109 protein-coding genes (1 of these 109 running past the window's edge) are annotated in these 115343 nt (G+C 34.5%); 76 read left to right on the top strand and 33 right to left on the bottom strand.

The window, feature by feature from the left end; genetic code table 11:
• From GTR01_RS24575 to GTR01_RS07905, 6 genes are all read left to right on the top strand, one after another.
• Positions 1-294: the 3' portion of a PH domain-containing protein gene (locus tag GTR01_RS24575; protein WP_228452181.1), read on the top strand. It extends 576 nt beyond the left edge of the window; 294 of the gene's 870 nt are visible here — the last part of the coding sequence; its start codon lies off the left edge, out of view; its stop codon occupies positions 292-294.
• Between the two features lie 11 nt (positions 295-305).
• Positions 306-1163, top strand: a complete 858-nt coding sequence (locus tag GTR01_RS07925) for a PH domain-containing protein (RefSeq protein ID WP_160137312.1) — start codon at positions 306-308, stop codon at positions 1161-1163.
• 19 nt (positions 1164-1182) lie between these two features.
• Positions 1183-1827, top strand: coding sequence for a GNAT family N-acetyltransferase (locus GTR01_RS07920; protein ID WP_160137311.1), 645 nt, complete (start codon positions 1183-1185; stop codon positions 1825-1827).
• A 12-nt stretch (positions 1828-1839) separates the two neighbouring features.
• On the top strand, positions 1840-2034 hold the full coding sequence (locus tag GTR01_RS24880; RefSeq protein ID WP_160137451.1) for a leucine-rich repeat domain-containing protein: 195 nt from the start codon (positions 1840-1842) through the stop codon (positions 2032-2034).
• 86 nt (positions 2035-2120) lie between these two features.
• Positions 2121-2651 (top strand): PH domain-containing protein, encoded by a 531-nt coding sequence (locus GTR01_RS07910; protein WP_160137450.1) that lies wholly within the window; start codon positions 2121-2123, stop codon positions 2649-2651.
• Positions 2648-3385, top strand: a complete 738-nt coding sequence (locus tag GTR01_RS07905) for a hypothetical protein (RefSeq protein WP_160137310.1) — start codon at positions 2648-2650, stop codon at positions 3383-3385. The genes GTR01_RS07910 and GTR01_RS07905 overlap by 4 nt, the downstream gene beginning before the upstream one ends.
• Positions 3386-3481: 96 nt before the next feature.
• On the opposite strand, the gene GTR01_RS07900 is transcribed toward GTR01_RS07905, so the two are convergent.
• The 3 genes from GTR01_RS07900 to GTR01_RS07890 all read right to left on the bottom strand — a co-directional run bounded on the left by GTR01_RS07900 (position 3482) and on the right by GTR01_RS07890 (position 5870).
• A complete protein-coding gene (locus GTR01_RS07900; RefSeq protein ID WP_160137309.1) occupies positions 3482-3718 on the bottom strand; it encodes a YtxH domain-containing protein in 237 nt (78 codons plus the stop codon).
• A gap of 101 nt (positions 3719-3819) precedes the next feature.
• Positions 3820-4662, bottom strand: a complete 843-nt coding sequence (locus GTR01_RS07895; RefSeq protein WP_160137308.1) for an isoaspartyl peptidase/L-asparaginase — start codon at positions 4660-4662, stop codon at positions 3820-3822.
• A gap of 317 nt (positions 4663-4979) precedes the next feature.
• Positions 4980-5870 (bottom strand): cyanophycinase, encoded by an 891-nt coding sequence (locus GTR01_RS07890; RefSeq protein WP_160137307.1) that lies wholly within the window; start codon positions 5868-5870, stop codon positions 4980-4982.
• Positions 5871-6067: 197 nt separating this feature from the next.
• Between GTR01_RS07890 and cphA the strand changes: the two genes are divergently transcribed.
• A complete protein-coding gene (cphA, locus tag GTR01_RS07885; RefSeq protein WP_160137306.1) occupies positions 6068-8698 on the top strand; it encodes a cyanophycin synthetase in 2631 nt (876 codons plus the stop codon).
• Positions 8699-8917: 219 nt separating this feature from the next.
• Here the strand turns inward: cphA and GTR01_RS07880 are convergent, their stop codons facing one another.
• The 9 genes from GTR01_RS07880 to GTR01_RS07840 all read right to left on the bottom strand — a co-directional run bounded on the left by GTR01_RS07880 (position 8918) and on the right by GTR01_RS07840 (position 18777).
• The gene (locus GTR01_RS07880) at positions 8918-9409 is read right to left on the bottom strand and encodes a MepB family protein (RefSeq protein WP_185155107.1); all 492 of its coding nucleotides are present in this window, start codon (positions 9407-9409) and stop codon (positions 8918-8920) included.
• Between the two features lie 169 nt (positions 9410-9578).
• Positions 9579-10763 carry a hypothetical protein gene (locus GTR01_RS07875; protein WP_160137305.1) on the bottom strand — a complete coding sequence of 395 codons (1185 nt, stop codon included), beginning with the start codon at positions 10761-10763 and terminating at the stop codon, positions 9579-9581.
• A 208-nt stretch (positions 10764-10971) separates the two neighbouring features.
• Complete coding sequence (locus tag GTR01_RS07870) at positions 10972-11805, bottom strand: type 1 glutamine amidotransferase (RefSeq protein ID WP_160137304.1); 834 nt, start codon at positions 11803-11805, stop codon at positions 10972-10974.
• 33 nt (positions 11806-11838) lie between these two features.
• On the bottom strand, positions 11839-12960 hold the full coding sequence (locus tag GTR01_RS07865; protein WP_160137303.1) for a carboxylate-amine ligase: 1122 nt from the start codon (positions 12958-12960) through the stop codon (positions 11839-11841).
• A gap of 30 nt (positions 12961-12990) precedes the next feature.
• Entirely contained in the window at positions 12991-13944 is a 954-nt protein-coding gene (locus GTR01_RS07860) for a RimK family alpha-L-glutamate ligase (RefSeq protein WP_160137302.1), read from the bottom strand.
• A gap of 189 nt (positions 13945-14133) precedes the next feature.
• Positions 14134-14847, bottom strand: coding sequence for an alpha/beta hydrolase-fold protein (locus tag GTR01_RS07855; protein WP_160137301.1), 714 nt, complete (start codon positions 14845-14847; stop codon positions 14134-14136).
• A 30-nt stretch (positions 14848-14877) separates the two neighbouring features.
• Positions 14878-16092, bottom strand: a complete 1215-nt coding sequence (locus tag GTR01_RS07850; protein ID WP_160137300.1) for an acetyl-CoA carboxylase biotin carboxylase subunit family protein — start codon at positions 16090-16092, stop codon at positions 14878-14880.
• Between the two features lie 140 nt (positions 16093-16232).
• On the bottom strand, positions 16233-17648 hold the full coding sequence (locus tag GTR01_RS07845; RefSeq protein WP_160137299.1) for a M17 family metallopeptidase: 1416 nt from the start codon (positions 17646-17648) through the stop codon (positions 16233-16235).
• Positions 17649-17652: 4 nt separating this feature from the next.
• Complete coding sequence (locus GTR01_RS07840; RefSeq protein ID WP_228452180.1) at positions 17653-18777, bottom strand: alpha/beta hydrolase-fold protein; 1125 nt, start codon at positions 18775-18777, stop codon at positions 17653-17655.
• A 197-nt stretch (positions 18778-18974) separates the two neighbouring features.
• Here GTR01_RS07840 and glgB point away from each other — a divergent pair, with 197 nt between their 5' ends.
• The 9 genes from glgB (at position 18975) to apaG (ending at position 31164) form a co-directional block, all read left to right on the top strand.
• Positions 18975-20921, top strand: coding sequence for a 1,4-alpha-glucan branching protein GlgB (gene glgB / locus GTR01_RS07835; RefSeq protein ID WP_185155106.1), 1947 nt, complete (start codon positions 18975-18977; stop codon positions 20919-20921).
• Between the two features lie 3 nt (positions 20922-20924).
• The gene (locus tag GTR01_RS07830) at positions 20925-22331 is read left to right on the top strand and encodes a glycogen synthase (protein WP_160137297.1); all 1407 of its coding nucleotides are present in this window, start codon (positions 20925-20927) and stop codon (positions 22329-22331) included.
• Between the two features lies 1 nt (position 22332).
• Positions 22333-22896, top strand: a complete 564-nt coding sequence (locus GTR01_RS07825; RefSeq protein ID WP_160137296.1) for a hypothetical protein — start codon at positions 22333-22335, stop codon at positions 22894-22896.
• Positions 22897-22912: 16 nt separating this feature from the next.
• Positions 22913-24181, top strand: coding sequence for a glucose-1-phosphate adenylyltransferase (locus GTR01_RS07820; protein WP_160137295.1), 1269 nt, complete (start codon positions 22913-22915; stop codon positions 24179-24181).
• A 429-nt stretch (positions 24182-24610) separates the two neighbouring features.
• The gene (locus GTR01_RS07815) at positions 24611-25198 is read left to right on the top strand and encodes an outer membrane beta-barrel protein (protein ID WP_160137294.1); all 588 of its coding nucleotides are present in this window, start codon (positions 24611-24613) and stop codon (positions 25196-25198) included.
• A gap of 222 nt (positions 25199-25420) precedes the next feature.
• Positions 25421-26461 carry an SRPBCC domain-containing protein gene (locus GTR01_RS07810; protein ID WP_160137293.1) on the top strand — a complete coding sequence of 347 codons (1041 nt, stop codon included), beginning with the start codon at positions 25421-25423 and terminating at the stop codon, positions 26459-26461.
• A gap of 125 nt (positions 26462-26586) precedes the next feature.
• Positions 26587-29400: a 2-oxoglutarate dehydrogenase E1 component gene (locus tag GTR01_RS07805; RefSeq protein WP_160137292.1), complete on the top strand. Its 2814-nt coding sequence runs from the start codon at positions 26587-26589 to the stop codon at positions 29398-29400.
• Between the two features lie 39 nt (positions 29401-29439).
• Positions 29440-30693: a 2-oxoglutarate dehydrogenase complex dihydrolipoyllysine-residue succinyltransferase gene (gene odhB / locus GTR01_RS07800; protein WP_160137291.1), complete on the top strand. Its 1254-nt coding sequence runs from the start codon at positions 29440-29442 to the stop codon at positions 30691-30693.
• An 81-nt stretch (positions 30694-30774) separates the two neighbouring features.
• The gene (gene apaG, locus GTR01_RS07795) at positions 30775-31164 is read left to right on the top strand and encodes a Co2+/Mg2+ efflux protein ApaG (RefSeq protein WP_066700001.1); all 390 of its coding nucleotides are present in this window, start codon (positions 30775-30777) and stop codon (positions 31162-31164) included.
• A gap of 3 nt (positions 31165-31167) precedes the next feature.
• Here the strand turns inward: apaG and GTR01_RS07790 are convergent, their stop codons facing one another.
• The 4 genes from GTR01_RS07790 to GTR01_RS07775 form a co-directional block, all read right to left on the bottom strand.
• Positions 31168-31899: a T9SS type A sorting domain-containing protein gene (locus tag GTR01_RS07790; protein WP_160137290.1), complete on the bottom strand. Its 732-nt coding sequence runs from the start codon at positions 31897-31899 to the stop codon at positions 31168-31170.
• A gap of 18 nt (positions 31900-31917) precedes the next feature.
• Positions 31918-32475, bottom strand: a complete 558-nt coding sequence (locus GTR01_RS07785) for a 3'-5' exonuclease (protein WP_160137289.1) — start codon at positions 32473-32475, stop codon at positions 31918-31920.
• A 147-nt stretch (positions 32476-32622) separates the two neighbouring features.
• Positions 32623-33600: a glycosyltransferase family 2 protein gene (locus tag GTR01_RS07780; RefSeq protein ID WP_160137288.1), complete on the bottom strand. Its 978-nt coding sequence runs from the start codon at positions 33598-33600 to the stop codon at positions 32623-32625.
• Between the two features lie 6 nt (positions 33601-33606).
• Positions 33607-34491, bottom strand: a complete 885-nt coding sequence (locus GTR01_RS07775) for a lysophospholipid acyltransferase family protein (RefSeq protein WP_160137287.1) — start codon at positions 34489-34491, stop codon at positions 33607-33609.
• Between the two features lie 80 nt (positions 34492-34571).
• Here GTR01_RS07775 and GTR01_RS07770 point away from each other — a divergent pair, with 80 nt between their 5' ends.
• Positions 34572-35141 carry a thioredoxin family protein gene (locus tag GTR01_RS07770; RefSeq protein WP_160137286.1) on the top strand — a complete coding sequence of 190 codons (570 nt, stop codon included), beginning with the start codon at positions 34572-34574 and terminating at the stop codon, positions 35139-35141.
• 59 nt (positions 35142-35200) lie between these two features.
• Here the strand turns inward: GTR01_RS07770 and GTR01_RS07765 are convergent, their stop codons facing one another.
• From GTR01_RS07765 to GTR01_RS07750, 4 genes are all read right to left on the bottom strand, one after another.
• Positions 35201-36562 (bottom strand): aldehyde dehydrogenase, encoded by a 1362-nt coding sequence (locus GTR01_RS07765; protein ID WP_160137285.1) that lies wholly within the window; start codon positions 36560-36562, stop codon positions 35201-35203.
• Between the two features lie 389 nt (positions 36563-36951).
• The gene (locus GTR01_RS07760; protein WP_160137284.1) at positions 36952-38514 is read right to left on the bottom strand and encodes an MFS transporter; all 1563 of its coding nucleotides are present in this window, start codon (positions 38512-38514) and stop codon (positions 36952-36954) included.
• Between the two features lie 266 nt (positions 38515-38780).
• Entirely contained in the window at positions 38781-39827 is a 1047-nt protein-coding gene (locus GTR01_RS07755) for an HlyD family secretion protein (protein ID WP_160137283.1), read from the bottom strand.
• A gap of 5 nt (positions 39828-39832) precedes the next feature.
• On the bottom strand, positions 39833-41089 hold the full coding sequence (locus tag GTR01_RS07750) for a TolC family protein (RefSeq protein WP_160137282.1): 1257 nt from the start codon (positions 41087-41089) through the stop codon (positions 39833-39835).
• A gap of 214 nt (positions 41090-41303) precedes the next feature.
• Between GTR01_RS07750 and GTR01_RS07745 the strand changes: the two genes are divergently transcribed.
• A complete protein-coding gene (locus GTR01_RS07745; protein ID WP_160137281.1) occupies positions 41304-42101 on the top strand; it encodes a helix-turn-helix domain-containing protein in 798 nt (265 codons plus the stop codon).
• 164 nt (positions 42102-42265) lie between these two features.
• Here the strand turns inward: GTR01_RS07745 and rplI are convergent, their stop codons facing one another.
• From rplI to rpsF, 3 genes are all read right to left on the bottom strand, one after another.
• Positions 42266-42769: a 50S ribosomal protein L9 gene (gene rplI / locus GTR01_RS07740; RefSeq protein WP_047095724.1), complete on the bottom strand. Its 504-nt coding sequence runs from the start codon at positions 42767-42769 to the stop codon at positions 42266-42268.
• A gap of 163 nt (positions 42770-42932) precedes the next feature.
• Positions 42933-43235, bottom strand: coding sequence for a 30S ribosomal protein S18 (gene rpsR, locus GTR01_RS07735; protein ID WP_002979091.1), 303 nt, complete (start codon positions 43233-43235; stop codon positions 42933-42935).
• Positions 43236-43268: 33 nt separating this feature from the next.
• The gene (gene rpsF / locus GTR01_RS07730) at positions 43269-43610 is read right to left on the bottom strand and encodes a 30S ribosomal protein S6 (RefSeq protein ID WP_048506897.1); all 342 of its coding nucleotides are present in this window, start codon (positions 43608-43610) and stop codon (positions 43269-43271) included.
• Positions 43611-43762: 152 nt separating this feature from the next.
• Between rpsF and GTR01_RS07725 the strand changes: the two genes are divergently transcribed.
• Positions 43763-44365, top strand: a complete 603-nt coding sequence (locus GTR01_RS07725) for a hypothetical protein (protein ID WP_160137280.1) — start codon at positions 43763-43765, stop codon at positions 44363-44365.
• 29 nt (positions 44366-44394) lie between these two features.
• Here the strand turns inward: GTR01_RS07725 and GTR01_RS07720 are convergent, their stop codons facing one another.
• The 6 genes from GTR01_RS07720 to GTR01_RS07695 form a co-directional block, all read right to left on the bottom strand.
• Positions 44395-45744 carry a chloride channel protein gene (locus GTR01_RS07720; protein ID WP_160137279.1) on the bottom strand — a complete coding sequence of 450 codons (1350 nt, stop codon included), beginning with the start codon at positions 45742-45744 and terminating at the stop codon, positions 44395-44397.
• Between the two features lie 43 nt (positions 45745-45787).
• On the bottom strand, positions 45788-46414 hold the full coding sequence (locus tag GTR01_RS07715) for a hypothetical protein (protein WP_160137278.1): 627 nt from the start codon (positions 46412-46414) through the stop codon (positions 45788-45790).
• Between the two features lie 130 nt (positions 46415-46544).
• A complete protein-coding gene (locus GTR01_RS07710; protein ID WP_160137277.1) occupies positions 46545-47342 on the bottom strand; it encodes a T9SS type A sorting domain-containing protein in 798 nt (265 codons plus the stop codon).
• A gap of 236 nt (positions 47343-47578) precedes the next feature.
• A complete protein-coding gene (locus GTR01_RS07705; protein WP_160137276.1) occupies positions 47579-49009 on the bottom strand; it encodes a serine hydrolase domain-containing protein in 1431 nt (476 codons plus the stop codon).
• A gap of 172 nt (positions 49010-49181) precedes the next feature.
• A complete protein-coding gene (locus GTR01_RS07700) occupies positions 49182-50489 on the bottom strand; it encodes a dihydrolipoamide acetyltransferase family protein (protein ID WP_160137275.1) in 1308 nt (435 codons plus the stop codon).
• 63 nt (positions 50490-50552) lie between these two features.
• Positions 50553-51380 carry an S-adenosyl-l-methionine hydroxide adenosyltransferase family protein gene (locus GTR01_RS07695; RefSeq protein WP_160137274.1) on the bottom strand — a complete coding sequence of 276 codons (828 nt, stop codon included), beginning with the start codon at positions 51378-51380 and terminating at the stop codon, positions 50553-50555.
• A gap of 131 nt (positions 51381-51511) precedes the next feature.
• On the opposite strand from GTR01_RS07695, the gene GTR01_RS07690 reads away from it, so the two are divergent.
• The 5 genes from GTR01_RS07690 to GTR01_RS07670 all read left to right on the top strand — a co-directional run bounded on the left by GTR01_RS07690 (position 51512) and on the right by GTR01_RS07670 (position 55785).
• Positions 51512-52471: a PhoH family protein gene (locus GTR01_RS07690; RefSeq protein WP_160137273.1), complete on the top strand. Its 960-nt coding sequence runs from the start codon at positions 51512-51514 to the stop codon at positions 52469-52471.
• A 117-nt stretch (positions 52472-52588) separates the two neighbouring features.
• Positions 52589-53266, top strand: a complete 678-nt coding sequence (locus GTR01_RS07685) for a porin family protein (protein ID WP_160137272.1) — start codon at positions 52589-52591, stop codon at positions 53264-53266.
• A gap of 144 nt (positions 53267-53410) precedes the next feature.
• Complete coding sequence (locus GTR01_RS07680; protein WP_160137271.1) at positions 53411-53908, top strand: hypothetical protein; 498 nt, start codon at positions 53411-53413, stop codon at positions 53906-53908.
• Positions 53909-54360: 452 nt separating this feature from the next.
• Positions 54361-55029: an outer membrane beta-barrel protein gene (locus GTR01_RS07675; RefSeq protein WP_160137270.1), complete on the top strand. Its 669-nt coding sequence runs from the start codon at positions 54361-54363 to the stop codon at positions 55027-55029.
• A gap of 87 nt (positions 55030-55116) precedes the next feature.
• Complete coding sequence (locus GTR01_RS07670) at positions 55117-55785, top strand: porin family protein (protein ID WP_160137269.1); 669 nt, start codon at positions 55117-55119, stop codon at positions 55783-55785.
• A gap of 71 nt (positions 55786-55856) precedes the next feature.
• On the opposite strand, the gene ffh is transcribed toward GTR01_RS07670, so the two are convergent.
• Complete coding sequence (ffh, locus tag GTR01_RS07665) at positions 55857-57218, bottom strand: signal recognition particle protein (protein WP_068943517.1); 1362 nt, start codon at positions 57216-57218, stop codon at positions 55857-55859.
• Positions 57219-58134: 916 nt separating this feature from the next.
• On the opposite strand from ffh, the gene atpB reads away from it, so the two are divergent.
• From atpB to GTR01_RS07520, 30 genes are all read left to right on the top strand, one after another.
• The gene (gene atpB, locus GTR01_RS07660) at positions 58135-59262 is read left to right on the top strand and encodes a F0F1 ATP synthase subunit A (RefSeq protein WP_160137268.1); all 1128 of its coding nucleotides are present in this window, start codon (positions 58135-58137) and stop codon (positions 59260-59262) included.
• Positions 59263-59313: 51 nt separating this feature from the next.
• Positions 59314-59532: an ATP synthase F0 subunit C gene (locus GTR01_RS07655; RefSeq protein WP_007844726.1), complete on the top strand. Its 219-nt coding sequence runs from the start codon at positions 59314-59316 to the stop codon at positions 59530-59532.
• Positions 59533-59636: 104 nt separating this feature from the next.
• On the top strand, positions 59637-60131 hold the full coding sequence (locus tag GTR01_RS07650) for a F0F1 ATP synthase subunit B (protein WP_115973782.1): 495 nt from the start codon (positions 59637-59639) through the stop codon (positions 60129-60131).
• Between the two features lie 2 nt (positions 60132-60133).
• The gene (atpH, locus tag GTR01_RS07645) at positions 60134-60673 is read left to right on the top strand and encodes an ATP synthase F1 subunit delta (protein WP_160137267.1); all 540 of its coding nucleotides are present in this window, start codon (positions 60134-60136) and stop codon (positions 60671-60673) included.
• A gap of 16 nt (positions 60674-60689) precedes the next feature.
• Positions 60690-62267 carry a F0F1 ATP synthase subunit alpha gene (gene atpA / locus GTR01_RS07640; RefSeq protein ID WP_123911281.1) on the top strand — a complete coding sequence of 526 codons (1578 nt, stop codon included), beginning with the start codon at positions 60690-60692 and terminating at the stop codon, positions 62265-62267.
• A 77-nt stretch (positions 62268-62344) separates the two neighbouring features.
• Positions 62345-63208: an ATP synthase F1 subunit gamma gene (atpG, locus tag GTR01_RS07635; protein WP_068943512.1), complete on the top strand. Its 864-nt coding sequence runs from the start codon at positions 62345-62347 to the stop codon at positions 63206-63208.
• Between the two features lie 270 nt (positions 63209-63478).
• Complete coding sequence (locus GTR01_RS07630) at positions 63479-64837, top strand: hemolysin family protein (protein WP_160137266.1); 1359 nt, start codon at positions 63479-63481, stop codon at positions 64835-64837.
• Between the two features lie 11 nt (positions 64838-64848).
• Positions 64849-65154: an ATP-dependent Clp protease adaptor ClpS gene (locus tag GTR01_RS07625; protein WP_160137265.1), complete on the top strand. Its 306-nt coding sequence runs from the start codon at positions 64849-64851 to the stop codon at positions 65152-65154.
• Positions 65155-65363: 209 nt separating this feature from the next.
• On the top strand, positions 65364-65978 hold the full coding sequence (gene udk / locus GTR01_RS07620) for a uridine kinase (RefSeq protein WP_066693081.1): 615 nt from the start codon (positions 65364-65366) through the stop codon (positions 65976-65978).
• A 5-nt stretch (positions 65979-65983) separates the two neighbouring features.
• Entirely contained in the window at positions 65984-66340 is a 357-nt protein-coding gene (locus GTR01_RS07615; protein WP_068943509.1) for an FtsB family cell division protein, read from the top strand.
• A gap of 68 nt (positions 66341-66408) precedes the next feature.
• A complete protein-coding gene (locus tag GTR01_RS07610; protein ID WP_160137264.1) occupies positions 66409-67572 on the top strand; it encodes a methylmalonyl-CoA mutase family protein in 1164 nt (387 codons plus the stop codon).
• Between the two features lie 132 nt (positions 67573-67704).
• Positions 67705-67884: a GxxExxY protein gene (locus GTR01_RS24830; RefSeq protein WP_317167588.1), complete on the top strand. Its 180-nt coding sequence runs from the start codon at positions 67705-67707 to the stop codon at positions 67882-67884.
• Positions 67885-67921: 37 nt separating this feature from the next.
• On the top strand, positions 67922-68086 hold the full coding sequence (locus GTR01_RS24825) for a GxxExxY protein (protein ID WP_317167587.1): 165 nt from the start codon (positions 67922-67924) through the stop codon (positions 68084-68086).
• Positions 68087-68226: 140 nt separating this feature from the next.
• On the top strand, positions 68227-69372 hold the full coding sequence (locus GTR01_RS07600; protein ID WP_228452179.1) for a class I SAM-dependent methyltransferase: 1146 nt from the start codon (positions 68227-68229) through the stop codon (positions 69370-69372).
• 137 nt (positions 69373-69509) lie between these two features.
• Entirely contained in the window at positions 69510-69785 is a 276-nt protein-coding gene (locus GTR01_RS07595; RefSeq protein WP_160137263.1) for a hypothetical protein, read from the top strand.
• Between the two features lie 169 nt (positions 69786-69954).
• A complete protein-coding gene (locus tag GTR01_RS07590) occupies positions 69955-71334 on the top strand; it encodes a dipeptidase (protein ID WP_160137262.1) in 1380 nt (459 codons plus the stop codon).
• 382 nt (positions 71335-71716) lie between these two features.
• Entirely contained in the window at positions 71717-72634 is a 918-nt protein-coding gene (locus tag GTR01_RS07585) for a T9SS type A sorting domain-containing protein (RefSeq protein ID WP_160137261.1), read from the top strand.
• A gap of 279 nt (positions 72635-72913) precedes the next feature.
• Entirely contained in the window at positions 72914-73726 is an 813-nt protein-coding gene (locus GTR01_RS07580) for a T9SS-dependent choice-of-anchor J family protein (RefSeq protein WP_160137260.1), read from the top strand.
• 78 nt (positions 73727-73804) lie between these two features.
• Entirely contained in the window at positions 73805-74512 is a 708-nt protein-coding gene (locus GTR01_RS07575; RefSeq protein WP_160137259.1) for an SDR family oxidoreductase, read from the top strand.
• A 149-nt stretch (positions 74513-74661) separates the two neighbouring features.
• On the top strand, positions 74662-75408 hold the full coding sequence (locus GTR01_RS07570) for an electron transfer flavoprotein subunit beta/FixA family protein (protein WP_160137258.1): 747 nt from the start codon (positions 74662-74664) through the stop codon (positions 75406-75408).
• 41 nt (positions 75409-75449) lie between these two features.
• Positions 75450-76397, top strand: a complete 948-nt coding sequence (locus tag GTR01_RS07565) for an electron transfer flavoprotein subunit alpha/FixB family protein (protein WP_160137257.1) — start codon at positions 75450-75452, stop codon at positions 76395-76397.
• Positions 76398-76579: 182 nt separating this feature from the next.
• Positions 76580-77179 (top strand): bifunctional nuclease family protein, encoded by a 600-nt coding sequence (locus tag GTR01_RS07560; RefSeq protein ID WP_160137256.1) that lies wholly within the window; start codon positions 76580-76582, stop codon positions 77177-77179.
• A 21-nt stretch (positions 77180-77200) separates the two neighbouring features.
• Complete coding sequence (locus GTR01_RS07555; protein ID WP_160137255.1) at positions 77201-78583, top strand: nucleoside permease; 1383 nt, start codon at positions 77201-77203, stop codon at positions 78581-78583.
• 295 nt (positions 78584-78878) lie between these two features.
• Complete coding sequence (locus tag GTR01_RS07550) at positions 78879-79283, top strand: hypothetical protein (RefSeq protein WP_160137254.1); 405 nt, start codon at positions 78879-78881, stop codon at positions 79281-79283.
• Between the two features lie 3 nt (positions 79284-79286).
• On the top strand, positions 79287-79697 hold the full coding sequence (locus GTR01_RS07545; protein WP_160137253.1) for a hypothetical protein: 411 nt from the start codon (positions 79287-79289) through the stop codon (positions 79695-79697).
• 57 nt (positions 79698-79754) lie between these two features.
• Complete coding sequence (locus GTR01_RS07540; protein WP_160137252.1) at positions 79755-80933, top strand: acetyl-CoA C-acyltransferase; 1179 nt, start codon at positions 79755-79757, stop codon at positions 80931-80933.
• Positions 80934-81039: 106 nt separating this feature from the next.
• Positions 81040-82530, top strand: coding sequence for an MFS transporter (locus GTR01_RS07535; protein ID WP_160137251.1), 1491 nt, complete (start codon positions 81040-81042; stop codon positions 82528-82530).
• Between the two features lie 235 nt (positions 82531-82765).
• On the top strand, positions 82766-83692 hold the full coding sequence (locus GTR01_RS07530; RefSeq protein ID WP_160137250.1) for a mevalonate kinase: 927 nt from the start codon (positions 82766-82768) through the stop codon (positions 83690-83692).
• Between the two features lie 10 nt (positions 83693-83702).
• Positions 83703-84632 (top strand): UbiA family prenyltransferase, encoded by a 930-nt coding sequence (locus GTR01_RS07525; RefSeq protein WP_160137249.1) that lies wholly within the window; start codon positions 83703-83705, stop codon positions 84630-84632.
• 64 nt (positions 84633-84696) lie between these two features.
• Entirely contained in the window at positions 84697-85863 is a 1167-nt protein-coding gene (locus GTR01_RS07520; RefSeq protein ID WP_160137248.1) for a proline dehydrogenase family protein, read from the top strand.
• A 1457-nt stretch (positions 85864-87320) separates the two neighbouring features.
• Here GTR01_RS07520 and GTR01_RS07515 read toward each other — a convergent pair.
• Positions 87321-87857, bottom strand: coding sequence for a helix-turn-helix domain-containing protein (locus GTR01_RS07515; protein WP_160137247.1), 537 nt, complete (start codon positions 87855-87857; stop codon positions 87321-87323).
• Between the two features lie 960 nt (positions 87858-88817).
• Here GTR01_RS07515 and GTR01_RS07510 point away from each other — a divergent pair.
• On the top strand, positions 88818-89927 hold the full coding sequence (locus GTR01_RS07510) for a M14 family zinc carboxypeptidase (protein ID WP_160137246.1): 1110 nt from the start codon (positions 88818-88820) through the stop codon (positions 89925-89927).
• Positions 89928-90132: 205 nt separating this feature from the next.
• Here the strand turns inward: GTR01_RS07510 and GTR01_RS07505 are convergent, their stop codons facing one another.
• Complete coding sequence (locus tag GTR01_RS07505; protein ID WP_160137245.1) at positions 90133-90648, bottom strand: DUF4920 domain-containing protein; 516 nt, start codon at positions 90646-90648, stop codon at positions 90133-90135.
• Positions 90649-90790: 142 nt separating this feature from the next.
• On the opposite strand from GTR01_RS07505, the gene GTR01_RS07500 reads away from it, so the two are divergent.
• The 16 genes from GTR01_RS07500 (at position 90791) to GTR01_RS07430 (ending at position 109125) form a co-directional block, all read left to right on the top strand.
• Positions 90791-92203 (top strand): APC family permease, encoded by a 1413-nt coding sequence (locus GTR01_RS07500; protein WP_160137244.1) that lies wholly within the window; start codon positions 90791-90793, stop codon positions 92201-92203.
• Between the two features lie 160 nt (positions 92204-92363).
• Positions 92364-92804, top strand: coding sequence for a GPW/gp25 family protein (locus GTR01_RS07495; protein ID WP_160137243.1), 441 nt, complete (start codon positions 92364-92366; stop codon positions 92802-92804).
• Between the two features lie 24 nt (positions 92805-92828).
• Complete coding sequence (locus tag GTR01_RS07490; protein WP_160137242.1) at positions 92829-94712, top strand: type VI secretion system baseplate subunit TssF; 1884 nt, start codon at positions 92829-92831, stop codon at positions 94710-94712.
• 25 nt (positions 94713-94737) lie between these two features.
• Positions 94738-95667, top strand: coding sequence for a DUF3829 domain-containing protein (locus GTR01_RS07485; RefSeq protein ID WP_160137241.1), 930 nt, complete (start codon positions 94738-94740; stop codon positions 95665-95667).
• Between the two features lie 579 nt (positions 95668-96246).
• On the top strand, positions 96247-97185 hold the full coding sequence (locus GTR01_RS07480) for a terpene synthase family protein (RefSeq protein WP_160137240.1): 939 nt from the start codon (positions 96247-96249) through the stop codon (positions 97183-97185).
• Between the two features lie 880 nt (positions 97186-98065).
• Positions 98066-98224: a hypothetical protein gene (locus GTR01_RS07475; protein WP_160137239.1), complete on the top strand. Its 159-nt coding sequence runs from the start codon at positions 98066-98068 to the stop codon at positions 98222-98224.
• 102 nt (positions 98225-98326) lie between these two features.
• The gene (locus GTR01_RS07470; RefSeq protein WP_160137238.1) at positions 98327-98470 is read left to right on the top strand and encodes a hypothetical protein; all 144 of its coding nucleotides are present in this window, start codon (positions 98327-98329) and stop codon (positions 98468-98470) included.
• Positions 98471-98847: 377 nt separating this feature from the next.
• On the top strand, positions 98848-99000 hold the full coding sequence (locus GTR01_RS07465) for a hypothetical protein (protein WP_160137237.1): 153 nt from the start codon (positions 98848-98850) through the stop codon (positions 98998-99000).
• A gap of 127 nt (positions 99001-99127) precedes the next feature.
• Positions 99128-100324, top strand: a complete 1197-nt coding sequence (locus tag GTR01_RS07460; RefSeq protein WP_160137236.1) for a lanthionine synthetase C family protein — start codon at positions 99128-99130, stop codon at positions 100322-100324.
• Positions 100325-100336: 12 nt separating this feature from the next.
• Positions 100337-102547 (top strand): lantibiotic dehydratase family protein, encoded by a 2211-nt coding sequence (locus tag GTR01_RS07455; RefSeq protein WP_160137235.1) that lies wholly within the window; start codon positions 100337-100339, stop codon positions 102545-102547.
• Positions 102537-103475 (top strand): thiopeptide-type bacteriocin biosynthesis protein, encoded by a 939-nt coding sequence (locus GTR01_RS07450; protein WP_160137234.1) that lies wholly within the window; start codon positions 102537-102539, stop codon positions 103473-103475. Before GTR01_RS07455 ends, GTR01_RS07450 begins: the two co-directional genes overlap by 11 nt.
• A 360-nt stretch (positions 103476-103835) precedes the next feature.
• Positions 103836-106667 (top strand): excinuclease ABC subunit UvrA, encoded by a 2832-nt coding sequence (gene uvrA / locus GTR01_RS07445; protein WP_160137233.1) that lies wholly within the window; start codon positions 103836-103838, stop codon positions 106665-106667.
• A 223-nt stretch (positions 106668-106890) separates the two neighbouring features.
• Entirely contained in the window at positions 106891-107025 is a 135-nt protein-coding gene (locus GTR01_RS24875) for a bacteriocin-like protein (protein ID WP_410492573.1), read from the top strand.
• Positions 107026-107346: 321 nt separating this feature from the next.
• The gene (locus tag GTR01_RS07440) at positions 107347-108168 is read left to right on the top strand and encodes a hypothetical protein (RefSeq protein WP_160137232.1); all 822 of its coding nucleotides are present in this window, start codon (positions 107347-107349) and stop codon (positions 108166-108168) included.
• A 298-nt stretch (positions 108169-108466) separates the two neighbouring features.
• Positions 108467-108871: a hypothetical protein gene (locus GTR01_RS07435; RefSeq protein WP_160137231.1), complete on the top strand. Its 405-nt coding sequence runs from the start codon at positions 108467-108469 to the stop codon at positions 108869-108871.
• 119 nt (positions 108872-108990) lie between these two features.
• Positions 108991-109125: a bacteriocin-like protein gene (locus tag GTR01_RS07430; RefSeq protein WP_160137230.1), complete on the top strand. Its 135-nt coding sequence runs from the start codon at positions 108991-108993 to the stop codon at positions 109123-109125.
• 29 nt (positions 109126-109154) lie between these two features.
• On the opposite strand, the gene GTR01_RS07425 is transcribed toward GTR01_RS07430, so the two are convergent.
• Positions 109155-109700, bottom strand: coding sequence for a hypothetical protein (locus tag GTR01_RS07425; RefSeq protein ID WP_160137229.1), 546 nt, complete (start codon positions 109698-109700; stop codon positions 109155-109157).
• A gap of 153 nt (positions 109701-109853) precedes the next feature.
• On the opposite strand from GTR01_RS07425, the gene GTR01_RS07420 reads away from it, so the two are divergent.
• The 5 genes from GTR01_RS07420 to GTR01_RS07400 all read left to right on the top strand — a co-directional run.
• The gene (locus GTR01_RS07420; RefSeq protein ID WP_160137228.1) at positions 109854-111803 is read left to right on the top strand and encodes a type VI secretion system Vgr family protein; all 1950 of its coding nucleotides are present in this window, start codon (positions 109854-109856) and stop codon (positions 111801-111803) included.
• A gap of 2 nt (positions 111804-111805) precedes the next feature.
• A complete protein-coding gene (locus GTR01_RS07415; RefSeq protein ID WP_160137227.1) occupies positions 111806-113152 on the top strand; it encodes an N-acetylmuramidase domain-containing protein in 1347 nt (448 codons plus the stop codon).
• Positions 113127-113630 (top strand): hypothetical protein, encoded by a 504-nt coding sequence (locus tag GTR01_RS07410; RefSeq protein WP_160137226.1) that lies wholly within the window; start codon positions 113127-113129, stop codon positions 113628-113630. Before GTR01_RS07415 ends, GTR01_RS07410 begins: the two co-directional genes overlap by 26 nt.
• Before the next feature lie 230 nt (positions 113631-113860).
• Positions 113861-114727 (top strand): tetratricopeptide repeat protein, encoded by an 867-nt coding sequence (locus tag GTR01_RS07405; protein WP_160137225.1) that lies wholly within the window; start codon positions 113861-113863, stop codon positions 114725-114727.
• A 445-nt stretch (positions 114728-115172) separates the two neighbouring features.
• On the top strand, positions 115173-115343 hold a 171-nt coding region (locus GTR01_RS07400; protein WP_160137224.1), incomplete at its 3' end, for a transposase.

Below are 115343 nucleotides of genomic sequence, written 5' to 3'. Positions count from 1 at the left end.
GGAGATGGGACTTCCTTGCTGAAAATTTATATAAATACCTCATCCAATGTGAAAGCTAATATTGTGCTTGATAACAAAGAATCAGCAAAGCTTTTTTATGAAACGATAAAAAATTACATCAATATTCCCGAAAAAAGAGTAAAACAGCATTCAGCTCATCCAGTATCATTACAGAAAGAAGATCCTTCAACAGTTTTTGATAAGCTCGAAAAACTAGGAAAGCTAAGAGAAAACGGAATTTTAACGGAAGAAGAATTTACAGAACAGAAGAAAAAACTGTTGAATAAACTATAAAAAATAAAAAAATGAATAATACTTGTTCGTTGTGTAATACAGAGCTAACCTCAATGGATAAGCTTCTGGGCGAAAATAAGCTTTCAGATGGCGGTGTATTATGTAATAAATGTCTGGATAAAATAAGTTATATCAATCAGGAAGTATTGTATAACCTTAATCAATTCAATATTGATGATATTCATCGAATCATCCAGAATAAAAATCCAGAGCCGAATGCACCTGCTGTAACACAAGAAAATCTTCCTATAGCCATAGACGAAGAGCCACAAAATATATCGAAGGATATATACAAAAGAAGAAAGCAGAAGATAAAAACAGAATTGGAAAGACTGAATGCCAACCTTTCTGTATTTACTAAAGGTGAAATTAAAGAACTTCCTTATCTGATTTCCGAGGAAGAGAAGATCATAGGGATTACAGATGCTCAGTTTGTCAATACACTGGCTGCAGGAGTGCTTGTGGCAACCTCCAAAAGAATAATCTCTGTTTCGAAAGCAATGTTTGGAACAGCTAAAATAAATGATTATCCTAATGAAACGATCAGGTCTGTAAGCTTTGTAATAGATCCGAGATCTCCCATTATCAAGCTCCATCTTGACGAAAGAGTAGTAGAGTTTGAATGTTTCATGGATAAAGAGGATGCCGAAAAATTCTATGGTATTATAAGTCCTATCTATAATAATCCAGTGCAGAAACCTCATCAAGAGGTAAGTCCTGTAAATGCGAATACAGAAGTTACTAATACAATTCCTTCCCTTGAAATTCTTGAACAATTGGAGAAATTGGGTAAATTAAGAGAAAATGGAATTCTTACCGATGCTGAGTTTACAGAGCAAAAAAGAAAATTGTTAGGACAATTGAAATAAAAACTTCCAAAACCTGACCATGAAAGATAAAATAGAAATTGTAAAAAGCTGGCTTAAAGGATGGTGCTTGTCAAGAGAAGTGCCTTTTCCAACCGAGTATAAATCCGGATTTCATGTGTTCGTGGGAGATGCAAAACAAAAAGAACGATACGTGTTTCCTGACCTTAATGAAGATTTTTATCAGCTTACCCAGTCAATTGATGAACCTTGGGTTTATCTCAAAGTAAGTACCTCTCCGGATCAGTTTATAGAAAGTATTCCTGAAAAATGGCAACTCCAGGCGCAAGGGTATTTGATGACCTGTTTTCATCCGATGATTTTCTCCGAAATCAGTTTGGCAGACGGATATCATTTGGAATTTTCAGAATACAATACAACATTTGTTGTCAGAATTGTAGCAGAAAATGGAGAACAGGCTTCAATTGGGCGTGTTTCTTTGATAGATGATGTGGCTGTTTATGACAGAATTATTACCGAAGTAAATCATCAGAGAAAAGGACTTGCCTCATTTCTATTGAAAGAACTGGAGAAAATAGCCTTATCAAAAGGATTTTCCAATAATCTTTTGGTTGCTACAGAAGAAGGAAAGCTATTGTATGAAAACTTGGGTTGGGAAGTATATGCTTTGCATACCTCTATTGTAATTCCTGGAGAAGATCATTAAGCATTATCAGAGATTTATAAAATAGAAAGCCTGGAGACTTTACAACTCGAAAATAATCAGCTGGAGGACATCCTTCCCGGAATAGATAAACTGAAAAATTTAGAAGTTCTAACGATTTGGGGAAATAAGATATCTCCTGAAAATATTTTAAAAATAAAGAAGCTGCTGCCCCGTACTTCGGTTGTAGAAAAAGAGATTTATCGGTAACTATTTTTTCAGGAAATAACTATGTAAAATTGTTTAGAGATCAATACTTAAACAAAATAGTAATTTAGACTTATAAAACGATAACAATGGGATCAAGACTTGACGAAATAAAAGAAGAACTCGATAAACTGGATATTAATCCTACTATTTTTGCCAGAAAAGAGATTCATGCTCTGCCGGAGATTCTTTCAGCAGAAGAAAAAATTGTTTACCTCGTTGAAGGGCGAAATAAAATAAACAAACATCATATCATTTTGGTTGCTACAGACAGAAGGCTGATCTTTGTAGATAAGGAATTTATGTATGGATTAACGGTAGAAGATTACTCCTATACGAAAATAAGTTCAATACAATATGAGACTGAAGTAATGCTGGCTTCCATAGATATTCAGGTTTCAGATGATCTGGTTGAGATTGATGGAGTGGGAAAATATGAAGCCAAACTTTTTTGTGAAAAGGTAAGAGATTTTATGTCCCGTCCTGAAGGATATACTCAGCATAAATCCGAACCCAGTACTTTGGATCAGTTGGAACAATTGGGAAGATTAAAAGCAAGCGGAATTTTGAGTGAAGAAGAATTCAATGAGCAAAAGAAAAAAATTATAGACAAATTATGATAAAAGAAGTTGTTTTTAGAGCATTAAACTGGAGGTGGTATTTTACCTCTATAATTACATTATTTATAGGTATTTTTTGTTGGTTTATGATCCTGATTCTACCGGTTCGCAGCTTTACATGGTACTTTCTCTCCTCTACACCATTTCTGATAGCAGTTTTAAGTTTTATATTGGGAATTTCAAGGATGTTTAAGAAAGATGAGTTTAAAAATGGTCTTTGGCAATGTTTTTTAAGCCTTATTGTATTGACTGTTTTGAGTTGTCTGTTCGCTTATTATCCACCTAAGAGCCTTTATAAGCCTTATAATAATGATATTAAAAATCCAAAGAATGCAAAATTTTCAATGCCTTTGAAAATACATGTAGATGAAAAAGAACTTGTAGAAGTTACACAGCCTGATGTTCTGATTTATGATTACTTACAACCGGGATCTTATAAATATGATGTGTTCCTCAATAAAACAGAAAAAGGTAAGGTGTATTTAAAAGTATATGATTTTAATACCAACAGGATTCTTTCTGAAAAACAAATTAAAAAACAATCTATGATGCCTGTTTTTAATCCCAATGATGAACTAAAAGAGTTTTCAGGTGGTAATAATGATTTTCAGGTGAAAGAAGGAGATTGGGGCGACTATTATGGAAGCCGGATTGAAGTTTGGTTTCAGCCGGATGATTCCAATAAATCTGAAAGAAAGTTAATCGAAAAAAATTATATTATTCAGGGAAATTAAAAAATACATTTTCTGAATTCTAAAACAAAAAGTCATCGCAAACTACTACGATGACTTTTTCTATATATGAATGTTAAAAAAAACTACTGTCTGTTTTTAGTTTAAAGAGTCTTCAGCTTTTGTTTTTACCTCGTCTACTTTATTTTGAACCTGGGAAGCAACGTCATTGGCTTTGTTTTTAAGGTCATTTCCCCATTTGTTAAAATTATCTTTGGCTGTATTAAGTTTATCCTTTACAGCCTGCTGATCTTCAGGACTTGCATTTTTATATTTCCAATAAGCTAAAGCACCTAATCCTAGTAAAGCTAATAAACCTTTTGTTTTGTTTCCCATGATTTCTATTTTTTAAAAGATATTAATATTAAAATTTGTTATTAATGTATATGTAAAATACGTGCCAAAAAATTAAGCAGAATTATAAAATAATGTTAAAATTAAGAAAAGATATCGAAATTTTTGCCGTCAAAACTAGCGAAAACCATAGTGGGGTAAGAGTCCTGATGATACATATTTCCCTCTTTGTCTATTGCAATGGCTCCTGCAAATCCATCAATGGTTTTGAGTTCGTCAAAAGTTTTACTGAACGCTGTTTCAAGGCTCATCCCATCTGTTACACGGGTTACAATTTTTGTGGCAGTAGCATTGCTTACAATATCTTCTCCTACACCTGTACAGCTTACTGCACAGAATGCGTTGGCATAATTTCCGGCCACAGTGGCAGAGTCTGAAATTCTTCCCGGAATTTCAAAACCTTTTCCTCCTGTAGAAGTAGCTACCGCTAATTTCCCATCTTTATCAATGGCTACACAGCCTACAGTGCCTTTCCCACCATTAGTAAGTTTAGCTTCATATTCTTTTCTTCTTTGTGGAATTTCTGTAGAAAAGTTCTCGAATCCGTGTTCTGTTGCGTAACGTTTTGCTCCATTTCCGCCCAAAACCCTATCATCTTCACCAATAAGATCTTTAGCTACAAAAATGGGATTTTTAACATCCTGGATATTGATAACACCACTTAATTTCTGGGTTTCACCATCCATAATGGCAGCACTCATCCGAATGACACCGTCACTCTGAATCTGAGATCCGATTCCTGCATTGTACAAAGGATCGTCTTCCAGTAGAGAAACAGCATAAGCTACCGAATCAAAGGCAGAATGAGTCTGGAGATATTGAAATGCCCTTTCAGCAATTTCCTTTAAAGAATTTTGTTTGGCTGTTTTTACTTCATGACTTTGATCACTCTCTGAGAAAAAGCCGCCGTGGATAATGATTTTCATAGAATAAGAGTTGATGAATAATTTTTACGAAGATAAAAGATAAAAGATAAAAGATAAAAGATAAAAGATAAAAGATAAAAGATAAAAGATAAAAGATAAAAGATAAAAGATCTTGTCGTTAAACAACTTTTATCTGTGTACATATTCATGCGGATATCAACATCAATAGGGGTGGGCTTTAGCCCACCTTAATAAATTGTAAATATTCCATTGGCTTTAGCCAAAACTTATTGTATCGTCTGCTGTGATCAAATGCGTGAATTAGAAAAATAAAAAAACGGAACCGAAATCCCGTTTGTATAATTATATAAGTTAATCTACTTATCCTGTGGAATGGGATTGAATTGTGAGTTTTCAATCGTAAGAGTTTTGGTGGTAAGATCGTAATGATCATTCATAGACATCACATGAACCGTTAAATTATCAATAGAAATAGGTTCTCCAAGATTAATATTCGTAAGGTTGGTATCTTTAATGAATCTTCCGTCTACTAAAATTACAAGCCCTGAACCTACAGCAGTCATTACATCATTATGAATGAAAAGACCTGTATCTTCTCCAAGTCCTATTCCTAAAGTTCTAGGGTTATTTACTACAGCCTGGAAAAGGCGGCCTATTCTGCCTCGCTGCACAAAATGGGTATCAATAATTACATTATCAATCAACCCTAAACCTTGTGTTGTTTTAATTTCTCCCTTTAATAGGGCTTCAGAGCTGCTTCCCTGATAGATCATGTTTTCAGAGGCAGCAGCAGCACCGGCAGAAGTTCCGGAGTAAATAAAGTCCTGTTCTTGATATTTTAATAAAACAGTATCGTGAAATCTTGTTCCTCCTAAGATAGACGTAAGTCTTAATTGGTCACCTCCGGTAAACATCATAACATCTGCAGCATTTGCCCTTGCAACCATTGCATCAGAATTTGCTTCTTCACGGTTATGAATATCAAGAATATTTACATTTTTAGCACCTAAGAATTCAAAAGCTTTTTTGTATTCAGAACCTACAATTTGAGGAATCTGGGAGGCCGTAGTTACGATTTCAATAATAGAATCTTCCTTGTATTTTGATTCGCTGATAATCTTTCGCAAAATGCCACGCTCAAAAAAATTAAGATTCTTTTCAATATTTTGATCATAATCGGTTTCTGCAAAACTTCCCTTGTTTACAGCTCCTCCGATAACTATTAATTTTCCAACAGGTTTCGTCATGGTACAAAATTAAAAAATAATTAACATGATTGGCGAAATTCGTGCCATCTTTAGTTGATTTTTAATGTTTTATAAATGTTAATTAAATTTAATTCTTTTTTAGTAAATCTTCAATTGGGGTATGGTTTTGTTTAGGGTTTTATATTATATTTGATTGTAAAATAAGTTATCGTTAACTGTTAAAATGCCAATAGACTATGAAAATCGAAAAGATTCAGGCACTGCGTGGTCCTAATATCTGGAGTATCAGAAGAAAGAAGCTGATACAGATGAGGTTGGACCTTGAAGAAATGGAGAATTATCCTACTAATAAAATTGATGGATTCAGGGAAAGAATTGAGGAAATGATCCCTTCATTGATTACCCACAGATGCTCCGAAGGAGTGGAGGGTGGATTTTTCCATAGAGTGGAAACAGGAACCTGGATGGGACATGTCATTGAGCATATTGCCCTGGAAATACAGACCTTGGCAGGAATGGACGTGGGGTTTGGAAGAACCCGCGAAACAAAGACTCCGGGAGTATATAATGTAGTATTCAATTATCTTGAAGAAAATGTAGGAATTTATGCTGCTGAGGAAGCGGTAAAGATTGCAGAAGCATTAATTGAAGGAAAAGAGTATGATCTGCAAGCTTGTATTCATAAACTGAAAGAGATCAGAGAGCGTGTGCGTCTGGGGCCATCTACAGGAAGTATTGTAGAAGAAGCCGTTTCCAGAAAAATACCATGGATCAGATTGGGTACAAACTCTTTGGTACAGCTTGGGTATGGCGTAAACCAACAGCGTTTTCAGGCTACAATTACAGGAAAAACAAGCTCTATTGCTGTAGATATTGCCTGCAATAAAGAGTTGACTAAAAGGATGCTTCATGATGCGGCTATTCCAGTGCCAATAGGAGATCTGATAGTAGATGAGGAAGATCTGAATAATGTCATCAAAAAAATAGGATATCCTATTGTTTTAAAACCTTTGGATGGGAACCATGGAAAAGGGTCTTCCATTAATGTGAATGACTGGGAGGCTGCTAAAATAGGTTTAGAACATGCTCAAAAATATTCCAGAAAAGTGATCGTTGAAAAATACATTACAGGATATGATTTTAGGGTATTGGTGATTGATAATAAAATGGTTGCTGCTGCCAGAAGAGTTCCCGCTCATATTGTTGGAGATGGGGATCTAAATATTCAAGAGTTGATTGATAAAGAAAATAGAGACCCAAGAAGAGGGTATGGGCATGAGAATGTTCTTACTGAAATTGCCATAGATAAAGATACATTAGAATTGCTTGAAAAGCTTCAGTATACTTTGGAAACGATTCCGCAAAGAGGTGAGATCGTGTACCTGAAATCAACAGCAAACCTTTCTACGGGAGGGACATCAATAGATGTTACCGATATGGTACACCCGGAAAATATCACAATGGCAGAAAGAATCTCTAAAATTATAGGTCTTGATGTTTGTGGTATTGATATTATGGCTGAAAACTTAACCCAGCCTTTGAAAGAAAGTGGTGGAGCAATTATAGAAGTTAATGCCGCACCCGGATTCAGAATGCACCTGGCACCAAGTGAAGGATTGCCAAGAAATGTTGCTGCTCCGGTAGTCGATATGTTGTATCCACAAGGGAAACCTTTTACTATTCCGATTATTGCTGTTACCGGTACAAACGGTAAAACAACGACTACAAGATTGATTTCACATATTGTAAAAAGTAATGGCTATAGAGTAGGATTTACCACCTCAGATGGGATTTATATTCAAAATACAATGCTGTCAAAAGGAGACACTACAGGGCCGATTTCAGCAGAGTTTATTTTAAAAGACCCTACTGTAGAATTTGCGGTTCTTGAAACGGCAAGAGGCGGAATTCTTCGTTCAGGATTAGGATTTTCCCAGTGTGATATCGGAGTTCTGACCAATATTGAGGAGGATCATTTGGGAATGAATGATATTTACAGTTTAAAAGATCTTACCAAAGTAAAGCGGGTTGTGTTGGATAGTGTAAAGAAAACCGGCTGGAGCGTATTGAACGCTGATAATGAATATTCCATGAAAATAGTGAGAGACCTTGATTGTAATGTTGCTATTTTCAGTATGGATGAAAACAATCCCCATATTGTAAAGTTTGCTAAAGAAGGCAGAATCACTTGTGTGTATGAAGAAGGATTTGTAACCATTAAAAAAGGAGATTGGAAAATCAGAATAGGGAAAGCAAAAGATTTTCCTATTACGATGGAAGGGAAGGCTAGATTCATGATCGAAAATGTTTTGGCTGCCAGTTTAGCCAGCTATCTCCATGGATTTGGGATTGAGGATATCTCTAATTCGTTGAGAACTTTTATCCCAAGTGCACAGCTTACTCCTGGAAGATTAAATGTCTTTAAGTTCAAAAGCTTTAAAGTGCTGATCGACTTTGCTCACAATCCATCCGGATATGAAGCGATTGAGGATTATCTGAGAAATGTTGAATCCACAAAGAAAATAGGAATTATTTCCGGCGTTGGAGACAGAAGAGATAACGATATCAGAGAGTGTGGGAAAATTGCAGGAAGAATGTTTGATCATATCATTATCCGAAATGAAAAACATCTGAGAGGAAGAACCGAGGAAGAAATCAATGGATTGATTATAGAAGGAATGCAGGCTTCAGGGAAAGATGTCAGCTATGAGATTATTCCTAAAGAAATTGAAGCATTGAAGCATGCTATTGGAATGGCTGAAGAAGGTACATTCATTACAGCTCTAAGTGATGTTATTTCCAATGCTATTGATCTTGTTCAGGAATATCAGGCAAGAGAGCTGCTGGAAGATGATAAAAATTTGTAAAAAATCGAAGATTTAAAATGAAGAAAATGGCTGTGCTTCAAAGTACAGCCATTTTTGTAAATTCTAATGATTTTTTATTTATAATCTCTCGCAGATAACGCAGATTCTTATTATATAATTTATTAATCTGCTTAATCCGCAAAATCTGCGAGAGTCAATATTTTTTTGATATGAAGTTAGATTAATAGAGCTTTATTTCGATGAAGTATCTCAAATTATTTAAATTTTCAGTAATAGTTTAGCTCGTTGAAGCGTTTCCTCGTGATTTTTAGAAAACTCCAGAAAGTATTGAGTCTGCCAGGCTTGCGTTTTCTGAGCCTGTTTGCTTTCTGTTTTATCCCAGGTTGGATACACTCTTATTCCCCGTTTCCCTATCTTTTTCTCATTAGACAGAACTCCTTTTTCTAATAAAATCTTCTTAGGGAAGATAAATATGCCTGAAAGACTGTCTTTAAAAGATGCAATAAGATAAAAATCAATATTGTCAATGATATCAAACGGAACTGTTTCTCCTTTTTTATTTCTTTTCCAGATCGTTACAAATTGACCGGTTTTAGTGGGTGTTATTTTAGAAATTCTGAATTTGATATTCTGTTCATTTAAATTAAAATTAAAACCTGAATATTCCCTGCATTCTAAGTCTTCTTCAATATTTGAACAGCTCAATCCGAGCGGATGAAACAGCTGTTTTTCAATGGTTTCTAAATTCAAGAGTTCAATGTTTAAGGTTTAAAGTTGGTTGCCAAATACATAGTAATTTGTCAGGATAACTAACTATTCAATGTATGTGGCTATATTCCCCTCCGCTGGAGGGGGGACAAAAATTTTTTGAATTTTTGACGGGGTGGTTTAATAAGGTACCGTCTTCAATTTCTCACATTTATCCTTCCCCAAAAAAAGCATTTGAACTCCCTATCCAGATCGCATCTTTTTTATTGAAATCCACATTTACCATTGCTGCTTTGGTCATTCTTCCGAGGTTTTCCAATAAAATAGGACGTTCGTCGTTTTCCCGCCAAATATACAACAAACGGATCTCAGCTTTTGAAAAATCTCCGTTAATATCTTCAAAAATAGGTTCGTAGTATACTTTTCTCTGCAGAATATAGTTTTCTTTATCCTGGATAGAATTTGTTATCTCTTTGGTAGGGTTTAAATTAACTCCGCTTCCCGCAAATGAAAACAAAGGTTTTAATACAAAATCTTCAAGATTTTCATTTTCCGGAAACTCATGCAGAAAATAACTTTTGGGTACAAACTGATGTTTTAATAAAGGTAAAAGAAATTTGGAAATTTTAAAGAACCAGTTTGGATGGGTGATCCACTTTACATCCACATCCTCACGGAAATCAAATTCTGTATTCAGATCAGGAATATTGTCCAGTTCATCAAAAATAACCCGATTGTAGATCCTTTTAATCTGCGTAAGCTTACCATTATTCTCATAGTAGAGTTTTTTGCCTTCTTTCTTTACTTTTGTCAGGCATATTGTTTTAATACCTAGTAATTTTTCTGTCAGGGCAAAATCAATAGCTGTTTTCTGCTTTTCAGGGAAAATTTCTAGAAGAACTACATTCTCTGGATTTTCATCCCCTACAATAAGTTCCTTCAAGTGGTTTTTAAAGGTTTCATGAGGCATAGCATTTTTGATCTCTGAAAGAAAAGGGTAAACTTCACAGTAGGTTTCTTCATAGACTTTCTGGAATGCATATAAAGAAGGGAATGCTTGCAGCTCTATAAGTTGCGGCTCTATTTCTCCATTTTCACTTTTGCAAACCCCAAAATCGATGGTAAAAAAGTGAGGTTGATTTGTATCGTTGGGAACTTTGCAATTATCAGGAACTGCTTTTTGAAGGGTTTCTACAGGAAGGGCTTTAATCTGGGCGATAATACTTTCAGTGGCATCGAGTAATTTGCCTTCAAATTCTTTAGTAAGAAAAATAGGGCTTTCTGAGATTCTGAAGCCTGGCTCTACACCTCCTTTTTGTTGTAAAATGTCCTTCAGGTTCTTGTATTTTTCATCTGAAAACTCCTGATTAAACTGTTTTCTGTATTTTGGGATCATATTTTTTCTTTTGTGATGTTAAAAAAATCGAGCAGTAATGCCCGATGTTTTATAAGATGGAAGTTAGAAACTGGAAGAGGGAAGTTTTTGAAGCCAATACTTTAAAATAAGATCAATTTTACTGAGTATCTAATTACAATCAAAAGTTGAAAAGAAGTTTAATTACTATGAGTAACTTCCGGCCTCCTTCTTCCAGCTTCCCGCCTTTCTAAGCCAAAGATTCAACTTCTTTCAAAATGTTTTTTTTTGCGAACTGAAGAAATCTTGGAAGAATCTGGTTTCTGGTTAGGATGATTTTATCTTCATCATCTATTCTGTCCATCGTTTCAAGATATTTCTCCATTCCGAAGTTTTCAATCATAGCTTCTCTGTTTTTATCGTCTTTAAGATTTTCTATTAGAGCTTCAGGGCTTGCTTCCGGATGAAACTGAGTTCCGAAGATTTCATCAGAAAAACGAACCGCCATAACCGCTCTTTCCAGATTGATATGAGGACGGAATTTTTCAATTGCCATCACTGTCATTCCTAATTCTTCAAAGCGCTCATGATCAGGTTCAATGAACTGATAAGCTCTGGAGTCTACTGCGTAAAAAGGATCTTGAAGATTTTTAAATAAAAATTCGTCTCTGCCTTCCTTAGTTTTGTGTACTGGCATTACTCCAAAAGAATAAGACTTTCTTTTACAGATATTTCCTAATTTCCAATGAATGCTTGCCAGTTGAAATGAATGACAAATCAAAAAAAGATACTTTTTATCTTCGTTGTATTTATTGTGTTCAAAAACAGAATCTAAAAAATGGGCAAACCTGTCCTCCCACTCGAAACCTTCACGATGTGGAGTACCGGGGCCACCTGAAGAAATAAAAATATCAAAGTCTCCAATCTCCGGCATTTCATCTTTAAACCTCACATCAAATGTCTTGATAATTACATTTTCTTCAGAGTTCTGCTGAAACGTTTCAGAAATTTCTTTAATGTTTCTAAAGCCTTGATTGACATGATTGTTGTTCATGTCCAGCAGAGCAATTCGAATATCTTTCATTACATCATATTTTTTGTAAAGTTACCAAAAATATTATGAAGCAGGTTCGCCATGTGTTATGCCATACTCCGTTTCTGAGATCATGTAATCCACAACCTTAGTAAGATCTCCGGTTTCCTTGAAGATCTGGAGTTGTCTGTCTGCGCCGGTTCCGTTTTCCAGAATTTTCCATGCATATTCTACTTCATGGCGGCATCCTAAATCATCCACCACATCGTCGATAAACTCCAACAATTCCTTCAATAAAATAGGATAAGGTACAGATTCTTCTTTCCCGAAATCAATCAGATGAGCTTCAATGCCGCTTTTAGAAGCTCGCCATTTATTTTCATTCAATAACAGTCTTCTGTAGCTTCTGAAGCTCAGGTTTTGCTGGTGAAGTTTATAAATTTTAGCTACTAAACTTTGCATAATGGCAGCAAGACACACTGTTTCATCAATTCTTAACGGCATGTCGCAAATCCTAAATTCAATGGTAGGATAAAATGGATGAACTCTCAAATCCCACCAGATTTTCTTAGCATTGTCAATGGTTCCTGTTTTTACCAATAAGTCAACATAGCTGTCAAATTCAGCCAATGAATTAAAGTAACTTGGTATACCCGTTCTTGGAAACTTTACGAAAATTTCCTGTCTGTAAGATTTAAAACCTGTATATCTTCCGATCCAGAACGGAGAATTAGTAGATAGGGCATAGACGTGGGGCAGGAAGTAGCGCATTACATTCTGGATTCTTACTCCTTCTTCTCGATTAGGAATTCCAATATGTACGTGAAGTCCAAAAATAAGGTTTTCACGGGCTACATCTCCCATATCATCTACGATTTTGATGTATCTTTCTCCCTGAGTGATATTATTGTCTGACCAATGAGAAAAAGGATGGGTGCCTCCTCCAGAAACGCGAAGTCCCTGCTCGTGGGCAGTGTTGATCAAATGTCTTCTCAAATTCGTTAATTCTGCTCTGGCTTCCTGGATATTCTGACAGATTCCTGTTTCCATCTCAATCATGGATTCGTGCATTTCGTGTTTTAGATTTTCACTTAATACCGCTTTTCCGCCTTCAATGATTTTTGAAACATGAGATATCAGATCTCTGCTTTCCACATCAATAATCTGATATTCTTCTTCGATTCCAATAGTAAACTGATGATGCATTGTCTTGTGTTTTTTTATTCTTTTTCAATCTTATTTTATGGAATCCTTCACAAAAGTTCCCCAAGTGATATTAGGTTTTCCCGGAACATATTCCTTAGCTTTTTCAATAGCCAGTTTTGCCGCATGCTCTATAATCCATGCAAAATTTTCTTCCCCAACAGAATTTCTGTCTGCATCCGGAGCCGGATTACAGAAATCGATTGCATAAGGAATACCATCTCTTACCGCAAATTCTACAGTATTGAAATCATATCCTAATGCTTCATTCATTTTAATCGTATAATCATGAATGGTTTTTAATAGTTTTTCAAGCTCTTTACCTTGGGTCTGATGCGTTGTAGCATATCTCAGATGGTGCGGATTTCTCGGTTCATAAGGCATTATATGTACATATTTTCTGCCCAGACAATAAACCCTGTAATAATCATCAAATACAATTTCCTCCTGAACCATCATCACCAGCTGTTCTGTTTCTCCGAGCTTGTTCCAAAGATCATCCGGATTTTCTACTCTGTAAACGTTTTTCCAGCCACCACCATCATGAGGTTTCATATAAGCCGGGAATCCAACATAATTGAAAATGTATTCCCAGTCATGCGGAAATTTCAGGTTTCTGAATGAAGTTTCCGAAGTATCGGTTGGTCTCTCATGAGAGGGGAGTAATACTGTTTTCGGTAATGGGATTCCAAGTTTACTCATCAGGGCATTATTGAAAAACTTCTCATCAGCACTCCACCAAAACGGATTATTAATGACATAAGTACCGTTAAGCGCTGCATTTTTAAGATATGCTCTGTAAAAAGGAACATCCTGCGAAATTCTGTCGATAATGACGGCATAGCCATAATCTGCACCTTGTTCAAGTTTATCAATGGTAACTGGTTCAGCCACAATGTCTCCGCCACCCAGTTCATTCACTTTGTCTATAAATGCCCAGGGAAATGTGTCCTCCATACCGAATAGAATTCCTACTTTTTTTGTCATAATTTTTGTTTTTAAATGAGGGTATATATCTATTTTATTTCTTAAAGAATCTGTGATTCTTCATATTTTTAAAACTTAAGCGCTAAAACATTGATCTTCTTTTTAATTTAAAAATCTTTATTTAAAACACTTAAGTAAGTTGTATTATACTATTTTACAAACTGTTTTTTTTGTTTTATTGGAATGCTTTTAAGAAAAATAGACCCCAATAAAGGTTGGAAAAACCATTCTCCATAACGGCCAGTCATGCCCAATCCATTTTCTTTCATCATACCAAAAATCAATTCCTTTCACTCTTAAAATTTCAGCCATTTCAATATTTTTGTCCTTGCAGATGTCCTGATCTGAAGTACTCAATACAATATGCATATGTTTGTATTTCCAGGTTTCATCGTTTCTTACAAACTCTCTTGGGCAGTTGAAGTACACCAGATCATCAGAATATCCGTTCATAAAGTTTCTTATACTGAACGCTCCGGATAAACAAAATAGATGAGAAACCACATCTGGAAATCTGAACGCAAAATTAGCGGCATGATAACCTCCAAAACTAGCTCCAGCAACTGCTACACGGTGGGTTTTATGAAGCTTTTGGATATAGGGTACAAATTCCAATATCAAAAACTGTACATACCGTTCGTAGTTTTTTATTCTTTGTTGTGGAGGTATTTTTTCGTCATAAAAACTCCAGCTGTCGATGGTCTGAATATTATAAAGTTTTACTTTTCCCTGTTCTATGAACCAATTGATGCTTCCGTTAAGATGAAAATCGTGGTTCTGGGTATATTGGCCTTGAGAAGTTGGGAACATAATGATAGGATGACCATAATGGCCTGTTACTTCTACTTTAAGACTCGTTCCCAGTATATTGGAATAGTAGTCTGTATGTTCTATGTGAGGCATGTAAATTTTTACTTTAATGGTTGTGTATTATTAACTGCTTAATTTACTCGTCTTAGGCGGAAGGATATTAAGCATTTCCGCATTAATTTTTTCTGTAGCACTCTCCAATCTTTCCTCTATCACAGATGCTTCACTGGATTTGTAAACAATTCCGACATGATAGTCTATAGGAAGAAATTTTACCACTTCTTCACATTCAAATTTGCTATAATCGGGTTCTTTATCTTTAATTAGAGCAACGATAAGTCCGGAGTAATAGCCTGTAGGGGGTGAAACACTATAGTTTTGGTTTCTTAAAAGAGCGTCTTCAATCTTCGCCCATTCCCGCCAGATATTGATACCACTTGAAGCTTCTACCAAATCAGGGATGTGTGCACCGCCCACTCTGGAAGAGGTTTCCAGAAAGTACCACTTTCCATCTTCTTTACCACGGATAAATTCTGTATGGGTTGCTCCGTTGAGCAATCCGAAATTGGAAAGGACTCTGGAATTAATTTCTTCTAATGCTTTGAATTCGTCTGAGTATCTTCCTAATGTTTTAGATCTGAAAACACCACCTTCATGGGAAACCTGCATGGGAGGAGCAAGATATTTCGAGGCAGAAGTAAATACAATTTCTTTATTGAATGTAAGACTGTCTACATGATATACATCTCCGGGTTTAAAGCTTTCCAGCAAAAAAAGATGGCGCTCTTCTCCAAGGATATCCAACGCTTCGTGAAGCTGTTCTTTAGTCATGATCTTTTTGATGCCTGATGCTGAAGCTTCTGAACGGGGTTTCAATACCCAAGGTGCAGGGACTTTATCCACGAACTCATTCACTGTATCATCGTTGAAAACGGCTGTGAATTCCGGAACATTAATTCCCGAATCTTTTGCTTTTTGGCGCATTGCCAACTTATCTCTGAAGTAGCGGTGAGTTGTCTGTCCCATTCCCGGAATACGAAAAGTTTCCCGGATCAGGGCCGCTTTTTCCACATCGTAGTCATCAAGAGCTACCACAGCATCTACTTTTCTGGTTTTCATCAGGTGAGAAAACCCCTGAATCAGATGTTCAAGGTTCCAGACAGAAGGTTTAATTTCAGGCATATAAAATACCTCATCAATGGCATGCCAGGGCCAGTTTTTTTCTTTAAGATTTTCTGATGTTACTAAGATGATTTTATTACCGAGCTTGTTCATTTCATCCATGAAATCATAGCCCTTGTAATAGCACGAAATACATACTATAATTTTCTCCTCCATATAATGTTTTTTAAGTTTTAGTGAATTATCAAAAATAAAAGCAATTCTTTATTATTTGATTAATATCAAAATTTAAAATATGATATACTTTTCTAAATCACTAATCAAGTATACAGAGAATTTTTGTAATAAACTAATTTTTAGTGATAATTTTCGATTAAATCCGACAAGAGTTGAACACCAAAACCGGTAGCTGCTTTTTCTTTAGCATAGCCTACGCTTCCAAAGGCAACTCCCGCGATATCCAGATGTGCCCATTTAGGATGGTTTTCAATGAAATGCTCCAGAAATTTGGCTGCAATAATACAGTCGCCAACAGGTTTTAAGGACATGTTTTTTAAGTCGGCAACATCAGATTGTATATCATCTTTCCATACATCCCATAATGGTAGATTCCACAGCCTTTGATTGGTTTGATCTCCGGTTTTTATCAAAAGATTTTTCAATTCTTCATTATTAGAGAACATAGCTCCACAAGTATCTCCAAACATTCTTACTGAACTCCCTGTTAAAGTGGCCAGATCAATAAGGAAATCTGTTTTGTAATTTTTGACTAAATAGGAAAGCCCATCAGCAAGTATCAGTCTGCCTTCTGCATCGGTATCCATCACCTCAATAGTTTTGCCATTGTAGGCCGTAATAACATCGCTTGGAAGCAGTGCTTTTTCGGAAATAGCATTGTCTGTAATGGGAAGAACAGCAACGATATTTACCGGGAGATTCATTTCTGCAGCATAAATTAAAGTTCCTAAAACAGCGGTTGCCCCGCCCATATCAGATTTCATATAATGCATATTGGTGAAAGGTTTTAAGGAGATTCCTCCAGTATCAAACAATACACATTTTCCGACCAATCCAAATGTTTTGGCATTTTTAACTGTAGTTTTATATTCTAAAATAGTAAATGCAGCATCATAAGCACTTCCTTGATTAACGGCAAGATAAGCACCCAATCCAAGTTCTTCACATTTTTTTCTGTTGAAGACTGTATATTTTAATTCATACTTTTTGGCCAGATTTTTAAGATATAAACTGAAAATATCCGGTTTTTTGAGATTCGCGGGTTTATTCATCCACTCCTGGCATGCGATCTGTCCGTTGCTTAAAGCCAAGGCTTTCTGTTCGATGTGGTCTAGTTTTTTCTGGCTTAAATTCTCAAAATGAAGCTCAAACTTGACATTCCAGAAAGGGTGTTTTTTTTCAAAAGGATAATTGTACGTTCCAATAAGCAGTCCTTTCACAAATTCTTCAAACTGTTTTTCATTAAGAAAATCAGCCAATAGTAACGTTGGAACAGCATGTAGTTTCTCTTTTTGAGATTGTGAAAATTTCACCCCAATCTGCTGGATTTCGAAGTTTTGGAAAGTAGATTTTCCCAACCCGATAAAATAAGTAATCCCTTCTTCATGGGCATTGATGAACACCTCATGCTTTTTTCCAGTGAAGAAAGTTGAAATGTTTTTATTGAAATTTTTACCAGCCTTTGCCCATTCTTCCTCTGTGAATAAATGGAAAACCTGAGTGTAATTTTTATTTTTTTTGTTGATTAGTTTCATAAATTTAGTTCTTAATGCTTTGTTGTTGTGGTTTTACTTCAACAGGGTTTTCTGTATTGTCATAGAATAGCCATTCAATAGCTCTTGGAAATTCTTGTGACCAATAAAATTCATTGTGTGTTCCTTCAGGATTAATGTTGGTTCTGAATTCAAAATCGAAAAGGTTCTTTTTCTCCCATCTTTTCAGATATTCCTCGAAAATATGAATTCTTTTTACCATTTTGGATCCTTCCTGGCCACCACCATATAAATATATCTTTGTTTTAAAAGGGACTCTGAAATTCATCATAGGGAAGTTGTTATTAGGTTCTACCCAAAGAGAAGGAGAGAAGATTAATAACTTGGAGTATACTTCAGGATAAAGAAATCCACTGTAGATACTGATCAGTGCTCCCAGTGAACTGCCGCCGATTCCTGTATTATCTCTGTCTTTTTTCGTGCGATAATTTGCATCCACATAAGGCTTTAAAGTGTCAGCAATAAAGCGGATGTATTTTTTTCCTTCGGAACCATTGGCAACATTATCATTATCGAAGATGTATTCTTTTATTCTGTCCTCACTTCCATGTTCTATGGCAATCACAATAACATCACCGCGTCCATATTCTGCAAGAATAGAAAGTTTTTTATCAATTTCCCAATTTCCGAAACCACTGCCTTCATTGAAAAGATTTTGAGCATCCTGGAGATATAAAACAGGATATTCTTTATCAGAGGTATGATAATCGTAAGGTAATACAGCCCATATCTTACGATAGCGATCCAGTTGCGGAATATAGAATTTTTCAGAAATCACTTCAGCAATGGGGAAGAACTCTTCTTTAAAAGGCCCCCAGTTTAATCTCCATTTTTCTACTTTATCAGAAGTAGACTGTATGGACTTTTTTACCTTCCGGTTAGGGGTGATATTTCCGTATCTGTCAAGTTCAACATTTTCCCAGCCTCCTTTGGTGAATTTATATTCTATTTCATCCGGAAGTGATTGGTCATCAATTTCTATGGAGTAATTTCCAGAATTTAATTCTTGAAGTTGGTACGTGTAGTCTTTAGGATTCCAGTTGTTGAAATTTCCGGTGATGAATACCGGCCTGTCATCTTTTTCATCAGTATAAAGTTCAAACCTCATCATAAGTGTTTAATAAATATTAGCTTGCTAAATTTATAAAAAAGATTGTTTTGGAATCATAAAAAAGTGAATTAAAAAATGATATATTTGATAGGAAACGAAGAAAGAAAACTAACTTGATAATTATTTGATGAATAATTAATCGCTAATGTCAGTATTTTTCGTAGTTTCAGACAAAATATAAATACAAACTGATCTTGATGAATTCTGTTAAAACCTATACGCTTTTCACCGATCATGATGTGTATCTTTTCAAAGAAGGTAGACATTATAAGCTGTATGGTAAATTTGGGGCGCATTCTGTAGAGAAAGATGGAGTGGAGGGAGTTTATTTTTCAGTTTGGGCACCGCACGCAAAAAAGGTATCTGTAATAGGAGATTTTAATAACTGGAATCATAAAGATCATATTTTGTTCCCAAGATGGGACGGTTCCGGGATATGGGAAGGCTTTATTGAAGAATTACCTTGGGGTACCTTATATAAATATGCTGTGGAAACAGCAAGAGGAGAAATATTAGAAAAAAGTGATCCCTTTGCTTTAAGTTGGGAACAGAATATTCAGGCAGCTTCATTGGTTTCCACAACGTGGTATGAATGGGAGGACAAAGAATGGATGGAAAACCGCTGGGAGAAAAATAGTTTGGATGTACCCCTATCTGTTTATGAATTGCATTTAGGCTCATGGGTAAGAGAAGAAAAAGATCCTGATAAGTTTTTGAACTATCGTGAGATTGCCAAAAAGCTCGTTCCCTATATAAAAGAAATGGAGTTTACTCATGTAGAGTTTATGCCTGTTATGGAATATCCTTATGATCCAAGCTGGGGGTATCAGATCACAGGATTTTATGCTGCTACTTCACGCTTCGGTTCACCACAGGATCTGATGTTCCTGATTGATGAGCTTCATCAGAACAATATAGGCGTTATCCTGGATTGGGTACCTTCTCATTTTCCGGGTGATGCCAATGGACTCCATCGTTTTGATGGTTCTTACTTGTATGAACATGAAGATCCAAGAAAAGGCTTTCATCCTGACTGGAAATCCCATATCTTTAATTATGGAAGGAATGAAGTGAAATCTTTCCTTATTTCCAATGCAATGTTCTGGCTGGATCGTTATCATGCAGATGGACTTCGGGTAGATGCTGTTACTTCAATGCTCCACCTGGATTATTCAAGGAATGAAGGTGAATGGGAACCCAATATATATGGTGGAAATGTAAATCTTGAAGCTAAAGCCTTTCTGCAGGAATTTAATACGGCCGTTTACAAGGAATTCGGAAACAGTATTATAACAATTGCTGAAGAAAGCTCAGATTTTCCAATGCTTACCAAGCCTGTTCATGAGGGAGGTGTAGGTTTTGGAATGAAATGGATGATGGGATGGATGCATGATACGCTGGATTATTTTAAGGAAGACTTTGTCAACAGAAGATTTCACCATCATAAACTTACATTTGCTTCCATGTATATGTATAATGAAAATTATATGATGCCTTTGTCGCATGATGAAGTTGTGCATGGGAAAGCAAGTCTTATCTATAAAATGAAAGGGGATGAGTGGCAAAAATTTGCGAATCTTCGTACCTTGTATGTCTATATGTATACCCATCCGGGAGCCAAGCTTCTTTTTATGGGTGATGAATTCGGGCAAACCAGTGAATGGAATTTTACCCAAAGCCTGGATTGGCATCTTTTGAAATATCCTGTGCATAAAGGATTGCAGAATGTTGTAAAAATGCTTAATCATTTATACAGATCCGAATCTGCTTTGTATGAGAACCAGTTTGATAAAAATGGTTTTGAATGGATAGAGGCTGATGATCTGGAAAATTCAGTATACATTTATCTCAGAAAAGGTAAAAGAAGAGATGATATTTTGATGACGGTATTAAATCTGGCACCAAAAGTCCTGGATTACAAAATAAAGATTCCTAATGGAACCCATTGGGAAGTGATTTTTAACTCCGATGATGATGAATATAGTGGAAGTGGAGTAATCTGTGAGGTTTTGGAAGAAAAATATGAAGATGAAACCGAGCATCAAAAGTTTATGACGATCAAATTACCACCCCTGGCCGGAATTATTTTGAGACAACATAAAGATAAAAAATATAAATTACACAGAATTAAACACAAAAGATAAGAAATGGTAATCTATCATTTAAGTACAGAATGTTATCCTGTAGCAAAAGTAGGCGGCTTGGCAGATGTTGTCGGGGCACTTCCGAAATATCAGAACAAAATAAAAGGAATAGAGGCCAAGGTAGTAATGCCATGGTACAACAAACCCTTTTTCTACGAACATGAATTTGAGGTAGTTTTTGATGGATTTATTCATCAGGGATCAAATATGCTTCAGGTTCAGGTGATGAAAGAGAAAACAAATGTTCTGGGATTTGAGCTTTATATGGTGAAAATTCCGGGATTATTGGATAGAGATAATCCTTATGGGTATCAGGATGAGAGCTTTCAGTTTCTGGCTTTTCAGCAAGGTGTCCTGCATTGGATGTGTGCCATGGAAATCAGACCGGATGTTCTTCATTGTCATGATTATCACACAGGATTGGTTCCCTTTATGGTAGAGCATTGCCCTGAATTTAGCTTTTTACAAGGCGTAAAAACCATTGGAACGATTCATAATGGAGAATACCAGGGAATGATGAGCTGGAATATGGCCAATTATATGCCTTCTTTTGATGCTTACAAATGGGGATTAATGGATTGGAACGGTTTTATGAATCCATTGGCAAGTATGCTGAAATGTTCTCATGCTTTTACTACAGTGTCTGAAGGATATCTGGAAGAACTTTTCATCAGTTTCCGTGGGCTTGAAAGTCTCGTTCGTCAGGAATTCGGAAAAGCTTATGGGATTATCAACGGAATTGATACTGAAGTCTGGAACCCTGAAACCGATCCGATGCTGGATTTTAATTTTAACAGTAAAAATGCTGTCGCTCAAAAGAAAAAGAATAAAGAGAAGCTTTGTAAAGAATATGGGCTAAACCCGGCATTGCCGTTATTTGCATTCATTGGTAGGTTTGCTACAGAAAAAGGAGCTGATTTGTTACCGGATGTGGTATGGCGAAGTATCAAACAAAGTTATGGAGCTTTGAATATTATGATCTTGGGCTCAGGAAATACCTATATTGAGAATAAACTCAAAGAATATGACTATACCTACACCAACTTTGCTGTAGATCTCGGCTATAAGGAGCATCTTTCTCATAAGATCTATGCTTCCGCAGACTTTCTCCTGATGCCATCAAGAGTAGAACCATGCGGCTTAAATCAAATGTATTCTATGAGGTATGGAACGGTTCCTGTGGTACGATATACAGGCGGATTGAAAGATACAGTAGAAGATATTTCAACAGGTGGGGCCGGTTTGAACTTTACATATCCCGGTGTAGATGATATTGTACATGCGATGAACAGGGCGCTAGGAGTTTATAATCAAAAAGGAATGATGGAAGAACTTATTCATGCCAATATGAATTTTGATTTTGCATGGGAAAAATCTGCAGAAAAATATATAGCTTTATATAAAAACTGATATGATAAAGAATCTTCTTTTGGGAATACTCATGATAATGACTGCTTCCTGTGAGAAAGGAAATCAGAAAACCCTGTTAAAAGAAGAGAAGGTTCAGTCTAAAGAATTCTACTATACAATACTGGGCTATGGAATGCCCGATATGGAAAGGCAGAGATTGGTAGAAGGAATTTCTGAAAAATGGAAAATAAAAAATATAGATGTTGCAGGCTGTGAGGTAACTCAGGAGCTTATGGATAGCGTAGCTGTAGAAAACAAGAAAACGTATGCAGCACTAGAAAAGAGATACGGGAAAGACTGGCAGGTAAGATACGAAAAGGATATTCAAGCTTTCATAACGAAGCAAGCAGATATCATGGATATTTTGATTATCAATAAGCCGTTTCGCGAAAAGCTTAAAAGCTGCAACACAGAAATTGACGGAGTACTTAAAGAGGTCAGACAACTTGGTAATTCTGAAGTATACGAAGTGATAGTATACAATTTTGATAAAAATTATAAAAAAATAATCTGCTGTACAGTGCAGGTGGACACCAAAACTAGAACAGTAAACTTAATAAAATAAAAAACGCAATATATTTATGAACCGAAATGTAATCTCTATTGTATTGGGCGGTGGCAGAGGAACAAGATTATTCCCGTTAACGTATTCCAGATCAAAACCGGCAGTTCCTATTGCTGGAAAATATAGATTGGTGGATATTCCAATCTCAAACTGCCTAAACTCAGGCTTGAATAAAATTCTCGTGCTGACTCAGTTTAATTCTGCATCTTTAAATTCACATATCAAGAACTCTTATCACTTCGATATCTTTAGCCAGGGTTTTGTAGATATTCTGGCAGCAGAGCAGAATGTAGAAAATGACAGCTGGTATCAGGGAACTGCAGATGCTGTACGTCAATCTATGAAGCATCTAGAAAAATATGATTATGAATATATCTTAATCCTTTCCGGAGATCAGCTTTATCAAATGGATTTCAGAGAAATGCTTGACTTTCATATCGAAAACGGAGGAGATCTTACCATTGCAACCATTCCTGTAAACGCTAAAGATGCAACAGGTTTTGGAATCTTAAAATCCGATGATGACGGAAATATTACGTCTTTCTACGAAAAACCGAATTATGATATGTTGGAAGGTCTGACGTCTGAAGTTTCTGAAGAAAATAAACACAGAGGTAAAGAATATTTGGCTTCCATGGGAATCTATATATTCACCAAAACTATTCTTAAGAAAATGTTTGATGAAGGAGCGGGTGATGATTTTGGAAAAGATATAATTCCAAATTCTATTGGGAAATACAAAACATTAAGTTATCAATATGAAGGTTATTGGACGGATATTGGAACGATAGAATCATTTTACGAGGCCAATTTGGATCTTTGTCTTGATCTTCCACAGTTCAACCTGTTTTCATCTTCTCCGATTTATACAAGGGCAAGGATGCTTCCGCCATCAAAGATCAATGGTTCTTATGTAAGCAAAGCAGTTTTTGGAGATGGATGCATCATCATGGCAGATAAAATAGAAAACTCAGTAATTGGAAACAGAACCAGAGTTGATAAAGGAAGTACTATTGTTAATTCCTATGTAATGGGTGCCGATTTTTATCAAAATACTACGGAAATCGTCATGAACGATAGAAGCGGCCGCCCAAATATGGGAATTGGAAAATACTGCTATATTGAAAAAGCTATTCTTGATAAAAATTGCTATATCGGAGATAATGTAAAAATTATCGGTGGTAAACATATTCCTGATGGTGATTATGGAACTTATTCTGTACAGGATGGGATTGTGGTTGTGAAGAAAGGGGCGGTAATAGCACCGGGGACGCATATTGGATAGGAAATAGGGAGGAGAAAAACTAAAAACTATTACAATGATATGGTTAGATATATTTTTCTTTATGAAAAGATTAAACGAATAATAATTTCAAACAATGGTTGTGTTGATGATAGATGAATAGGAGTTTCTATCTGCTCTCACAATACTTTCATCCATAACATGATTAATTATCATTAAAAATAAAATTAAAGTGATCAATATTGGGTCACTTTTTTTGTGGAGAAAATAATTGAAAAAAATATCACTATCAAAATCGTACTAGAATGATTAAAATTTGATTATTTTTTTTAACATTTAATATGATGAATGGAATGGATTAGGGTTTGATTTTAGTGTAAGTAGTTAATATTTAATATATTGTATGTTTAACATATTTTAAGATTTGGCATATGAATTGTTAATGATTCATAAAAAACAAATTTTGAAATTATGAAAAAAATTATGGCGATTGCTGCTATTGCAGTATTTGGAATAACTAGCGCTCAGAAAAATACGCTATTATTAGGAGGTAATATTGGATATAGTAGTGATAATACCAGTATTTCCGGTGAAAAAAGTGAAGTAGAGTCTTTTAGCTTTACACCAACAGTAGGGTACCAGTTCAGTGATCATTGGACAGTAGGACTTAATTCTACCATTACATCAGGAAAAAGACCAATGGAGCAAGGAACATTAAAGGAAAACGGTTTTGCTATCGGGCCATTTGTACGTTATGCTCTTCCATTAAGCCAGACCTTTGCAATATATGGAGATCTGGGGGCGGGATATCAGAGTATGAGAGATACCTATACTATTGCTGCTACTTCCAGTGAAAGAAAAATGAATGGGTTCTATACTAATTTTACACCAGCATTATTCATTAACTTTAAGAATGGTTTTGGATTAAATTTTAACATTGGTGGGATCAGATACGGTTATTTAAAAGAAGATGGTGCTGATGTTACCAATAATAAATTCAACTTCTCTTTTGGTAAGGAAGTTGGGGTAGGAATATCAAAAAACTTTGGATTGAAATAATTCCTATTGAAATGTAAATTAAAAAAATGAGCCGGGATTTTCCGGCTTTTTGTTTCTATAGGTTCAATGAACAAAAATTTCAATTAAAAAAACATCATTAATCATTTGATTACTTGTTAATTTGCCCTGCTTCCATTTTTTTACCAGGTTAATTATTGTTAAACATATAATTAGAGTGATCAGTATATTGGTCACTTTTTTTATTTGTATTACTTTTGTGCGATGCGTATTTTTAAATATTTAACGGTAGTTATTGTTCTTTTGGGAGGTGCTTATGCGGCTTCTATGTACTATTTTGTAGATGAAAGTAAGAATTTCACCGTTGAAAAAGAGATTGATTATCCGGTAGATAAGGTTTTTGCTCAGTTCAATAATCTTCAGAACTTTACAAGATGGAACAATTTTTTTACCAGTTCACAATCTATGGATATAGACTATTATACGCCTTATGAAGGACAGGGAAGTGCTATTAGCTATGTTGATAAAAAGAACGATACCGATGGTGAAATGTTCATCCGTTATGAAAATACCAATAAAACCTTAAAGTATCAGCTTTTTGAGGATGAAAATGAAAATCCGACATTAGTTGATGTGAAATTCAAGCCGGTCTCTGCAGAAAAAACAAAAATTACATGGTATGTACATACTCCGAAACTTTCGGTCTGGAGAAGAGTAGAAAATTTCTGGACAGAAGACCGTTTTGCTGAAAATATCAATAAAAGTATGGTGAATCTTAAAAATTCACTAGGAAATAAAGTTGAAAAAGACAACCAGATGGCAGCAATCAAGTATGACAGTCTGATGGTAGAAAATGAAGAAGATAAGCTGTTGTTAGGGATCAATGTAAGTACAGCCAATAAAAAAGACGCTCTTTATAAAAATATTGTGATGAATTATAACAAGGTATATAATTTCGTAACAATGGATCTTGGTAAAAGGGATGATGAATTTGGATATCCGGTTCTGATGACCGATGCAGATAACTATAAAGACAAAGAGGTTTCTTACTTCCTGGGAATTCCACTTTCTAAGAAAATTGGGGTATCTGACAATAACTTTAATTTTAGGACAGTGAACCCATCCCAAAACTACGTAATGTACTACAAAGGGAGCTATGAAGGCCGAATTAAGGCCATTCAGCAGCTGATTCTGAAAGCCAAAAAAGATGAGATGCGCTTCGGAGATATCCGTCAGACCTTTATTGAACGTCCTATGGAAGGTCAGGAGGTGAATATTAAGCTCTCATTATCAGTGTATAAGTAATTTTTTTTCAATTATTTTTTTCTTAATTTTTTTTAACGGTTTCAGACTGTTCTAACTCGGTTTTTTTTATTAAATTTGAAGATTAATTCTACAAATAAATTTTAATAAATAGATAAACTGTAATAATGGACAGATTTTCATTCCTAAACGCAGCTCATTCTCAGTTAATTGAGGATTTATACCAACAGTACTTAAAATTCCCAGATTCTTTAGAACCATCATGGAAAGCCTTCTTCCAAGGCTTCGATTTTGCTTTGGAGAACTACGGAGATGACGATAACACTCAATTTATTCAGGCTCCGGCCAACGCTGCTCCGGCAGTACAACAGATTTCTCAGGCAGTAACAAGCGGAGAAGTTCCTGAACACATCAAGAAAGAATTTAAGGTAGTAAACCTTATTGAGGCTTACAGAACAAGAGGGCACTTGTTTACAAAAACAAACCCAGTTAGAGAAAGAAGACACTATACACCTACTTTAGATATCGAGAACTTCGGTCTATCTGCAGCAGATTTAAATACAAAATTCAACTGTGCCGTTGAAACAGGGATGAAAGAGCCTGCTACTTTAGCAGATTTGATCAAGCACCTTGAAAATATCTACTGTGATTCTATCGGAGTAGAATATACGTACATCAACAATGTTGAAGAAAAAGATTTTATCAAAAGATGGCTTCAGGTAAATGAAAACCATCCAAGTCTTTCTGCGAATGAAAAAACAGAAATCTTATTAAAATTAAATCAGGCAGTAGCCTTTGAAAACTACCTTCACACGAAATTTGTAGGACAAAAAAGATTCTCATTAGAAGGAGGTGAAACATTAATCCCAGCGTTAGATCAGTTAATCTCAAGATCTTCTCAGTTAGGAGTAGATGAAGTTGTTTTGGGGATGGCTCACAGAGGTAGACTGAATGTATTGACCAATATCTTCGGGAAATCTTACAAGCAGATCTTCTCAGAATTTGAAGGAAAAGAATTCGAAGAAGATGTATTCTCAGGTGACGTTAAATATCACTTAGGATCATCTAAAAAAATCAAAACTGCTTCAGGAGAAGAAGTTTGCATTAACCTTACACCTAACCCGTCTCACCTTGAAACCGTTGCAGCTCTAGTAGAAGGAATCTGCCGTGCAAAAGTAGACGATAAGTATAAAGACTATTCTAAAGTATTACCAATCATCATCCACGGTGATGGTGCTATTGCAGGACAGGGTATTGCTTACGAGGTAGCTCAGATGATGACCCTTGAAGGATACAGAACAGGAGGTACTGTTCACATCGTTGTAAACAACCAGGTATCTTTCACCACTAACTTCCACGATGCAAGATCTTCAACATACTGTACAGACATCGCAAAAGTTACAGAATCTCCTGTAATGCACGTAAATGCTGATGATGCAGAAGCAGTAGTTCACGCGATTCATTTTGCTGCTGATTTCAGAGCGAAATTCGGAAAAGATGTATACATTGATCTATTAGGATATAGAAAATACGGTCACAACGAAGGAGATGAGCCAAGATTTACTCAGCCTAACCTTTATAAGGCTATTTCTAAGCACCCGAATCCAAGAGAAATCTATAAAGAGAAATTACTTAAAGACAGCATTACTTCAAACGATGTAATTGCAAAAATGGAGACGGAATTCAAAGCCCTTTTAGATAAAGACTTTGATGCTTCTAAAGAGATTGAGAAAAACGTAATGGATCTGTTCATGGCTGAAGATTGGGTAGACTATCCAATTGCAAAAAAAGGAGCAGTTCAGTTACCTGTTGATACAAAATATGACTTAGCTAAATTGAAAGAGTTGGCGCTTACAATGTCAACACTTCCGGCTGATAAAAAATTCCTTAACAAGATTACAAGACTTTTCGAAAACCGTATCAAAGCTATTGAGGGGAACTCATTAGACTGGGCGTTAGGAGAGTGGTTAGCGTATGCTACACTACTTGTGGAAGGTCATAACGTAAGAATTTCTGGGGAAGATGTAGAAAGAGGTACATTCTCTCACAGACATGCTGTAGTAAAAACAGAAGATACAGAAGAAGAATACGTTCCATTGAGACAAGTTTCAGAAAGCAGATTTGATGTATTCAACTCTCACCTTTCAGAATACGGTGTTCTAGGTTTTGACTACGGATACGCGATGGCTTCTCCAAATACATTAACGATCTGGGAAGCTCAGTTCGGAGATTTCGTGAACGGTGCTCAGATCATCGTTGACCAATATCTGGCAGCAGCAGAAGAAAAATGGAAAATCCAGGACGGATTGGTAATGTTATTACCTCACGGTTCAGAAGGTCAGGGTGCAGAGCACTCTTCAGCAAGATTGGAGAGATTCTTAACACTTTGTGCTAACGAAAACATGGTAGTAGCGAACATTACTTCACCAGCCAACTACTTCCACTTATTGAGAAGACAATTGAAGTGGGCGTTCAGAAAGCCATTGGTAGTAATGAGCCCTAAATCTTTATTGAGACACCCTAAAGTGGTTTCTCCGCTTGAAGATTTTGCAACAGGTTCATTCCAACCGATCTTAGACGATCCTACAGCAGATCCTAAAAAAGTTGAAAAATTAGTTCTTTGTTCAGGTAAATTATACTTCGAATTATTAGCGAAGAAAGAAGAACTAAACTGTGAAAATATTGCACTAGTAAGATTCGAGCAGTTATATCCACTTCAAACGGATGCTATTGAAGCGATCTTCAACAAATACGAAAACAGAAAACAACTAGTGTGGGCTCAGGAAGAACCTGAAAACATGGGAGCTTGGTCTTATATCCTAAGAAACTTCAGAGATACAGGAATCCAGGTAGTAGCTCCGGTACCAAGCGGTGCTCCGGCTCCAGGTAGCCACAAAATGTTTGAGAAAAACCAAAATGCAGTAATCAACAAAGTATTCGACAGAGACGATGCTCCTGCAAAAAGACCTGTTACAGCTTAATTTAAATAATATCCAATTAAAAAATAAAAAATACTCGATATGTCAGTTTTAGAAATGAAAGTTCCTTCACCGGGCGAATCAATCACAGAAGTTGAAATTGCAACTTGGCTTGTAAAAGATGGTGATTATGTAGAAAAAGATCAACCTATCGCTGAAGTAGACTCAGACAAAGCAACTCTTGAATTGCCGGCAGAACAAAGTGGTGTTATCACTTTAAAAGCAGAAGAAGGTGATGTGGTACAAGTAGGTCAGGTAGTTTGTTTAATTGATATGGATGCTGCAAGACCAGAAGGTGGTGCACCTGCTGCTGAAGCTCCAAAACAGGAAGAAGCTCCAAAAGCTGCTGAACCTGCTAAACAAGAAGCTCCGAAACCAGCTGCTCCGGCTGCTGCTCCAACAACTTACGCTACAGGAGCTCCATCTCCGGCTGCTAAGAAAATCCTTGACGAAAAAGGAATGGATGCTGGACAAGTTTCAGGAACAGGAAGAGACGGAAGAATCACTAAAACTGATGCTGAATTGGCAGCAGTTCCTGCATTAGGAGGAAGCCCTCTTACAGCTACTGGTTCTAGATCTACAACAACTACTAAACTTTCAGTTTTAAGAAGAAAAATCGCTCAGAGACTAGTTTCTGTGAAGAATGAAACAGCTATGTTAACAACTTTCAACGAAGTTGACATGTCTGAAATCTTCAGATTAAGAAAACTATATAAAGAAGAATTTGCTCAAAAACACGGAGTAGGACTTGGTTTCATGTCTTTCTTTACAAAAGCGGTTACAAGAGCATTAGAAATGTATCCTGATGTAAATGCATCTATCGACGGAGATTTCAAAGTAAACTATGATTTCTGTGATATTTCAATTGCAGTTTCAGGGCCTAAAGGACTAATGGTTCCTGTATTAAGAAATGCAGAAAACATGTCTTTCAGCGCTGTTGAAGCAAACATCAAAGATCTTGCTACAAAAGTAAGAGACGGTAAAATTACAGTTGACGAAATGACTGGTGGTACTTTCACTATTACAAACGGTGGTACTTTCGGATCTATGTTATCTACACCAATCATCAACCCACCACAATCAGCAATCTTAGGAATGCACAACATTATCCAGAGACCAGTTGCTGTTGACGGACAAGTGGTAATCAGACCAATGATGTATGTAGCGATGTCTTATGACCACAGAATTATCGACGGAAAAGAATCTGTAGGATTCCTTGTAGCGGTAAAAGAAGGTATCGACAATCCTGTTCAAGTATTGATGGGAGGTGATGAAAGAAAAGGCCTTGGATTATAGTTTTTAATAAAATTATAATGTAATTATATAATCTCGCCTTAAAAAAGGCGAGATTTTTGTATCTATTAAGAAAATACTACAATGATGTTTTCAAAAATGACTTCCAATATCAAAGTTTCAGTAATACCTGAATATGATAGTAAAAACAGTTATCCATCCGAAAACCGTTATGTTTTCAAATACAATATTACTATAGAAAATGACGGAAGCTTTCCTATAAAAGTATTGAAAAGAAAATGGCTCATCTTTGATGTAGGATTCGGATATACAGAGATTATCGGCGATGGAATCATCGGCTTGACTCCAGAGATAGGAACCGGCGAAAATTTCGCTTATTTTTCCAATGTAATGCTTCGTTCCGGCGTAGGGAACATGAGTGGGAAATATCTGGTTAAAAACCTGGAGACGCAGGAAACTTTGGAAATTGATATTCCAAAATTCAACCTGCTCTCTGAAGTTTTAAGTAATTAAAAATTACTCTTTAATGAATTTATGTCTGCTAATACCACTTTGAGATTTTACTTCCATAAAGTAGCCCCCTTTTAGCAGGTTAGAGACATTAATTTTAGCATCGGTAGAATAATCCTGAAGAATTAATTTTCCTTCTGTATTATAAACTTTTATCCATTCAATTCTTTCTGCATTTTTAAGATGAACAGAACCCTCTTTTACAGGATTAGGGTAAAGGGCAATTGTTTTACCAGTCAATGCTAAGCGGCTTTCTTTTGCACCCAGAGTACCATATTCATAATATGCCTGATCGCCTGCATCATTGGTAATAATAAGCGTTTTTACTCCATTGATAAAGGTAATTTGATAGTTAAATTGAGTAGTTCCCATACTGTAATACCCTGTATATTGATTATTAAAAGCTATATTTTCCGGTATTGTACAGGTTGAAGGATTACCAGCACCAAGAGTCCAGACATTGAAGCTGGTGGCTGTTATTTCAATGTCATAAATTAATGCCCAAATACTTCCTCCACAGATAGGGATTGTCATGTTTGTCGTTGGATTAGCAGATGGAGAGCCTGGTGAAGTTGAAAAAGTTAAAATAGGACTTCCCATTTCACTGTTTTGTGGAAGATTGTAAGTAATATTATTTCTGACCACTTTCTTTAAGCTCCAGTCTATATTGTGAAGTTGAGTTTGTGCATGAATAAAAATACCGCTGATTGCAGTAAGAGAAAGTAAGAGTTTTTTCATGGTTTTTTGTTTTTAAAGTTACAGTTTTTTGATATATTTTTTTAATATTGATTCATTTATTTCCTCATTTCTTGTAATAAATAGCTTCTCAAATGCTAATAAGGATATTTTTGCACAAACTTCAGCATCTGCACCGGCTCTGTGGTGATTAAACTGGATCTGATGGTATTCTGCCAAAGGCTTCAGTCCATATTTTGGAAGGTAATTCCATGATTTTTTAGCAAGCTGTATGCTGCAGAGGTAATTCAGTTTGGGAGTAAACATTCCATAGTGTTCAAAGCAGCCTCTTAGAACCGAAGCATCAAAACTGGCGTTATGAGCAATCATTAAACTTCCATACATCAATTCTTCAGCTTCATACCAGATCTCATCAAAAGTAGGAGCATCCTGTACATCTTTGGGCTGTATTCCATGAACAGCAATATTGAATTTGTTGAAATAAGGAAAGCTGGGAGGTTTAATCAGCCATGTCTTGGTCTCTACAATCTTGGAGTCTTGTACCACACAGATTCCCATCTCACATGCTGAGTTTTTTTCGTGAGTAGCCGTTTCAAAATCTATTGCGCAGAAGTCCATTGTTTTAAATTATAAGTTGTTGCTAGTTCCAGGTTCTTTAGTTCAAAGTTTAAGGTTAGTTGAAGTTATAGTTTTTTTACTAATGTTTATATAGTATAAGATTGTTTTCACAACCTCTAATCCCTTTTACCTGCCACCTATCACATGCTATCTGCCACCCAAAAAATGTTTAAAAATTAACCATTTGGATTGATAGAAGTGATCTTTCTGATGCTTCTGGCGAAGTTTCCACGTTCCAGGAAGTTGTCCGTAAAAGCCAAAATGTGCTCTTACAACAGCCCAAAGGTGAGGAAAGCCGTGTTTTAATCCAAAATAAATCCCTGCAACGCCATCCAGACAAAGTCTGAAAAAGAGCAGCCAGATCAATGTAGGAAATGGTAGATTTTTAAGCATCATAGAAAGATTGTTTCTGATATTTAAATAAGTTTTCTGAGCACTCTGCTTATTCAGTGTTCCACCACCTACATGATATACTTTGGAATTTCCAGTATAAAAGATCTTTTTTCCAGAATTGATGAATCTCCAGCAAAGGTCAATTTCTTCTTGATGAGCAAAAAAGCGTTCATCAAAGCCTTTTTGTTCCCAAAAATCTTTAGAACGGACGAAAAAACAACATCCTGAAGCCCAGAAGATCTCTGTTTCATCATTATATTGTCCTTTGTCTTCTTCGAGATCATCAAAAATACGTCCTCTACAATAAGGATAGCCCAGATTATCAATCAGGCCACCTCCAGCTCCTGCAAATTCAAAGAAGTTTTTGTTATCATAAGACAAAACTTTAGGCTGAATGGCCGAGATGCTAGAGTCTTTATCAAACAGACTCAATACAGGTTCTATCCAATTTTCTGTAACTTCTACATCAGAATTAAGAAGACAGTAATATTCATTGGTGATTGTTTTTAGTCCTTCATTATATCCTCCTGCAAATCCATAGTTTTTATCATTCTTAATGATTTTTACATTAGGAAAATGAGCGCGAAGATATGCTACCGAATCATCTGTAGAAAGATTGTCAATAACATAAATATCTGCATTTTGAGAAAACTGAACGACACTCGGAAGAAATTTTTCAAGCCAGTTTTTCCCATTCCAATTTAAGATGGCAATAGCCAGTTTGTTTTGCATGTAACACTAATTTTTTTCAGAATCGAAAACTTTGATGGAACCTTGGTACTTCCATTTTCTGTGTGACCAAAGATAATTGTCTGGATGCTTGTGTAACGTATTTTCCAGCATTTTATGGAATTTTTTTACCACTTCATATTCTACGAACTTCTCATTATCCGGATAGATTCTGTAGTAATTAACCTGATAAAAACCGCGCTTTACTTTTTTCATTTCACAATAAATAAAAGCAAGATCCATTCTGGTAGCCAGTTTATCATATCCTATAAAAGCAGGAGTTCTTTGATTCATAAATTCTAATCCGTACGTAACATGAGAAAAGTGCGGTGTCTGATCTGCTACAAACATATAAGCAGAATCACCATTGTTTTCAGATCTGAAAATATTTCTGATCACTTCATTAGCTTCCAATGCCTCATTCCCAAATTTATTACGAACTTTCTTCATCTGGTTTTCCCAAAAATCACTGTTTACCTTTCTGTATACCGGATGACAGTGACCCTGCGGAATAATTCTGGCCAATGCATTGATCCATTCCCAATTGAAGACATGCCCAGCCAATAAGATGATATTTTTACCTTCTTTTTTGGCTTCATGAAACACTTCCTGGTTAATATGCTGCATTCTTACTCTGGATTCTGTTTCAGAAATACTGAATGACTTTATAGTTTCTACCAAATAATCGGAGAAATTGCGATAGAATTTTTTTCGGATTTTTCTGATCTCTTCTTCAGATTTATCAGGAAAGGAGTTTCTAAGATTTTGGGTAATCACCTTCTTTCTATAACCTACCAGATAATAATTTAGGAAGAACATAACGTCCGAAAAAATATACAATATTCTAAGCGGAAGTTTTGAGACGAAATATAATATTTTAATTAAGAAGCTCATAAAACACGCAAATTTAGTGATAATAAAATTATGGTTCTATTTTTGTAGGGAGATAAGTATTATTTTTTTACTTTTATGTTATGAAAAAATTAGCAATTATAGCTTTTCTGGGATTAGGTGTGTTAGGCTTTTCACAGAATACCAATATACCGAAAGAAGAAAGAGTACGTGATAATGCTCTTTTGGTAAAAACTGATCATGCAGAATTGGATGCGAAGAAGAAAGCGGCTGAAGAAAAGGCCAAACTTCCTAAGCCTTATAATCCAAAAGCAGATGCTCAGGCAGATCTTAAAAAACTAGTCGCTCAGGCTAAAAAAGAAGGAAAAAATATTATGATCCAGGCTGGTGGAAACTGGTGTATCTGGTGTCTTCGCTTTAATAATTTTGTACAAGAGACACCTGAACTTAAAGCATTAGTAGATAAAAACTACTTATATTATCACCTGAATTTTTCTCCGGATAACAAAAACGAGAAAGTTTTTGCTCAATACGATAATCCCGGTGAAAAGTTCGGATATCCTGTATTTATTGTTTTAGATAAGACGGGTAAAATGATTAAAGTTCAGCAAAGTGATGTATTCGAAGAAGGAAAAGGATACAGTAAGGACAAGGTAAAAGAGTTTTTCAATACCTGGAAACCTAAAGCATAAAAAAATAAAAGGTTGTTTCTATGAGAAGCAACCTTTTTTATTTTGTAGAAAAACAGGAATTATAAGAATCTTTTAATCCAGCTTAATTTCTTTTCAGAGTAAGGGGGATATTTTATATTGGGCTCTCCCCAGGTTGCTTTTTCAAGAATTGCCTTTTGATGAGAGAAAGCTTCAAAACCGAATCTACCATGATAATTTCCGATACCGGAATTTCCTACACCTCCGAATGGTAAATGATCATTGCTTAAATGCATGACAACATCATTGATACATCCACCTCCAAAAGAGAGTTTTTGTGTGAAATTTTCCTTTTCTTCAGCATTATTGGTGAATAGGTAAGCAGCCAATGGCTTTTCCAGTTCCAGTATGGCATTTAGCGCAATATTGTAATTTTTAAAACCGATGACGGGCAAGATTGGGCCAAAGATCTCTTCCTGCATTACTTCGTCTTTCCAATCTACATGATGAAGTATCGTTGGCTCTATATACCGTTTTTCTTCATCGAAATTTCCTCCGAAATATATTTTTTCCTGATCAATAAGTTTTATCAATCGTTGAAAGTTTCTTTGGTTGATAATCTTAGTATACTGCTCAGAATTGGAATTGTATTTAAATTCTTTAATATATTTTCTCAACATTTCCAGAAATTGCTCCTGAATAGATTCTTCTACCAATAAATAATCCGGAGCTACACAAGTCTGCCCCGCATTCAGGAATTTTCCCCAGGCAATTCTTTTGGCTGCAACTTCCAGATTGGCGTTTTTAGTAACAATGGCCGGAGATTTTCCGCCCAATTCAAGAACAACGGGTGTTAAATGCTCTGCCGCCGCTTTGTATATTATTTTTCCCACTTTAGTACTTCCTGTAAAGAAAATTTTATCAAATTTCAGCTTCAGGAGGCTAGTAGTTTCATCAATACCTCCTTCATACACATACAGATATTCTGAGGGAAAGTTGTCATTGATGATTGTAGACATTGCTTTCATGGTTTTTTCTGCAATTTCGCTAGGCTTTAGAATACAGCAGTTTCCAGCTGCAATAGCTGCAATAACGGGCGATAAAGATAGTTGATAAGGATAGTTCCATGCTCCAATGACCAAAATATTTCCTAAGGGTTCAGAATGAATCTTACTTTTTCCAAGCTGATTCACGAGATTAGTACTTACTTTTTGGGGGCGGGCAAGAGATTTTAGGTTTTTTAGATAATAATCAATATCATTTAGGATAAAAGAAATCTCTGTAGTAAATGTATCGAATTTAGATTTTCCGAAATCTTGGTAAATCGCTTCGTATAGCATGTTTTCATTGGAAATGATAAGACCTCTGAGTTTTTCAAGATACATTTTTCTGAAGGCAAGACTTTTGGTTTGCTGTGTTTTGAAAAAGTCTCTCTGACTCTGCAAAATTTTTTCAATTTCCATATTTAGGCTGTTTAAAAGGGCAGGTGTGATTACAATAAGAGAAATGCAACAATAAATTGGCCAAAGTTTGGGAAGATGGAAGATAGGAGCAGGAAGGGGGACGTTATGATTGACGTTTAAGAGCTATTCTTTAATGATTTTATTAATTTAAACTATTGAAATTTAAGCGCTATAATCGCTAAGATAATTTTCATTCCGCTTATTTTCCGTTCGCAAAGGCATTTCGTTCAGCGAGGATTGTGGATTAGAATCTTTGCTAAGTGAAACGTCTTTGTGAACGGTTATAAAGTATTTTATTAAAAAAAATAAATTAATTTTCTAAGCTGACAGAGGTATGTAAGTCTTCAATAACTCCCATCTTCCAGCCTCCTGCTTCCTTTCTGTATTTATCACATAATATTCCTCACTGCTATTTTCACCGGATGATAAAGTAATAAAAGAAGAGCTGTAATGAAGGCCAGCCAGAATAAACCCGTAAATATTTCCATATTGGAAAGCAGGATAGACTGAGCGGTAATCTTGGCTTTAAAGGCTCCAGCCGTCATAGATAGAGATTCATTAATTGGGCGTTTCGATACATTGGCACCGAAAATCTGGTTCCATTGGCTATAGAAAACAGGATTGGTATCTGTAAGATTGAAGCTTAATACATCCGAATGTTTTAACGTTAAAAATAACATTACATTTTGCATTAAGGCATATCCACTGGCTGTTGCCCAGAAGCGGGTAGTGGTTCCCATAGCACTGGCATTGGCTACATATTCTTCCGGCATGCCTGAAATCAGAAAGAATACCAAAGGTGTAAATAATAATCCTTGGGCTACTCCCTGAAGAAATAGAGGTGGACAGATGGTTGTAAGGGTGGTATCCGGATAAAAAGTGTAGGTAAACCAGGCACAATCTATTGCCAGTAAAAGAAAGCCTGTAAAGAAAACAATTCTGGAAGATACACCACGCACCAGGCAAATCCCTGATAAAAGGACACCAATAAGTGTTCCGGCAACATTCCAATACTGTATGTTGACGATATAATCCCATGGCCACTTCCATACTGTTGCCATAATGCTGTATACATTATTTAACCCTGAGCGAATGAGATAAAAAATGAAGAACAATATCATTCCCACGATCACATTTTTAGAACTGAAAACTTCAAAATGAAATAAAGGGCGTTTTGAATTCCTTTGTTTCAACATGAATAAGCCCCCTGAAATTAAAAATATAAATAAACAGATAATGATAGAGTCAGATTCAAACCACATGAGCCTTTTTCCATAGACAATGGCGTAAGCTCCGGACTGAAGACAAACCCAAAGAAAAAACCAACTCGGGATATCCATTTGATATAATGGTTTTTTAGGAAAGAAACGATTCTTGTTGAAAATAAGAAAACCAAGAATCAAAACGAATAGATGGAAATAAGCCATCATTAAAATCATATGTTGATAATCATAATCCTGAATGCTTGATTTCAATAAGGTTGTTGTTACCGTTCCTCCTGTAAGCATGAGTGCGTACATAAAAAGATAGGCAATCACTTTAGCGTGTCTTGTTTTTAATTCAGCAATAATTAATGGAAGAAAAATAGCGCCTTCCAACAATCCAAAGAACCCTTCCAAAATACGGATCACCAGAATCACATGATAATCATTGGTGACGGATAAGATATAAAGAAGAATCACTGAAACGGAAGACATCAGCAATACATAATACTTTACACTGAAATAAGACATAAACCGCTGTAAAACAAAAAGGGTAACTACAAACGTTCCGTACATCAGCATCATCAAATATTGAATATCATCTGAGTCCACATCCATAAATGAAGAGGTAAAGGCACTATTGGAATGTAATAATGATAACAGCATGATGTGCGGAAATAATGCCAGTACAAGAAGAGGTAATTTCAACCATTGCGGTAACCATTTATGATAAACTGTATTGTGTTGCATAGTGATTTTAAAAACTAATAAAGCCTGTGAAGTCGCTTTTAGCTATTGGTTATATTAAAAATGCGAAAAGACAAAAGAGCAAAGGGGTGTAAAAGTAAAAGGTAAATGACAAATATGCTATAAGAAAAAATTGAGCAGATCTGTATATTGCGGTCTTGCCTTTTCGCAGAAAAATAATTTTAATTTGAAAATTTGAAAATGAATGAATTTGAAAATAAGTATAAAACCAAATATTTTTGCACTCTAATATTCTAATACTCTCAAACCTAAATCTTCTTCGCACTCACCAGAACATTCATTCCGGAAAGCAGCTTTTCATTGTCTTTGTTGTGATCAAGAATAATTTTTACGGGAAATCGTTGTTCTATCTTTACAAAGTTTCCTGTTGCATTATCAGGCTTTACCAGAGAAAACTGAGATCCTGATGCCGGTGAAACAGAAAGAATCTTTCCTTTGAATTCTACATTAGGATAGGCATCTGCCGTGATGATGACTTCTTGATTTTGATCAATCTGGCCAAGCTGAGTTTCTTTATAGTTGGCAATAATCCATTTTTCTTTGCTTACCATCTGTACCAATGCCTGTCCTTCTTTAATCAATTGTCCTTCCTGAATTGTCTTTTTGCCTACCCATCCATCATAAGGAGCGGTAATGATCGTGTAGGAGAGGAATAGTTTAGCATTATTCAAACTAGCTGAACTTTGTTGAATCTGACTTTTAGCGGGAGCCACTTTGGTCTGTTGTTCATTAGCTCCTGCTTTTACAGCATTTTTCTGTTGTTCCAATGCTAAAAGATTGGCCTTTGATTGTTCATAAGATGCCTTTACATTTTCAAATTCCTGTTCTGTGGCAGCATCTTCTGATAGAAGGTTTTTGTATCGTTTAAAATCTTGTTCCGTTTTCCAGATATCAATTCTGGCGGAAGCAATTTTAGCATCAATGATTTTTGTATCACTTTCCTTTGTATTAACACTGCTTTGGATGGTTGTAATATTCTCAGTAGTGGTATTAAGGTTGGCTTCAGCCATATGTACCTGATTGACGAATTCTCTGTTGTCGATAACGATTAGAGTATCTCCTTTGTGTACAAATTGGTTTTCATTAAACTTTATAGTTTTGATGAACCCTGAAACCTTACTGGAAACCGGAGTAATATATTGTTCGATCTGTGCATCGTTGGTGGTAACATTTTTTCGGGAGAAAAGATAGAAACTTACCATTCCCGTGATCCCACTGATAATAAGGATCCAGGCTAGTAAAGTAATAGTCTTGTTGATTCTTTTTTCCTTTTGTGTCAGTTGTTTCTGTGCCATAGTTTTTATAAGTTTCCAATCGTATATTGGAGTTGATAATATTTTAATTGTCTGTTTATTTTTACGGAGATAAGGTTGGATTCTGCTTCCAGATAAGTGTTGTCTGCATCAATAAGTTCAGTGATAAGACTCAACTTGTTGGCATATTTTGTTCTTACAATGCGATAGTTTTCCTTCGCCTGATCAATGGCCTCTTCAGCAATTTTTACTTTCTGATCTGTTTCTTCAAACTTTTTATAAGCTTCATACACATTGTGTCTTACTTTTTCTTCATTTTCTTCAATTTGAAGCTTAGCCAGATCTATGTTTTCCCTGGCTTTTTGCATTTTGTATTTGTTTTTATACAGATTTTCGATGGGATAAGTAAGGTTTAGTCCGATCATTCCCAAACGATAAGCATAAGGCTCAGGCGGAAAGAACATCATATTCGGATACTTCAGAAAATATTCTCCACCAGCTGTCACTTTAGGTAAATAATTAGCCTTGGTAAGCTTTTGATCCAATTCCTTTAATGAAAGGTTTTTATGGGTAATTCCTACAGATTCGTTCTTGTTGAGAGCGGTTTCCGTTAACTCTTCAATATAAGGGATTGCAGCTTTATCAGAGATTAAGTCTTCCGTATCCACATGCAATTCCTGAGGTTCAGGAAGAGAAAGTATGGTTTTCAGCTTATGTTCAGCAATTTGTATATCATTATCCAGTTCTGTCCAGCTCATTTTGTGATTAGAAAGCTGCAAAGATGTTCTTAAAACTTCATTCACAGTGACGACTCCGTTTGCTTTCAAAGATTTTACCTGCTTGATATTAACTGAATCTTCTTTCATCTTATCATTAATAAGGCTTTGTTGTTCCTTTAGATGATGAATTTGTAGAAAAGCAGTAATGATCTCCATTTTAAGCTGTCTTTCATCAAGATGCGTTTTCAATGTTGAAATTTCAGTGTCAATCGCTGCCTTTTTTTCAGTATTTTTTATTTTTCCACCCATATAAACAGGTATAGAAGCTGATAAAGTGAAATCATACATCCCGTTGATAGCATCATATTTTGTAGGCTTATTAAATACACCATTCTGATATTGAAATAGATTGGTAACCTGGTTGTAGCTGGTATGAAATTCAATATCCGGAAGCTTTTCCATTTTCAGGTCTTTTTCCTTAGTGACGGACATTTCCTGTTTTAAATGGCTTATCCGGATATTTTTGTTGTTTTTTAAACCAACTTCTATAGCCTGTTGTAAGCTAATGTGCTGGTAATCGATCATCTGTGTGTGTAAAAGGTTGCTCAATAGTAGGCACAACGCGATGCACTGATATCGGCATGCGTTAAATATCATATTCATAAATTAATTAAAGGATTTTTGCTAAAATGATTTTGATACTGCAAATTTACGACGATGACAAGCGGACATGATTTGTGAAACAAGAAAAAGATTTGCTCATTTACGCCATTTTAAAAATTCTTCTTATCTTTATTTTATGAATGACAGCCATTTTAAAGCCGTTGAAGATGAAGAATTTTATGTATATCATGTGCTCACGGGAAACATCACAACGGATATCCATTATCACAGTTCTGCGCAGCTGGTCTATGCAGAAGGAGGTATTGTGCATGTTTTTACAGATTTGAAACACTGGTATCTTCCGGCAAGATGTTTTATGTGGATTCCTGCAGGAACGCCACATTATCTTTTTTCTACCAGTCCAAAAGTAGATTTGTATAATTTTTACTTTAAAAAAGAAGAAGGTGAAAGTGGCTTTTTTGATGAAATTAATATCTATTCTGTTAATGAACTCCTTCGAGAAATGATTTTATATACGAAAGAATGGGATGGGAAAATCACAAAAAATGACCATTCTAAATATTATTTTCTCAAAGCTCTTAAAGGTGTTTTACAAGAAAAAAAACACAAACATTTAGCATTTCCGATACAACACCCTTTTCCTAAAGATGAAACCCTGCTGAAGATTGCAAGATATATTCATGCTAACCTGGAAAAGCCTTTAACCATTGAATCTACAGCCAAAGAATTCGGAATGAGTACAAGAACTCTTTCCAGAAAATTCAAGGAAATTTTAGGGATGAATTACGTCCGTTTTCTGAGAGCTTTAAGGATCACCCGTTCTTTGGAACTCATGCTGGAAGGAAAATACAATATGTATGAAATTGCAATGATGGTGGGCTACAATAGCTTGTCTTCTTTCAGTAATATTTTCAAAAAGGTAATTGGAGTAGCTCCTACGGAATATCAGCAGAAACTGAGAGGGGATAGGTAGTGAGTGGGAGTGTGAATGAATTGAGTACGCTGAACCCAATATATCTTGATTCTTGATTCTTGGCTCTTTGTTCTTTATTCTTTATTCTCCCAATCTTACTGCACAAAAAAACCACCTCAAATAAATGAAGTGGTCTTGTATGGTGAGAAATTCTCAGTCGCTTATTAAGCTTCTTCAGATTTAGCCTCTTCCTTCTTAGCAGCAGGAGCAGCTACAACTGGAGCATCAGAAACGATGTCGAATTCGTAGTTGTACTCAACATTTCTGTGAAGTCTGATAAGAGCAGCAAATTTACCAGTTCTCTTGATCGTGTTACCAGGAATTTTGATATATTTTTTCTCTACAGAAACACCAGCTTTTTCTAAAGCAGCAGATAGATCAGCATTGTTGATAGATCCGAATAATTTATCACCAGCACCTACTTTTGCAGGAATAGTGATAGAAGTTTTCTTCAATTGCTCAACTACAGCGTTAGCAGCAGCGATTAATTTAGCTTCTTCTTCTTTTCTAGCTTCTAATGTAGCTTCTAAAGCAGCTTTGTTTTTAGGTGTAGCTAAAAGAGCAATTCCTTGAGGAATTAAGAAGTTTCTAGCATAACCAGGCTTTACGTTTACTGTATCAAACTCAAGTCCTAAGTTTTCTACGTCTTTTTTTAGGATAATTTCCATTGTTGTTGTCCGTTTTTAGTTTTAGAGAAAAGAACAAAGAAAAAAGAAAAAAGACCAATGTCTTAGAAATTATTTCTTTTCTTTAATCTAAAAATCGTTAGAATTAATGATGTATTCAGCAACAAAAGAAGAGATTGCTCTCTTCTTTTATTTATTTTTTGTCTTATTTTAATAAGTCAGCTACGTATGGTAGTAATGCAAGGTGTCTTGCTCTTTTGATAGCAGCAGAAACTTTTCTTTGGTATTTTAAAGAAGTTCCAGTGTATCTTCTTGGTAAGATTTTACCTTGTTCGTTAACGAATTGTAATAAGAAATCAGCGTCTTTGTAATCAACGTGCTTAATTCCGTATTTTTTGAATCTACAATATTTCTTTTCAGATTTTGTATTGATATCAAGCGGAGTAAGGAATTTTACTTCTGATTCTCCTCCAGCTGAGGCTTGTTTAGCCATTTCATCTATTGCCATGTCTTGTCTTTTTTAAAAAATAGGGTTAATTAATTAAGCTTTAGCTGATTTTACTTTAGCTCTTCTAGTTACAGCGTACTCAACAGCATGCTTGTCAAGTTTTGTAGTAAGGTAACGGATTACTCTTTCGTCACGCTTAAATGCTAATTCTAAATCAGCAACTACAGTACCTTCACCTTTAAACTCGATTAAAGTATAGAACCCATTCTTTTTCAATTGGATTGGGTAAGCTAATTTTTTTAATCCCCAGTTTTCTTTAGCAACGATTTCGCAGTTCTTTTCTTTGATAAGATCTACATACTTGTTCACTGCTTCCTCTACCTGTGACTCAGATAGAACGGGAGTTAAAATGAAAACAGTTTCGTAATTGTTCATAATGTTAAATGAATTTGTTAATTATTTCGAGGTGCAAAACTAGAAAATATATTTGTAATATGCAAGAGTATTTATGAAAAATAGAGTATTAATCGCAGGAATTTGAGTGCTGATGGTGTTTTTCGTATTTTAGCCGAAGAATTTTTTATTTCATGAAAACTAAAATTTATACACTGCCGTTGTTGCTGTTGGGAATTAGCAGCTATTCACAGGATAAAATATCCAAGAAGAATGGGACTTCTTTTGATGCTAAAATTATAGAAGTTGGTGCTTCTCATATTACTTACAAAGAATTGGATTATCTGGATGGGCCTTCTCATTCGTTAAACAAATCTGAAATTTACAAAATCACTTATGCTAATGGAAAGGAAGACCTTTTGGGGAAATACCATAATATTGAAGAAGTGAAAACTTTTATTGCTGATAAAATTAAAGAGTTTGGAGCAGACCGTGATAATGGATCACTAAGATTGGCTGCCGAATTTGAAGGAAATAATATCAGAATAAACTCGGTAGATAAAAACGGGAAACTTTATTACGAAGGAGATTTGTGGAATCTGAGTAATGTAGTAGACTTTCACAAAGTATCAAAAAGGAAAAATGGGGATGCATTTTTAAATATTGTCACCTACAAAGTGAAAAGATCAAGTGAAAAACTGGATAAGCTGGTGATTAGAATCATTAATTACGGAGTTGCTGAAGAGCTGTCAGAAGCCTTTAAAGACCTAAATATAATGCTAAAAAAAGACCTGTAAACAACAGGTCTTTTTTTATTATAGGAAGTTTAGTCTTTTCTGAGTTCCGTTAAAAAATTCACTTTTAATACATCATACAAAGAATGTCTGCTTACAAGGATAGAAGCAATAGATGAAACCATACCGGCAAGCATCAGATGAAAGATCAATGAATGTCTGTCTGTCATCTCCAGAACGATGATTGCAGATGTAAATGGAGCTCTCGTAATGCCTGTGAGAAAGGCAACCATACCGCCAAGAACAACAACATTGGTCTCATTAGGTGTTAAATGAATGATCCCTGAAATGACAGAGCCAATGCTGGCACCGGCAGACAGGGCAGGAGCAAAGATTCCCCCGGCCCCTCCGGAGGTAAAGGATAAAGCTGGCCCCAGCATTCTCAAGATAGGAACATACCAATCTTCATGTTTATCTTTGGTAAAAAGAACCCGTTCCATAATTTCCTTCCCCGAACCTAAAATTTCACGATTGATGAAGTAGGCAATGGATGCAATGATTAAAGCACATACAATAAGAAATGCAATATTTGCTTGATCTGTTTTCAGTGTTTTCTTTTTCCATCCGTTGATTGCAAGCATAATTACCGATAGCTGGCTTGCCATAATTCCGGCAGTAGCTGCTACGAGAATGATCGGAAACATTACCATTAAAGAAACATCATTCGTTTTGGGATATCCAAGGTATAAATAAGATCCGGCTAAAGTCTGGGCAGTTAAACCTGCAATAATGACCGCCGTAAATAAAGCCGTTTTAAAGTAGTTAATGTGGGTTTTTGATAATTCTTCTACTGCAAAAACAATTCCGCCAAGAGGTGTATTGAACGCTGCTGCCAGTCCGGCAGCGGCACCCGTCATAATCATGTTTTTCTTGGAAATCTTAGGCCACCAATCGGGTAGATATTCATTCACTTTCCTGAAAACAGAACCTGCAATCTGAATAGTAGGGCCCTCGCGACCCACAGCACCTCCTCCGATGACCAAAATCACAGAAGAAACGATTTTAAAAATGATGATCTTTAAACTTAAAAGACTCCTTATCTTCTTATGTTCTTTGGGATTTGCCAGTTCTACTGCTGCCATCACTTGTGGAATGCCACTGCCTTTGGCATTGGGTGCAAATTCCTTTACCAGCCACCATGAAAGTACAAATCCAATGGGAGCAATGATGAAAATCATCCATGCATGCCAATTGAAGATAAAATTCATGAGATTTTCTCCCCATGCAAAAAGTTGAGCATATAATACTGCAAAAAAACCGGTAATAACAGACCCGATCCAAAAAGGAATAGCCTGAAGAAGGTTATATTTCAGTTGTTCATTCCGGATATTATCAAAGGAATTTTTCAGGGACTTTTGAATAAGGACAAAGATTTTCAGCATTTGTTGGTTTTGAGGGATGAAATTACGGCAAAAAAACTAAAATTTATATCTCTTCTAAAAATTTTGAGACCATAAGAACATTCTCAAGGCTCAATGCCTTTGATATCCTCAATCCTGTAATATTGCTTTTAACTTCAATCTTGAAATCCGCATCAGAAATAGCCTGTATAGCTTTTTTCCTTTCGGGATTTAAGAATGCTATCGTTTTGTAAGGATCACTTCCCAAAACATAAAAATCTTTAAAGTCTTTATCTTCTTTAAAATTAACCTTAAAACTGCTAAATATTCCTGCGATTCTGTCTGCAAGCTTTTTCCTATTGATGGAAATAAAACCAAAGTCTTCCTTCATTTCCTTTAACCCCCAAACTTCCAAAGAATCATATTTATCAGTGGTGCGGGCTCCTCTGATTGTTGTTCCGACTGAGTTGACAATAAAAAGATAAAAAGTACTCGATTGATTTTTGGTTGTAAGCTTATAGCAGAGTTTAGGTTCGTATAAGAAATCTATATTCTGTGATTTGAATTGCTGGTATAGAGAATCTTCAATATCTGCCATTGAAATATCATAGATCGCAGATAGCTGATCATAAATTTTAAAAATCAGCTCCTCATCTTCTTTGGAAAAATCAAATAATTTGGTAACATAGAGTTTCCTGAAATCAAGTTCCATTTGTAATAGTTTCTATAAAGGTAAAATTATTTGATGAATAATGGGATTATAAAAGTACAATGATCATGGAACAGATGATATGCCATACAAAGAAAAAATCCCACCCGTAAAGAGTGAGATTTTGATATGTTTAATTTTTAATAAACTTAGCACTTACATCTCCGATCTTGTAAAAGTAAGTTCCTTTTGTCAGGTTTTCAACGTCAATAGTGACTGTGTTGTCACTGGATCCGAAAAATTTATTAAAAACAATCTTTCCAGTCATATCATACACTTCTACTTTATTGCTCCCGTTTCCCGGGTTTGAAATAGTAAGGTTTTTACTTGTAGGAATTGGGAATGCTGCTAATTTAGTTATATTCTGAATTTCCTTTGCTGCCAATTTGGAAGTTGGTAGGCCAAATACCTCAAAAACGGATTTATTATTGGTGGTATAATTCTCTACAATAATTTTATTGGTATTCGAAACAGGATCATGGAATACACTATAATCTTTTTGGTAAGAAAAATTAGGATCAGGGGTGAAGTCTTTGATAAGAAGCCCATCTTCGTTGATAAGAAGCAGTTTTCTATGATAATTATCAAATGAGCCTGGAGCGTATTTTTCAGCAGTTATTAAAAATTCTAATTTATCATCAGTATTAAAAATGTTTTTGGAGATAGCATGATTATATTGTCCTCCATCATACCATAAGATAGCTTTGTATCCTGCCGGTACAGGAACATCTATTGTTTTAATCAATGCAAATGTTGAGCTGTAAAGTTTCAGAATATTAGTGTATGCTGGTGCATTAACATACACCATATCATTGCCTTTAGCAAAAGCAAATGCTCTTTCTCCTGCTGTAAAGGAGTTTTCTAATGTGATTTGTTGCCCGAACATAAGGACTGTCACTGCGATTGCAGCAGATAACATCATTTTTTTCATGGTAATAGTTTATTATAATTTCCTCTCAGAACACTTTTTGAGTGTCTTGTTTTTAATTTGAATGTGAAATTAGGTTAATTTTTTTTAAACGGTGGTAAACGATTTCTTAAAATAGGAATAAAGACCTGCAAAAACGATGTTCTATTAAATAAGGATATTATTAAAATAGAGTAGTGCTGAAATAATATAGATATCTAAAAACAATCATTATGAAGAATATTGACAAAATGTTTCAATTATTTCTTTTCCATTGCATCTTCTATTTTTCGAATCATGTTTACAGCATTCGTGTTTTCCGGATGTAAGGCTAATGATTTTTTATAATTTTCTAAAGCTAAGACATAATTTTTAGCATAGAAATAACCTTCACCTAGACTATCAAAAGCATTAGCCGATTGTGGATTTTCCTTAACATTTAAAACAAAAACTTTAATACTTTCATCCATTCTTGAATTTCGCAATAGGGTATAACCTATGTCATTCAACGTATTTTCAAAATTCCATTTTGAATTTTTTGCTTTAAGAGAATGGTAGATTCTCTCCGCATCAGGATTGTTCTTTTTTGAAAATTCAGAGATAATGGTCTCTTCTGCTAAGGAATAATCGTCTGCTAAGTTTTTATCAAGCATTGCAGCAATATGATTGATGATCCTGTATTGAACAGAGAATAAGCTATATCCATTAGACATCATAATGATTGCTATATTATTCTGCGGGTAAATTTTATAGGCGCTTACATTTCCTCCGGAAAAATTATAAGAAGCTATATTATTTACTTTACTAATGTCCCATCCATAGGTGAAAACATCCTTTTTATTGCTAAAATCAAAAGGATGCCACATCATTTCTTTCGTCTTTGGATTTAAAAAATCACCTTTGCTAAGGTGAAGACTCCATTTTAAAAATGCCGGAAGTGTTATGGCAATGCCATTGGCAGAATGAGCTCTTGTTCCGCTAACATCTGTAGATTTTTCATACTGCTTTTTTTCTGAATTGTAATTGTATTTAATCACGCGGTTCGGGATCTTTTCGAGAGCGTTTGAAGAAAAAATGACCTGGTTTTTAGAATCGGAAAACTGATTATTCAGGATGAACTGTTCAAAAGGTTGTCCTGTAATTTTTTCAATAATCATCGTAAGCAGGAAATAATTGGTCTGATTATAGCTGAATTGATTTCCTGTTTTAAAATCCATTTTTTCTCTGGACAGTCTTTCAATAACTTTAGCGTTAGAGTCATCTGGCAAAATATCATTAAAAGCGATAAGATTAGGAAGTCCGGAAGAATGCGTGATCAGGTTTTTTACTTTAATGTCTTGCCATTCTTTAGGTAAATTGTCAAGGTATTTGGAGATTTTGTCTTCTAAAGATAATTGTCCCTTTTCAATCAGTTGAAAAACGCCAACATTTGTCATCAATTTTGAGGTAGAGTATATCCTGAACATAGAATTTGAATCCACTTTTTTATCATTTTCAAGATTTTCCGTACCATAATATCGTTGAAAAACGATCTGATTATCTTTTATCACACCAACTGCAAGACCGGGAATCTGATTAATTTTAATCACTTCTTTTACATACTGGTCAATGGCTGCAGATGGATATGTTTTCTGAGAGTAGGTATAGATGGAGGTACTTAAAGCTAATACGGTTAAAATGAATGGTTTCATAGCTAATTGGGTTATGTTTTATAAAAGACAATTTAAACCCTTATGATATTACTTCTCTCTTTCAAAAATACTGAACTTGAACCACAAAAAAACCTCCGATCAAAAATCGAAGGTTTTAATATTGATGATATAATCGGCAGGAAATAAATTACTTATTACCGATTACTTATTCTTATATTTCCGTATTCAGATCCCAGTTTTCAAGGTAATCGTGAACATGCTTCAACATCATTCCTCCTAGAGAACCATCTACGACTCTGTGATCGTAAGAGTGAGACATAAACATTAAGTTTCTGATTGCGATGACATCACCATCAGCCGTTTCAAGAACTGCAGGTTTTTTAACGATCGCTCCAATAGCAAGGATTGCAACCTGTGGCTGAGGAATGATTGGAGTTCCCATAAGGTTTCCAAAGCTTCCCACGTTAGAAATTGTATACGTTGCCCCTTGAGTATCTTCTGGTCTTAACTTCTTGTTTCTTGCTCTGTACGCTAAATCATTGATTGCTTTTGCAAGACCTGACAGAGATAACTGATCAGCATTCTTGATTACAGGAACAATAAGGTTTCCGTCTGGCAGAGCAGTAGCCATACCAATGTTGATATTTTTCTTTTTGATGATGTTTTCACCGCTTACAGAAACATTGATCATTGGGAAATCCTGGATTGCTTTCACCACTGCTTTCACAAAGATAGGCATGAAAGTAAGTTTTTCACCTTCACGTTTTTCGAAAGCTGCTTTATGTTTAGCTCTCCATTTTACAACGTTGGTAACGTCTGTTTCAATGAAAGAAGTTACGTGTGGAGCAATTTGTTTTGCTTTTACCATGTTTTCTGCGATGATCTTTCTCATTCTGTCCATTGGAATGATTTCATCTCCCGCAGCAGCCGTAATGGTTGCAGCTGGTGCAGAAACAGGAGTTGGAGCGGCAACGGTTTGTTGAACCGGAGCAGCCTGCTGAGCAGGTTGGTTTCCTCTGTTAGCAACGTAAGCTAAAATATCTTCTTTAGTAATTCTTCCTTCTAAACCGCTTCCTTTGATAGATTTAAGTTCAGTTTCAGAAATATTTTCCTGTTGTGCAATTGATTTTACAAGTGGAGATAAATAAAGATCTCCTGAGAATTCTACATTGGATGCAGCTACAGTTTGTAAAGGCTGCTCAATTGTTTTTAACGTTTCAGTGTCCGGAGTAGTTGCTGGTGCTTCAGTGGTTACTTCCTCGGAAGCAGAACCTTCTCCTTCAATTTCTAAAATAGCAATGGCCTCACCTACTTTTGCAACTTCATCTTTTTGCTTTAAAATTTTCACTATTTTTCCCGAAACTGGTGTCGGAACGTCTGAATCTACTTTATCTGTTGCAATTTCTACTACAGAGTCATCCTCTTTTACGTTATCACCTTCATTGAATAACCAAGTGATAATTGTCGCTTCCATAACCCCTTCTCCCATGGAAGGAAGCAATAATTTGTATTCTGCCATTTTTGATTTTTAGATTTTGACAAATATATAAAAAAAATCGGTTTTTTTATGAAATATATAATTTTACATGAATTCAATGTAGATATTTTCTCCTACATTCAATCCAAACAGGCTCTTAGCTCCGTTTTTCTTACTTCCTTTATAAATAGTAAGCTCCAATAACTGACTGTCATTGAAAATTGCAGCAGACTGCCCATGAAATTCCGTTTCCCTTTCCCAGTCTGAAACCACTTCCGTATGGCTGGAAAAGATCCTTGAAAGACTCAAGTTCCTGAATTTTATAGTAAAACCATTGTATCCTTTGCTTATATTTTCAAAGAAATCTTTGTTGATATTTGAGATTATATTTCCGAAATTATCAATATAGGTAACTTCACCAATAATCATTCCTTCAGACTCATTATAAACAGCTCTGGGGAACATCAGCTGCTTCACAGAATCTATTTTTCTTCCAATTACTTCCGGAAGGCCACCGTTAGCAAGATGTACAGCTGCCGGAACAAAAATGTCGGTAGAAGTAAAGTTGATGATATCGTCAAAACGATTATTTAAAGTAATCTCATAGATTGCTTCAGGTTTAATATCAAAAAAGATCAGACTTAAAAGACCATTATCTGCGGCCAGAAAGTAAGAACCATCAGCTTTATAAAGAATATTTTTTCTTGATTTATTGTAAAAACTATCTACAGAAATGATGTGGATACTGCCTTTAGGGAAGTATTTATATGCGTTTCTTACAATATATGATGTTTGTATAAGGTTGAATGCCTGGATGTCGTGGGTTATATCAATAATATTAACCTCAGGATTTAGAGACAGAATTTTGCCTTTCACAGCGGCAACTCTGTAATCTAAATTTCCGAAATCCGAAGTAAGGGTAATAATTGACATGAGCAATTTTAGAATAGTGTAGTCATGCAAAGTTATTTAAAATAAAAGGAAAGCCCGAAAGATTGTTGAAAAGAATTTGATATAAATTTGAAAAAAAGCTTAATTTTAAAATCTAAAAATAAAAATACTGCATGTTTGAATTGACCTATGATCTGGAAGAAATCGACGCGAAAATCTTCTATGGAGTTAATAACCAATATTTCAACTTACTAAAATCAAGCTTCCCAACCATTAAAATTACAGGAAGAGATCATTATATCTTTGCCATGGGTAACCAGGAAGCATTAGACATACTAAAGCAAAAACTGGATGATATCGTAAAATTTATCTCAAAAAATAATTCGATAGGACTGAAAGACGTTGAAAATATTCTGAATATTAAAGATGAGAATGAAAAGCAACTGATTTTTGACCAGGATATTATCGTAAAAGGAGTAAATGGAAAAGTCATTAAAGCTAAAACAACCAATCTTAAAAAACTGGTAAAAGAAACAGAGAAAAAAGATATGGTGTTTGCTATCGGGCCAGCTGGTACCGGAAAAACTTATACCAGCGTAGCTTTGGCTGCAAGAGCTTTGAAAGATAAGGAAGTAAAAAGAATTATTCTGACAAGACCCGCTGTAGAAGCAGGGGAGAGCCTTGGATTTTTACCTGGGGATCTTAAAGAAAAATTAGATCCATACTTGCAACCTTTATATGATGCGCTTCGTGATATGATTCCTCATGAAAAACTGGAAGGCTTTATGGAGAAGAAAGTGATTGAGGTAGCGCCATTAGCTTTTATGAGGGGACGTACTCTGGATGATGCCTTTGTAATTCTTGATGAAGCACAGAATACGACTCATGCCCAGATGAAAATGTTCCTGACAAGGATGGGGATGAATGCAAAATTTATCATTACCGGAGATCCAAGTCAGATTGACCTTCCGAAGAACCAACAATCCGGATTGAAAGAAGCAATGAGGATTTTGAATGGAGTGAAGGAGATTGGTTTTGTGTATCTTACAGAGGAAGATGTGGTAAGGCATCCTGTGGTAAGGAAGATTATTCTTGCTTATAATGATGAAGAAAAAAGATTGAGAAATGACTAAAGCTAAATAAGTAAAAATGTTGTTAACCTTTTATTAACTTTCGAATTTTGTCTTAAAATTTGTTAATTTAAAAAAAAGAATTAGTTTTGCAGTCCTTAAATGTATAACTAATAAACAATGAAAAAACTTTTACTTATTGCAGCCGTTGCTGTATTGGGAGTTACTGCAAACGCGCAGGAATTTAAATTTGGACCTAAAGCAGGTTATTCTTTATCAATGCTTAAAGCAAGTGGTGAAGGACAAACTTACAAGTTTGATGCAAAATCTACTTTTTATGCCGGGCTTATGGCTGAATATAAATTCAACGATAAGTTTGCTGTACAAGGGGAGGTATTATATTCTCCAATAGGAGGTAAGCAGGAAGAAACGGTTTCCTATAGCATGATGGGGGCTACTGCTACAGGTACTCAAAAATCAGACTGGAAACTAGGGACAGTGCAAATCCCTGTGAGTGCTAAATATTATGCAACAGAAAACTTAGCTTTTGCTTTAGGACTTAACGTAGGAATTATTACTTCTGCAAAAGTTAAAGTAACAGCTGATTTAACAGCAACTGCAGGAGGTCAAACGTCTTCTGATTCAACAAGTGAAACAGAAGATATTAAAGATAATTTGAATAAGTTGAATTTAGCTCCATTTGTAGGTGCTGAATATACTCTTGAAAACGGACTATTCTTTGATGCAAGATATAACTTGGGAGTTTCTAATCTTATGAAAAAACAAGATGGTGGAAACGGAACGCTAAAAGATAGCTTTGTTCAAGTAGGTGTAGGTTTCAAATTCGGAGGAAATTAATCTGAAAGATTGAATAATCAAAATTGAGATATAAACAGGACAGATTTGTCCTGTTTTTTGTTTTTGGTGAATGCCATTTATTGGAATATGTCCCTGTAATGAAAATAATTAGTATTTTTGGGGCGTAAAATTTAAACTTAAAAAATGAAAAAGCTATTATTAGTAGGTGCTTTTGCACTTTTAGGAGGAGCGGCTCAGGCTCAGGAAGGTTTAAAATTAGGTGGACATATTGGGATTCCTGTATCTGATGCAAGTAACGTATCTTCATTTACATTAGGAGTTGATGGAGCTTATATGTGGAATATTGCTAAAGGTTTTGACCTTGGGGTAGCAACAGGATATTCTCATTTCTTCGGAAAAGATCACTTTGATGATTTCGGATTCATTCCAGTAGCGGTTGCCGGTAAATATAAATTTAAAGGTGCACCTATCTTTGTAGGATTAGACCTAGGATATGGAATTTCTACAAAAAGCGGAGTTGATGGAGGTTTCTATGCACAGCCTAAATTTGGATATCAGATGTCTAAAGGAGAATTGTATATAGGATATCAGTCTGTAAGCAACAGCCAGAAAGTGGGCTGGGGTACCTATAGCTGGACTGCAGGAGCAGTGAACCTAGGGTTCAATTTCTTCATTAAATAAATAATGTTGATATAATATACAGAACTCCGGCTTTCAGCTGGAGTTTTTTATTGAGATACCTCCTTATAATGTGGTGGTATTTTATTTCTAAGCTCTTATTGTGTAGCATTGAGCAGTTTATCATAAACTCAAATTATAAACAAATGTTTAAATTTTAAGAGTTAATGGCTTAAATGTTAATATTTTAACAATGTTGTTTTTGTTGTATGGGGTAGAAATGAGGTGATTTTGATTAAATTTTTAAATTTAGAAAATTAAGCATATTGGGCTCTGGTTGATAAATTGTTGTTTTTTTATTCATAAAATTGTGAAAAAACCAAAACAGTCTCTTTGCTATGATTTATTTTTACAAATTTGTAAATTTTAACAATGATATTAATCACATTAACAAATTTTAATATTAATGGAGACGACTGTAAATTTGCCTCCAGAAAGTATTAAAAATTTTTAAAATGAAAAAAGTATTATTAGCGGGTGCTGTTGCACTTTTTGGTTTATCAAATGCTCAGATTGCTAAAGGAACTACATATTTATCAGGATCTGTTGGTTATTCTCAAGAAGAAACTAACAACGGAAACTATAAAAAAGAAAACTTCAACGTATTACCTACAGTTGGATATTTCGTAAACACTAACTTAGCGATAGGTTTAGGAGTTGGTTATCAGACTGAAAAAACTACTGAAACTTCAACTTCATCTTTACTTAACACTACAACTGTTAGCGAAGATATTACAAAAAAACCAGCTTTCGTTGTTGCTCCATTCGTAAGAAAATATTGGACTTTATCTGATAAATTATATTTCTTCGGACAATTAGCAGTGCCAATGCAGTTTGGAAAAACTAAAGTAGAAAACAACGATGTAACTACAACTACAACTTCTACTGGTACTTCTACAACTTCAACTTCTGTTTCATCTGAAGCTAAATACACTAAAATTGGTGTTACTGTTAAGCCAGGTTTAGATTACTTCTTAAACAAGAACTGGTCTATCGAAGCTACTATCGGTGAGTTTGGTTATAGCAACTACAAGCCAAAAGATGGTGATGCTACAAACAACTATAACTTCGGATTAAACTTATCTTCTGTAACTTTCGGAGTTAAGTATGTATTTGCAAAATAATAAACAAAGCATATAGCAAAGAAGCCCTAAGTATCTCTTGGGGCTTTTTTTTGACTTTAAACATATTTTAAATTAAATATAATAACTATGAAAAAAATTCTATTAGCATCTGCAATTGCATTATTTGCAGGGGTAAATGCACAAACTACATTTGGTGTAAAAGGAGGATATGCGTTATCAAAATTAAACTCTAATGAAAGTGATTTTGAAGCAGGAGGAGTATCAGGAGGTCTGAAATCTAAATCAGGATTTTATGTAGGTGGATTGGTTGAGCATAAATTCAACAGTAAATTTGCTATCCAGGGGGAAGTAGAATATGCTAATTTAGGAGGAAAAGCAGAAGTTTCTTTACCATACGGAGTTACAGTAACTGAAAAGCTTAATCTTAACAGAATAGTGATTCCTATTTCTGCAAGATATTATGTAACACCTGAATTAGGAGTGTATGCAGGGCCTTATGTAAGCTTTAAAACCAATAATACAGCAAAGTTTGATGTAACAGGTTTACCAGCAGGTGCATCAGTGAATCAAAGTGTAGTTAGAGAGGGCGAGAAAGTGGTAGAAAATTATTTAAATGATTCTTTAAAGTCTACTGATTTTGGTTTGTTTTTTGGAGCTGATTACGACGTTTACAAAGGTTTATTTGTAGATGCGCGTTATAGCTTTGGTTTAACAAATTTGATTAAAAATCCTGCGAACAACGAGAAATTGAAGATGAACTTCTTTCAGATTGGTGTTGGATATAAATTTAAATAAGACAACTTTATATAAAATAAAAACTCTCAGGATTCCTGAGAGTTTTTTTATGCTGAAATTTCGATTTAAAATTATTTTCCGAACATTCCACCCATTCCAGGCATATTCGGCATTTTGCTCATCATCTGCATCATCTGCTTTCCTTGAGGACCTTGCATCATCTTCATCATTTTACCCATCTGATCGAATTGTTTCATCAATTGATTTACATCTTCAATCTTTCTTCCTGCACCTCTTGCAATTCTGTTCTTTCTCTGTGTATTGATAATAGAAGGTCTTCTTCTTTCTTCCGGTGTCATAGAGTAAATAATCGCTTCAATGTGTTTAAATGCATCATCACTGATTTCCACATCTTTAATAGCTTTCCCAACCCCTGGAATCATTCCCATAAGGTCTTTCATGTTACCCATCTTCTTGATCTGGTTGATTTGCTTCAAGAAATCGTCAAAACCAAATTCGTTTTTAGCGATTTTCTTGTGAAGTTTTTTAGCTTCTTCTTCGTCAAACTGCTCCTGAGCTCTTTCTACTAAGGAAACAACGTCTCCCATCCCTAAGATTCTGTCTGCCATCCTTTCTGGATAGAAAAGATCAAGGGCTTCCATTTTTTCACCTGTAGAGATAAATTTGATAGGTTTCTCAACAACAGAACGGATCGTTAAAGCAGCACCCCCTCTTGTATCACCATCTAATTTAGTAAGAACAACCCCATCGAAGTTCAAGGCATCGTTGAATGCTTTAGCAGTATTCACAGCATCCTGACCAGTCATGGAATCCACTACAAAAAGGGTTTCCTGCGGTTTGATGAAATAATGTACGGATTTAATCTCGTTCATCATTTGCTCATCAATCGCTAAACGACCTGCAGTATCCACAATTACTACATCGTGATTGTTAGCCTTTGCAAAGTTGATTGCATTTTCAGCAATTGTAGAAGGGTTTGTAGCCCCTTCCTCAGTATATACAGGTACATTGATCTGTCCTCCCAGTACTTTTAGCTGATCAATTGCAGCTGGACGGTAAACGTCACATGCTACCAATAAAGGCTTTTTATTTCTTTTTGTCTGTAAATAATTAGCAAGTTTTCCAGAGAAAGTAGTCTTACCAGAACCCTGAAGACCCGCAATAAGGATTACAGAAGGTTTTCCTGAAAGATTAATTCCTTCCTGAGATCCTCCCATTAGATCTACCAACTCATCATGAACGATTTTTGTCATCAGCTGTCCCGGAGTAAGGGAAGTAAGAACATTTTCGCCTAATGCTTTATCTTGAACTCTTTTTGTAAGATCTTTTGCAACTTTATAGTTAACGTCGGCATCTACCAATGCTCTACGGATTTCCTTTACGGTTTCCGCTACATTGATTTCAGTAATTTTTCCACGTCCGGAAATATTATGTAATGCCTTGTCTAATTTATCCTGTAAACTATTAAACATATTTATTGTAAATTATAGGTTTGCAAAAATAAGGAATTTTTAAGAAACCTGAGTATGATAGACTTAATATTATAAGGATTTGATTAAAGTTGGAGGCTGGAAGCGGGGAGAGGGAAGTTTTTTGAGGTCGATAAGAGTAAATAAGACTCTTTATAAGATGTTTTGTTGGAAAGCTTGAGTATGATAGACTTAATATTATAAGGATTTGATTAAAGTTGGAGGCTGGAAGCGGGGAGAGGGAAGTTTTTTGAGGTCGATAAGAGTAAATAAGACTCTTTATAAGATGTTTTGTTGGAAAGCTTGAGTATGATAGACTTAATGTTATAAGGATTTGATTAAAGTTGGAGGCTGGAAGCGGGGAGAGGGAAGTTTTTTGAAGTCGATAGTAGTAAATAAGATTTTTTAATAATATATAAAGTAAGAGTCTTGGATTATTTTAATAAAGCGACCTGAATTGCGGTGTTGTAGAATAGTAACTTCCATCATCCGGCTTCCATCTTCCATCCTTATTATAGATATAGAAGAATTCTTTTGTTTCAAAAATTATAATCTTATTTTTGCAGCATGAATTTTCTTGATAGTCTCATTATTGTATTATTAATATCACTGCTTAATATAATAGTATATATAATATTTAAAAAGTATTTATACGGTAAACAGGATGCAGGAATGAAATTTCTGGTCATTAACCTTTCTAAGGATCTGATTTGGCTGATTGCTTCTTTAATAATAATAGAGAAGACCAAAGCTAATTTTCTCTTTATAGTGATCTGTTTTCTCGTTGCATCATTCCTTATTTATTTACCCATAATAAAACTCATTAATAAGTCTTGATTTTTTTGATGATAAAAATCAATTTTTAGTATTGGTAAAGTTTAATAAAATCGATATATTTGCACACGATTAAAAAAGAGATATGAACAGAAAAATTTCTTCATTATTTTTCGCATTTTTATTTGTGTTTATAAGCAGTTTAGCTGCTGCTCAACACGAATCAGAAGGAGAAGTATCAGCGGAAAAAGTAGAGAACAAAGAAGCGAAAGACGGCTTCAATGCGACCACAATGATCATGGAACACATTGGTGATTCTAATGAATGGCATTTATGGACTACAAAAGATGACAGTGGTGAAGAACATCACGTTTCTATCCCTTTGCCTGTTATCATTAAAGATAATGAAGGATGGCATACTTTTCTTTCTAGTAGTATTGCTCACGGACACGAACATGATGGGTATACTTTAGAGCACGGACAAGTAGTTTCTACTAAAGGAATTGAAAAAGCTACATTATTTTCAATCATCAGTGGAAAGCAAAAATCAAACGAAGTGTTTTTTGATCTTTCAGTAACAAAAAATGCAGCTTCAATGTTCTTGTCAGTAATTTTTATGGCAGTAGTGTTCATAGGAATGGCAAGAAACTACAAGAAATCACAACTTCCAAAAGGTATTGGAAAATTAATGGAGCCAGTGATTGTGTTTATCAGAGACGAAGTGGCTATTCCAAACATCGGGTCTGTTAAGTACAAAAGATATATGCCTTATTTATTAACTGCATTTTTCTTTATCTGGATTAACAACTTGTTTGGGTTGATTCCTTTCTTCCCATTCGGAGCTAACCTTACTGGTAACATTGCGATCACAGCAGTATTAGCGATCATTACATTATTAATTACATTATTCAGTGCGAATAAAGATTACTGGAAACACATCTTTATGCCGCCGGTTCCAATCTTATTGTATCCAATCATGGTTCCAATCGAGATCATCGGAATCTTTACAAAGCCTTTCGCTTTAATGATGCGACTTTTCGCTAACGTTACAGCGGGACACATTATGATCTTGGCGATCGTTTCATTGATCTTCATTTTCAAAACTCCATTATTAGGATTTGCATCTGTACCATTAGCACTATTCGTTTCAGTATTGGAATTATTGGTAGCAGCATTGCAAGCATATATCTTCACTGTATTATCCGCACTATTTATCGGAATTGCAGTTGCAGAACACGAACATGAGCACGGTCACGAAGAGCACGCTCACTAATTAAAAGAAAGAATTTAAAAATAATTTTTTAACTAATATAATTTATTTATTATGGATTTATCAACAGGAGCAGGATTAATTTACGTAGGTATCGGTTTAGCAGTACTAGGTGTAGGTCTAGGTATCGGTAAAATCGGTGGTCACGCAATGGACGCTATCGCTAGACAACCAGAACAAGCTGGTAAGATTCAAGGAGCAATGCTTATCGCTGCTGGTCTTATTGAAGGTGCTGGTCTTATCGCGATCATCTTTGGTGCTTTCATCAAGTAATCTATCCTCAAAAAACATTCTTAGCAGTAAAGCGGTTGGCTGCTGCTAAGAATCTTTTAAAAAAACGATCCATAAAATAACATTTAAAAAAAGAATTTACAGATATGGGAATTATTGAACCTGGAATTGGACTTTTGTTTTGGATGACGCTTACTTTTGTTATCCTATTATTTCTTCTAGCTAAATTCGCTTGGAAACCAATTGTAAATGCTGTTAATGAAAGAGAAACTTCTATCATTGATGCATTAAACCAAGCTAAATTGGCTAAAAAAGAGATGGAAGATCTTAAAGCTGACAACGAAAGAATTATTCGTGAAGCTAAAATCGAAAGAGACGCTATCCTTAAAGAAGCTAGAGAAATTAAAGACAGAATCGTAGGTGAAGCTAAAGATGTTGCTAAAGCTGAAGGAGACAAACTTATCGAAGCTGCTAAGCAAACTATCAACGCTGAGAAAAATGCTGCAATGGCAGACATCAAAACTCAAATCGGTGCTTTATCTGTAAACATTGCAGAATCTATCTTGAAACAAAAGTTAGATAACACGGAAGCTCAAAACGAATTAGTTCAAAATTATATCAACAAATCTAACCTTAACTAAGAATGCTTACATCTAAAGTAGCGAAAAGATACGCACAGGGTTTACTTGATTTCACGAATGAATCAGGTCAAACAGCTGCCGTGTTTTCTGAAATGAAAGATGTAGTGAAGATCATGATTGAATCTAAGGATTTGAACAAATTCTTCCTTACACCTTACATTGATGCAAAAAAGAAAATAGAGGTAGCAAACGAAATTTTCAAAGGTTTATCAGCATCTTCCCAGAATTTGATTAAATTGGTTATTAAACACGGACGTGAAAGCCAATTGAAAAATATCGCTCAGGAATTTATCAACAAAGTTGAAGACATCAACGGAGTACAGAGAGTAACGCTTACAACAGCTACTCAGCTTTCCAAAGAGAATATTGATCAGATTCTAAGATCTACCAACTTGGTGAATGCTAATTCAAACTTCGATTTGAAGCTTATCATCAACCAAGATATTTTAGGTGGATACATCCTAAGAGTAGGAGACCAGCAGGTAGACGCGTCTGTGAAGACCAAATTGAACCAAGTTAAAAAAGATTTTCAATTAAATTAAGAAAAACAACCATACAATGGCAGAAATAAATCCGGCAGAAGTATCTGCGATCTTAAAACAGCAATTGGCCAACTTCGATACTCAATCAAACGTTGAGGAAGTAGGTACAGTTTTAACCATCGGTGATGGTATTGCTCGTGTATACGGGTTAGAAAACGTACAATACGGAGAGTTGGTGAAATTTTCTAGTGATGTAGAAGGTATTGTACTTAACCTTGAAGAAGACAACGTAGGTGTTGCTCTACTTGGTGAAAGTAAATTAGTAAAAGAAGGGGATACAGTAAGAAGAACAAACAGAATCTCTTCTATTAAAGTAGGAGAAGGTATGTTAGGAAGAGTAGTAGATACTCTTGGTAACCCTATCGATGGTAAAGGTCCTATCACAGGAGATTTATACGAAATGCCATTAGAAAGAAAAGCTCCTGGAGTTATCTTCAGACAACCGGTAACTGAGCCTTTACAATCTGGTATCGTTGCAATTGATGCGATGATTCCTGTAGGAAGAGGTCAGAGAGAGCTTATCATCGGTGACAGACAAACAGGTAAAACTACTGTTGCGATCGATACGATCATCAACCAAAAAGAATTCTTTGATGCTGGTAAACCAGTATATTGTATATATGTTGCTATCGGTCAGAAAGCTTCTACTGTAGCACAAATCGTTAAAACACTTTCTGATAAAGGAGCTTTAGCTTATACGGTAATCGTTGCAGCTAACGCATCAGATCCAGTTCCAATGCAGGTATATTCTGCAATGGCAGGAGCTTCTATCGGTGAGTTCTTCAGAGACACTGGTAGACCAGCGCTTATCGTTTATGATGATTTATCTAAACAAGCTGTTGCTTACCGTGAGCTTTCTCTACTATTGAGAAGACCACCGGGCCGTGAAGCTTACCCTGGAGACGTTTTCTATCTTCACTCAAGACTATTGGAAAGAGCTGCAAAAGTAATCGCTGATGACGAAATTGCTAAGCAAATGAACGATTTGCCAGAATCTCTTAAGCCAATCGTGAAAGGTGGTGGTTCATTAACTGCTCTTCCAATCATCGAAACTCAGGCAGGTGACGTTTCTGCGTATATCCCAACTAACGTAATCTCTATTACTGACGGACAGATCTTCTTGGAGTCTGATCTATTCAACTCAGGGGTTCGTCCAGCGATCAACGTTGGTATCTCTGTATCGAGAGTAGGAGGTAACGCTCAGATCAAGTCAATGAAAAAAGTATCTGGTACTCTTAAATTAGACCAGGCTCAATATAAAGAACTTGAAGCGTTTGCTAAATTCGGTTCTGACCTTGATGCTTCTACTTTAGCAGTAATCTCTAAAGGAGAAAGAAACGTAGAAATCCTTAAGCAGCCGGTAAATGCACCACTTCCTGTAGACAGTCAGGTAGCGATCGTATATGCTGGAACAGAAAACTTAATGAGAAACGTTCCATTGAACAAGATTAAAGAATTCCAACATGAGTATATCGAGTTCCTAAGATCTAAGCACCCTGATACTATGGCTGCTATCAAGTCTGGGAAAATTGATAACGATATTACAAGCGTTCTTAAGCAGGCAGCTAACGATTTAGCTTCTAAATACAACTAAAAAAATTCAATGTTTAAGGTTTAAAATATAATGTTTTAAGCCTTAAACTTTAGACCTTAAACTTTGAACCCAAATTAATGGCAAACTTAAAAGAAATACGAGGCAGAATTACGTCAATTTCATCTACGATGCAGATTACACGTGCTATGAAGATGGTTTCCGCAGCGAAACTTAAAAAAGCACAAGACGCAATCGTAATGTTAAGACCTTATTCTGAAAAATTACAGGAGCTTATCCAGAATGTAAATTCTAGCTCTGATCCTGACCAGGTTTCTGTATATGCTCAGAAAAGAGAGGTTAAAAGAATACTTTTCATCGCTGTTACTTCAAACAGAGGTCTTGCAGGAGCTTTTAACTCTTCGATTGTAAAAGAGCTTAACCTTCAGTTCCAGAACAACTCTCAGTATGAGATTGAAGTTCTTCCTGTAGGTAAAAAAGTATATGATGCTGTAAGAAGAAATCGTTCAGTATATGCTAATGGAAGTTCTGTTTATGATAACCTGAATTTTGATGCAGTTGCTCATATCACTGAAGGTGTTATGACAAGCTTCAAAGAAGGTAAATTTGACGAAGTTTATGTTATTTATAACAAATTCGTTAATGCAGCTACTCAAGAGGTAACTACAGAACAACTTCTTCCAATCTCAATGCCTGAAACTACAGAGCCACAGGTTGAAACAGATTATATCTTCGAACCAAACAGAGCAGAGATCTTAGATAACTTGATCCCTAAGTCTATTAAAACTCAGGTTTTCAAAGCAATCTTAGATTCAGTAGCCTCTGAACACGGAGCAAGAATGACTGCAATGCATAAAGCTACAGATAACGCAGAAGCTTTGAGAAATGATCTTAAAATTTTCTACAACAAAGCAAGACAGGCTGCAATTACCAACGAAATCTTGGAAATTGTTTCCGGAGCAGAAGCTTTAAAAAATTCATAAAGAATTATTTTAACATACAACTAAAAGCATCGATCTTATCGATGCTTTTTTCGTTTCTAAAGGTTAAAAACGCTTATTAAGCTTTCAAAAATTATCTTATTCTGTAAAAACAATTCATATATCCGATTATTTTTTTTATTGCAAAATAGGCAGGTTTTATGAAGCTGTTTTTTTTCCTTAAAAATTCCTCTATTGAAATAATCTATCCAAGATTCAGGTTATTTTTATTTTGCATATCTTTGTACCTAATAAAATTTATACAACTTCTAAATGGACTCGGACATAGTCAGGCTTTTGCTGGCCTTATTTCTTGTTTTACTAAATGGCTTCTTCGTAGCCGCAGAATTTTCAATTGTTAAAGTTCGTTACTCTCAAATTCAGTTAAAAGCCGCAGAAGGGGATTCTATGGCAAAACAGGCAGAACATATCATCAAACACCTTGATGAATATCTTTCCGCAACACAATTAGGAATTACGTTGGCTTCCCTTGCCCTGGGTTGGGTAGGAGAGAGTGCCTTACACCATATCGTTGAAAATATTTTTCACTCTTTAAATGTTGATTTAACCCAAACGACGATTACTACCGTTTCAGTAGTAACCAGCTTTGTGTTGATTACCATTATGCATATTGTATTTGGAGAACTTATCCCTAAATCAATAGCGATCAGAAAATCAGAATCTACAACAATGGCAACTGCTGTTCCGTTGAGAGTTTTCTATACCATCTTTAAACCGTTTATCTGGTTAATGAACTCTATGTCTAATGGTTTCCTTAGACTTATCAAGATTCACCCGGCTTCTGAGCAGGAAATTCACTCTACAGAAGAACTTCAGCTTTTGGTAAAACAAAGTGCAGACAGTGGTGAGATTGAGGAAGAGAACTATGAGATTATTAAAAATGCATTTGATTTTACAGATCACTCTGCAAAACAGATCATGGTTCCAAGACAAAATATTACTTCCATCGACTTTGAAGAAGATGTGAACGACATTATTAATAAGATTATGGACAGTGGGTATTCCCGTATCCCTGTATATATTGATTCTATTGACAATGTGATCGGAATTTTCTACACCAAGGAAATTATAAGAGAATTTGTTAAAAGAAAAGGAGATCTGGATCATGAAGATCTTAAAGACTTAATGCGTGATGCCTTTTTCGTAGTGGAAAGTAAAAAAGTTTCAGACTTATTGAAAACTTTCCAATTGAAAAAACAGCATATTGCTATCGTTATTGATGAATTTGGAGGAACTGAAGGGATTATTACTCTTGAGGATATCCTTGAAGAGCTTGTAGGAGAAATTCAGGATGAAGAAGATGACGAAGAAAAAATCGTGGATAAAATAGCAGATAATACCTATTGGGTACAGGCCACTCAGCCTTTGGATGAAATCAATGAATTTTTACCTAAGAAGCTCCCTCTTTCAGAAGAAAGCGAATACAACTCGCTGGCCGGATTTATTCTTTATGAACTGGAAGAAATTCCTGAAGAAAACCAGGAATTTGATCTGGATGACTATCATTTCAAAATTCTGAAGATGAACAATAAGAGTGTAGAACTCGTTGAATTGATATACCAGGAGCCTAATGCTATTGATAGTTTAGCAGAAAAGATTGGTGAAGTTTAAAACAACTAAGAATGAATTTTTATAATACGATAAGAGACTACGAAGATCCGAAACGACAGTATGAAGAAGAAGTTCTTGTACTGGATGATACAGATGAAGTCTACAAACTGGTGTTGCATAATGATGATATTCATACCTTCGATTATGTGATCGACAGCCTGATTGAAATATGCAAGCATACATTAGAACAGGCAGAGCAATGTACAATTCTTGTCCACTATAAGGGCAAATGTACTGTAAAAACAGGCTCATTGGATCTTTTGAAGCCCATGCACGAAAAATTACTTTCACGAGAATTAACGAGTGAAATCGTATAAAATAAAAACCGACAAGTTAATTGTCGGTTTTTTTTATTGAATTCAGAGGTGAAAATCGAGTAATAACAATACATCACAAAGAATGACGACATTCCGGGAAATCTTTTAATCTTTAAATGCTTTAATCTTTTAATTTCTCAATACTCTTACATTGCTACATTTTATCTAAAATAGTATATTTGTACCAACTATAAAGAAACAAAAAAACAATGCTTGTAATAGGAATTGCCGGTGGGACAGGATCCGGCAAAACTACAGTTGTTGATAAGATACTTCAGCAGCTTGATATCGAAGGAATGAATATCCTTTCTCAGGATAATTATTATCACGACAACCAAGGTCTTACATTGACGGAAAGAGAGGCTTTAAATTATGACCATCCGAAGTCGATAGATTTTGATTTACTGATAAAACACGTAAAAGCTTTAAAAAACAATGAGCCGATAGAACAGCCGATTTATAGCTTTGTAACACATTCCAGAACTGGAGATCACGTCACTGTAGAACCTAAGAACGTATTGGTAGTAGAGGGAATTTTGGTTCTTACCAATAAAGAATTACTGAAAGAATTTGACCTGAAGGTTTTTGTTCACGCAGATTCTGATGAAAGGCTGATCAGGAGGATCAGGAGAGACACTCAGGAAAGAGGAAGAGATCTGAGCGAAGTTTTACACCGCTATCAGACTACTTTAAAACCAATGCACCAGGAATTTATTGAGCCCTCTAAGAACGAGGCGGATCTTATTATCCCAAATATGAAACAGAATTCCGTAGCGATTGATTTTTTAACTACTGTTATTAAAAACTCGTTGAGAAAACATTAAAAAAAATGGAAGAAAATAACCTTATCAAAGACATTCAGCCGAAATCTGAAACATTCAAACTTATCCAAAAATATGTGTTGAATAAGTATACCATTACGATCTGTTTGTTCTTGGTATGGATGATTTTCTTCGACAAAACCTCATTTCTTGTCATTAACGAACTGAATGGTGAGATTCATAAATATGAAGATCAATTGGAGTATTACAAAAAAGAATACGAAAAGAATGATGCCTTCTATAAAAAATTGATGAATAACAAGTCAGAAAAGGAAAAGTATGCAAGAGAAAATTATTTTATGAAGAAACCAAATGAAGAAATCTTCATTCTGGTGGTAGACAGTACAAAAGTCGCTAAAAAATAATAATAGAATAGGTCACCAGGGGGAGTTCATCAATTCCCCTTTGACAATTCACAACCTAAATAAAACTAATGTCAAATACAGCTACCCTTCCAAACTGGGAAAATTTAGTAAAAAAACAGCTTAAAACAGAAGATATTTACCCTATTCTCGAAAAGGAAAATCTAGAGGGAATAGATGTAAAACCTTTCTATACAGATGTTAAGAAGCCTTTGGCAAACCTGCCAAGAGTTGAAGAAAGCACCCATTTGGTAGCCAGATATCATGAAAGTCTGGAAGATGAAGTATTTGCATTTTTGCTGGATCAGAATGTAGAACATCTGACAGAGAAGACCATTTTTGTCAACAACAAAGACCTTGCAGGGCACATCAGTCCCCAGGAAGAAGATCAATATTTTTCTTTAATTGATGTTTTTAACGAAAAAGAGGCAACTATTGATGATCAGCTAGCTAAGGAATTATTGTCAAAAGGATTTAAAAGAAGTATTTGTATAGATATTTCCTTACATCAGAATGCCGGAGCTGCCATCTATCAGCAATTAGGAATAGCTTTAGCAAAAACAAAAGAACTAGTAGAAGTATATGGTGCTGATATTTTTAATAAATTGATTTTCAAAATCGCTGTGGGAGGTAATTATTTCTTTGAAATGGCAAAATTGAGAGCCTTTAAAATGGTTTTTAATCAACTTTCCAAAGAATACGACCTTGATGAAGTTCCCTACATTTTTGCAGAGACTTCCCTTAGAAATAAAGCGGTTTCCGATAATGAAAATAATCTGATCCGTTCTACACTGGAACTTGCTTCAGCGATGATTGGTGGGGCAGATGCTGTTTTTACCAACAATTATCTTGTCGCTAGAAGTACAGATAACTCTGAAGAAATTTCTTTCAAGCAACAGATTGTATTAGCTTACGAAAGTATTATTAACGTATTTGAAGACGCTGCTAACGGAAGCTATTATGTTGAAGATATCACCCAGCAGATTGCAGACAAGTCCTGGGCTTTGTTTGTGGAAATGGAAGAAGCAGGTGGTTATCTTGAGCTTTTGAAGCAGGGAATTATTCAGAAAAAGATTTATGATCACGCTATTGAAGAGCAGGCATGGATCGAAGAAGGAAAAATTAAACTGATCGGAGTTAATTTATACCCCAAATTAGACGTTAAAAAGTCTATTGCAGATCTATACAACGAAAAAGAAATTAAAGCTGTTCGCTGGGCAGAAATGTTTGAATAACCTTTTTTAAACCACGGATTACACAGATTTTCACAGATGATTACGTATAAGATTCTGTGATTTTTCATATTATAATCTCATTAGATAGAAGAATCAGATAAAATTGATTCAGAAAATATTGAAATTATTACTTTGTATAATTCGGGAGTAATTAATATCAGAAAATCTATATTTTCTGTATATACTGGGCTTGGACCAGGTCTTTTAGAGAAGGTTTATGAAAAAGTTTTAGCTTATGAGCTTGAAAATATTGGTTTGAAAGTTGAGACTCAGGTTCCAATGAAAATTAAATATAGGGGGCATTTCTATTGAATCCAGTTTTATTGCCGATATTATTGTTGAAAATAAAGTGATTATAGAAATTAAGGCAGTCAATGAAATTTCAAATATTCATCACCAACAATTGCTAACTTATTTAAAGCTTACAAATTTGAAATTAGGAATTTTAGTCAATTTTAATACTGATTATATTAGCAAAAGTATATTCAGAAAAATAAATGGTAATCTGGATTAAAAAAATATAAAAAATTGATAAAAAGTAATACTTGAAAAAATTAGAAACACTTTCTAATCCGCAATATTAATTCTAGTTTTATTTAGAACTAAGTTTGAATAGAGCTAAAAAATAATTATCTGTGAAAATCTGTGTAATCTGTGGTTAAATTATTAAATAAAGACGTTCAAGACTATATCAATGCAAATCTAAAAACAGATCTGCACTCCCTACTACTGAAAAAATCTACATTTCCTGAGGTTTCTATGCAGGAGATTGTACAACAAATTAAAGGAAAGCAGGTAGCAGAGAAAAAATTCCCCTTTTTATTGCAGGATGGTATAATTTTTCCTCCACAGCTTAATATGGAGCAATCATCCTCTGAAAAAACCGCTCTTTATAAATCAGAGATTTTAAAAGGTAAAAAATTTATTGACCTTACCAGCGGTTTTGGAATAGATGCCTATTATTTATCTCAAAATTTTGATGATATCACTTTAATAGAGCAAAATACAGAGCTTTTAGAGATCGTTGAACACAATTGGAATACACTTGGAAAGAAAGCAAGGTTTATCAATCAGAAATTAGAAGATTTTTTGAATGAAAACCAGGAAAATTTTGATACTATTTATTTGGATCCGGCCAGAAGAGACCAGAATAAGAATAAAGTCTTTCTTTTAGAAGATCTTTCCCCCAATATTCTTGAAATCCAGGAAAAGTTATTGTCAATATCAAATCAGGTGATGATTAAGCTTTCTCCCTTGATCGATCTGAAGTATCTTATTTCAGTTTTACCTCCCATTTTCAGGATTGACATTATTGCTCTTAAAAATGATGTAAAAGAGATTGTGGTCTTCTTATCTGGAGAAAATAAAAAAGAGATTATTTGCAACTGTGTGAATCTTGACAGCGGAGAATCTCCCTTTAGTTTTATATTTGGGGAAGAAGAAAATGCCCAATCGCAATATACTGAACCTGAAAAATTCATTTATATCCCTAATAATTCTATTCTAAAGGCTGGAATTTTTAATTTAATTTCTGAAAAATTTGGAATTAAAAAACTACATCCCAATACCCATCTTTATACTTCTGCTGAAAAACTAAACGAATTTCCAGGAAGAATTTTTGAAATGGAAGTTGTTGATTCTAAAAAGATTAAAAAGAAAGAACAATTCAATATTATTTCAAAAAATTATCCTCTGAAGCCTGAAGAAATCAAGAAAAAATATGGTTTGAAAGATGGTGGAAATGATTACCTTATTTTTACACAGTCCAAAAAAGGGAAAATTATTTTAAAATCAGTATAAAAATGTTGCCAAAAGAAACAGGATTTCTTAATTTTGGGCAATCAAAAATTTGAGCATGAAATCGCCCGCTGTTTAGCTTATACCAGCAGATTAAAATAAGGTGATTCCGGATGATATTTAAAAAATAAATTTTACATATGAAAAAATTAGTTATATGTTTAGCGATTGCAACAGTAGCTGTAAGCTGTAAAAAAGTTCCTCAAGGTGGAAGCAAAGGTGTTATAAAACTTGAAGAAGGAGCAGAAAGATATTCTGATGATCCTCAGGGTGGAGAAGCTCATGCTACACATGGGGCTGCTGCTGAACACAAGGAAGAAGCAGTAAAACCAGAAGCTGCAGCTCCTAAAACAGATAGTACTGCTGCTGCTAAGCCTGCTGAGAAAAAAGAAGAGGCTCCAAAAGCTGAACACTAATTATTAGTATACCATATAAAAATGCCCTGTTTTTTGCAGGGCATTTTTTATTTGAAAAAATGATTACAGCGCCAATCATCAGGAAATAATCTTTTTCTTTAGAAAATCCTGCGTTTTTACTTGGCTCAGCGGTGCATTTTTTTTAATTTTAACAAAATAAAATTTTACAATGCAAGAGACATTAAATTACATTAACGAAAACAAGCAGCGTTTCGTGGATGAATTATTTGAGTTATTGAGAATTCCTTCTATTTCTGCAGATCCAGCGTATAAAGATGATGTATTGAAGTGTGCAGATGTATGTGCAGAACACCTTAGAAATGCAGGAGCTGATCAGGTTGAAATATGTGAAACTAAGGGTTATCCTATCGTTTTCGGAGAAAAAATTATAGATACAAACCTGCCAACGGTATTGGTTTACGGACATTATGATGTACAACCGGCAGATCCATTAGAATTATGGACAAAACCTCCTTTCGAGCCTTATATCGAGAAAACTGAACTTCACCCGGAAGGTGCGATCTTCGCAAGAGGATCAGCAGATGATAAAGGACAGTTCTTTATGCATCTGAAAGCATTTGAAGCAATGATGAGAACCAATACGCTTCCTTGTAATGTTAAATTTATCCTGGAAGGCGAAGAGGAAGTAGGATCTGTAAGCTTAGGAGACTTTGTGAATGAAAACAAAGAAAAACTATCTTGTGATTGTATTTTAATTTCTGATACCCATATCTATAGCAACGAACAACCTACTGTAACAACAGGATTAAGAGGGTTAAGTTATGTAGAAGTAGAAGTGGAAGGTCCAAACAGAGACCTGCATTCAGGGCTTTACGGAGGAGCAGTTCCAAACCCGATTCATGTACTTTCCAGAATGATTGCTAACCTTATCGATGAAGATGGCCACATCACTATTGATGGTTTTTATGATAATGTTGAGATTGTATCTGATGCAGACAGAACAGAAATGAATAAACTGAAGGATAATCCTGAAGAATTCAAGAAATCAATTGGATTAAGCAATATTGAAGGGGAGAAAGGATATACAACATTAGAAAGAGCTTCTATTCGTCCAACTTTAGACTGTAATGGTATTTGGGGCGGATATACAGGAGAAGGAGCTAAAACGGTAATTCCTTCTAAAGCGTTCGCTAAAATTTCAATGCGTTTAGTTCCTTATCAAACACCGGAAGAGATTACTGAAAAATTCACGAAGTATTTCGAAAAAATTGCTCCGGATACAGTAAAAGTGAAAGTAACTCCTCACCACGGAGGGATGCCTTATGTATTACAAAGCGATACCAAAGAATTCTTAGCCGCTAAAAAAGCTATGGAGACAGCATTTGGTAAAGAAGTATTACCCTATAGAAGTGGAGGAAGTATTCCTATTACATCGATGTTTGAGAAGGTTTTAGGAGCTAAGTCTGTACTGATGGGCTTCGGATTGGATTCAGATGCGATCCACTCTCCAAATGAGCATTACGGATTATTTAATTTCTATAAGGGAATTGAAAGTATTCCTTTGTTTTTTGAAAATTATTCAAAATAAGGAGTTATAAAATATTTTTAAAACAGGGTGTTTCTTTATGAATACCCTGTTTTTTTTGATATACATAAATAGTGAAAAATAACCTCTTGAAAGAATCTGGAGGAGGATATCTTCCCATAAATTTATTAAAAAGTAAACATTGTACCATTTTGTTTAGATATACCTTCTCTTTTTGGGGGAGGTATATTTTTTTATTCACCGAATATTTCAGTGAAAAAAGATTTTATGAAAAATTTTCACCTTGAATTTAATTAGAATAAGAATAAAATATAACTGATAAACAGTTAATTCCACTGAATATAAAGGGTTTGTTTTTTATTTGATGTTAAGTTATTTCACCTTTCAAGGAAAGTTTATATTTTTATTCCAAACTTGAAAACTAATGAAAAAAATTTACTCAATCGCATGCTCTTTATTAGCATTACTTTCTTTTGCCCAGCAAACGGTTTCCTTTGAAGATAACGAAGGATTTGCACCTGGAAATATTCATGGCCAGGGAGCTTGGATTAGTACGCCTACAGGGGGAACTCCTGAAAATGTAATTCATCAAACTATTAGTACAGATGCCGCTACAGATGGAAATAGTGCTCTGAAAATTGTAAAAGAATCTATTTATGGAGTTCAATCGGAGCCTATTATTGGAGGATTTTATAATCTAACAACACCTCTTATCAGTACTCTCTTTTCCGTTTCATTTGATATTAATATGTCCCAGATTGATGGTTCAGTCTTTGGATTTCAGGGATTCAATAATAGCAATGAACAAACCGTTGTGAGAGTAGATTTTGATAAAACAGGAATCATAAAAGTACTTAATAAGAACCTCAATGTACAGAATATGGTTTCTACAGCCGGAGTCTGGTCTCCTAATACATGGTACAGATTGAAGGTGGTAGGTACTGCTGCAAATACCCAATATTATCTTAATGACATCCTATTTTACACAGAAACAACGGCTATTCCTCTCACTATGGATCAATTACGGTTTGTTCACAACAATGACCTAGGGATAGCTTATATTGATAATATTAAGATCAACGAAGAATTGATTTTGTCTGCTAAAGAAGCAAAAACAGATTCTAAAATAGTAACAGTGTATCCTAATCCGGTAACCGACTATGTTCATTTAAGATTGCAGTTTCCAATGAGTAAAGCGGAAGTTTATACTGCCGAAGGAAGAGCAGTTAATGTCATATTTAAAAATAATGTTGCCGATGTAAGAGATCTTGCGCCTGGTGTTTATTTAATTAAAATTATTTATGATGATGAAATGTATTATTTAAAATTTATAAAAAAGTGATTATTTTTCTATAAAATACAATAATTGCTATTCTTGTTTTAACTTCCCATCATTGTTGGGTTTTTGTAATGTTTATAGTTGTTATTTTATCCTGTTTTTGTTATTAAATAATTTTCAAAACTTCAATTTAATTAATTTTTTAATAAAAATGAAGTTTTGAAAATTAATAGAATTATTTATTTTTATTTCGAAATGTGTTGATTTATTTAATCTAATATCTTTTTTATTTGAATTAAAAACACTATTATTGCAATAATTATGAATATTGAATAATAAGTTATGGTTAAAAATTTATTCGTTTTGGGATTATTAGGATTATCCCTAAATTTAGTTAAGGCGCAAACTGTTGTATTCCAAGAAGGGTTTAACACAGGCGCAGGATGGTCAGTTATAGATAGAGACGCTGATGGAGAAAACTGGGGTGTTTATACAGGAAATGCAACTACTGATGGTTGGGGATTTACTGGAAATTTTGCTGGATCAGCATCTTGGTTACCAGCACCTGTAGGAGCGTTAACTCCTGATAATTTATTGATTTCGCCAGCAATAACACTTCCTGCAACGGGAACTTTATCGTTAAGTTTTCAAGTAGGATCTTCTGATACTCAGTTTTTTGCTGAGCATTATGCAGCGTATGTGCTGTCAAGTACTGCTACATTTACAGGTACTGAAACACCTTTGATTGAAGGAACTGTAACAGCAGGAAGAACAGCATTAACTAAAACAGCAACAATTCCTAGCAATCTGGCAGGGCAGAGTGTAAAACTATATCTTAGACATTTTAATACGAATGATCAAAACCTTTTGATCGTAGATAACGTTAAAATTACACAAACAGGAAGCTTGGGTACTGCTGAAAGTAAAGTATCTAAAGTAGAGACTTCTCTATATCCTAATCCTGCAACAGATGTTCTTAACATTCAATCTAAAGGAAAAGTTAATGCTGTTGAAATCTATGATATCAGTGGAAGAAAAGTATCTGCAGATCTAGATGGAGATAAAGTAAATGTTAAAAACTTGAATCCAGGAAGCTATATTATCAGCATTGAAACGAAAGAAGGTAAAACTACCGAGAAATTCATCAAAAAATAATACCTGATAAATCTTAGTATCAGTAAAGCGCTCCAATTGGAGCGTTTTTGTTATTTTAGGGAAATAAATTTGAACAATATGTCCGAAAATAAAACAGCATATATAACAGGAGGAACCAAAGGAATAGGATTGGGGATTGCAAAGATTTTGCTTGAAAACGGAATCTCAGTAGCATTTTCAGGAAGAAAAAGAGAAGATGTAATGAAAGCTGAAGAAGAGCTTAGGAAATATTCTGATAAAGTCTTAGGAATTGTTTCTGATGTGAGAAATCTTGAGAATGAAGCAGAGGCTGTGCAAAATATCGTTGAAAAGTTTGGGAGACTAGACTATGTAATCGCTAATGCCGGGTTGGGAATATTTAAACCCGTAGACGAATTGTCTGCCGAAGAATGGAATGATATGATAGAAACCAATCTTACAGGTGTGTTTTATACATTAAAAGCTTCCGTTGAAGAGTTAAAAAAGACAGAAGGGTATTATATTACCATTTCAAGTCTTGCAGGTGCTAATTTCTTTGAAAATGGTACAGGATATAATGCCTCAAAATTTGGAGTTGTCGGGTTTACCCAGGCTGCTATGATCGATTTAAGGAAATACAATATTAAATCTACTGTGATTATGCCGGGATCTGTAGCAACTTATTTTAATGGAAATGTACCCTCAGAAAAAGACAGCTGGAAGATTCAGCCTGAAGATATGGGGAATCTGATATTGGATATTTTAAAGATGAATCCGAGGGTTTTGCCTAGTAAAATAGAGTTTAGAGCAACACAGCCAGGTAAATAAGTACATCTAATGTATTGAATAATAATTTAATAAGTATTATGCATGCATAATATATTTTTTATTTATATTAGCAAAAATTAATTCAAACAAAATCTCTGCATAAAGTGTCATGATTTTATGCGTAAAAGAGAAAAAATAAAATAGTACACATGAAAATATTAGTTTGTATTAGTAGTGTTCCGGATACTACTTCCAAAATTAACTTTACAGCAGATAAGTCTGCTTTCGACAAAAACGGAATTCAGTGGGTGATCAATCCGCTAGATGAATTTGCGTTGACAAAAGCGGTTAAACTTCAGGAATCTCAGGGAGCGACAGTAACAGTAATCAACGTTGGGGATGCTGCTACAGAGCCTGTAATCAGAAAAGCTTTAGCAATTGGTGCTAATGATGCAATAAGAGTAAATCTTGATCCAAAAGATAGCTATTCTACAGCAAAAGAAATTGCTGCAGTAGCTCAAAACGGAGGATATGATTTGATCCTTTGTGGTAAAGAATCTATCGATTATAACGGTGGCTCTGTACCTGGAATGGTGGCTCAGTTATTGAACCAGCCTTTCGTAAATGCATCTGTAGGATTGGATGTAAACGGAAGCGAAGCCACTGCAGTAAGAGAAATCGAAGGTGGAAAAGAAACTATTTCAGTTAAGTTACCGGCAATTATTGCAGGTCAAAAAGGATTGGTAGATGAAAAAGACCTTATCATTCCAAACATGAGAGGAATTATGTCTGCAAGAACAAAGCCTTTGCAAGTAGTAGAGCCTACTTCTTCAGAAGTAAAAGTTCAGGGAGTATCTTATGACAGTGTTCCGCCAAGAGCAGCTGTGAAGATGGTTTCTCCGGATAATCTGGATGAATTGGTAAGATTACTTCACGAAGAAGCTAAAGTGATCTAATCTTTAAATTTTTCAATCTTTTAATTTTTAAATTTAAAAAAATGGCAGTATTCGTATACGCAGAAAATATAAACGGAGTTTACAAAAAAGCAGCTTTTGAAGCAGTTTCTTATGCTAAAGCAATTGCAGATAAAGCAGGAGATACCGTTACCGCAATCTCTGTAAACCCTACTGATTCTTCAGATTTATTATACAAATATGGAGCATCAAACGTTATCAACATCAAAGACGAAGGTCTTAAGAATTTCTCAGCAAAAGCATTTGCTCAAGCAGTAAATGAAGTAGCAAACGGAAATATCATTGTTTTCCCTCACACTACAGATGCTTCTTCAGTAGCTCCAATGTTGGCAATTATGAAGAATTATTCTTTAATTACCAACGCTTTAGAAGCTCCTGAAAGTCTTTCTCCTTTCCAGGTAAAAAGAAGAGCTTTCTCTGGAAAAGGGTTTATGCATGCAAAAGCAGAAGGAAACGGAGTAATTGTTACAGTTTCTCAAAATGCTTTCGGTGTTAAAGAAAACGCAGTATCAGGTTCTGAAGAAGTGAAAAACTTATCAGTAGCTAACGAGGATACTAAAGTAATTTCTCACGAACAAAGTTCAGGTAAATTAGATCTTAAAGAAGCTGAAGTAGTTGTTTCTGCAGGTAGAGGGATGAAAGGTCCTGAAAACTGGGGAATGATCGAAGACTTAGCGAATGTTTTAGGAGCAGCTACTGCTTGTTCTAAGCCGGTTTCTGACATCGGATGGAGACCTCACACAGAGCACGTAGGACAAACAGGTAAAGCAATTTCACCTAACCTTTATATCGCAGTTGGTATTTCTGGAGCCATTCAGCACTTAGCTGGGGTGAACTCTTCGAAAACTATCGTAGTAATCAATAGTGATCCTGAAGCACCTTTCTTCAAGTCTGCTGATTATGGAGTAGTAGGAGATGCTTTCCAGATTATTCCTGCATTAACAGAGAAAATTAAAGCAATTAAAGGATAAAATTCAATGTGAATAGTCAATTCGCTTCGCTTGTCAATTTTTAATTATTCACTTGCAAAGCAAAACTCATTATTGACTCATTGACAATCACATAACAATACAATAAAAGCTCGGCTTTCCGGGCTTTTATTTTTGTGTAAAAAAGTGAAATCACAATAAAAAATTAATCTATATTTGTAGCTATGGATTATAAGCAGCTAATTATTCGCGGAATATCGTACAGCCAGACCCAGTCGGGGGCGTACGCATTGTTACTGGAGCATGAGGAAACACACATAAAATTACCTGTTGTTATAGGAAATTTCGAAGCTCAATCTATCTCTCTTGGACTGGAAAAAGACATCCATCCACCGCGCCCACTTACCCACGACTTATTCTCAAAATTTATAGTTTCGGCCAATTATGAGTTGGTTTCTGTAATCATTTACCAGATTGTAGATGGGGTATTCTTCTCAAATATCAACTTTAAAAATAAAGAAACTGAGGAAGAACTGATCCTTGATGCGAGAACTTCTGATGCTGTCGCTATGGCAGTGCGATTTGATGCACCTATTTTTACCACACAACAAGTGCTGAATGAAGCCGGAATCTTATTAGAATTGGAAGATGTATCAAGAGAAGAACAAACCTTCTCAGAAACAGTACAGACTGAAGATAACCTAAAATCCCTTTCTATGGAGGAACTTCAGAAACTATTGGATGATGCCGTTAAAGAAGAAGACTATGATACTGCCCTTGAAATTCAGGAAGAAATCAAGAGGAGGAAAAAGAAAATTGATTAAAAAGAGATACTTTATATAAAAATGAATTTAAAATTACGACTGACCATCCTCAGTTTTCTCCAGTTTTTTGTGTGGGGAGCATGGCTGATTACGATGGCTAACTTCTGGTTTGGTACTAAACATTGGGACGGGACACAGTTTGGAGCTGTTTTTGGAACAATGGGAATTGCTTCGATTTTTATGCCAACCATTACTGGAATTATTGCAGACCGTTGGATAAATGCAGAACGAATATTTTCAGTATTACACATCCTTTATGGAGTTATGCTTTTCATACTGCCGCACTCTGCAGATCCTAATTCTTTCTTTTCGATAATGCTAGTTGCCATGTGTTTCTACATGCCTACCATTGCCCTTACCAATTCAATTTCCTATACCATCCTAAAGAATAATAACCTGGATGTAGTAAAAGACTTTCCACCAATCCGTGTGTGGGGTACCATAGGTTTTATTGTTGCCATGTGGATCACTAATCTTAGTGGAAATAAAGCAACAGAAGGACAGTTCTATATTGGAGGAGCAGTAGCTATATTCTTAGGAATCTACGCGCTTACTCTACCAAAATGCCCACCACAAAAACTAATTGATAAAGATTCTCCACTATCCGAGCAATTGGGATTAAATGCATTTAAGCTTTTCGGAAACTATAAAATGGCATTGTTCTTTTTATTTTCTATGCTTTTAGGAGCAGCTCTTCAGTTGACTAATGCTTATGGAGACGTATTTTTAAGTGAGTTTGCTCATTTTCCAAAATATGCGGACTCATTTGTTGTGCAGAGATCTACCATCATCATGTCAATCTCTCAGGTTTCTGAAACGTTGTTTATCCTGGCAATCCCTTTCTTTTTAAAGAAATTTGGGATCAAAAAAGTAATGTTAATGTCTATGTTAGCATGGGTATTAAGATTCGGTTTCTTTGCGTATGGAGTACCGGAAGGTTTCGGCTTATCTTTAATTATCCTTTCGTGTATTGTATACGGAATGGCGTTCGATTTCTTCAATATTTCAGGATCTCTTTTCGTAGAGACAACTACAGACAAGAAAATTCGTTCATCTGCACAAGGGTTATTTATGATGATGACGAATGGTTTTGGAGCTGTTTTCGGGAGTTATATTGCAGGTTGGGCGATTGATAAATTCTTTACCCATAAATTTACAACGGCTACAGATTTATCATCTTATTTAGAAACAACTCCAGATAACCCAACATTCCTGGAAATTTTAAAAAATAGCTTTAATGCGGTAGTAAACACAGATGGAACACTCTCTTCTGTAGTTATGGTAAAAGACTGGCATCAGATCTGGTTATCATTTGCGATCTATTCGTTAGTTTTAGCAATATTTTTTGCTGTGTTATTTAAGCATAAGCATAAACCTGAAGATGTCTCTTCAGTAAAACATTAATTGAGTTACTATTAACAATATAAAATTGCACTTTCATAACGGAAGTGCAATTTTTTTATTTCAGACCACGTCATAATTAAGCTAAACCGCTGCTAAGCATAAAAAGGGATTTGAAAATTATTAGAATGATTATATTGTGTTTTTAATTTGGTAATAAAATGTGATTATTTTTAAAGTATATTCAATGTTGAAAGTTTTTTATTGTGACTAATGATTGTTAGGGAGGTGAAATGAATGTTTGATAAGAGATGGTTTAAAAATGTGTTTTTTTTTGTATTTTGGCACTTTAGTAAATATGAAAAATATTCAGTTATTAGGATTGATATTAGTGGTTGTAGGAAGTTTTCTGCCTTTAGTACATGTACCCATTATAGGGAACTGGGATTATTGGAAACTGGATCACTATTTGGCTATTACATGTTGGATTCTTTCTGCGTGTGCAGTCTTTGGTATTGTTAATAGTAATGCAAAAATTGTGAGGCTTTTTGGAATTTTTCTTATTCTATTATTCGTACTCACTTTGGCAGCTGTTAAGCTACAGTCTTTAGAATACTTCAGTTTCTTACCTTTTAAATCATGGAGAGAAGCATTTGCAGGAATTGTGAAATTAAAATGGGGCTGGGTAGTGGAATTTTTAGGCGCTTTTCTAATGATTTTTGCAGTAAAAAATAAAAAAGTAAATCAACGAACTCAAATATAAAAAATGAACCTTTTAAAAGCATTTTCAGCGGGGATATTATTGTTGATGACCTCACAGGTCAAATCCCAGCAAACAGAACAAAAAAAGCCGGATAATCCGGTTAAATGTACCAACATAAAAGAAGGTAAATTCTTACGGATTAATTATCCTGAATCAATTTGGTATATGACCATTAAAGATAATGTTCAAACCGAATATTTTAACAACGGAAAAGACTATATCAAATCCACATTGGTTTTTGTTGATAACTGTAATTACAAATCAATTGTTATGGAGAAGTCGGATAAGAATGATCCAGCACAGATTGGAGACGTTTTCAATAATAAAGTGGTTGCTACTCAGGATAATATGCTGAAAGTAAATACAAAGATTGAAGGATCTGAATTTGACGTTGTATACATAAAGACAAAATAAATTTAATTATAAAAGTGAAGCTCAGGTTTCATTTTGGCTAAAATAAAAATTATATACATGAAAGAAGTATTCATTGTTTCCGCAGTAAGAACTCCTATGGGAAGTTTTATGGGAAGTTTATCAACAGTTCCGGCTACCAAACTTGGAGCTACAGCTGTAAAAGGAGCATTAGATAAAATTGGTCTAGATCCTGCAAACGTTCAGGAAATTTATATGGGAAATGTACTACAGGCAGGAGAAGGACAAGCGCCGGCTCGCCAGGTAGCACTAGGCGCAGGTCTTTCTATCAATACACCTTCCACTACAGTAAATAAAGTGTGTGCTTCAGGAATGAAGGCTGTAACTATGGCTGCACAGGCAATCAAAGCCGGTGATGCAGAAGTGATTGTTGCAGGAGGTATGGAAAATATGTCTTTAGTTCCTCACTATTATAACGCAAGAGTAGCTACCAAATTGGGAGATATCAAAATGCTTGATGGTATGGTGTTAGACGGTCTTACGGACGTTTATAACAAAGTACACATGGGAGTATGTGCGGAAAAATGTGCCGTTGATTACAACATTACAAGAGAAGATCAGGATAATTTCGCTATAGAATCTTATAAGAGATCAGCAAAAGCTTGGAGCGAAGGAAAATTCAATGACGAAATAGTCCCTGTTTCTATTCCTCAGAGAAAAGGAGAACCTGTAATTTTTGCTGAAGATGAAGAATACAAAGCAGTAAACTTCGACAGAATTACAACCCTTCCTACTGTTTTCAAAAAAGAAGAAGGTACAGTAACAGCAGCTAATGCATCCACATTGAATGACGGAGCATCTGCACTCATCCTTGTTTCTAAAGAAAAAATGGAAGAACTAGGATTGAAGCCTTTAGCAAAGATTGTATCTTATGCTGATGCTGCACAGGAGCCTGAAAACTTTACAACTGCTCCAGCTAAAGCATTACCTATCGCTCTTAAAAAAGCAGGATTAGAAGTATCAGATATCGATTTCTTCGAGTTTAATGAAGCGTTCTCTGTAGTAGGACTGGCTAACAATAAAATCTTAGGGTTAGATGCTTCTAAAGTAAACGTAAACGGTGGTGCGGTAGCATTAGGACATCCACTGGGAAGCTCTGGTTCAAGAATCATTGTTACATTAATCAATGTATTGAAACAAAATAATGCTAAATACGGTGCAGCAGCAATCTGTAACGGAGGTGGTGGTGCTTCTGCAATCGTAATTGAGAATATCTAATATTCTGTTTTAGAATATGTTACCATTAAGGAATGGATAATTTTTTTAAAATCTTATCCATTTCTTAATGGTTTTTCTATTTTTGTGCTACTAATATTTATTTGAAATGTCTGAAACTGAGAATCGACAACCCAACAACATAAAGAATAATCCAAAGATTATGAAAGCTTGGGCAGTATATGACTGGGCAAACTCTGTGTATTCCCTGGTTATTACTTCCACCATTTTCCCCATCTATTACTCAATCCTTACCACAGCGTATGAGAAAAAAGAATATGTGACGGAAACCAAAAAATGGATCGATGTCCCGGTGAGACATATGATCAAAATCTTTGGAAATGAATACCAACCGGATGCGGTATATGGATATTCACTCACGATATCATTCTTTATTGTAGTATTGCTGTCTCCATTTTTATCTTCATTGGCGGATACTATCGGAAATAAAAAATCATTCCTGCAATTTTTCTGTTACTTAGGAGCAACATCTTGTATGGGATTAGCGATGTTCACTGGGATGCATAATGTATTTCTTGGACTCTTATTCAGTATTACAGCCAGTGTAGGATTCTGGGGAAGTTTAGTATTCTATAACTCTTTCCTTCCGGACATTGCAACACCGGACAGACAAGATGCACTTTCTGCAAAAGGATATGTATATGGATATATTGGCTCTGTGGTTTTAGTGGTGTTGTGTTTAGTACTGATTCAGGTTTTTGCTAAAGGAGCGGCACAGCAGCTGTTATTTACAAGAATCAGCTTCCTGTTGACTGGAGCATGGTGGTTTGGGTTTTCTCAATATACCTTCAAGCACCTTCCTCAATTTGGAGATGTAAAAGATAAACTTCCTAAAGATCTTGTATTATTAAACTATAAAAATATCTTCAAAAAGCACGAAGAACAAGGCGGATTCTTTGAAGTCTTAAAAGATAACATGAGCTTTTACAAAGATATTGCCAAAGAAAGCTTTCATGAATTGTTTAAAGTAGGAGGCGAGCTATTCAAAGACAGAAATTTGAAGTTCTTTCTTTCAAGCTTCTTCTTCTACAGTGTTGGTATGCAGACCATTTTCCTTATGGCAACCTTATTTGGAAAAAGTGAGATCAATTTAGCTCAGGATAAACTTATCGGAACTCTTTTGGTGATCCAGATCGAAGCTATTATTGGAGCCGTAATCTTCTCAAGATTATCCAAAAGGATAGGAAACAAAAATGTTATTTCAATTGCTATCTTCCTATGGATCGTAGCTTGTTTATGGGCTTATTTCTTAAATAAAGAAAATCCAACCGTAGAATATCAGTTCTATGGAGTAGCAGCAGTAGTAGGATTGGTAATGGGAGGTCTTCAGGCAATGTCCAGATCTACTTATTCAAAGCTACTTCCGGAAAACTCTATGGAAAACACTACTTATTTCAGTTTCTATGATGTATTGGAAAAGATTGCTATCATCATTGGTACATTTATCTTTGCAACATTAATTGAGCATTTTAATAATATGCGAATTGCAGCCTTATCCATGACAATTTTCTTCGGAGCAGGATTGATATTGATCCGATTTCTGAAGGTGAAAATGAGAAAAAACAGAGAAACATTATAAAAAAGTAAAAGACGTTATTTTTAACGTCTTTTTTTATTTTTTAACTTAACATTAATGGGCACTAAAAATAAAAACGATCATCAAATAATACCGAAATTCTTCAGATTTGGAGTTTTATTTTGTATTTTTATATAAGAATATAGGGAAGCAGAATCAAAAAACTGATAATTCGGTCTAAGTTTTGCTTATATTCAGCGGAATAATTTTTAACTTTGCAAAAAGATTTATTGTCAATATGACCAACCCCTTATTTTATGCAAAAATAATTCTGTTTGGAGAATATGGAATGATTGAAGATTCCCAAGGGCTTGTAGTACCTTACAGCTTTTATAAAGGAACCTTAAAATTTTCAGACCTGGCTTCAGAATCTGAGCTTAATTCAAACAGATATCTGCAGAAATATTCAAACTTTCTTACAGAGCTTGATCTTTCTGATGATTTTACATTGGATATTGAAAGCTTCAAAAAAGATATTGCAAACGGCCTTTTCTTTGATTCCAATATTCCTCAGGGTTATGGAGTAGGAAGTTCAGGAGCTTTGGTGGCTGCTATTTTTGAAAAATATTCGGTGAGTAAACTGAATCCGGATAATATCTCCAAAGAAAATCTTAAAAAATTAAAAGCCGTTTTTGGTGAAATGGAAAGTTATTTCCATGGAAAAAGTTCAGGAATGGATCCTTTGATCTGTTACATGAACCTGCCTATTCTTATCGAAAATAAAGAAAACCTGGACAGAGTATCCATTCCTGATGGTGAAGAAGGAAAAGGAGCTATTTTCCTGATCGATTCCGGAATTACAGGAGAAACAGGGCCTATGATTCAAATCTTCTTTGAGAAAATGAAGACAGAAGGGTTCCGTAAAACTTTGAAAGAAGAATTTATCCGTTACAACAACGCTTGTATAGAAGCGTTCCTTAAAAAAGACATGAATCCTTTCTTTAGAAACCTTAAAAAGCTTTCTCACTGGGCGTATGAACATTTCCGTCCAATGATTCCTGAAAGCATTTTTAACATCTGGAAAAAAGGTCTGGACTCTAATGCTTATTACTTAAAACTTTGTGGAAGCGGCGGCGGCGGCTATATTTTAGGCTTTACTCAGGACTATGAAAAAGCAGAAAAAATGCTTGATGGTTTCCAAAAAGAGGTGATTTACAGATTTTAAACAGGTTGGAATGAATTCTGAAAAAGAAACTTTCCAATCCAAAAAATATATCTCAAAATCTCTATATTACAGATTTTCACAATTCGTGGGCTTTTTGCTCGGAGCACGTTTTTTTGTAGCTGCTCTTTTAACATTTGCCCTCTATGTCTCAACCTTTTTTCTATTTAATCAGGAAGAATCCTTCAGAAATTTTGTCTTTGATTTTAAAGTTCACGGCATTATTTTCTGTACCGTTCTGACTATTTTAGCAGGTGGAATTATCAATCAGTTCTATGATCTGGAAAAAGATCATATTGTAAAACCTTTCAGAACCAGAATTCAAAACTTTATCAAGCAGAAGTATTTTTTATACGCTTATCTGGGATTAAGTGTGATTTCTTTAGGTGTGGCCTGGATGATTTCCCATAATGTTTTCATCTTTTTTGTAGTATACCAGTTTTTTATGTGGTTTTACAGTCACAAATTAAGCAGGATATTAATCTTGAATAACCTCACCTTTGTAAGTCTTACCTTATATCCTTTCTTTGGAATGATGGTCTATTATGAAACCTTTTCCAAGAAGGTTTTTCTGATGGCTGTCTTTCTCTTTTTGATCCTATTGTGCATCGACATTGTAAAAGATACATTGACAAGAAGCGTTGATAAAACATTTGGATATATTACCATTCCCAATTATTTTAAAAGCAGAAATACAAAGCTCATCCTGATATCTTTACTCCTTATAACGATGGGAGTTTCGATGAAAATTATTGCCAAAACTGGAGTTTCCGGATTTATGGCGTATTATTTTGCAGGTGGACTATTTGTAATGATCTTGTGTATTTATCTTTTTTTAAATTCCACCCGAAAAAGTAACTTCCTTACATTGAATATATTACGTTTTTGGGTCTTTGTAGGAATTATAGCAATGCTTTTAAACGGAATTGAACATAAATTATAATAAAAATTCTTTAAATAAACTAAGGTTATTATTACCTTTGCGTAACTAAATTTAATAAATAGGAATGCCCATTTTTAATGATACTAAAGTTGCATTTGCAGATAAGACAGATGCACAGTTGAGAAAGGCTTACTGGATGTTTAAAATGATTGAACAGCCCGCTCTTACCAGCCTTGGAACATCCGTTCTTAATTTTACAGTACACAACAACTTCCCATTCGTTACCGGAATTGTAAAAAACACTTTGTTTGAACAGTTCTGTGGTGGAGAAACCCGTGAGGAAAGTATGAAGGTTGTAAAACAGCTTTTCAAGAGAGGAGTTGGAAGTATTTTCGATTATTCCATTGAAGGAAAAGAAGATGAAGCAACTTTTGATGCAGTATGTAAGGAGATTAAAGATATCGTAAGATTCTCTGTAGGAAATCCGGCGATTCCTTTTATCGTATTTAAGCCTACAGCATTTGGAAGAATTGATCTTTATGAAGCTGTTGGAAAAGGGGCAGAGCTTACGACCAGCCAGAAAGAAGAATGGGAGAGAGTGGTAAAAAGATTTGATGAAGTATGCGCTCTTTGCCATGAAAATGATAAAAAAGTAATGGTAGACGCTGAAGAAACCTGGATGCAGGATTCAGCAGACCAACTTTGTGAGGAGATGATGGAGAAATATAACCAGGAAAAACCAATCGTTTGGAACACCATTCAGATGTACAGAACGGGAAGATTGGAATATATGGAAGCACATCTTCAGAGAGCAAGAGAAAAGAACTATTTCATCGGTTATAAGATCGTTCGTGGAGCTTATATGGAGAAAGAAAGAGCCAGAGCAGCAGAAAAAGGTTATGCAGACCCAATTCAGCCTAGCAAAGATGCTTCAGATAAGAATTATAATGCAGGAATAGACTTTGTGATGAATCACCTGGATAAAGTATCAGCATTCTTTGGAACCCATAATGAAATTTCTTCTGAATTGATTATGGATAAAATGAAAGCCAAATCTTTAGAAAATGGCAATCCACATGTTTATTTTGGACAGCTTTACGGAATGAGTGATAATATTACCTTCTATCTGTCTGATAAAGGCTATAATGTGGCTAAATATCTTCCGTATGGGCCTGTAAAGGATGTTGTGCCATATCTTACGAGAAGAGCTCAGGAAAATACCTCTGTAGCCGGACAAACCGGAAGAGAGCTTGGACTGATCAAGAAAGAATTAGAAAGAAGAAAAAAATAATAATAAATTGTTATTCAAATAATGAAAAGACCCGCATATTCTGCGGGTCTTTTTATTTGAGTGGTTTTAATTGAATGATCATATTTATTAAAGATTTGATAATTTGAATAAAATATTCAACATTGGTAATTAAAGTATAATTTGTCTTTAATATTAATTATTTGTTAAAATAATTAAGTTTTTGTTGTTGATTTTATTTTTAATTTATATATTTGATTCAACTATAAAAAACTAGTACATGAAAAACTTTTCCTCTGCCACAATTCTATTCTAATGTGACAGAATCGATCCGGCTCTGAAGAAATCAAGCCCCAAAATAGATTCCTTATTATTCCCTGATATAGCATTTTAATGAGCCATGAAATGGAAGCTGTCTCATCGGAATTCTCATCAAAATTTAAAAACAAATAAAGCAAATAGCTTTAGTTTTCTTCTTCAAATATTTTTTAGCCTGACCAATTTCCTTGGTCAGGTTTTTTATGATTAGACCAATTTTCTATGATAAAAAGGCAATAAAATTAGTATGTATTTTTTCATAAATCGAGTAGAAAACAGAGGTTAAAAATCTGTATAATTTGTAAAATCAGTGAGCGAAAATCAGTACAATTTTGAAGAATATTTCATCAAATAATAAGGTAATAAAGTCTTATAATTATGCTGAATAGTTAGAAAAAACTCAATGAAATTGGTATACATTTTCTCGCAGATTGAGCAGAAAACATGGTGTAAAAATCTGCATAATTTGTGAAATCAGCGGGCTAAAATCAGTTTAATTCTGAAGAATATTTCATCAAATAATAAGGTAATGAAGTCGTATAATTATGCTGAATAGTTAGAAAAAACTCAATGAAATTGGTATACATTTTCTCGCTGATTGAGCAGAAAACATGGTGTAAAAATCTGCATAATTTGTGAAATCAGCGGGCTAAAATCCGTACAATTTTGCAGAATATTTCATCAAATAATAAGGTAATGAAGAAGTATAGTTATGCTGAATAGTTAGAAAAAACTCAATGAAATTGGTATATATTTTCTCGCAGATTGAGCAGAGAACATGGGGTAAAATCTGCATAATTTGCAAAATCAGCGAGCGAAAATCAGTACAATTTTGCAGAATATTTCATCAAATAATAAGGTAGTGAAGCAGTATAATTATGCTGAATAGTTAGAAAAAACTCAATGAAATTGGTATACATTTTCTCGCAGATTGAGCAGAAAACATGGGGTAAAAATCTGCATAATTTGCAAAATCAGCGAGCGAAAATCAGTACAATTTTGCAGAATATTTCATCAAATAATAAGGTAGTGAAGCAGTATAATTATGCTGAATAGTTAGGAAAAACTCAATGAAATTGGTATACATTTTCTCGCAGATTGAGCAGAGAACATGGGGTAAAATCTGCTTAATTTGAGAAATCAGTGAGAGAATATCTCTATAAATCATGATTGTCTAAAAGCTAAGGCTCAAAACTTTCGAATTTTCCGTTTTCGTAGAACAAAACAATACGTTTTATCTTATTGGTTTGATTTCCAATAACTTGACTGATTATTTCTTCTGGTGAAGGTTCTAATCGCTGAGAATCCAATATTTTTTCCGCGGCTTTATCCTTGGCAGATATAGCCGATTCTCCAGAAGCAGTTAGAGACAGTTCTGCTTCGGATTCATCTGCTCCAAATTCATCATCATCGTTCATCATGGTAAAAAGATCGGGTAGAGGAGTTGTTCGTACCGGATCATTTTCTGGCTGTTCTTCCGAAAACATTGTTTCCGGCAACTCCGTTTTTAGCATTTCCCCTTCACCAGTAACCAGCCAATCCCAAAGAAGTTCAGGGAAACGGGATTTTATTTTTATGATAAATTCTAATGATGGTTTATTTCTTCCGGATGTAATATGCGAAATTGAAGAACGCTGCACATCAATCTCATCTGCAAATTCAGATGGGGTAAGCTGGGAATACTCTATAACTTTTGAAATTCTTTCGTTTAAACTCATAAAAATAAGCCTTTAATTATGTTACAAATGTAACTTATATAATTTACAAAAGCAAAATACAAATGTAAATAATTTTAAATTTCATGAATATACAATTGTAACATGATTGTAATTAGTTGTTAAATAGACTATTATTATTAAATTACAAATGTACTTTATTATTGTAACCATTCAATATGTGTCATAATCATACTTCGATTTGTTGATTATTTTTCCATTAAATGTCTTAAAAAGGGGCTTAATAATGTAAATTAAGCCTTATAAAAGACTAGTATCGGCACTTTATTCTTTATTTTCTTCTATTTACAATATTAACCTTCCTTTGATACGAAAAGAGCCCGCTAAACTACCCAAAACATCATTATAAAGACATTTGAATGAGAATTATTGGATATACAACCGTAAATTACTAATGTAAAATACCTTTTATACTCACTTTTTTAGATAAATTTTTCTTCGAATTAATATTAATTTTTAACTAAGGTCTAAAAACTCTTTCCAAATCTCAATATATACTCTTTTCAAAAAGATTTTCATAAGTTTTCTGTTTTTACATTTGTATAAACCTATAAATAAACTCGTTTTACACATTTTATGTGTTTAAAAAAAATATGCATATTTGGCTTAAATACGACTGTTTATCACTTCAAGTATTGTTACAAATACTATTTAAATAAATTTCATAACTAATTGAATTTATGTAATTTAAATACATGGCGTTAAATTATTCGCAATCCACATTTTTATCAACAGACAATATGTCTGTAGGTGCTGTTTAACAATGTTACTTATGTTAATACCCTCACAACATCTAAATGTCAAATATTAACTTCTGTGAATTTAACTTTGTTTACAGAAATTACAAAAGTTTTTCAGGAATTTACGTTATTTACAAATGTTAATACTCACGGTGTGACTTAAAATGGCTAAATTTGATTCCAGTAAATTATTTTTCCCGCAATGAACTTTGAACAGATTTATTCTCAGACCCCCGATTTCTCAAATCGCTATATTTCCCCTGAAAAATTATTTTCTTACCTACAGGCGAATCTCAGCGATTATATTCAGGTGATCGGAACATCTTATTTAGAGAAACCGATTTATCAGGTAAGCATCGGAACCGGAAACATTCAGGTATTAGCCTGGTCTCAAATGCACGGTAATGAATCTAATGCTACCCATGCAATGCTTGATCTTTTAACAAGCCTTGATAAAGCTCCTGAAATGAAGGATGACTTATTCAGTAAAATAAGACTGGATTTTATTTTTATGCTGAATCCTGACGGATCTGAAAAATGGACAAGGCTTAATGCCGTTGATATTGATCTCAACCGAGATTTCCATAATGAGGCTAGTAAGGAAATTAAATTTCTGAAAAATGCAGCGGCATCCAAGAAGTATGATTATGCATTAAACCTTCATGAGCAGAGAACCATTTTTACAACAGACGGTATTCATCCGGCTACTCTTTCTTTTTTAGCTCCTTCTGAAAATGTAGAACGTACCGTTACTGAAAACAGAAAAAAATGCATGGCAGTTATCGGAAGTATTTATACCCATTTAAAGGAAATGATCCCAAATCAGATCGGAAGATATTCTGATGAATTTTACCCTACCTCTACAGGCGATAATTTTATAAAAGCGGGAATGCCTACGATACTATTTGAAGGAGGACATTTTGTAGACGACTATACAAGAAAAGGAACCAGAAAGTATTATACGATTGCCTTGTATTATGCTCTAAAAGCTATCAGTGAATTGAACTCAGATACTACAGGCTGGGAAACGTATTTGGACATTCCGGAAAATAAAGAAACCCACTATGATATTATCTATAGAAATGTAAGACTGAATACAGAACACGAATGTATTTTAGATATTGCCGTTCAGTATAGAGAATTGAAAGAGGACGGAAAAGATGAGATCTCTTTTGTTCCTTTTGTGATGGAAGCAGGTGATGTGAAAAAAAGAAAAGGGTGGAGGGAAATAGATTGTACAGGAAAGAAATTCATTTCTGCTACTAAATATCCGAAGCTGGATTCAGTAGTGGATTTTACAATAGAAGATTAACAAATTCGGCAGCCCAAAGGGCTGCCGAATTTTATTTTTATATTTTTCTACAATAGAAAATCGGATCAATAATATAGTAGGAGAATTACAGTTTAAATCCTTGGAAATGGCAAAATACGGATTATCTTTTCCTTAATTTTTTAAATTTGTGTAATCTGCAAAATCTACTAGAGAATTTGATATTTTCTTCAATTAGAAAAAAAACTTAGTTTACTACTTTAATTCCGCTTGCCAGGAATCTGATTTCTTCCTTAGGTTGTGTAATGGCATCAATTTCTGATTGTGGTTTCTTAGCATCTTCAGCATAATGTTTTTGCTCATCTACAGAAATTACTTTTCTTTCCGCATTTCCTTCCAGAACTACATTTTTACCTTTCAAAGCTGTGGGAACAAAGAAGGCATAATCCTTCATTTTTACAAAAAACTGCGAGTTATCATCGGTTTGAATAGTCAGCCAGCATCCTTTTTTCTCGCATACATCGGTTACTTTTCCTTTAATAGCTACGTTTTCCAGCTTTTTATTTTCCTTTTTAAGCTTTTTACCCAGTTTGTCTACTGTAATGGCTTTAGATTCTGTATTGACAGCCACTCCGGCTCCATACGTATCACCTACAAGAGCATTTCCTGCGGGTGGTGAAAATTTCTTTTGTGAAGTTTCTTGAGCAAAAGCCAGTGAAGAAGCACTTACAGCCACAGCAAATAATATAGCTTTGAATTTCATGTTTAATATTTTTTTCAAAAATACTAATTAATATTGAATCATAAATCGATAAAAATTAATAATAAACAAGTGCTTGTGTAAATTTTTAATAAAATTCAAAATGAAAGGTAGATTTGTTTATATTTGACCTCTATACTTGACTATGCAGAAAAAACTGAAACTATGGGATGCTATTATGCTTGTAATGGGATCTATGATCGGAAGTGGAATTTTTATCGTAAGCGCTGATATGATGCGTAATCTGGGCTCCGGCTACTGGCTGATTGTGGTCTGGATTATAACAGGAATAATGACTGTGGCCGCAGCGATAAGCTATGGTGAACTTTCTGCCCTGTTTCCAAAGGCTGGTGGTCAATATACCTATCTGAAAGAAATCTTCGGGAGAAGAATGGGCTTTTTGTATGGTTGGGGATTATTTACTGTAATACAAACAGGAACAATTGCAGCTGTAGCAATGGCTTTTGGTAAATTTACAGCATATCTTGTACCATCACTTAATGATGCAGCACCTATTTTTCAAAGTGGGGAATTTAAGATTACATGGATACAAATTTTAGCTATTGCAGTGATTCTTTTACTTACTTATATTAATACAAGAGGAGTTGAAAGCGGCAAATTTTTACAGAATATATTTACAGGATCTAAAATTTTAGCTTTATTAGGGCTGATTGCTGCGGGATTTATCCTGGTGGATTTCTCCCATTTATCCGAAAATTTTAGTCTTGGAATGGATTCTTTTAATAATCTGAAAAAGGATCTGAGTGGAAATTTTCTTAAAGAAGGCTGGGAACCTATTAGCGGAATGACTTTAATGGGAGGTATTGCAGCTGCAATGGTAGGTTCTGTTTTCAGTTCTGTAGCTTGGGAAAGTGTGACTTTTGTTTCCGGAGAGATTGAAAATCCAAAGAGAAATGTAGTAAAATCAATGATTTACGGAACTTCTGCCGTAATGATTTTGTATATAGCCGTTAATTTTGTGTATTTAAATGCATTAGACAGAGATAGTATTGCTTTTGCCACTAATGATAGAGTTGCTGTATCAGCCTCACAGAATATTTTTGGGAGTGCAGGAACAGTTATCATAGCTTTGTTGGTGATGATTTCAACTTTTGGATGTGATAATGGATTGATATTAGCCGGAGCAAGGGTATTTCAAACAATGGCAAAAGACGGAATGTTTTTTAAATCAGCTGAAAAGAATAATAAAAATGAAGTACCGGAAAATGCATTATGGATGCAAGGAATCTGGGCTTCTTTATTATGTTTGAGCGGGCAGTATGGAAATTTGTTGGATATGATTTCATTTGTCATCGTTCTGTTCTATATGATTACGGTTTTCGGAGTTATTTATTTAAGAATTAAACAACCCGGTTTGGAAAGACCTTACAAAACATGGTTGTATCCCGTGACACCAATTATATACCTTATCATAGGAACAGTTTTCTGTATCTTATTATTAATATACAAACAACAATACACATGGCCGGGATTTTTACTGGTACTATTGGGACTTCCGGTATACTATTTCATCAATAGGAGAAAAGCAGATCAATAGATTAACATTATATATAATAGTTTTAGGGCTTTCAATTCAGTTTGAAGGCCCTTACTTTTGAATAATATTTTAATTTATTATGGTAATTATTTAGTGAAAATGTGTATTTTGGTATTCCGTTTTTAAATAAGCGGAACCATGAAGTAAAAAACAAGAAGTTATGGATACACCAAATTACAGAATGCCCTTTGTACCGTCTACATTAATGACAGAAGGGGGAAGTATCGATACCTGCGATATGGGAGAAAGTATTGCTCACAATATTATGCTGCTGATCACAACTAAAAAAGGAGAGAACAGATACGATGAAAACTATGGAAACGATGTTTGGAACCTTGAATTTGATAATGGAGTGACCAGTGCCATTTGGGAAAACGTTTTCGTTAAAAGTCTAAGAAGGCAGATTCAGGAATATGAACCAAGAATTGTACAGCCGCAGATCGATGCCCATATTCAATTTGTAGAACACAGTTACGATACCAAAGAACACACAGAAATCAAAAAGAAAGTAAGAATTGCCATCAATGCCAAGATGGAGGAAACAGGAGAACGTTTCAGTTTTTCAACCGAATTATTCCTGAGCCCAATGTCTATTGATTAATATTTTTAACAGAGAAAAAAAATTATGAACCTAGATCAAAATATTTATTCCAAAGAATCTGTAAAAGCAAGAATGCTTCAGAATGCAACTAAAGTATGGGGCTTAAAAAGTCCGCAGTCTTTAGATCCATTTGTTAAACTATTGATTGATGCATTCAGTACAGAAGTTTTTAAAGCGAATAATGAAATACAAACAGTAAATGCCCGAATTCTTGAAAAACTAGCAAAGCTGTTAACACCTTCTATTTATACTCATCCTATTCCGGCTCATGCGGTGGCTTTTACGCAGCCTTATGATTCTACTGAAGTTTTGTTGGAGCACACAGAATTTTTCTTTCGCAAGCAAATGACTTCTACTGTAAAATCGGAATCCGATAAGCAGCTTAATATTCCTTTTACTCCGGTAGGGAATGTTAGAATTAATAAAGTTCACACTTCAGTAATGTTTGTAGGAAATACCTGCTACAGTATTGATGATCGATTCAATAAAATTCCTATTGCAAGATTTAACGGAAGACCTGAGGATTACAGAAAGATCACAGTAGGAGTAGATGTGAGTAAATATGTAAGCGAATATTTTCCGAAATACATGAGCATATTCTGCTCTAATCCAGCTTTTGAACATCTGGATTTTGTATACAAACTATTACCTTATATTACTGTTTCGAGTAACGGAAATCCTTTGTTTGTAAGAGAGGGATTGAGCTATCTTTCAGAGACTACTCCGGATGGTTATGAGCAAATGTTCAAAGAACAGTCTATCCGCAATAAAGTAATTGAAGATATTAAAAGTATCTATCGCCATAAATTCATTGAAATCACAGGTCTTTCTAATAGCTTGTTTTCAGAACCGGGACAACTTCCGCAGAACCTTGATTTTCTTGCAGGAAAAGAAGAGATTGTAAAATATCTGGATAATAAGCGCTATTTATGGCTTACATTTGAATTTCCACCACAATTCTCAGCAGAGATCCTTGATAATTTCTCATTTGTACTGAATGCCTTCCCAATCTATAACAGAGGTTGGAAGAAAACAGAGTACAGTCTTGATATTATGGGAAATAACATTCCTTTAGTAACAGACGAAGGTGAACATTTTTTATATGTAGATGATGTACAGGATGGAGACGGAAGAAAATATACTGAAATCCCATTTACTCCGGCTGATGACCTTAAAAAAGGATTGTATACTGTAAGAAAAGGAGGAATGGAACGCTTCACCAGCAGAAATGCTGTGGATATGATTGCCAATGTCCTGGAACTGACAAGAGACGAGATTGCTGCATTTTCACTTTTAAACAGAGATAATGTAAAAGGTGTGCTTAGCGAAATGTCGGACAAGATGAAATCTATGGTACAGAAAGTAAACAATGCCAAGAGAAACATCAGACAGGAACTGAACTATGTCATCATGGAACCTGTAGAAAAAACAGACCATACGTATGCCTCTTTCTGGATCACCCATTGTACCCTTGCCAATCACATGCGCCCCGGAACGGAACTTTCTAATCAGCTGAAATCTCAGACGGTAGTATTGCTTACAGAAACGTTAGGCGGTGCTGAAGAACAAAAAGGAACAGATAGTATTCAGGCTTATAAATATGCATTAACGACAAGAGATAAAATTATCTCCCTTGAAGATGTTAAAAACTATTGCCGAATGATCCTGAAAGATGAATTGAGAGAAGTAAGGGTAAGAAGAGGAACAATGATCAGTAACAAACCTAAAGAAGGTTTCGTAAGAACCGTTGAGGTAGAAATTGTTCCGCAAAATTATTCCTTCTATGGAAGAGCATATTGGGAGAATATGGCCAATATCACCAGAAACCAGATTATCGCTAAAGCAATAGACGGGATTGAATATCTGGTAAAAGTAACTAATGAAGATGTCGAATTCCAGGACATGTAAAATCTGGAAATTAAAATATAAAAATATGAAGAAGATTATTGTACTTGCAATGGCTCTGTCTTTAACCGCTACAGTAGTAAGCTGTGGTAAAGATGCCGGAAAACTAGGAAATACAGTTTTAAACATGGGAAGTGAGGCAGATGCGAATGCTATTATTGATTTTAATAACAACTTTATAGATTCTTATAAAAGCACATCTAAACATATTGAGAGAATCTTAAAATATGCAGATGCATCAGTAGCTAAATCAAAAGGTGAAAATGTATTGATTATGCCTATTACTTTGACTTCTATGGATTATTCTTTTTCAAAAATTAAAGAAATTCCATCAGGGTTTGATAAAGAAAAGACTGCTATTGAAAAAGAATTCAATATTTATAAGACTAAAAAGGAAAATATTGATAAAAAAATCGAAGAACTGAAGTCTTATATGACCTCGGAAGATTATAAAGATGATAAAGGAGCTAAAGCTGAAGCCATCAGAAAAGAAATTGAAGCAGAAGCCAGCGCTTTTTATGTAGCCGGAGAAAATATCATGACCAAGATTAAACCTGCTACAGATGCAGCAGAAGAGGTTATTTTAAAAGATCATCCCATGAAAGAGTATATTATCTCTTCCAAAAACGTGATGAATTCTATGGATTCTGTGATTGATCTTTTAGGAAAACAATATTCAGGACAATTCAACGAAGCGGAAGCTCAGAAAAAGTATGATGAATTTGCCAAAGCGGTAGAAGCCAATGCCAAGCTAAACTTTGATGTGAAAGATCAGCAGTATTCTTATAAAAAGTCGCAATTTGAAAGTTTCAATAAAAATGCTTCTAACTTTTTGGATCTCTACAGAAAACTGATCCGTGATGCCAAAGAGAAAGGAAAAATTCAGGATAGCGATATTAATCAGATCGATTCTTCTTATGAAAGTGTGCTTGGAGCATACAACTCTTTTGTTAAATAATTTTTTGATTCGTTGTAAAAAACGACCCTCATTTTCACTCTATAAAGTGCCCTAGAAATAGGGCATTTTTTATGCTCATTATGGGTATAAGGATTCTAAATTTATTTTTAATCGTGTAATCTACTGAAGTACAAATGTCTACGCGTGATTTAAATCGTTATAATGAGAATTATGAAAAAACGAAATAGAATAATATAAAACTCTATGAAAAAATCATTATAATTTTACTATATTAAAATGAAGTAGGGCTTCAGGTCTTATTTGTAGCCCCCGAAAACTTGTAGAACTTACAGACCATATAATTTGCGGGATAAAATAAGCCCTTGTACTTATTGAGTAGTATTAACCAACCAAAATTATTTATTATGAAAGTAAAGGAAACATTAAAATTTTCCAAAGAAACCTAATTCTTTTGGATAAGACCGCTAAAAAAACAATTGTAGGGGAAGGTAATGCTGTTCCAACGCTTACTCTTAAAGGGGAAGGGACTTGTAGGTGTTAATAAGGCATATTCTTCCTGAAGGTTTATAGAATTAACTGACCAAAATATGATTTAAAATTACTCTAATAACACCAAATATGAAATCACAAGTTCCTCATCTTGAGTATCCTTTTGTACTTAAAACCAGCCCACATGTGAGGCTCATTGAACATTTTGTTCAGGAAGAAATCGAAAAATTCGATTGTTTTTCACCATCCCTTAAAGAAACCTATAAAAGTTCTCATTTTGGAACTTTAACTGCGGACATTTTTCCGAATATTAATCTGGAAAGCATTGCTCCTGTAAGTAGGTTTATAATTCTTATATTTTGTTTTGATGACTTTTGTGATCAACTTTCTTTACATGAATTAAAAAAGGCATGTCAGAAAGTCATTGATATCCTTTCGGGAGTTTCATCTGAAGAAAATGATATTGAAATTTTTAAACAATTTGAGAACATGAGAAATGAGTTCTACTCAATAGTAAACCCATTTTGGATGGATAGATTTATTAATAGCTGCCAAACATGGTTTGAAGGAATGTGCTTAGAATATGAATATAATAATGAAGATACTGCAAGATATCCTTCCTTTGAAGAATATCAATATATTCGTGAAAAAATATTTGGAGGTGAAGCAATATGTACTGTGGTAGAGGTGATTGCTAATTTTCTTATTCCGGACGAGATCATTTCACATCCTTATATTAAACAGCTTCGTCGATTAGTTGGTTCAATGGGAGCATGCTATAATGATATTCATTCTGTAGAACGGGAACTAGAGAAAATGGAATCGATGAATTTGGTGTTGGTTGTTCAAAATGAAAGAAATTGCTCTCTTGAAGAGGCCCGTGAGGTAGCGGTTAAAATTCATAATAATGACTTGGCTCAATTTCTACGGTTGAGGCAAAATCTGCCAGATTTTGGGGTTTATAATGAAGAGGTTAACAGGTATGTTCTTAATCTTGAGTTCTTATTGAAAGGGCAGGACGTATGGTATCATAAGATTACAAAAAGATACTGTAAAGATAAAATCTAGTAATAATATTACACTAAATTTTTACAATAAACTTGTGTAACCCTTTTTAATAGTCTTATTAAGATAAAATTCTTAGAAAATCAACATTTAAAAAATCTCAGTTTAAATATTTTAACCAAAATGCATCTACTTTTTAGGTTTGTACAAGAAGCTGATCCGTGATGCTAAAGAGAAAGGAAAAATTCAGGATAGCGATATTAATCAGATCGATTCTTCTTATGAATGTGTGCTTGGAGCGTACAACTCTTTTGTTAAATAATTTTTTGATTCGTTGTAAAAAACGACGCTCATTTTCACTCTATAAAGTACTCTAGAAATAGGGCACTTTTTTATGCTTATCATACATTTATAATGATATTAAATTTATTTTTAATTGTGTAATATGCTGTAGTACAAATGCCTACGTGTGATTTGAATCTCTATAATGGGAATTATGAAACAACAAAATTGAATGATATAAAATTTTTTAAAAAAATCATTATAATTTTACTATATCAAAATGAAACAAGGGAATAAACGAATAATAGTATAGACTATCTAACTAAAATGATAAAAAATTGTAAACTATAAAGCTTTGTGTACCGTGCTGCTTTTGTTTACAAGATCTTTAAATCTACTCTCTGTTTTGCCATAAAGATTTTGGATCTCTATTCATAGATTTGATCATATTGGCAATTCATTTCAGGATAGAATGGATTAAAAATTTTAAAATACTTGTGCACAGTATAGAGCAGCTGATGATGCTTTTTTGTCTCTTCCACACAAACTTGCTGTAGGCAGTTGCTTCACGCTCTTGACATTTAATTTCTTAAATGTATATAATGCCTGTTACTCTATAAACAGGATAAATAAGTACTACCAACCACAAATTTATTACATTATGAAACCAAAGAAAACATTAAAATTTTCAAAAGAGACTGTAACTCTTTTAGACAACACCACAAAAAAAACAGTTAATGGCGGTGCTAAACAGCTCAATGTCGATACAAGTAGCCCTCCAATCTGTATTACCGGTGGTTTTTCTAACTGCTGGTGCTAATCATACCAACACAAATAGAAAAACTGGTATTTAATTAAAAGAGTAATGTAGCTGTTACAAGCAGATATATTACTCTCACTAACCCCTTAAAATTATTAAATTATGAAAACCAAGAAAACATTAAAATTTTCCAAAGAGACTGTAGCTTTATTGGATAAAACAGCAAAGAAATCCATTAATGGAGGGCAGATGAACAGGATAGATTCTTTCACTTGTTATACTTATACTCCTAACTGTCTAAAATAGATCATCAATGGATGATTTCAACTGTCAGTAATATACTCAATACTTTTACAAACTATAGATGAGAAGAAGCTGTTAACCTATTATTTTTCTTCTTTATCAGATCCTATGCCTGGTATCAGGCAGGCAAAGGATTTGATTCCATAAAAAGTTTAAAATTTTCCAAAGAGTCAATGATCCTATTGGATAAAACAGTAAAAAAACAATTTATGGAGAAAATTTCAGACAAAAGAAAATAAATATTCAGGAGTATACAGTGAATATGATCTCTGCCTATAGCAATTCCTATGCTCATTATTTTTGTATTTAATTCATTAAATGAGCCCATTACTTACTTCGGTAAGGTAAAATTATTAAAACCAAACTTAAAATTATTTATTATGAAACCAAAGAAAACATTAAAATTTTCCAAAGAGACTGTAGTTCTATTGGATAAAACAGTAAAAAAAACAGTTAATGGTGGCGGATTATATCAACAGGAAATCACTACAAAAGGAATATATTGTAGTGAATATTGTCTACAAGAATTCTAAACATTTAACATTTTAAATGGACTTTTACTTGCTTCTCTATTGAATGCAGAACAACGTAAATATCAACCATAAAAACCATTGAGGGGGCTGTTAACAACAGCCTCTTTTACTGATTAATCTTTTAGAAATGGAACAAATTATAAACATTACGGATGAAAAGCAGAATACAATAGAAAGGGTGTTATTGCAAATCGCTCTAAGAATTGTTAATAAAAATAAAAACTCTGATCTCGGTTTACTGTCCGGTTCAATGGGAGAAATTTTGTTTTTACACGAATACTCAAAAATAAATCATCATTATAAAGAATATATTCCAGACCATATTGACCACTTATTTGAATCTATAGAACAGGGAAATGTTTTTTATAGTTATTGTTCAGGACTAGCAGGGGTTTGTCTGGGAATTGATTATATAGAATCTCAAACCAATACAGCGTATGAACGTTTTGATTTTGTAGATGATCAGATTCACAGTTGGCTGATTAGCCAGCTTGATTCCTGTATCAAAGCAAAAAATTATGATTTTTTGCATGGTGCTTTAGGAATAGGATTTTATTTTCTGGAAAGATGTAAAGAAGGAGATCTCTCTTCGGAAAAAGCATTGCATCATCTTTTAGAATTCCTAAATGATTCTGCCATACAGGAGAATAACACAATTAAATGGGAAAATGAAAAACATGAAGTGAATATCTCCATGTCTCATGGTATGGTAAGTATTATTCTGTTTTTATTGGAAGTATATAAAGCCGACTTTCAAACCGAATATAATATTTCAAGACTGATAAAAGGGGCAGTAGGTTTTATTTTAACACAGGAAATTGATCCTGCCTTCTATCATTCTTATTTTCCTTTTACTTCCATTGAAAATGAAAAAGAACATCTAAATGGAAGCAGATTGTCCTGGTGCTATGGAGATCTGGGGATTGCCATTATGCTAAGAAAAGTCTCAGAAGTTTTTAATAATCATTTGTGGAGGGAAAAATCTACAGAAATATTAGAATTTTCAACCCAAAGAACAGATGCTGATATCAGGGTGTTAGATGCAGGGATATGCCATGGAAGCTCAGGAGTAGCATTGGTATTTTATAATGAATTTCTACAAACAGGGAATGAAAAATATGCTAAAGCAGCAAAACACTGGATTGACATAACGTTTGATTATTACAAAGAAGATCCTGAACATTTTTCAAGAGTAGCTTATGATCCGGTTAATAAAGAATATACTAATAAATCCAGCTTGTTGGAAGGAACTTGCGGAGTAGGATTGGTCTTGTTATCAATGATAGAAAATAAAACAGATTGGCCAAAATTTTTATTACTATAAATTGCTACAATTATGAAAAGAGAATATTCAGTATCCGATCGGTTTATCCTTCGATATCCATTTGTTTCTTTCAGATATGATAATGGTTGGGAGCTTGATGATATTTATGATTGTAAAGAATTTACGCCTTCCCTATGGGTGGCTTCACCAGTATTGTCAGAAGAATTGCAAAAATGTAAAGAAGGAAAAATAAAGGATGAAAAATCAATAGAAAAAATTAATATTTCACTATATAAATACTGGAGCAGAATAAGATCCCGATCTACTCCCTTTGGATTATTTTCGGGAGTATCTTTAGGAACCATAGGTGACCAGGACAATATTGTTTTTGGTGAAGAGGTTCATTCGAAAATAAGAATGGATATGAAGTATCTGTACGATGTTTTTGTCTATCTCAAAAATCTTTCGGAAGTAAGAAAGAGCTCTTTATTTTATATTAATGACAGTCTTCATCTTTCTGATAATAAATATCGTTTTATAGAAAAAAAATACATGAAAGATGTGATCAAATACGAAATTTCAATTACGGATAGAAGCTTTGTTTTGAAAAAGATCCTGTTATCAGCCAAAAATGGAATCAGTTACCAAGAAATTGTGAATATCCTTGTAGCAGAAGGCTATGATGAAGACGAAAGTTTATATGAATACATTGATAATATTATTGACTCTCAAATTTTAATAAGTGAGCTGGAGCCTACTTTAATTGGTAGAGATTATTTGGAAAAAATTCTTAAAACATTTGAAACAAGAAATATAGATCATGAAGTTTATAGACAGCTTAAGCAGCTAAAATTCCTATTGAATCAATTGAATCAAAAAAGTACGTTAATAGAAGTAGATGATATTATAGGCATAGAGAAATTTGTAGAGAGCATCAATATTCCTTTTGACAGAAAATTTCTTATTCAGATCGATTCTTCCAGAAAACTTCAGTCTTCTTCTTTGAGTAGAGAGCATACTCATGAGTTATTAAATACCGTTTCTTTTCTTTTGAAACTAGGTGTGGAGATGCGTGAAAACACCTATTTAAATGCTTTTAAAAAAGAGTATCAGGAAAGATATGAAACAGAAGAAATTCCTCTTCTTCAGGCATTGGATCCAGAACTGGGAATTGGGTATCCGGCAACAAAGAATACAGGAAAAGACTATAGCAATTCATTAATAGGAAATTTTGTACTCGTTAATCCTGTAAAACCCCAAGAGCAGAAAAAGGGCGATCGGATACAAGATGTTATTATTGAAAAAATAATGATCGCTAAAGAACAGCAACAGGATGAAATTGTTATTTCAGATCAAGATTTTCCGTTTTTAGATTCTGAAAAACCTGTTGAAAAACCATCTATTTTGAATACATTGTTTGAGGTTATTAATGATCCTGACAATAATCAAGTGATTCACTTACAGCTTATAGGGAGTGGATCCGGGGCGAAATTAATGAGTCGGTTTTCACGTCTTGATCAGGATATTGAAGAATATGTACAGCAATTAATCAAAACAGAGCAGGAACAAAGCAGCACTGAGTTGGTAGAATTATCTCATCTGTCCGAGACTCCACGCGTAGGGAATATTTCAATAAGACCGAGATTGACTCAGTATGAAATCACATGTCTGTCTCATTCAGATTTGGATCAAAAATTTGTAATCCCTTTGTCTGATATCATGATATCTATACAAAATGATAAGATTGTTCTCAAATCTAAAAAACTGAAAAAAGAAATTCTGCCTATTCTCACAACGGCACATAACTATGGTTCTTCCTCTTTTGCGGTGTATAAATTTTTATGTGATCTGCAGCAACAGAACTTCCTTTTCAAAGGAATTATACTCGACTCAAGCTTTGATGTTAATCTTAATTATATTCCACGAATCAGATATAAAAACACAATTTTACGATTGGCAAGCTGGAAGATTGTAAAAGCAGAACTTACCAACATTCTTGAAGAAGGTACCAATCGCACTACAAAGCGAAAGATCATTACCCAATGGATGAAAGAGAGAAATATACCACGTTATATTCTTATTGCAGAAAGTGATAATGAGATGTTTGTTGATTTCCATAACGATCATAGCATCAATGTATTTTTATCAATATTGAAACGTCGAGAAAAGTTTAACATCACAGAATTCTTATTCAATGATAAAACAGCAATTGTAAAAGATCGTTCAGGAAACCCTTATAGAAATCAGATTATCCTTCCATTATTTAAAAATCATGAAGACTAGAAAATACGCACCAGGATCAGAATGGCTGTATCTTAAAATCTATACAGGCTATAAAACGGCAGATAAACTATTATTGAATACTATATATTCCTTAATTCTTGATCTGAAACGGAAACAATATATTGATCAGTTCTTTTTTATCAGATATGCAGACCCTCATTTTCACATAAGGGTCAGGCTGCATATTACGGAAGCTAAATATCTGGGTGAGATCATGGGGCTATTTAACCAAAAATTATCCGGAAATCTGAAAAATAATGTAATATGGAAAATCCAGATAGACACGTACAACCGTGAAATAGAACGATATAATATTCATTTAATAGATCAGGCAGAATCTTTTTTTCATATTGATAGTGATTATATTATCAAAATTCTGAAAACCATTAATGCCCGGTTTACTACTCCTGAAGATGTAAAATGGATCATAGGATTGAAACTGATTGAGGACAACCTGGATTTATTCTGTAAAGAAGAAAGTGAAAAACTGAAAATCATTACTATGATGAGTGATGGTTTTAAAAAAGAATTTGGATTTGATATGTACAATTCCAAACAGTTTAATGAAAAGTACAGAGAAAATAAAACAAAAATAGATGCTGTATTATCCGGTGTGGATTTGATTGATGAGCAGAATTATCAAAGTTTATATCATATTTGTAAGAACAGATATAAAGAACTATTGCCTATTGTGTCATTAATGCAAGAGATTCAATCAAAAAAGAAACTCAATACTTATATTGTAACAGACCTTATCCATATGACACTTAATCGATTGATTCCAGCCGAGAACAGATTGCATGAGCTTATATTGTACGATTTTATGAAAAGATATTATGCCGGATTGATTGCTAGGAAACAGAATCATAGAGACGCTGTAAAAGCTGTAAAAGAAGAATTAAGCAAGCCGGAAGTGGTTTCAATATAAGATAAGGATAGATTGCAGGTCAACTATCAGTTTGAAAATAAAAAGCCGTAGAAATACGGCTTTTCATTTTTTCTTAAAGCTAAACATATTCAGGATGATCACCATCACAAACATCTTTGAAATCAGGGTTATCTGTGGTGAATCAACTTCAATAGAAACCGGCTTTAGCCCATTTTTTCAATAACAACCATCCATAGGCTTTAACCCAAACTTATAAATACCATTGCCATAAATAATATCACAGTATTCAGTAAAACAAACTCCTATTATGAAAATTTTAACCCCTTCAAAATGAAAAAAAATCCATAAAATTTCCGTAATTTTGCACGTTGTGATTTTCAGGCAAAGTCACTCCAAATTATGAGCAAATCAACAGAATATATAGAAGTTTACGGAGCACGTGAACACAATCTAAAGAATATAAATGTTAAAATTCCACGCAACGAACTGGTAGTGATTACCGGGCTGTCTGGTAGTGGAAAATCTTCCTTGGCTTTTGATACTATTTTTGCAGAAGGCCAGCGTCGTTATATAGAAACATTCTCTGCTTATGCCCGCCAGTTTTTAGGAGGATTGGAGCGCCCGGATGTAGATAAAATTGAAGGGCTTTCACCCGTAATTGCCATTGAGCAGAAAACAACCAATAAAAATCCTCGTTCTACTGTAGGAACCGTTACAGAACTGTATGATTTCCTTCGTCTTTTGTATGCGAGAGTTTCAGATGCTTACTCTTTATCTACAGGTCAAAAATTGGTAAGCTATACTGAAGATCAGATTCTTGATACCATTAAGGAAAACTATAAAGGAGAAAAGATCATGCTTTTGGCTCCTGTAGTACGTTCCAGAAAAGGACATTATCACGAACTTTTTGTGCAGATGGCCAAAAAAGGATACGGGCAGGCAAGAATTGATGGTGAGCTTCAGGATATTGAATACGATTTAAAACTTGACCGTTATAAAACCCACGATATTGATATTGTGATCGATCGTTGGATCATCGGCGAAAATGCCTCCGAAGGAAGGATGGAAAAATCCCTGCGTACTGCCATGGAAATGGGTGAGGGAATCATCGGAATTCAGAAACTGGGAAGCACAGACATTGAATACTTCTCCAAAAACCTGATGGATGCTGAGACAGGACATTCTTTAGCGTTACCGGAACCTAACACATTCTCTTTCAACTCTCCAAAAGGAAGCTGCCCTGCCTGTAAAGGATTAGGAACAATCAAAAAAATTAATACAGATTATTTTATTGATAATCCGAAACTGTCTATCAATCAGGGAGGTTTATTACCGTTAGAAGATATTAAGTCTAATAAATGGATTCTGGCTCAGATCAAAAATATCCTTGAGATCTTTGGGTTGGGAATGACAACGCCATTACAGGATATTCCGGAAGAAGCATTGGACTATATCTATAACGGATGTCATAAAGAATTCAATAAAGACCTGAAATATGCAGGAATTACCAAGAAAATTAAGATCAGCTTTGACGGTTTGATCGCTTTCATGGAAGAAATTATTGACGAGAGAGAGTCTTATGAAGCAATTTTACTGGAAAGACACTTCACTACAGAAGAAACATGTCCGGAATGTAACGGAACCCGCCTTCAGCCTTCAAGCTTAAGTTTTAAAATTGATGGAAAAAATATCGCTGAGGTCAATGCATTAAGCTTAGCTGATTTAAAAGAATGGTTGGCAGATGTTAAAGACAAATTCTCTGAGAAAAATAAAATCATTGCTCACGAGATCTTAAAAGAAATTGAAACCAGACTTCAGTTTCTACTGGATGTAGGATTGGATTATCTAAGTCTAAGCAGAAGTTCAAAAACCCTTTCAGGAGGAGAGTCACAAAGGATTCGTCTGGCAACACAGATTGGATCTCAGCTGGTGAATGTATTATATATTCTGGATGAACCAAGTATCGGACTTCACCAGAGAGACAACGAAAGATTGATTCATTCCTTAAAGAACCTTAGAGATATAGGAAACTCTGTCTTGGTTGTAGAACACGACAAAGATATGATTCTGGAAGCTGATGAGATATTGGATATTGGCCCAAGAGCCGGAAAGTTTGGTGGCGAAATCCTTTGGCAGGGAAAACCCAAAGAACTTTTAAAAGCAGATACCATTACCGCTCAGTATATTAACGGAAAAAGAAAAATTGAAATTCCGACTGAAAGAAGAGCAGGAAGCGGAAAAAATATAGTTCTGAAAGGAGCAACAGGAAATAACCTGAAAAATGTTACTTTGGATGTTCCACTGGGTAAATTGGTGGTGGTAACCGGAATTTCAGGAAGTGGAAAATCATCCCTGATTAACGGAACATTATATCCAATCCTTAATAAACATTTCTATAGAGCAGTTCAGGAACCTTTACCATACAAAAAGATTGAAGGGCTTGATAATATTGATAAAATTGTAGACGTAGATCAGACTCCAATCGGAAGAACACCCCGTTCGAACCCAGCGACTTATACGGGAATGTTTACAGACATCAGAAACCTTTTTGCAGAATTGCCGGAAAGTAAAATCCGTGGATATAAACCGGGACGATTCTCCTTCAACGTAAAAGGCGGAAGATGTGAAACCTGTCAGGGGGGAGGATTAAAGGTGATTGAAATGAATTTCCTTCCGGATGTATACGTTCATTGTGAAACCTGCAACGGAAAACGTTTTAATAGAGAAACGTTAGAAGTTCGTTACAAAGGAAAATCTATTTCCGATGTATTGGATATGACGATTGATGAAGCCGTAGAATTCTTCCAGCCGATTCCAAAGATCTTTGCTAAAGTGAAGACATTACAGGATGTCGGGTTGGGATATATTACCTTAGGGCAGCAATCAACAACCCTTTCAGGAGGAGAAGCTCAACGTATTAAGTTGGCAACAGAACTGGCAAAAAAACAAACCGGAAATACCCTTTATATCCTTGATGAACCAACAACAGGATTGCATTTTGAAGATGTTAAGATCCTGATGGATGCCATCAATCAATTGGTAGAACTAGGAAACTCATTCATTATTATTGAACACAATATGGATGTTATTAAATTAGCAGACCATATTATTGATGTTGGCCCTGAAGGAGGAAAATATGGCGGACAGATTGTTGCACAGGGAACTCCTGAAGAAATTGTGAAGTCTAAGAAGAGCTTGACCGGGAAATTCTTGAAGAGAGAATTGGAGTAAGGTTTTCGATATAGTTAAACTAGCCCATAAGAATCATCAAAATTTTTTAGCATACTACAACAAAAACATATGGAATAATCTATTGAATAGAGTGGACTGTTTTTATTGATAATTATTTATTATTGATAATATGTAGATTATATAATAAATAAATATGAAACTGTAAAAAAAAAAAATAAAAAATGGAATAACTTTACAATACCAAACAACAAAATATTTTATTATGAAAAATTTAAAAAAATTAAACAATTCAGAATTGAAGTCTGTATTTGGAGGTGGTGATTCTGTACCAATCCAAATTTGTAAGGTATGCCTTTTTGATCTTGTGGTATGTGGACCAAATCCACAATGTCCTTAAAAAAATCAAGCCGCTTTTTGTAAGCGGCTTATTTTTAATAAAAAGAATGGAGTTGTCCAAATACTTTCACTGATTAATTGATTGAATTATAGATGATTATAATTTCAGTAGAGTTAAAAACTCAACAACTTTCTATAAGAGTGGCAGAACTTCAATCATTTAAACTTATAGATACCTGTAAATCAGAATATAATTACCATAACTCAAAAAAAAAATATTTACCGGACTATAGTAGATTTTTAAAATGTAAAACGATGAAATAGAATTTGCGAAAGCAGACTCTTTTTTTATTTTTATCCCAGCCAATTCAAACATTTAATCATGAAAAAGTACATCATCCTGGCAGTAGTTCCACTTCTTTTATCCTGTAAGAAAGAGGAATCCAGACTTATAGCACCAGAAACAATGGTTCAAAAAAAGGATAGTATGACCATAGAACCGGAATATCAATTGGATAAAAACACAGTTTTTGGGGTATATCAGCTTACCAATAAAGATATAGCGATCTGTCTTCCCGCTCAGTTTGGTGCTCAGGATGATCCGTTATCCAAAAAATATGAAATATTTCTGGCTAAAGACTCCATTCCCTGGATATATGGAAAAGATATGAAGGATTACCAATATTATGATACCCTTTCTGTAGGCCCATTGTATTATAATAAAAGATTTGAAGACACCTTTAAAAAAGAAATGAAGGACTCCTATTTTGTCTATGGAACAAAATCTTTTCAGAAGTGTAGTATAAGACGGGTTGTTTTCCAATCTACAGAATGTGGAAACGATTATATTGCTTACATACTGAATGTTGATAAAAATCTCATTGGAAATCCGTTGATTGCTTCAGAAAAAGTAATTCCGTTGAAATATGGTGATCGTTATTCGGAGATCAATCGGTTAATCAAAAAATCAGCAGCCAAAGAAAGTACAGAAAACAACTATGGGTTCGGAAACTATAATCCCATTGTTTATGGAAATTATAAAAACCTTTATTTCACTTATTATGATGATTTTAAATGGCATGATAAAAAGTCAGGTTCCAATTGCCAGTTTCCGGAAAGAGCCATTTTTGAAACTGATGTTATGGGAAAAGTAAATCTACTCTGGAGCTCAGAAATGGATCTTCTTGGTTTGCCCTGTCTCTAATCGTAAATATGTTGAGATTATAAGTCGTCTATAATAGACGATTTTTTTGTTAACAATATCATTCATTAGCTGTGAAAATAAGAATAAAAAGACTTAAATTTTAAATATTCAAGAGGCTAAGCAGCATTCCAATATTAAATTTCCAATTATTTAAAAATTTATAGCACTGATAATCAGTTAATTAAGTTTTAATGTTAACTCAATGTTAACTCAATGTAAAATTAATATGAATTATTTTTAATAACTTTGGTTAAGAGATACAGAATAAGTTTAGTATAATATTTAAAACCAGATAGTTATGAAAAATAAAATTCAAATATTGATCGCTTCACTTTTCGTTACCGGATTTGTTTCTGTAATGAACCAGGCTAATGCACAAACTACAGATAAGAATACCATAGAGGCAATCCAGTTGAGTAAAAGCGAAACCTTTAGCGATATAAGAAATAAATTAATGGCCAATTTTGATCTGGATAATCCCGAATATAAACAAGGGACTGTAAATTCAGTGGTAAAATTTGATATTGCCAAGAACGGGAAAATCGTGAACGTCCATTCCAGCGGAGATTGTAAGACGGTAAGCAAAGAAATTGAAACGGTTTTGAGCGATTTGGATTATAGAGTAGACCGTAATAAATTGACAGACAATATGGTGGCTTATACCTACGTGATGCCTGTTACTGTAGAAATTCATAACCGATAATATCGGTAGACTAATATATTCAGTTAAAAAGTGTAAATAATGAAAATTATAAGTGTTAAACTGTAATAATAGATAATGATATTCGTTTTAATTTTACAAAACCATAAAATTAGAACTATATGAAAAATTTAAAGAAACTGACTAAAGTAGATTTGAAGTCAGTGTACGGAGGAGAGCCTAAAAAATACTGTACTTTTTGCGAATGGGCAAATAAAGTAATTTGCAGCGATATTCCAATCGTTCAGTGCCCATAACAAATCAAGCCGCTTTTTAAGCGGCTTTTTTATTGTTTCGCAGATCGTATAAAATCATTCAAACTCATTGTGAGATTTGTAGAATGATTTACTTTTTTATCGAAAATGATATTATTTATTTTCCAGTCTTTATCAATGTTAATCAGTTGTATAGTATCTGTCCATACAAGCTTTGGTGATACCAGGTTGTATTCAAACTGAGCGATTACTTCTGCTACGTTGTTATGAATATTAATCCTCTTAATGGTATATCCGGTATACCCTTCATATAAACTTGAGAATATAGCTCCTTCAAATAGCAAAGGCTTTTCATCAGGATGATCACTGTTTTTCACTTTTTCAATATCAGCTTTTGAAACATCTATTGCTGTCTCTATCGTTTTCTTAAGCTCCGGAGAAAACAGAGTGTTTGATACAGGCTGGCGGTAAATAGCTTCATTGGATGAGCCATATTGATGGTAGAGCCGGTTTACCTTTTCAGTAATATGTTTTTCCTCAATGGATGGTGAGGTCGTTGTATTACAAGAGGCAAAACATACAACACAACTTAAATAGTAAAAAAAAGACTTTGTCATAATCAGATATTAATTTTGAAATCCCAAAAGTGTACCAAAACCTACTTGGTAAGGCATTGTGAGGGATTTCTTTAACGAAATTGGTCTCGTATTTGTTATGATATTTCCTATATTTGTGATAATTAAAGACTGAATAACACAAAAAAACACAACATGAAAAAAAATACAACCTCAGAACGTGTATCCTTTAGTGACGGATACAAAGCTCCTGATAACGCTCAGGCAGTGAAAGAAAATAACACGGCAGGAATCAACCGTATTGTCAAGCTTTCCGCAGTAATCAATGGCGAAATCATTTCCAGTTTTAAACATTTCAAATTAAAGCAAAGTGCTGTAACCCATCACGAATTTGAATTAACGCTGGCTCATGATGCTTTATCCGAAAAACAGGGACATCAGCTGGAACAGGCCAATGCATTTTTAGGAAAACGCCTTACCATCAAAATTGCTTACAAAGATTTTGAAACCAAAAACAGTCCTGAAAGAGTTTTTGTAGGAATCATTACCAAAGTAGGCTTCAGCCAGGAAGCTCACAGCTTGGGAAATATTGTTTTAAAAGGCTTTAGCCCTACCATTCTTTTAGACGGATCTCCACATACCCAGAGCTTTGGAGGATCACAACCCGTGAATACGGGAATTATAGCCGATGAGGTCATTAAGCAGGGAATAGATCCGTTTTGGTATGATTTCAGAGTAAATGCCAAAGCCTCATCACAAATTATCTACAGCTCTCAATACAACGAAACCCATTACAATTACTTATGCAGATTGGCAGAAGCCTATGGTGAACAGTTTTTCTATGATGGGGAAGTACTGCATTTCGGAAATATGCCGGCTCCGGCTGCACCTCTTGAGCTGATAAGCGGAAGCAATGCTTCAAATATTCATACCGAGCTCCGCGCACTGCATACCCAACCGAATTATTATGGCTATAACAGCAGTAAAAATACCATGCTTACTTCAGGAGAAACGCCGATAAAGCATATGGGAAATCTTGCCCAAAAGGCTTATTCAAATAATGAGGGTATTTTTAAAACCCCTTCACTTCAGTCGGCTCCCATCAGGGCGGCTACTGATATGGATGTGGTGAATTCCCAAACGGGAGCATGGGGAAGTAAAGGAGTAGATGTATTTGTAGTATCCGGTGATACCACAATGCCGTTTCTATATCCCGGATGTACCGCAGATCTTTACCTCAGAAAACCCGATTCCAGCAAAACAGGATATTTCACAAAATTGATGATGACAGAGGTAACCCATGAGATTGATACCTTAGGCCATTATAAAGGAAGCTTTGAAGCTATTGCTTCTGATACAGGATTTATCCCAAAGCCTGAATTTAAAACTCCTTTTGCAGAAACACAGCCAGCCGTAGTAATTTCCAATGAAGATCCGCTGGGACAGGGACGAGTAAAAGTAAAGTTCCTTTGGCAGCTTAATGAAACCACAGATTTTATCAGGGTAATGAGCCCCGATGCTGGAGGAACAGATCAGATCACCCAAAACAGAGGCTATGTAGCCATTCCGGAAGTGGGAGATCAGGTGATGGTAGGATTTGTACATAACCATCCGGACCGTCCTTTCGTGATGGGCGGAATGTTCCATGGCGGTGTTGCTCTTGGCGGTGGAGTGAATAATCATTTAAAATCTATTCAGACCAGAAGCGGTATCCGTATTCTGATGAATGATGCCGAAGGAAGCGTAAATATTGTAGACCCAAGCGGTAATAACTATTTCATGGATGGAAAAGGCAATATTACAGTATCTGCTCCCAATGATATCAACTTTAATGCAGGCGGAAATCTTAATATCAATGTGGGACAAAATATGTCTACCAGTGTTGGAATGAATAAAACAGATACGGTGACGATGAATCATAGCGAAAGTGTGGGAGCCTTGAAATTAACTTCAGTAATGGGAGATGCCAATGTGATGGTGACAGGAAAATTAACTGAGTATGTTAAAGGAAATATAGAATCACATACAGAAAAAGGGAGACAAGTACATTCCAAAGAACTTGAAATGAACAGCCAGCAGAATATAAAGTTGAATTCCTCTTCTGAACTTTATGCACAAAGTGGAGAAAAATCTAAAAATCATTAATTATGAAAGTTGTAATTTGTGATGGTAAAATCTCCTATACTAGTGATGAGGATTTGATTATTCATTCCTTTGATGGTAATATGTGCTTCAGTGCAGGAAGTCTTACAACATGGAATGCTAGTAATACGATCTATAAGGATTATGAAAATATGGTTTTACCCAATGCATTAGCTGAAGTGGTAGAAGTAGGTTTTGCTAAACAGGAAATCAAAGAAAGTACAGCTGATAAAACCAAAAAGGTAATGGCTTTGCCAATCTCTAATAGCTTCTCATTGGGAGAACGTGTATTTTTAAAAGTAAAAACTATAGGCTTAACAGGGAAGAAACTTAAAGTTGAAGTAAGGCAGGGTATTGAAAAGCAGCTTACAGATAAAGATCAAAAGGTAGAAGCTTTAAGTGTAGCAGAAATGACTGTAGGTAAAATTACCCAAAGTGAAGATGCTAAAAATAAATATGATGCCTCTAATCTTCGTGCTTTGGAAAATATAGCCATGAAGGAAATGACCTTAGAAGCTAAAACAGACGCTGAAAAGAGAAATTGGAAAGAGATTTTAACAAAAACAAGAGACAAAAAAATCAAGCTTTATTTTCATGTGGAAGTATTAGATGCCGATGGAGAAGTGAAATATGATGGAGATGATGCCAATGATCCTAAGAATTTTTCTTATAAGAAACCGTTTGAGTTGATAGATGGAAAAGTGTGTTTTTGCTTTAATCAAGGTATTGTTGAAAAATCTTGCTTAGGAAAGGGTACGGCAATTCCTAATAAAATGTATGATGAGGCTGCAGAAGAATTAAATATTGAGAAAGCAACTATGCTGGCCATTGCTAAACAAGAAACACATAAAAGTAGTTTTTGGAAAGAAGGTCAAGCCACAATACTATATGAAAGGCACAAAATGTGGAAGCATTTAAAAGAAGATCTCCATAAATCTAAAGAAGAATTAAATGTGTTAAATAAAAAATATCCAGAATTAGTAAATCCTAACCAAGGTGGATATGGGTTATTTAGTGCCCAATATACAAAATTAGAAAAAGCGAAAAAAATTGATTATGATTCTGCTATAAAAGCGTGTTCATGGGGGAAATTTCAAGTTTTAGGAGCGAGTTATGCAGGCGCTTTTTCAAGTCCTAGAGAATTGGAAGAAGCTGTTAATACATGCGAGATACAACAGTTTAGATTGTTTAAAGGTTATTTAAAAAATACAAATGGGATGACTAAAGCATTGAGAAATCATGAATGGGAAACAGTCGCAAAATTATACAACGGGTCTTCCTGGAAAACTATAAATCCTGATTACGCCAAGAATATAAAAAAATATTATGGAGAATTTGCTAATAAAAAGTAACCTTATTGTTTTAATATTTATATTTTCTAGTTTCTATTCACAGGAAAAGAAATTAGATTCTATTACTATAAATAACGGAAAATATTATATATACGTTCAAGAAAAAAATGATACTATAAACAGATCTATAGAGGTTTATAAGAATAAAAATATATTATTGTCTACAAACAAAAATATTATTCCATGTCGAAATTGTGGTGGAATAAACGGGGATCCATATATTTCTATTGAACAGGGTGAAAATTCTGAGTTTGTAATTAATATGGATAATAATCTTATAACATTTAGTATATCTAATAATAGAGTATTATTAGTTCAGAGTAAATTTTTTAATAAAGTTGAAAATAAAAAAAGTAGAGGGAAAGTGATCGTTAAATATATTATTTTTTCCCCTAGAAATAAACAATATATTTATTTAGAAGATTACTCCCAAGAAAAGCTGGAAAGACAATATCAAAAGAAGGTTTATTTTAATTAACTAAATAATAGTATGAGATATTTATCGATTATTTTTATTTGGAATTGTTTTAGGGTAAAGAAATATAACTTCAATGTGACAGGTAAATATTTTCTCCGATAAACCATTGAAATAAATATATATAAAAGCAAAAATATTTTTTTTTATTAAAAATGTTAAAAAAGTGTGAATATAAGCTTAATAATGAAAGATTTTGCTTTAGTTTTTTTGATTACTAAAGAAATTTTTAAATGAGAAAAGAAATAATAATATTTTTTATACTATGTTTTATTACATATCATAATCATGTTTTGGCACAGAACATAGATTCATTTATTCCTAAAGGTTTTGAGGTGAATTTAAAATATGAAAATGATTTTAATAATGATAAAGTTAAAGATGTTTTATTGATTTTAAATTCTGTGAAAGAGAATGAACTATTAGTAAATAATACAGATTCAATATCTAAAAGAAGATTAATTGTTCTTTTAGGAGATAAAAAACAGGTATACACTAAAATAGTTGATAAAGATAATGTTGTTCCATGCAAAGAATGTGGAGGCAAATGTGATAATTTGTATTCAGATTTATCATTTTCAAATGAAATATTAAGTTATACTACTTGTAATTTTTCTTTAGAATCTTCATCCTACACTATTTCATCTTTTAAGCTGGGTTTAAGAAAGAATACAGATTTTAAACTCTTAGAATACATTGAAAAATATTATCAAAATTCTGAAGATGAATATCCTGAGATTATAGAATTAAATGAAAGAGATTTTACTGATGAAAAATTTGATTTTTATAAATTTAATTTTGCTCAAAATACATGGATTAATAAGCTAGTTATTTCTGAAAATAATGTACGAAAACTCAATGATTTTGCTTTTGGTCTTTATAAGAAAAAAGAATATAGCACTTCTATAATTTTTTTTGAAACAATTCTTCAAAAATTCCCTACACGAATAGTCACCTATCTTAATCTAGCAGATGCTTACTGGGCAGTAAGAAATCAAAAACTGGCAAAAGAAAATTACCAAAAATATTTTGATCTAATGAAATCACAGAAGAAAGATATTAAGAAAATTCCTCAGCATGTTTGGACAAGAATAAAATGAAAAGTCCCTTAATAAAAAATAGTTTATTATTTATTTTGTTCTTTTTTAGTACAAATTTATTTTCACAATCTTATGAAGATCTAAAAAAAGATATAATTAATTTCTCTTCAATTAAATCAGATTTAAATTTAGATGGAAAGCCAGATGTTATTTTTTATAATAAGTGGTTGGGGGTAATAGTATGTATTTTTTTATTAATAGTAAAAACAAATACAAATTAAGCTTAAAGACTATAAATTTTAATTTAGATAGATTATATAAAATAGAGAAATTAGAACCAGTGCCAAATAATAACGATCGAGTTATATTAAAAATACATACTCTATCAGCTGACAAAGAAGATATAAAAGGGTAAACTTCCCTGTTTTGGTAAACTTCCCTGTTTTGGTAAACTTCCCTGTTTTTCAGACAAATTAAAATTATTAAATTTAGTTTGTTAAACATTATGAAAAAGAGCAAATTTTCAGAACATCAGATTATCAATATTCTGAAAGAATATGAATCTGGGAAAGCGACAAAAGATATTTGTCGTGAGCATGGAATTTCAGCAGCTACTTTCTACCAGTGGAAGCAGAAATACGGAGGAATGGATGCACAACATCTTAAGGAACTTAAA

Source organism: Chryseobacterium sp. c4a (assembly GCF_009900745.1).
In the GTDB taxonomy this organism is placed as follows: domain Bacteria; phylum Bacteroidota; class Bacteroidia; order Flavobacteriales; family Weeksellaceae; genus Chryseobacterium.
The sequence above is the reverse complement of the archived record's forward strand: the minus strand, read 5'-3'. Positions and strand labels throughout refer to the sequence as shown.

Excerpts from the sequence above, each read along its gene's own strand:
- GTR01_RS07925 (WP_160137312.1), top strand. The coding sequence starts at position 306 with ATGAATAATACTTGTTCGTTGTGTAATACAGAGCTAACCTCAATGGAT.
- GTR01_RS07920 (WP_160137311.1), top strand. The coding sequence starts at position 1,183 with ATGAAAGATAAAATAGAAATTGTAAAAAGCTGGCTTAAAGGATGGTGC.
- GTR01_RS07910 (WP_160137450.1), top strand. The coding sequence starts at position 2,121 with ATGGGATCAAGACTTGACGAAATAAAAGAAGAACTCGATAAACTGGAT.
- GTR01_RS07905 (WP_160137310.1), top strand. The coding sequence starts at position 2,648 with ATGATAAAAGAAGTTGTTTTTAGAGCATTAAACTGGAGGTGGTATTTT.
- GTR01_RS07900 (WP_160137309.1), bottom strand. The coding sequence starts at position 3,718 with ATGGGAAACAAAACAAAAGGTTTATTAGCTTTACTAGGATTAGGTGCT.
- GTR01_RS07895 (WP_160137308.1), bottom strand. The coding sequence starts at position 4,662 with ATGAAAATCATTATCCACGGCGGCTTTTTCTCAGAGAGTGATCAAAGT.
- GTR01_RS07890 (WP_160137307.1), bottom strand. The coding sequence starts at position 5,870 with ATGACGAAACCTGTTGGAAAATTAATAGTTATCGGAGGAGCTGTAAAC.
- cphA (WP_160137306.1), top strand. The coding sequence starts at position 6,068 with ATGAAAATCGAAAAGATTCAGGCACTGCGTGGTCCTAATATCTGGAGT.
- GTR01_RS07875 (WP_160137305.1), bottom strand. The coding sequence starts at position 10,763 with ATGATCCCAAAATACAGAAAACAGTTTAATCAGGAGTTTTCAGATGAA.
- GTR01_RS07870 (WP_160137304.1), bottom strand. The coding sequence starts at position 11,805 with ATGAAAGATATTCGAATTGCTCTGCTGGACATGAACAACAATCATGTC.
- GTR01_RS07865 (WP_160137303.1), bottom strand. The coding sequence starts at position 12,960 with ATGCATCATCAGTTTACTATTGGAATCGAAGAAGAATATCAGATTATT.
- GTR01_RS07860 (WP_160137302.1), bottom strand. The coding sequence starts at position 13,944 with ATGACAAAAAAAGTAGGAATTCTATTCGGTATGGAGGACACATTTCCC.
- GTR01_RS07855 (WP_160137301.1), bottom strand. The coding sequence starts at position 14,847 with ATGCCTCACATAGAACATACAGACTACTATTCCAATATACTGGGAACG.
- GTR01_RS07850 (WP_160137300.1), bottom strand. The coding sequence starts at position 16,092 with ATGGAGGAGAAAATTATAGTATGTATTTCGTGCTATTACAAGGGCTAT.
- GTR01_RS07845 (WP_160137299.1), bottom strand. The coding sequence starts at position 17,648 with ATGAAACTAATCAACAAAAAAAATAAAAATTACACTCAGGTTTTCCAT.
- GTR01_RS07840 (WP_228452180.1), bottom strand. The coding sequence starts at position 18,777 with ATGATGAGGTTTGAACTTTATACTGATGAAAAAGATGACAGGCCGGTA.
- glgB (WP_185155106.1), top strand. The coding sequence starts at position 18,975 with ATGAATTCTGTTAAAACCTATACGCTTTTCACCGATCATGATGTGTAT.
- GTR01_RS07830 (WP_160137297.1), top strand. The coding sequence starts at position 20,925 with ATGGTAATCTATCATTTAAGTACAGAATGTTATCCTGTAGCAAAAGTA.
- GTR01_RS07825 (WP_160137296.1), top strand. The coding sequence starts at position 22,333 with ATGATAAAGAATCTTCTTTTGGGAATACTCATGATAATGACTGCTTCC.
- GTR01_RS07820 (WP_160137295.1), top strand. The coding sequence starts at position 22,913 with ATGAACCGAAATGTAATCTCTATTGTATTGGGCGGTGGCAGAGGAACA.
- GTR01_RS07815 (WP_160137294.1), top strand. The coding sequence starts at position 24,611 with ATGAAAAAAATTATGGCGATTGCTGCTATTGCAGTATTTGGAATAACT.
- GTR01_RS07810 (WP_160137293.1), top strand. The coding sequence starts at position 25,421 with ATGCGTATTTTTAAATATTTAACGGTAGTTATTGTTCTTTTGGGAGGT.
- GTR01_RS07805 (WP_160137292.1), top strand. The coding sequence starts at position 26,587 with ATGGACAGATTTTCATTCCTAAACGCAGCTCATTCTCAGTTAATTGAG.
- odhB (WP_160137291.1), top strand. The coding sequence starts at position 29,440 with ATGTCAGTTTTAGAAATGAAAGTTCCTTCACCGGGCGAATCAATCACA.
- apaG (WP_066700001.1), top strand. The coding sequence starts at position 30,775 with ATGATGTTTTCAAAAATGACTTCCAATATCAAAGTTTCAGTAATACCT.
- GTR01_RS07790 (WP_160137290.1), bottom strand. The coding sequence starts at position 31,899 with ATGAAAAAACTCTTACTTTCTCTTACTGCAATCAGCGGTATTTTTATT.
- GTR01_RS07785 (WP_160137289.1), bottom strand. The coding sequence starts at position 32,475 with ATGGACTTCTGCGCAATAGATTTTGAAACGGCTACTCACGAAAAAAAC.
- GTR01_RS07780 (WP_160137288.1), bottom strand. The coding sequence starts at position 33,600 with ATGCAAAACAAACTGGCTATTGCCATCTTAAATTGGAATGGGAAAAAC.
- GTR01_RS07775 (WP_160137287.1), bottom strand. The coding sequence starts at position 34,491 with ATGAGCTTCTTAATTAAAATATTATATTTCGTCTCAAAACTTCCGCTT.
- GTR01_RS07770 (WP_160137286.1), top strand. The coding sequence starts at position 34,572 with ATGAAAAAATTAGCAATTATAGCTTTTCTGGGATTAGGTGTGTTAGGC.
- GTR01_RS07765 (WP_160137285.1), bottom strand. The coding sequence starts at position 36,562 with ATGGAAATTGAAAAAATTTTGCAGAGTCAGAGAGACTTTTTCAAAACA.
- GTR01_RS07760 (WP_160137284.1), bottom strand. The coding sequence starts at position 38,514 with ATGCAACACAATACAGTTTATCATAAATGGTTACCGCAATGGTTGAAA.
- GTR01_RS07755 (WP_160137283.1), bottom strand. The coding sequence starts at position 39,827 with ATGGCACAGAAACAACTGACACAAAAGGAAAAAAGAATCAACAAGACT.
- GTR01_RS07750 (WP_160137282.1), bottom strand. The coding sequence starts at position 41,089 with ATGATCGATTACCAGCACATTAGCTTACAACAGGCTATAGAAGTTGGT.
- GTR01_RS07745 (WP_160137281.1), top strand. The coding sequence starts at position 41,304 with ATGAATGACAGCCATTTTAAAGCCGTTGAAGATGAAGAATTTTATGTA.
- rplI (WP_047095724.1), bottom strand. The coding sequence starts at position 42,769 with ATGGAAATTATCCTAAAAAAAGACGTAGAAAACTTAGGACTTGAGTTT.
- rpsR (WP_002979091.1), bottom strand. The coding sequence starts at position 43,235 with ATGGCAATAGATGAAATGGCTAAACAAGCCTCAGCTGGAGGAGAATCA.
- rpsF (WP_048506897.1), bottom strand. The coding sequence starts at position 43,610 with ATGAACAATTACGAAACTGTTTTCATTTTAACTCCCGTTCTATCTGAG.
- GTR01_RS07725 (WP_160137280.1), top strand. The coding sequence starts at position 43,763 with ATGAAAACTAAAATTTATACACTGCCGTTGTTGCTGTTGGGAATTAGC.
- GTR01_RS07720 (WP_160137279.1), bottom strand. The coding sequence starts at position 45,744 with ATGCTGAAAATCTTTGTCCTTATTCAAAAGTCCCTGAAAAATTCCTTT.
- GTR01_RS07715 (WP_160137278.1), bottom strand. The coding sequence starts at position 46,414 with ATGGAACTTGATTTCAGGAAACTCTATGTTACCAAATTATTTGATTTT.
- GTR01_RS07710 (WP_160137277.1), bottom strand. The coding sequence starts at position 47,342 with ATGAAAAAAATGATGTTATCTGCTGCAATCGCAGTGACAGTCCTTATG.
- GTR01_RS07705 (WP_160137276.1), bottom strand. The coding sequence starts at position 49,009 with ATGAAACCATTCATTTTAACCGTATTAGCTTTAAGTACCTCCATCTAT.
- GTR01_RS07700 (WP_160137275.1), bottom strand. The coding sequence starts at position 50,489 with ATGGCAGAATACAAATTATTGCTTCCTTCCATGGGAGAAGGGGTTATG.
- GTR01_RS07695 (WP_160137274.1), bottom strand. The coding sequence starts at position 51,380 with ATGTCAATTATTACCCTTACTTCGGATTTCGGAAATTTAGATTACAGA.
- GTR01_RS07690 (WP_160137273.1), top strand. The coding sequence starts at position 51,512 with ATGTTTGAATTGACCTATGATCTGGAAGAAATCGACGCGAAAATCTTC.
- GTR01_RS07685 (WP_160137272.1), top strand. The coding sequence starts at position 52,589 with ATGAAAAAACTTTTACTTATTGCAGCCGTTGCTGTATTGGGAGTTACT.
- GTR01_RS07680 (WP_160137271.1), top strand. The coding sequence starts at position 53,411 with ATGAAAAAGCTATTATTAGTAGGTGCTTTTGCACTTTTAGGAGGAGCG.
- GTR01_RS07675 (WP_160137270.1), top strand. The coding sequence starts at position 54,361 with ATGAAAAAAGTATTATTAGCGGGTGCTGTTGCACTTTTTGGTTTATCA.
- GTR01_RS07670 (WP_160137269.1), top strand. The coding sequence starts at position 55,117 with ATGAAAAAAATTCTATTAGCATCTGCAATTGCATTATTTGCAGGGGTA.
- ffh (WP_068943517.1), bottom strand. The coding sequence starts at position 57,218 with ATGTTTAATAGTTTACAGGATAAATTAGACAAGGCATTACATAATATT.
- atpB (WP_160137268.1), top strand. The coding sequence starts at position 58,135 with ATGAACAGAAAAATTTCTTCATTATTTTTCGCATTTTTATTTGTGTTT.
- GTR01_RS07655 (WP_007844726.1), top strand. The coding sequence starts at position 59,314 with ATGGATTTATCAACAGGAGCAGGATTAATTTACGTAGGTATCGGTTTA.
- GTR01_RS07650 (WP_115973782.1), top strand. The coding sequence starts at position 59,637 with ATGGGAATTATTGAACCTGGAATTGGACTTTTGTTTTGGATGACGCTT.
- atpH (WP_160137267.1), top strand. The coding sequence starts at position 60,134 with ATGCTTACATCTAAAGTAGCGAAAAGATACGCACAGGGTTTACTTGAT.
- atpA (WP_123911281.1), top strand. The coding sequence starts at position 60,690 with ATGGCAGAAATAAATCCGGCAGAAGTATCTGCGATCTTAAAACAGCAA.
- atpG (WP_068943512.1), top strand. The coding sequence starts at position 62,345 with ATGGCAAACTTAAAAGAAATACGAGGCAGAATTACGTCAATTTCATCT.
- GTR01_RS07630 (WP_160137266.1), top strand. The coding sequence starts at position 63,479 with ATGGACTCGGACATAGTCAGGCTTTTGCTGGCCTTATTTCTTGTTTTA.
- GTR01_RS07625 (WP_160137265.1), top strand. The coding sequence starts at position 64,849 with ATGAATTTTTATAATACGATAAGAGACTACGAAGATCCGAAACGACAG.
- udk (WP_066693081.1), top strand. The coding sequence starts at position 65,364 with ATGCTTGTAATAGGAATTGCCGGTGGGACAGGATCCGGCAAAACTACA.
- GTR01_RS07615 (WP_068943509.1), top strand. The coding sequence starts at position 65,984 with ATGGAAGAAAATAACCTTATCAAAGACATTCAGCCGAAATCTGAAACA.
- GTR01_RS07610 (WP_160137264.1), top strand. The coding sequence starts at position 66,409 with ATGTCAAATACAGCTACCCTTCCAAACTGGGAAAATTTAGTAAAAAAA.
- GTR01_RS07595 (WP_160137263.1), top strand. The coding sequence starts at position 69,510 with ATGAAAAAATTAGTTATATGTTTAGCGATTGCAACAGTAGCTGTAAGC.
- GTR01_RS07590 (WP_160137262.1), top strand. The coding sequence starts at position 69,955 with ATGCAAGAGACATTAAATTACATTAACGAAAACAAGCAGCGTTTCGTG.
- GTR01_RS07585 (WP_160137261.1), top strand. The coding sequence starts at position 71,717 with ATGAAAAAAATTTACTCAATCGCATGCTCTTTATTAGCATTACTTTCT.
- GTR01_RS07580 (WP_160137260.1), top strand. The coding sequence starts at position 72,914 with ATGGTTAAAAATTTATTCGTTTTGGGATTATTAGGATTATCCCTAAAT.
- GTR01_RS07575 (WP_160137259.1), top strand. The coding sequence starts at position 73,805 with ATGTCCGAAAATAAAACAGCATATATAACAGGAGGAACCAAAGGAATA.
- GTR01_RS07570 (WP_160137258.1), top strand. The coding sequence starts at position 74,662 with ATGAAAATATTAGTTTGTATTAGTAGTGTTCCGGATACTACTTCCAAA.
- GTR01_RS07565 (WP_160137257.1), top strand. The coding sequence starts at position 75,450 with ATGGCAGTATTCGTATACGCAGAAAATATAAACGGAGTTTACAAAAAA.
- GTR01_RS07560 (WP_160137256.1), top strand. The coding sequence starts at position 76,580 with ATGGATTATAAGCAGCTAATTATTCGCGGAATATCGTACAGCCAGACC.
- GTR01_RS07555 (WP_160137255.1), top strand. The coding sequence starts at position 77,201 with ATGAATTTAAAATTACGACTGACCATCCTCAGTTTTCTCCAGTTTTTT.
- GTR01_RS07550 (WP_160137254.1), top strand. The coding sequence starts at position 78,879 with ATGAAAAATATTCAGTTATTAGGATTGATATTAGTGGTTGTAGGAAGT.
- GTR01_RS07545 (WP_160137253.1), top strand. The coding sequence starts at position 79,287 with ATGAACCTTTTAAAAGCATTTTCAGCGGGGATATTATTGTTGATGACC.
- GTR01_RS07540 (WP_160137252.1), top strand. The coding sequence starts at position 79,755 with ATGAAAGAAGTATTCATTGTTTCCGCAGTAAGAACTCCTATGGGAAGT.
- GTR01_RS07535 (WP_160137251.1), top strand. The coding sequence starts at position 81,040 with ATGTCTGAAACTGAGAATCGACAACCCAACAACATAAAGAATAATCCA.
- GTR01_RS07530 (WP_160137250.1), top strand. The coding sequence starts at position 82,766 with ATGACCAACCCCTTATTTTATGCAAAAATAATTCTGTTTGGAGAATAT.
- GTR01_RS07525 (WP_160137249.1), top strand. The coding sequence starts at position 83,703 with ATGAATTCTGAAAAAGAAACTTTCCAATCCAAAAAATATATCTCAAAA.
- GTR01_RS07520 (WP_160137248.1), top strand. The coding sequence starts at position 84,697 with ATGCCCATTTTTAATGATACTAAAGTTGCATTTGCAGATAAGACAGAT.
- GTR01_RS07515 (WP_160137247.1), bottom strand. The coding sequence starts at position 87,857 with ATGAGTTTAAACGAAAGAATTTCAAAAGTTATAGAGTATTCCCAGCTT.
- GTR01_RS07510 (WP_160137246.1), top strand. The coding sequence starts at position 88,818 with ATGAACTTTGAACAGATTTATTCTCAGACCCCCGATTTCTCAAATCGC.
- GTR01_RS07505 (WP_160137245.1), bottom strand. The coding sequence starts at position 90,648 with ATGAAATTCAAAGCTATATTATTTGCTGTGGCTGTAAGTGCTTCTTCA.
- GTR01_RS07500 (WP_160137244.1), top strand. The coding sequence starts at position 90,791 with ATGCAGAAAAAACTGAAACTATGGGATGCTATTATGCTTGTAATGGGA.
- GTR01_RS07495 (WP_160137243.1), top strand. The coding sequence starts at position 92,364 with ATGGATACACCAAATTACAGAATGCCCTTTGTACCGTCTACATTAATG.
- GTR01_RS07490 (WP_160137242.1), top strand. The coding sequence starts at position 92,829 with ATGAACCTAGATCAAAATATTTATTCCAAAGAATCTGTAAAAGCAAGA.
- GTR01_RS07485 (WP_160137241.1), top strand. The coding sequence starts at position 94,738 with ATGAAGAAGATTATTGTACTTGCAATGGCTCTGTCTTTAACCGCTACA.
- GTR01_RS07480 (WP_160137240.1), top strand. The coding sequence starts at position 96,247 with ATGAAATCACAAGTTCCTCATCTTGAGTATCCTTTTGTACTTAAAACC.
- GTR01_RS07475 (WP_160137239.1), top strand. The coding sequence starts at position 98,066 with ATGAAACCAAAGAAAACATTAAAATTTTCAAAAGAGACTGTAACTCTT.
- GTR01_RS07470 (WP_160137238.1), top strand. The coding sequence starts at position 98,327 with ATGAAAACCAAGAAAACATTAAAATTTTCCAAAGAGACTGTAGCTTTA.
- GTR01_RS07465 (WP_160137237.1), top strand. The coding sequence starts at position 98,848 with ATGAAACCAAAGAAAACATTAAAATTTTCCAAAGAGACTGTAGTTCTA.
- GTR01_RS07460 (WP_160137236.1), top strand. The coding sequence starts at position 99,128 with ATGGAACAAATTATAAACATTACGGATGAAAAGCAGAATACAATAGAA.
- GTR01_RS07455 (WP_160137235.1), top strand. The coding sequence starts at position 100,337 with ATGAAAAGAGAATATTCAGTATCCGATCGGTTTATCCTTCGATATCCA.
- GTR01_RS07450 (WP_160137234.1), top strand. The coding sequence starts at position 102,537 with ATGAAGACTAGAAAATACGCACCAGGATCAGAATGGCTGTATCTTAAA.
- uvrA (WP_160137233.1), top strand. The coding sequence starts at position 103,836 with ATGAGCAAATCAACAGAATATATAGAAGTTTACGGAGCACGTGAACAC.
- GTR01_RS24875 (WP_410492573.1), top strand. The coding sequence starts at position 106,891 with ATGAAAAATTTAAAAAAATTAAACAATTCAGAATTGAAGTCTGTATTT.
- GTR01_RS07440 (WP_160137232.1), top strand. The coding sequence starts at position 107,347 with ATGAAAAAGTACATCATCCTGGCAGTAGTTCCACTTCTTTTATCCTGT.
- GTR01_RS07435 (WP_160137231.1), top strand. The coding sequence starts at position 108,467 with ATGAAAAATAAAATTCAAATATTGATCGCTTCACTTTTCGTTACCGGA.
- GTR01_RS07430 (WP_160137230.1), top strand. The coding sequence starts at position 108,991 with ATGAAAAATTTAAAGAAACTGACTAAAGTAGATTTGAAGTCAGTGTAC.
- GTR01_RS07425 (WP_160137229.1), bottom strand. The coding sequence starts at position 109,700 with ATGACAAAGTCTTTTTTTTACTATTTAAGTTGTGTTGTATGTTTTGCC.
- GTR01_RS07420 (WP_160137228.1), top strand. The coding sequence starts at position 109,854 with ATGAAAAAAAATACAACCTCAGAACGTGTATCCTTTAGTGACGGATAC.
- GTR01_RS07415 (WP_160137227.1), top strand. The coding sequence starts at position 111,806 with ATGAAAGTTGTAATTTGTGATGGTAAAATCTCCTATACTAGTGATGAG.
- GTR01_RS07410 (WP_160137226.1), top strand. The coding sequence starts at position 113,127 with ATGGAGAATTTGCTAATAAAAAGTAACCTTATTGTTTTAATATTTATA.
- GTR01_RS07405 (WP_160137225.1), top strand. The coding sequence starts at position 113,861 with ATGAGAAAAGAAATAATAATATTTTTTATACTATGTTTTATTACATAT.